At 40.9% G+C, this 101,105-nt stretch carries 96 protein-coding genes and 1 tRNA gene (1 of these 97 only partly in view); 30 read left to right on the forward strand and 67 right to left on the reverse strand.

Translation table 11 applies throughout. The features are described 5' to 3' along the window. A protein-coding gene (locus BUA53_RS13965) for an ester cyclase (RefSeq protein ID WP_072836007.1) crosses the window boundary here: on the forward strand, positions 1-5 show its 3' portion. It extends 727 nt beyond the left edge of the window; only the last 5 of its 732 coding nucleotides appear in the window; its start codon lies off the left edge, out of view; its stop codon occupies positions 3-5. Positions 6-218: 213 nt separating this feature from the next. Here the strand turns inward: BUA53_RS13965 and BUA53_RS13970 are convergent, their stop codons facing one another. The 4 genes from BUA53_RS13970 to BUA53_RS13985 form a co-directional block, all read right to left on the reverse strand. After that, complete coding sequence (locus BUA53_RS13970; protein ID WP_072836008.1) at positions 219-602, reverse strand: type II toxin-antitoxin system death-on-curing family toxin; 384 nt, start codon at positions 600-602, stop codon at positions 219-221. Next, entirely contained in the window at positions 599-787 is a 189-nt protein-coding gene (locus BUA53_RS13975; protein ID WP_072836009.1) for a hypothetical protein, read from the reverse strand. Before BUA53_RS13975 ends, BUA53_RS13970 begins: the two co-directional genes overlap by 4 nt. A 143-nt stretch (positions 788-930) precedes the next feature. Beyond that, positions 931-1,335 (reverse strand): ribosomal maturation YjgA family protein, encoded by a 405-nt coding sequence (locus tag BUA53_RS13980; RefSeq protein WP_072836010.1) that lies wholly within the window; start codon positions 1,333-1,335, stop codon positions 931-933. Between the two features lie 505 nt (positions 1,336-1,840). Continuing rightward, complete coding sequence (locus BUA53_RS13985; RefSeq protein WP_072836011.1) at positions 1,841-3,439, reverse strand: N-acyl-D-amino-acid deacylase family protein; 1,599 nt, start codon at positions 3,437-3,439, stop codon at positions 1,841-1,843. A 99-nt stretch (positions 3,440-3,538) separates the two neighbouring features. Between BUA53_RS13985 and BUA53_RS13990 the strand changes: the two genes are divergently transcribed. Next, the gene (locus tag BUA53_RS13990; protein WP_072836012.1) at positions 3,539-5,068 is read left to right on the forward strand and encodes a serine hydrolase domain-containing protein; all 1,530 of its coding nucleotides are present in this window, start codon (positions 3,539-3,541) and stop codon (positions 5,066-5,068) included. 25 nt (positions 5,069-5,093) lie between these two features. On the opposite strand, the gene BUA53_RS13995 is transcribed toward BUA53_RS13990, so the two are convergent. Next, positions 5,094-6,317, reverse strand: a complete 1,224-nt coding sequence (locus tag BUA53_RS13995) for an acetyltransferase domain-containing protein (protein ID WP_072836013.1) — start codon at positions 6,315-6,317, stop codon at positions 5,094-5,096. Positions 6,318-6,539: 222 nt separating this feature from the next. On the opposite strand from BUA53_RS13995, the gene BUA53_RS14000 reads away from it, so the two are divergent. Beyond that, a complete protein-coding gene (locus tag BUA53_RS14000) occupies positions 6,540-6,776 on the forward strand; it encodes a YgaP family membrane protein (RefSeq protein ID WP_072836014.1) in 237 nt (78 codons plus the stop codon). Between the two features lie 3 nt (positions 6,777-6,779). Here BUA53_RS14000 and BUA53_RS14005 read toward each other — a convergent pair whose 3' ends face one another. From BUA53_RS14005 to BUA53_RS14015, 4 genes are read right to left on the reverse strand one after another with little or no spacing between them, the layout of a single operon-like run. Then, positions 6,780-7,316 carry a hypothetical protein gene (locus tag BUA53_RS14005; RefSeq protein ID WP_072836015.1) on the reverse strand — a complete coding sequence of 179 codons (537 nt, stop codon included), beginning with the start codon at positions 7,314-7,316 and terminating at the stop codon, positions 6,780-6,782. 56 nt (positions 7,317-7,372) lie between these two features. Then, positions 7,373-7,789 carry a membrane dipeptidase gene (locus BUA53_RS21680; RefSeq protein WP_217652998.1) on the reverse strand — a complete coding sequence of 139 codons (417 nt, stop codon included), beginning with the start codon at positions 7,787-7,789 and terminating at the stop codon, positions 7,373-7,375. Continuing rightward, positions 7,729-8,577, reverse strand: coding sequence for a dipeptidase (locus tag BUA53_RS21685; RefSeq protein WP_217652999.1), 849 nt, complete (start codon positions 8,575-8,577; stop codon positions 7,729-7,731). The genes BUA53_RS21680 and BUA53_RS21685 overlap by 61 nt, the downstream gene beginning before the upstream one ends. A gap of 42 nt (positions 8,578-8,619) precedes the next feature. Beyond that, positions 8,620-9,378: a hypothetical protein gene (locus tag BUA53_RS14015; RefSeq protein WP_139256447.1), complete on the reverse strand. Its 759-nt coding sequence runs from the start codon at positions 9,376-9,378 to the stop codon at positions 8,620-8,622. Between the two features lie 70 nt (positions 9,379-9,448). Between BUA53_RS14015 and BUA53_RS14020 the strand changes: the two genes are divergently transcribed. Both BUA53_RS14020 and BUA53_RS21245 read left to right on the forward strand, forming a co-directional pair. Continuing rightward, positions 9,449-9,976 carry a class IV adenylate cyclase gene (locus BUA53_RS14020; RefSeq protein WP_072836017.1) on the forward strand — a complete coding sequence of 176 codons (528 nt, stop codon included), beginning with the start codon at positions 9,449-9,451 and terminating at the stop codon, positions 9,974-9,976. Between the two features lie 100 nt (positions 9,977-10,076). Next, complete coding sequence (locus BUA53_RS21245) at positions 10,077-10,397, forward strand: hypothetical protein (RefSeq protein WP_175546081.1); 321 nt, start codon at positions 10,077-10,079, stop codon at positions 10,395-10,397. Between the two features lie 48 nt (positions 10,398-10,445). On the opposite strand, the gene BUA53_RS14030 is transcribed toward BUA53_RS21245, so the two are convergent. Further along, the gene (locus BUA53_RS14030) at positions 10,446-11,186 is read right to left on the reverse strand and encodes a DUF72 domain-containing protein (protein ID WP_072836018.1); all 741 of its coding nucleotides are present in this window, start codon (positions 11,184-11,186) and stop codon (positions 10,446-10,448) included. A gap of 137 nt (positions 11,187-11,323) precedes the next feature. Here BUA53_RS14030 and BUA53_RS14035 point away from each other — a divergent pair, with 137 nt between their 5' ends. Then, positions 11,324-11,650: a hypothetical protein gene (locus tag BUA53_RS14035; protein ID WP_175546082.1), complete on the forward strand. Its 327-nt coding sequence runs from the start codon at positions 11,324-11,326 to the stop codon at positions 11,648-11,650. Here BUA53_RS14035 and nagA read toward each other — a convergent pair. The 4 genes from nagA to BUA53_RS14055 form a co-directional block, all read right to left on the reverse strand. Further along, positions 11,643-12,743 carry an N-acetylglucosamine-6-phosphate deacetylase gene (nagA, locus tag BUA53_RS14040; RefSeq protein ID WP_245793123.1) on the reverse strand — a complete coding sequence of 367 codons (1,101 nt, stop codon included), beginning with the start codon at positions 12,741-12,743 and terminating at the stop codon, positions 11,643-11,645. The genes BUA53_RS14035 and nagA overlap by 8 nt on opposite strands. Before the next feature lie 11 nt (positions 12,744-12,754). Continuing rightward, positions 12,755-14,428, reverse strand: coding sequence for an AsmA family protein (locus tag BUA53_RS14045; protein ID WP_072836019.1), 1,674 nt, complete (start codon positions 14,426-14,428; stop codon positions 12,755-12,757). 87 nt (positions 14,429-14,515) lie between these two features. After that, positions 14,516-15,199, reverse strand: a complete 684-nt coding sequence (locus BUA53_RS14050; RefSeq protein WP_072836020.1) for a response regulator transcription factor — start codon at positions 15,197-15,199, stop codon at positions 14,516-14,518. 27 nt (positions 15,200-15,226) lie between these two features. Next, a complete protein-coding gene (locus tag BUA53_RS14055; RefSeq protein WP_072836021.1) occupies positions 15,227-16,657 on the reverse strand; it encodes a sensor histidine kinase in 1,431 nt (476 codons plus the stop codon). Between the two features lie 123 nt (positions 16,658-16,780). Here BUA53_RS14055 and BUA53_RS14060 point away from each other — a divergent pair, with 123 nt between their 5' ends. Further along, positions 16,781-17,581: a GLPGLI family protein gene (locus BUA53_RS14060; protein WP_072836022.1), complete on the forward strand. Its 801-nt coding sequence runs from the start codon at positions 16,781-16,783 to the stop codon at positions 17,579-17,581. A gap of 93 nt (positions 17,582-17,674) precedes the next feature. On the opposite strand, the gene BUA53_RS14065 is transcribed toward BUA53_RS14060, so the two are convergent. After that, entirely contained in the window at positions 17,675-18,262 is a 588-nt protein-coding gene (locus BUA53_RS14065) for a hypothetical protein (protein ID WP_072836023.1), read from the reverse strand. 113 nt (positions 18,263-18,375) lie between these two features. Here BUA53_RS14065 and BUA53_RS21250 point away from each other — a divergent pair, with 113 nt between their 5' ends. Next, positions 18,376-18,549 (forward strand): hypothetical protein, encoded by a 174-nt coding sequence (locus BUA53_RS21250; RefSeq protein WP_175546083.1) that lies wholly within the window; start codon positions 18,376-18,378, stop codon positions 18,547-18,549. A 32-nt stretch (positions 18,550-18,581) separates the two neighbouring features. On the opposite strand, the gene BUA53_RS14070 is transcribed toward BUA53_RS21250, so the two are convergent. After that, positions 18,582-21,437, reverse strand: coding sequence for a TonB-dependent receptor (locus tag BUA53_RS14070; RefSeq protein ID WP_072836024.1), 2,856 nt, complete (start codon positions 21,435-21,437; stop codon positions 18,582-18,584). Between the two features lie 212 nt (positions 21,438-21,649). Here BUA53_RS14070 and BUA53_RS14075 point away from each other — a divergent pair, with 212 nt between their 5' ends. Next, complete coding sequence (locus tag BUA53_RS14075; RefSeq protein WP_072836025.1) at positions 21,650-22,054, forward strand: hypothetical protein; 405 nt, start codon at positions 21,650-21,652, stop codon at positions 22,052-22,054. Positions 22,055-22,063: 9 nt separating this feature from the next. Here the strand turns inward: BUA53_RS14075 and BUA53_RS14080 are convergent, their stop codons facing one another. The 8 genes from BUA53_RS14080 to BUA53_RS14115 form a co-directional block, all read right to left on the reverse strand. Next, positions 22,064-25,816 carry a DEAD/DEAH box helicase gene (locus BUA53_RS14080; RefSeq protein WP_072836026.1) on the reverse strand — a complete coding sequence of 1,251 codons (3,753 nt, stop codon included), beginning with the start codon at positions 25,814-25,816 and terminating at the stop codon, positions 22,064-22,066. Between the two features lie 284 nt (positions 25,817-26,100). Further along, complete coding sequence (locus BUA53_RS14085; RefSeq protein WP_072836027.1) at positions 26,101-26,829, reverse strand: 2-phosphosulfolactate phosphatase; 729 nt, start codon at positions 26,827-26,829, stop codon at positions 26,101-26,103. Next, positions 26,826-27,302: an SRPBCC family protein gene (locus BUA53_RS14090; protein ID WP_072836028.1), complete on the reverse strand. Its 477-nt coding sequence runs from the start codon at positions 27,300-27,302 to the stop codon at positions 26,826-26,828. Before BUA53_RS14090 ends, BUA53_RS14085 begins: the two co-directional genes overlap by 4 nt. Positions 27,303-27,358: 56 nt before the next feature. Beyond that, positions 27,359-28,444 carry a glycine cleavage system aminomethyltransferase GcvT gene (gene gcvT, locus BUA53_RS14095; RefSeq protein WP_072836029.1) on the reverse strand — a complete coding sequence of 362 codons (1,086 nt, stop codon included), beginning with the start codon at positions 28,442-28,444 and terminating at the stop codon, positions 27,359-27,361. Positions 28,445-28,659: 215 nt separating this feature from the next. Further along, positions 28,660-30,840 (reverse strand): PspC domain-containing protein, encoded by a 2,181-nt coding sequence (locus BUA53_RS14100; protein ID WP_072836030.1) that lies wholly within the window; start codon positions 30,838-30,840, stop codon positions 28,660-28,662. Then, on the reverse strand, positions 30,840-31,211 hold the full coding sequence (locus BUA53_RS14105; protein ID WP_072836100.1) for a PadR family transcriptional regulator: 372 nt from the start codon (positions 31,209-31,211) through the stop codon (positions 30,840-30,842). The genes BUA53_RS14100 and BUA53_RS14105 overlap by 1 nt, the downstream gene beginning before the upstream one ends. 548 nt (positions 31,212-31,759) lie before the next feature. Beyond that, positions 31,760-32,704: an isopenicillin N synthase family dioxygenase gene (locus BUA53_RS14110; protein WP_072836031.1), complete on the reverse strand. Its 945-nt coding sequence runs from the start codon at positions 32,702-32,704 to the stop codon at positions 31,760-31,762. A gap of 84 nt (positions 32,705-32,788) precedes the next feature. Beyond that, positions 32,789-33,307: an ExbD/TolR family protein gene (locus BUA53_RS14115; RefSeq protein ID WP_072836032.1), complete on the reverse strand. Its 519-nt coding sequence runs from the start codon at positions 33,305-33,307 to the stop codon at positions 32,789-32,791. A 148-nt stretch (positions 33,308-33,455) separates the two neighbouring features. Here BUA53_RS14115 and BUA53_RS14120 point away from each other — a divergent pair, with 148 nt between their 5' ends. Continuing rightward, entirely contained in the window at positions 33,456-34,250 is a 795-nt protein-coding gene (locus BUA53_RS14120) for a universal stress protein (protein ID WP_072836033.1), read from the forward strand. Positions 34,251-34,274: 24 nt separating this feature from the next. Here the strand turns inward: BUA53_RS14120 and asnS are convergent, their stop codons facing one another. Next, positions 34,275-35,711 (reverse strand): asparagine--tRNA ligase, encoded by a 1,437-nt coding sequence (gene asnS, locus BUA53_RS14125; RefSeq protein ID WP_072836034.1) that lies wholly within the window; start codon positions 35,709-35,711, stop codon positions 34,275-34,277. Positions 35,712-36,130: 419 nt separating this feature from the next. On the opposite strand from asnS, the gene rho reads away from it, so the two are divergent. The 5 genes from rho (at position 36,131) to selD (ending at position 41,737) form a co-directional block, all read left to right on the forward strand. Continuing rightward, positions 36,131-37,774 (forward strand): transcription termination factor Rho, encoded by a 1,644-nt coding sequence (gene rho, locus BUA53_RS14130; protein WP_072836035.1) that lies wholly within the window; start codon positions 36,131-36,133, stop codon positions 37,772-37,774. A gap of 64 nt (positions 37,775-37,838) precedes the next feature. Next, positions 37,839-38,405 (forward strand): hypothetical protein, encoded by a 567-nt coding sequence (locus BUA53_RS14135; protein WP_072836036.1) that lies wholly within the window; start codon positions 37,839-37,841, stop codon positions 38,403-38,405. A 75-nt stretch (positions 38,406-38,480) separates the two neighbouring features. Next, complete coding sequence (mnmH, locus tag BUA53_RS14140; RefSeq protein ID WP_072836037.1) at positions 38,481-39,575, forward strand: tRNA 2-selenouridine(34) synthase MnmH; 1,095 nt, start codon at positions 38,481-38,483, stop codon at positions 39,573-39,575. Further along, positions 39,572-40,684 (forward strand): hypothetical protein, encoded by a 1,113-nt coding sequence (locus tag BUA53_RS14145; protein WP_072836038.1) that lies wholly within the window; start codon positions 39,572-39,574, stop codon positions 40,682-40,684. The genes mnmH and BUA53_RS14145 overlap by 4 nt, the downstream gene beginning before the upstream one ends. Positions 40,685-40,687: 3 nt before the next feature. Beyond that, positions 40,688-41,737 (forward strand): selenide, water dikinase SelD, encoded by a 1,050-nt coding sequence (gene selD, locus BUA53_RS14150; protein WP_072836039.1) that lies wholly within the window; start codon positions 40,688-40,690, stop codon positions 41,735-41,737. 83 nt (positions 41,738-41,820) lie between these two features. Here the strand turns inward: selD and BUA53_RS14155 are convergent, their stop codons facing one another. Next, positions 41,821-42,405: a hypothetical protein gene (locus BUA53_RS14155; protein WP_072836040.1), complete on the reverse strand. Its 585-nt coding sequence runs from the start codon at positions 42,403-42,405 to the stop codon at positions 41,821-41,823. A 235-nt stretch (positions 42,406-42,640) separates the two neighbouring features. Here BUA53_RS14155 and BUA53_RS14160 point away from each other — a divergent pair, with 235 nt between their 5' ends. From BUA53_RS14160 to BUA53_RS14180, 5 genes are all read left to right on the forward strand, one after another. Beyond that, positions 42,641-43,051: a nuclear transport factor 2 family protein gene (locus BUA53_RS14160; RefSeq protein ID WP_175546084.1), complete on the forward strand. Its 411-nt coding sequence runs from the start codon at positions 42,641-42,643 to the stop codon at positions 43,049-43,051. A 57-nt stretch (positions 43,052-43,108) separates the two neighbouring features. Continuing rightward, complete coding sequence (locus BUA53_RS14165) at positions 43,109-43,402, forward strand: antibiotic biosynthesis monooxygenase family protein (RefSeq protein ID WP_072836042.1); 294 nt, start codon at positions 43,109-43,111, stop codon at positions 43,400-43,402. Positions 43,403-43,506: 104 nt separating this feature from the next. After that, positions 43,507-44,079, forward strand: a complete 573-nt coding sequence (locus BUA53_RS14170; protein ID WP_072836043.1) for a pentapeptide repeat-containing protein — start codon at positions 43,507-43,509, stop codon at positions 44,077-44,079. 120 nt (positions 44,080-44,199) lie between these two features. Continuing rightward, entirely contained in the window at positions 44,200-45,099 is a 900-nt protein-coding gene (locus tag BUA53_RS14175) for a helix-turn-helix domain-containing protein (RefSeq protein WP_072836044.1), read from the forward strand. Between the two features lie 107 nt (positions 45,100-45,206). Beyond that, positions 45,207-45,866 (forward strand): NADPH-dependent F420 reductase, encoded by a 660-nt coding sequence (locus BUA53_RS14180; protein WP_072836045.1) that lies wholly within the window; start codon positions 45,207-45,209, stop codon positions 45,864-45,866. A gap of 125 nt (positions 45,867-45,991) precedes the next feature. On the opposite strand, the gene BUA53_RS14185 is transcribed toward BUA53_RS14180, so the two are convergent. The 7 genes from BUA53_RS14185 to BUA53_RS14215 all read right to left on the reverse strand — a co-directional run bounded on the left by BUA53_RS14185 (position 45,992) and on the right by BUA53_RS14215 (position 51,394). Continuing rightward, positions 45,992-46,531, reverse strand: coding sequence for an NADPH-dependent FMN reductase (locus tag BUA53_RS14185; RefSeq protein WP_072836046.1), 540 nt, complete (start codon positions 46,529-46,531; stop codon positions 45,992-45,994). Between the two features lie 79 nt (positions 46,532-46,610). Then, the gene (locus BUA53_RS14190; RefSeq protein WP_072836047.1) at positions 46,611-47,396 is read right to left on the reverse strand and encodes a cupin domain-containing protein; all 786 of its coding nucleotides are present in this window, start codon (positions 47,394-47,396) and stop codon (positions 46,611-46,613) included. 232 nt (positions 47,397-47,628) lie between these two features. Further along, entirely contained in the window at positions 47,629-48,234 is a 606-nt protein-coding gene (locus BUA53_RS14195; protein ID WP_072836048.1) for a hypothetical protein, read from the reverse strand. A 102-nt stretch (positions 48,235-48,336) separates the two neighbouring features. Continuing rightward, positions 48,337-48,888 (reverse strand): hypothetical protein, encoded by a 552-nt coding sequence (locus BUA53_RS14200; protein ID WP_072836049.1) that lies wholly within the window; start codon positions 48,886-48,888, stop codon positions 48,337-48,339. Positions 48,889-48,923: 35 nt separating this feature from the next. Next, complete coding sequence (locus BUA53_RS14205) at positions 48,924-49,160, reverse strand: 4a-hydroxytetrahydrobiopterin dehydratase (RefSeq protein ID WP_072836050.1); 237 nt, start codon at positions 49,158-49,160, stop codon at positions 48,924-48,926. A gap of 110 nt (positions 49,161-49,270) precedes the next feature. After that, on the reverse strand, positions 49,271-49,705 hold the full coding sequence (locus BUA53_RS14210) for an IPExxxVDY family protein (protein ID WP_072836051.1): 435 nt from the start codon (positions 49,703-49,705) through the stop codon (positions 49,271-49,273). 27 nt (positions 49,706-49,732) lie between these two features. Beyond that, complete coding sequence (locus BUA53_RS14215; RefSeq protein WP_139256448.1) at positions 49,733-51,394, reverse strand: M28 family peptidase; 1,662 nt, start codon at positions 51,392-51,394, stop codon at positions 49,733-49,735. A gap of 167 nt (positions 51,395-51,561) precedes the next feature. On the opposite strand from BUA53_RS14215, the gene feoB reads away from it, so the two are divergent. Next, positions 51,562-53,676, forward strand: a complete 2,115-nt coding sequence (feoB, locus tag BUA53_RS14220) for a ferrous iron transport protein B (RefSeq protein WP_072836053.1) — start codon at positions 51,562-51,564, stop codon at positions 53,674-53,676. Here the strand turns inward: feoB and BUA53_RS14225 are convergent. Beyond that, positions 53,661-54,530, reverse strand: coding sequence for a serine hydrolase (locus BUA53_RS14225; RefSeq protein WP_072836054.1), 870 nt, complete (start codon positions 54,528-54,530; stop codon positions 53,661-53,663). The genes feoB and BUA53_RS14225 overlap by 16 nt on opposite strands. A gap of 726 nt (positions 54,531-55,256) precedes the next feature. On the opposite strand from BUA53_RS14225, the gene BUA53_RS14230 reads away from it, so the two are divergent. Continuing rightward, on the forward strand, positions 55,257-56,801 hold the full coding sequence (locus tag BUA53_RS14230) for a hypothetical protein (protein WP_072836055.1): 1,545 nt from the start codon (positions 55,257-55,259) through the stop codon (positions 56,799-56,801). A 78-nt stretch (positions 56,802-56,879) separates the two neighbouring features. Here BUA53_RS14230 and BUA53_RS14235 read toward each other — a convergent pair whose 3' ends face one another. From BUA53_RS14235 to BUA53_RS14265, 7 genes are all read right to left on the reverse strand, one after another. Beyond that, the gene (locus BUA53_RS14235) at positions 56,880-57,719 is read right to left on the reverse strand and encodes an arsenite methyltransferase (RefSeq protein WP_072836056.1); all 840 of its coding nucleotides are present in this window, start codon (positions 57,717-57,719) and stop codon (positions 56,880-56,882) included. Between the two features lie 20 nt (positions 57,720-57,739). Then, the gene (locus BUA53_RS14240) at positions 57,740-58,075 is read right to left on the reverse strand and encodes an ArsR/SmtB family transcription factor (protein WP_072836057.1); all 336 of its coding nucleotides are present in this window, start codon (positions 58,073-58,075) and stop codon (positions 57,740-57,742) included. Between the two features lie 138 nt (positions 58,076-58,213). Then, positions 58,214-59,365 carry a methionine aminotransferase gene (locus tag BUA53_RS14245; protein WP_072836058.1) on the reverse strand — a complete coding sequence of 384 codons (1,152 nt, stop codon included), beginning with the start codon at positions 59,363-59,365 and terminating at the stop codon, positions 58,214-58,216. A 135-nt stretch (positions 59,366-59,500) separates the two neighbouring features. Next, positions 59,501-59,893, reverse strand: coding sequence for a RidA family protein (locus tag BUA53_RS14250; protein ID WP_072836059.1), 393 nt, complete (start codon positions 59,891-59,893; stop codon positions 59,501-59,503). Continuing rightward, positions 59,874-60,602 (reverse strand): 3'-5' exonuclease, encoded by a 729-nt coding sequence (locus BUA53_RS14255; RefSeq protein WP_072836060.1) that lies wholly within the window; start codon positions 60,600-60,602, stop codon positions 59,874-59,876. Before BUA53_RS14255 ends, BUA53_RS14250 begins: the two co-directional genes overlap by 20 nt. Before the next feature lie 56 nt (positions 60,603-60,658). Continuing rightward, entirely contained in the window at positions 60,659-61,762 is a 1,104-nt protein-coding gene (locus tag BUA53_RS14260) for a mannose-1-phosphate guanylyltransferase (RefSeq protein ID WP_245793124.1), read from the reverse strand. Positions 61,763-61,858: 96 nt separating this feature from the next. Next, complete coding sequence (locus BUA53_RS14265; protein WP_245793125.1) at positions 61,859-62,827, reverse strand: KpsF/GutQ family sugar-phosphate isomerase; 969 nt, start codon at positions 62,825-62,827, stop codon at positions 61,859-61,861. 259 nt (positions 62,828-63,086) lie between these two features. Here BUA53_RS14265 and recQ point away from each other — a divergent pair, with 259 nt between their 5' ends. Both recQ and BUA53_RS14275 read left to right on the forward strand, forming a co-directional pair. Further along, positions 63,087-65,330: a DNA helicase RecQ gene (gene recQ, locus BUA53_RS14270; RefSeq protein ID WP_072836062.1), complete on the forward strand. Its 2,244-nt coding sequence runs from the start codon at positions 63,087-63,089 to the stop codon at positions 65,328-65,330. 121 nt (positions 65,331-65,451) lie between these two features. Beyond that, positions 65,452-65,524, forward strand: a tRNA-Phe gene (locus BUA53_RS14275). Positions 65,525-65,745: 221 nt separating this feature from the next. Here the strand turns inward: BUA53_RS14275 and BUA53_RS21745 are convergent. After that, entirely contained in the window at positions 65,746-66,099 is a 354-nt protein-coding gene (locus BUA53_RS21745) for a DUF6876 family protein (protein ID WP_072836063.1), read from the reverse strand. A 205-nt stretch (positions 66,100-66,304) separates the two neighbouring features. Here BUA53_RS21745 and BUA53_RS14285 point away from each other — a divergent pair, with 205 nt between their 5' ends. Further along, complete coding sequence (locus BUA53_RS14285; protein ID WP_072836064.1) at positions 66,305-67,105, forward strand: hypothetical protein; 801 nt, start codon at positions 66,305-66,307, stop codon at positions 67,103-67,105. 14 nt (positions 67,106-67,119) lie between these two features. Here the strand turns inward: BUA53_RS14285 and BUA53_RS14290 are convergent, their stop codons facing one another. The 18 genes from BUA53_RS14290 to BUA53_RS14380 all read right to left on the reverse strand — a co-directional run bounded on the left by BUA53_RS14290 (position 67,120) and on the right by BUA53_RS14380 (position 87,750). Next, complete coding sequence (locus tag BUA53_RS14290; RefSeq protein WP_072836065.1) at positions 67,120-68,208, reverse strand: DNA cytosine methyltransferase; 1,089 nt, start codon at positions 68,206-68,208, stop codon at positions 67,120-67,122. A gap of 173 nt (positions 68,209-68,381) precedes the next feature. After that, positions 68,382-68,819: a very short patch repair endonuclease gene (locus tag BUA53_RS14295; RefSeq protein WP_072836066.1), complete on the reverse strand. Its 438-nt coding sequence runs from the start codon at positions 68,817-68,819 to the stop codon at positions 68,382-68,384. Between the two features lie 358 nt (positions 68,820-69,177). Then, a complete protein-coding gene (locus BUA53_RS14300) occupies positions 69,178-69,402 on the reverse strand; it encodes a hypothetical protein (protein ID WP_072836067.1) in 225 nt (74 codons plus the stop codon). A 13-nt stretch (positions 69,403-69,415) separates the two neighbouring features. Next, entirely contained in the window at positions 69,416-69,784 is a 369-nt protein-coding gene (locus BUA53_RS14305; protein ID WP_072836068.1) for a DUF6876 family protein, read from the reverse strand. A 422-nt stretch (positions 69,785-70,206) separates the two neighbouring features. Then, complete coding sequence (locus BUA53_RS14310) at positions 70,207-74,199, reverse strand: ATP-dependent DNA helicase (protein ID WP_072836069.1); 3,993 nt, start codon at positions 74,197-74,199, stop codon at positions 70,207-70,209. Between the two features lie 618 nt (positions 74,200-74,817). Then, positions 74,818-75,102, reverse strand: a complete 285-nt coding sequence (locus BUA53_RS14320; RefSeq protein WP_072836071.1) for a hypothetical protein — start codon at positions 75,100-75,102, stop codon at positions 74,818-74,820. Between the two features lie 2 nt (positions 75,103-75,104). Then, positions 75,105-75,401, reverse strand: coding sequence for a hypothetical protein (locus tag BUA53_RS14325; RefSeq protein WP_072836072.1), 297 nt, complete (start codon positions 75,399-75,401; stop codon positions 75,105-75,107). Between the two features lie 122 nt (positions 75,402-75,523). Then, on the reverse strand, positions 75,524-75,940 hold the full coding sequence (locus BUA53_RS14330) for a hypothetical protein (protein WP_072836073.1): 417 nt from the start codon (positions 75,938-75,940) through the stop codon (positions 75,524-75,526). 107 nt (positions 75,941-76,047) lie between these two features. After that, positions 76,048-77,286, reverse strand: a complete 1,239-nt coding sequence (locus tag BUA53_RS14335; RefSeq protein WP_072836074.1) for a BT4734/BF3469 family protein — start codon at positions 77,284-77,286, stop codon at positions 76,048-76,050. Between the two features lie 259 nt (positions 77,287-77,545). Beyond that, complete coding sequence (locus BUA53_RS14340) at positions 77,546-78,520, reverse strand: DNA cytosine methyltransferase (protein ID WP_072836075.1); 975 nt, start codon at positions 78,518-78,520, stop codon at positions 77,546-77,548. 3 nt (positions 78,521-78,523) lie between these two features. Next, positions 78,524-79,372, reverse strand: a complete 849-nt coding sequence (locus tag BUA53_RS14345) for a hypothetical protein (RefSeq protein WP_072836076.1) — start codon at positions 79,370-79,372, stop codon at positions 78,524-78,526. A 1-nt stretch (position 79,373) separates the two neighbouring features. Continuing rightward, positions 79,374-79,679: a helix-turn-helix domain-containing protein gene (locus BUA53_RS21750; protein ID WP_072836077.1), complete on the reverse strand. Its 306-nt coding sequence runs from the start codon at positions 79,677-79,679 to the stop codon at positions 79,374-79,376. Positions 79,680-79,758: 79 nt separating this feature from the next. Beyond that, positions 79,759-80,634 carry a hypothetical protein gene (locus BUA53_RS14355; protein WP_072836078.1) on the reverse strand — a complete coding sequence of 292 codons (876 nt, stop codon included), beginning with the start codon at positions 80,632-80,634 and terminating at the stop codon, positions 79,759-79,761. A gap of 21 nt (positions 80,635-80,655) precedes the next feature. Beyond that, the gene (locus tag BUA53_RS14360) at positions 80,656-82,032 is read right to left on the reverse strand and encodes a site-specific integrase (RefSeq protein ID WP_139256450.1); all 1,377 of its coding nucleotides are present in this window, start codon (positions 82,030-82,032) and stop codon (positions 80,656-80,658) included. 275 nt (positions 82,033-82,307) lie between these two features. Further along, the gene (locus BUA53_RS14365) at positions 82,308-84,770 is read right to left on the reverse strand and encodes a hypothetical protein (protein WP_072836080.1); all 2,463 of its coding nucleotides are present in this window, start codon (positions 84,768-84,770) and stop codon (positions 82,308-82,310) included. 115 nt (positions 84,771-84,885) lie between these two features. Next, positions 84,886-85,941 carry a hypothetical protein gene (locus BUA53_RS14370; RefSeq protein WP_072836081.1) on the reverse strand — a complete coding sequence of 352 codons (1,056 nt, stop codon included), beginning with the start codon at positions 85,939-85,941 and terminating at the stop codon, positions 84,886-84,888. Positions 85,942-86,065: 124 nt separating this feature from the next. Continuing rightward, entirely contained in the window at positions 86,066-86,440 is a 375-nt protein-coding gene (locus tag BUA53_RS14375) for a hypothetical protein (RefSeq protein ID WP_072836082.1), read from the reverse strand. 185 nt (positions 86,441-86,625) lie between these two features. Continuing rightward, a complete protein-coding gene (locus BUA53_RS14380; RefSeq protein ID WP_175546085.1) occupies positions 86,626-87,750 on the reverse strand; it encodes a right-handed parallel beta-helix repeat-containing protein in 1,125 nt (374 codons plus the stop codon). Between the two features lie 810 nt (positions 87,751-88,560). Between BUA53_RS14380 and BUA53_RS14385 the strand changes: the two genes are divergently transcribed. Then, positions 88,561-88,905: a single-stranded DNA-binding protein gene (locus BUA53_RS14385; RefSeq protein ID WP_072836084.1), complete on the forward strand. Its 345-nt coding sequence runs from the start codon at positions 88,561-88,563 to the stop codon at positions 88,903-88,905. Between the two features lie 143 nt (positions 88,906-89,048). Beyond that, a complete protein-coding gene (locus tag BUA53_RS14390; RefSeq protein ID WP_072836102.1) occupies positions 89,049-91,250 on the forward strand; it encodes a helix-turn-helix domain-containing protein in 2,202 nt (733 codons plus the stop codon). A 15-nt stretch (positions 91,251-91,265) separates the two neighbouring features. On the opposite strand, the gene BUA53_RS14395 is transcribed toward BUA53_RS14390, so the two are convergent. The 4 genes from BUA53_RS14395 to ybeY all read right to left on the reverse strand — a co-directional run bounded on the left by BUA53_RS14395 (position 91,266) and on the right by ybeY (position 94,658). Then, positions 91,266-91,490, reverse strand: a complete 225-nt coding sequence (locus BUA53_RS14395) for a helix-turn-helix domain-containing protein (protein WP_072836085.1) — start codon at positions 91,488-91,490, stop codon at positions 91,266-91,268. Between the two features lie 2 nt (positions 91,491-91,492). After that, entirely contained in the window at positions 91,493-92,122 is a 630-nt protein-coding gene (locus BUA53_RS14400; RefSeq protein WP_084080091.1) for a DUF2975 domain-containing protein, read from the reverse strand. A gap of 157 nt (positions 92,123-92,279) precedes the next feature. After that, positions 92,280-94,142 (reverse strand): tRNA uridine-5-carboxymethylaminomethyl(34) synthesis enzyme MnmG, encoded by a 1,863-nt coding sequence (mnmG, locus tag BUA53_RS14405; protein WP_072836087.1) that lies wholly within the window; start codon positions 94,140-94,142, stop codon positions 92,280-92,282. A gap of 60 nt (positions 94,143-94,202) precedes the next feature. Continuing rightward, positions 94,203-94,658 carry an rRNA maturation RNase YbeY gene (ybeY, locus tag BUA53_RS14410; protein ID WP_072836088.1) on the reverse strand — a complete coding sequence of 152 codons (456 nt, stop codon included), beginning with the start codon at positions 94,656-94,658 and terminating at the stop codon, positions 94,203-94,205. A 54-nt stretch (positions 94,659-94,712) separates the two neighbouring features. Here ybeY and BUA53_RS14415 point away from each other — a divergent pair, with 54 nt between their 5' ends. Together BUA53_RS14415 and nadD are read left to right on the forward strand one after the other, a co-directional pair. Beyond that, complete coding sequence (locus tag BUA53_RS14415) at positions 94,713-94,934, forward strand: FeoA family protein (protein ID WP_072836103.1); 222 nt, start codon at positions 94,713-94,715, stop codon at positions 94,932-94,934. A 21-nt stretch (positions 94,935-94,955) separates the two neighbouring features. Further along, positions 94,956-95,540 (forward strand): nicotinate (nicotinamide) nucleotide adenylyltransferase, encoded by a 585-nt coding sequence (nadD, locus tag BUA53_RS14420; protein ID WP_072836089.1) that lies wholly within the window; start codon positions 94,956-94,958, stop codon positions 95,538-95,540. On the opposite strand, the gene BUA53_RS14425 is transcribed toward nadD, so the two are convergent. From BUA53_RS14425 to nadA, 3 genes are all read right to left on the reverse strand, one after another. Then, a complete protein-coding gene (locus BUA53_RS14425) occupies positions 95,528-96,778 on the reverse strand; it encodes a chromate transporter (protein WP_072836090.1) in 1,251 nt (416 codons plus the stop codon). The genes nadD and BUA53_RS14425 overlap by 13 nt on opposite strands. Positions 96,779-97,242: 464 nt before the next feature. Continuing rightward, the gene (locus BUA53_RS14430; RefSeq protein ID WP_072836091.1) at positions 97,243-97,581 is read right to left on the reverse strand and encodes a hypothetical protein; all 339 of its coding nucleotides are present in this window, start codon (positions 97,579-97,581) and stop codon (positions 97,243-97,245) included. 56 nt (positions 97,582-97,637) lie between these two features. Next, positions 97,638-98,633 (reverse strand): quinolinate synthase NadA, encoded by a 996-nt coding sequence (gene nadA, locus BUA53_RS14435; protein WP_245793127.1) that lies wholly within the window; start codon positions 98,631-98,633, stop codon positions 97,638-97,640. Positions 98,634-99,726: 1,093 nt separating this feature from the next. Here nadA and BUA53_RS14440 point away from each other — a divergent pair. Next, positions 99,727-101,105 (forward strand): peptidylprolyl isomerase (locus BUA53_RS14440; protein WP_175546086.1); only part of this gene is annotated, 1,379 nt, incomplete at its 3' end.

A 101,105-nucleotide genomic window follows, 5' to 3' on the forward strand; every position in this document is an offset into this window, starting at 1 on the left:
GTTAGCAATTAAGGTGCATTATTATTTCATCTAATAGAGATAACCAGCAGCTCCATTAACCCTGGGGCTGTTTTTTTTAAACACTGGCAAGGAATGACAGTGGCTTAATTAATGAACTGCATCAACATATAAACTATGCGAAGGCATCTATTCTTAATTAATGATTTGCATAAACAATATTGTTGTTGAAAGAGTAAGTGTCCTTTAAAAAGTTTTTCTTAGCTGTTATTCTTCCTGGTATTGTGTTCCAACCAATAAATGATGTCATTGAAGTTGTATTTGCCTGAGGCTATACGTATTATAAACTGATATTTCTCTTCTTGAGTAGCAGTAATATCAAGGCCAGATTCCATTAATAATATTCGCATGAGTACATATCCAGTTCTTTTGTTTCCATCAACGAAAGGATGATTTATAAGAATACTTTCAATAAGTGCAGAGGCCTTTTGTATTGCAGTCGTATATAGCTCTTTGCCATCAAATGTTGAGTAAGGCCTTGAAAGAGCAGATGACAATGTGCCATTATCCCTAATTCCATAGCTACCTCCAAATTGATCTATTAGAATTTTATGAATTTGCTCTACCTGACTAAGACTTATCATTGAGCAAGTTTCTCAAGGAGTTCCTTATCCTCTGAAAGAATTCTTTGCAACACATCAGAATTAAGAGTGGCTGAATTTTTCCTTTCCTCCAGCTGTTTTAAAAAAGAGAGTAATTCTTCCAGTGCATTACTGGAGAACTTGTCCAGAACCCGGTTAATTTCATATTTGATCTCGTCTTTGGACATACATTGATTTGTAAACTTAAAATTAATGACTTTATGTGAGGTTTTGAATAACTACAAACAATAAAGCTATGCGTTTGAAGGCATTTCATCCTCCGGCCTATTACCCTGACCTAACCTCTACTTTTCATTTACAGGTTGCAGTATCAGCTTTGAATTATGCATAGCCTTTCCTTTATACGTTGGTTTAGTTTCTTACTTTCAAAGGCAAGCACGGTAAGAATTCCCAGTGTATAAGCCACAAAATCCATCCATTCGAAACCAATTCCTATAACGGACCTGGCAACGACGTTGTTTTCGAGTCCGAGCCTGTTTACAATATGAAAATATTGAAGTGTTTCTATGAGGAAGGAGAACAACAGTACACCAACAGCAACTTTCCACACTGAAGCTTTTAAGACTGTTCTAACTGCGCAATAGATCAAAATAACCACAAGGTAATCGCCTACATAAGGCCTGACAAAAGCATCCCTTACAAAAACTGCAATCAAAACCTCAATTAAAAAAAGGATGATGGTGAGGATTAAATATTTCTTATTAAATGTGAACATATTGAGGTCGGATATCAATTCCCGTCAAGTAGCCATCTCCTACCATATTGCAATGATGTTGTAAAAGCGCACATCAATTGTTTTTATGCTATACCAGACAGCTATTTGAACTGTGACAATAAGGGTTATCATTTGTAAATAAAAGAAATAAAAACATAAACAAAAGGACCCTGAAAACGCAAATTCAATTTATTTACCCTGCAGTCTCCTGGTGATTATAACATTAACTTTTTAACTACCAGCATAAGGCTTGCCCGGTAGCATGACAATTTTACTGGAATTTATTATTGCTGTCAACCTTTTTAAGTATTGTACAGCTTAATCTAAGCCATTTATGCAACGCCTATGTGCCGCCTATGTAACGCCTTTGTGCCGCCTATGTAACGGCTCTTTAAGAAGGCGGCACAAAGGTGTTGCATACCCTTTACATAGGGGCTATAAGGCCAGGACAAATGGCAATTTGTCAGAATTTTATACTGGCAATTACTCCTATCCCTGGTAACTCTCAAAAGCTTTTTACAGTTGCAGGCATAGTCATTTCATTCTTAAGGGTCATGCCGTTGCGGGTACCCAGGTGCTGCCCATTCTCCACCACCAGTTGCCCGTTTACTATCACATATTGGAAGCCCACCGAGTAGGCATGTGGCTGATCGTACGTGGAAAGATCCCTGACCTGTTTTTCATCAAAAACAAGGATGTCGGCGGCCATACCTTCTTTAAGTATTCCCCTGTCCTTTAACCCAAATTTCTGTGCGGGTAGGGAGGTCATGCGGCGGACCGCTTCTTCAAGCGAGAGAACCTTTTCATCCCGAACATATTTGCTTAATACCCGGGCATTGGTGCCATAACCCCTAGGGTGTGGTGCTCCCTGGTTGAAGATGCGTATGGATGCATCGCAGGCAAACATGTTGAAGGGATATTGCATGATCCTTTTCACGTCTTCATCAGACATGCCATGGAATACCATGCCGGCACCACCGGCCTCCATCATATCCATTACTGTTTCTGCTTCCTGTTTGATCTTGTGTTTCCTGCCCTTCAGCCGGTTGATCTCTTCGATGTTTTTGCCGTTGTAAGTAGTATCTGCTTTGAAGTAGGCTACATAGGCATAACTCAGGTGTTTGAGTTTGCGCTTTTTCAGCTTTCCTTTTATGTATTGATATACATATTCCCTCACTTCGGGTCGTTGAAGTCTGGCCTTTATAGAGTCAGCTCCATCAGCTAATATTTCATCAGGCAGCAGGGTGCTTAAAGAAGTACTGCTGGCCGTGTAGGGATACTGGTCAATGGTGACATCAATACCTTCTTCCCTTGCTTTAACGATCATGGCCACCGTTTCTTTACTCCTGCCCCAGTTTTGCTGGCCACTGAGTTTGAAATGAGAGATCTCTACCGGCAAGTGCGCTTCCCTTCCAATAAGCAATGCTTCGTCAATGGCCTGTGTTACACTGTCGCCCTCATCACGCATATGAGAAGCATAGACACCTTTGTAACGGGCAGCTACTTTAGCCAGCCTTACTATTTCATCCGTTCCGGCATAAGTGCCCGGAATATAAATAAGACCTGTACTTAAACCAACAGCTCCATCCTTCATGGCCTGGTCAACAATACCTTCCATGCGCTGCATTTCTTCTTCAGTGGGTTTCCGGTTGGCCGTTCCCATTACCGACTTCCGCACATCATTATGACCGATAAGTGTGGCTACATTGATGGAAAGCCTGGTTGAATCCAGTTGCTCAAAATATCTTTTAATATCCAGCCGGGAAGCGCCGCAATTGCCAGTAACTACGGTGGTGACACCGTCCATGATAAAATTGTTGGCTGTAGGGTTTTTCTGTTCATCACCTTCTATATGTGTATGCACATCTATGAAGCCGGGGCTAATGATCATATTGGCCGCATCAATGGTTTTTGAAGCAGTGATGCCTGCACAATTTCCAAGCTTTATGATCTTTCCATTTTTTATGGCAACATCACCATACCTCCACGAGTTACCCGTACCGTCAAGTATCCGACCATTCTTTATTAGAATATCAGCCGTTTCCTGTGCCCTTGCACCTGCAGAAAAGAGGACCAGGAAAAGAAAGGAGCAAAAAGTTTTCATGTTCTAAAGTTATTGTAAGCCAGTGATGATGGATGGAATTGATGTATCCTGCCTTAGCTTAAGTAAATAGATTAAATTGGAATCACAAAGACCTAAGATATGAAGCCTGTTGTATTAGTTGTTATCGCTTCGCTGCTTTTAACCATTTCATTTGCCCAGACCACATATAATCCTCCTTTTTTTGTAGACAGCAACCGGTTAGAAAAAGTAAAGAGCACAAAGGCAGTAATAGAAGCGCTTTACCGGCAGCAGGCTGAAAAAAATCATTTTCCGGGCATTGTATACGGTGTAATGGTAGATGGGAAGCTGGCGTATACAGGCAGCTATGGCTACACAAACATTGAAAAGAAGATCCCTGCATCCAATACATCCTGCTTCAGGATCGCTTCTATGAGCAAGAGCTTTACTGCCATGGCCATCCTTCAGTTGAGGGACGCAGGCAAACTAAGTCTTGACGATGTGGCCTGGAAGTATATACCGGAAATGAAAAATATTAATTATCTCACTACAGATGCGCCGGTTATAACTATCCGTCACCTGCTAACGCACGCTGCAGGTTTCCCGGAAGACAATCCATGGGGCGACAGGCAACTGGAGGATACAGATAAGGACTTGCTGCAAACCATAGCAAAAGTCTCTTTCTCCAATGTGCCGGGTATTGCCTACGAATACAGCAACCTTGGTTTTGCATTGCTGGGCAAGATCATTACCAATGTAACCAGGATGCCTTACCAGCAATACATCACCGAACATATATTCAGGCCATTGGGCATGACTCATACTTACTACGAATATGCTAAAGTGCCGGATTCATTATTAGCGCATGGATACAGGTGGGAGAACAATCAATGGAAAGAAGAGGCATTGCTGCATGATGGCTCTTATGGGGCTATGGGTGGCATTATTACTACTATGGAAGATTTTGCCAGGTATATGCAACTGCAGCTTTCGGCATGGCCCGCAAGGAACGGAGCTGAAAATAAGGTCTTAAAAAGAAGCTCATTACGTGAAATGCAAAAGGCTGCCAACTTCAGCAGCCTGAATGCACAATTTAAATATGCCAGTGGGCGCAGTTGTCCCACAGCCGCCGCCTATGCCTACGGACTCCGCTGGCTTACAGATTGTGACAACAGGATATTTGTTGGTCATACAGGTGGCTTACCGGGTTTTGGCAGCAACTGGACCATCATGCCCGATTATGGGATTGGAGTGGTTTGTTTTGGAAATGTTACCTATGCCCCAACTGCGGTTTTTAATTTATCAGTGTTGGATACACTGGTAAGCCTGGCAGGTTTGAAAAAAAGAGCCATACCTTCCTCAGCTATATTAGAACAGAGGAAACAAGAGCTGGTGAAATTGTTACCAGGTTGGAACAACGCCAAACAACCGGGCATTTTTGCAGAAAACTTTTTTGCCGATTATTCACTGGATGCACTTAAAAAAGAATCAGCACGCTTATATGAAAAAGCAGGAAGAATAACAGCCGTAGAAGAACTGGTACCTGAAAATAATTTAAGAGGCAGCTTTATTTTAAAAGGTGAAAAAGCAAACATCAAGATAAGCTTTACCCTGACTCCTGAGCATCCTGCATTGATACAGGAGTATCACATCACTGAAATAGCAAAATAACCAGCATTCACGGCATTCTGCTTTATTACAAATAGCTTAACCACCACTGCCTGTGTGTTTGCTTATAGTTGCTGAACCATTTGCACACCGGGTATAATGAAAGCACTACAAACATCCATACAGCATATACCACCCAAAGAGAGTAACCCTCACCCGGAATGATGAAGTTGGCAAAGCCTTGCGATGCGCCTTTCATTCCTTCAGAAAAACTGTGGCCTCTTGATAAAAAAAGCAAAGCACTCAGGATATGTATCAGGAAGAAATGAAGCACATAATAAAAGAATGGAACACGACCATACACTGTTATGAACCGGGTAAGCGTATTCTTTGCAGTTCCAGCCCAGGCAATAAATAAAAGTGCTGGGCCAATTGTCATGCACATATACAACAGGGAAGGTGGATATTTATGGGTATTAATAAATGAAAAGAAGGTAAATAACTGGTTCTTTTGCACCGTCCAGGGCCCCGGATCCCCATAAATATTAATGGTTCTTAAGGCAATGAATAAAAGTATGATACCAACCCCCAGGAAAGTCAACAGCTTTTTGCGTTGGTAGCCATCATAGCTGGTAAACAATTTTCCAAAGCAATAACCCAGCATCATCAATCCTGTCCAGGGAAGAAATGGATACATAATAAGCAAGCTATGGTCGCCCCAAAGAGGAAAGAAGCCCTGGTGATGTAAAAAGGCATAACCCATGCTATAGTTGGGAGCATGCCTTGCCTCATAAAAATCAAGAAGGTTATGACCCAATACAATCATTAAACCTAGCGCAAGGATCAATGGGAATGGAAGCCATATAACAAGACCAAGTATGATCATGCTAATACCTATTGACCAGATGGTTTGCAGGCCTATGATACTATAATGAAGATCGAAGGAAAAAGAAAAATTAATGATAATGATCTCCACCAAGACCAGCCAAAAGCCCCTTGTGATCAAAAACCTGCTGAGCTCTTTATTGCTTTTACGCATATGCTGGAACCAACCGGAAGTTCCGGCCAGGAAAACAAATACAGGCGCACAATAATGGGTGATCCAGCGGGTGAGGAACAGTGCAGGTGCAGTAGTAGCCATATTCAATGGATCATCGCTAAAGCCGGTGACATGAAAAAAATCTCTGACATGGTCTAGTGCCATAATGATCATTACAAAACCACGCAGCAAATCAATAGATTCTACCCTGTAGGATAATCTCTTAAGAGGAATAGAGGTTTGCGAAATAGGTGCAGCCAGTACCTGTTCCATACAATAAGTTTAAATAAAAATTAATTTGATGGCTTTATAAAGGGGATAGATCTTATAGCAGTAGTTATAAAGGGAGGCGGAAGTCCTAAATAAATCTACAACTATTTCATTAGAAGCAATTATTGATATGCATATTTTATCAAATGCCAGCTGAGATCTACCTGATGGTAATCATAATTATATTCCGATGCCTGATATAGCTTGAATACAAAATACTATATTATGAAAAAGAATATGGCTGTTTTAGACAGGTTGATCCGACTGGCAATAGCTATTGTGCTAATAATCTTGCTGTTCACACAAGGATTCACTACACCCTGGAATTATGTGGTGATGGCTATATCCATTTTGTTTATCATCACATCCATTGCCGGCAGTTGTCCTGCTTATACTTTGCTACATCTGGATACAAGGCAGTTTAAAGAAAGTCCTGCTGCTTATAAAAACAAGAGCGCATAAACGCTATTTACTGCTTTCTCCTATAAACCACTGTTCTTTGTTCCTGAATAATACGTTGAACGTGGTAAGGGAACCGTAAATGCGGGTAATGTATTGCTGAAGGTTTACCTTGTCTTCATCTGTCAATACCTTATGGGCGTTGATATGTTGTTCCATGACCCTTACCCTGTCGCGCAGCATGACTATTTTATGAAAAAAGTCTTCAATAGGCACTTCTTTAGGCTTTAATGATTTATCAGCAGGCTGAAGGATCATGGTGCCTTTCTGCCACCTGTCTCCCAGGGGCACTACTTCCGTAATGCCGCCCCAGAGCCTTAATATTTTCAATAAGGACCTTTCCACTTCGGAATGTGTTTCTATTTCTTCAGTTACATTTTCAGGAATGATCTCTTCCAGGTGGATGTCGTCTTTATCAATCTCTTTAATGCCATGGTAAATAAATGAAATGAGGTAAGTGGCATAACGAATACCTACAATTACCCCGGGCCCGTGCTGCGTATGTTGCAGTCGGGTGCCTATGCCTAATGTTAGCTGGTCCATATAATATGCTTTACAGTTTTGGTATGGTTAAATGCTTTCTGTCCCGAAATTAGTAATCAATTATTGTTTTGATGTAAGGGCAGGAATCTTTCATTGTTGGCAGGCTTTGAATACCCTGATAAAATTGCCACCAGTATCTTTTCAATTGCGTCTTTTTTATAGCCTCTTTTTAGCAGTTCTTTTGTTATGATGGGAAATGAGGTTACATCATCCAGCTGTTGAGGGGAAGAGGAGATGCCATCAAAATCAGATCCAATACCCACATGGTCTACCCCTGCTAGCTTTACTATATAGTCAAGGTGGTCCAGCAACATTGATAATGGCGGCCGCAACTGATTGGCTTCTGCAGGATATTCTTTCGCCATCCATTCTTCTATACTGTAGGAGGCCCATTTCAGGTTTTTGAGTGAGTCTATTTCATGCTGGTGCCTGGTATTGAACTGCTTTTGACGTGTTGTATAATTACTATCCAAAATCCGGAATAAAAATTCAGGTCAATTACGCCGTCTTTCTTTGCAATGGCAAGGATCTGTTCGTCATTCAGATTCCGCGGCACAGGGCAAAGCGCATACACACTGCTGTGAGAAGCAATCACGGGTTTGGTGGAAGTGTTGATGGCATCCCAGAAGGTCTGAACCCCCACATGGGAAAGGTCTACCATCATGCCCAACTCATTCATTCGGCGCACCACTTGCCTGCCGAAGGGTGTTAATCCTCTTTGAGTGCCAGGAGGCATAGTACTTTCATCAGCAGCCGAAGTGGCCCATGAAGTGGAGTTGTTCCAGGTAAGCGTCATATACCTGGCACCGCGTTTATACAAACTGTCCAGGTTGTTAATATTATCCTCAATCATGTGCCCACCTTCTACGCCGATCATGCATCCCAACTTTTTCTTTTGTACCGCTTCCTGTAATTGGTTTGGATTGATAACCATCATCATTTTTGCCGGGTTGCGGTGAACAATAGCATAAAGGGAATCTATTTCAATATTGGCAAATTTGAAAGCTGTGTCCTTCCCAAATTGTTCGTCGCAAAAAATGGAAAAAACCTGTATGTCAACACCACCTTTTTTAAACCTGGCAATGTCTGATTGTGCTTTTCCAGTCAGGTCCTGCTCTATGCTCATGCCTTTCATAGTAACTGAAGACAAAACATCGTTGTGTGTATCTACCAGTATGGCATCCTTATGTATCTTTTTATAAGATTGACAAGAAGTAAAAAAGAATAAAAACGAAAGGGTGAAATAAAAAATGCGCAGCATATCTACAATTATTCCATCAATTTAAGGAATTCCGGGTATGCCTTAAAAGGTTTTGGTCCTGTTGTATTGTTCACCCGATTTTTTAATATAGTACTGGAAGTCGTATTCCGAGCTATATAATGCAAATTCATAGGTTGGCCTGTATTGCAACATGAATTTGTCAAGGTCAGCTTCTGCCAGGTGAGTAAGCCTGCGCACCAGCGGCTTGTTGAATTTATGGTCTACGAATTTTTGTCGCTCCTGTTCCAGTAATCTTTCCCTGAATTTTTCCATAGACCTGTTTTTGCGGAACTGGAATACCCGGATCACTTCATCCAGGTCAATACCCACCCCGGAACCGCTGATAGATGTCATGTCGGAAATATTGGGTCTTTTGAAATCGAAAGCCTTTGCATAGTCCCTGCGGTTTTGCAATGAATCTTCCTTATAAACATGAGTGCGCACCCTTACCTCCTGCATCACATTCATTTTTATGCGAAGCGCAATATCAAAACGGGTGAGGTCGGCTATTTTTAGTATTGGGTATTTAGGTGTGGGCTTTCCAAGGAAAGAGAACCATATGGAATCCCGGTCGCTGACATCCAGTTGATACCGGCCCATGGAGTCAGTAACTGTTCCCTTACCATTACTGCTTAATACGGTTACTGATTCTATGGGGTAGATCCTGGAGCTGTCATAAACAGTTCCTTTCACTTTATATTGGGCCTGTACGGAAGAAAAAAACAAAATGAAAAAGGCAGCCAGTAAAAATCGTATGTACAGGTTTTTGTTTTCCAATAAAAGCTTTGGAGCAAGTAACAAAACAAAATGTAAATGCTATGGTAAAAGAGTAAACTGAATTGTTTTATTTTAGGCGGTTTAAGCCAATCTTATGCATATAAATTATGAATTCAAGGCCAGGGTGGATAATTCTGCGCAACTGGAAGCAGTCCTATCCAGCCTTTCGCCGGTCTTTGCCGGTGAGGACCGCCAGGTAGACACCTACTTTAATGTGCCGAATGGAAGATTAAAACTCAGAGAGGGAAATATTGAAAATGCTTTGATTCATTATGAAAGGATCAATACAGCAGGTGCAAAGCAATCCAATGTGCTATTATATCAACACCAACCTGGTTCCACCTTAAAAAAACTTTTGGCAGCTTCACTTGGCGTGAAGACTATAGTGGACAAAAAAAGAAAGATCTACTTTATCGAAAATGTGAAGTTTCACTTTGATACAGTGGAAAGCCTTGGAACATTTGTAGAAGTGGAAGCTATTGATAATGACGGGACTATTGGGCTTGAAAAACTTAAACTACAATGTGATCAATACATAGCATTGTTCGGCCTGCAGGCTTCCCAGTTTATGGCAGAGTCCTATAGTGACCTGTTATTGGCAAAAAAATCCTCAACTACATGAGATATAATAAATCCTGCCCTTATAAGGCACTGAATGTCTATGAATTACCGGAGAAGAAATTTCTGGCACACCTTTTTGAGTAATGGTATAAACGCCGGATATGGAAAAGAACGTATTAAATGTAAATGAACCGGAAATTAAAAGGAATAGGGTAGAAGGAATTCAGATAGATAGGACATTAACTGAAGAAACAAAACATGTCAACGGCAATTATGCTGACCCTGATGAAGATGATGACGATGACGAGGAAGGTGAGGATGATTTGGTACTCGGAGATGAAGATGCACTGGAAGGTGATGAGGTAGAGTATGAAGTAGAATTAGATGATGCTGATCCTGATGAAGACGACATTAACGAGGATGATTTGATCATTGATACAGATGATGATATCGATGAAGATGAGGAAGAGGATGACCTGTGAAAACGCAGTCTCGTGTTTAAAGAGCAATGAATTGAGCTTCATTGCTCTTTATTTTTTTAGCATGTCCATCAGCCTTTTGGCGTCCGCCGGAGCATAGCCGAAAATATCATTATTGAAATAAGCCCACACATTGAGGCCTTCTGCCTGCCAGCCTTGAAACTTTTCAGCAAAGAACATAAGTGTTTCAGAAGAATAGGAAGAAGCATATAATGCTGCAGGTCCATGAAACCGGACATATACATTTTGAGCTGTCACCATTTCGGAGTATGGAAATTTGTCGCCCGATTGGGAGATAACAAACCCGATATTATATTTTGTCATTAAGGTAAGGCTCACCTCCTCCAGCCATGTCATATGCCTTACCTCCATTACAAAACGATAATCCCTGTAAACAGTAGCCAATATCTTATAGAAATGTTCTGCCACATCGTAATGAAAAGCGAGGAAAGGCGGCAACTGGATCAATACCGGCCCCATCATTTTCTTCATTGGCTCAAAAACGCTAAAGAATCTTTCAAGCGGCTCTTCAGGATCCCGCAGCTTTTTCATATGTGAAAGGAAACGGCTCATTTTTGGACAGAATACAAAACCTTTTGGGACCTGGGCCATCCAGTTTTCAACTGTTTCTATAGTAGGAATCCGGTAAAAGCTGCCGTTTATTTCTGTTGTGTTAAACTCCTTTGCATAATAGGAAAGCCATAGCCGGGCAGGGAGTTTCGGAGGATAATATAAGCCCCTCCAATGTTTATAACTCCATCCTGATGTGCCTATATGAATACTTCCTGCCATAATGATTGTTTTTGGCAACCTTATTGTCCATTCCAGGGCATACCCAAAATTTTCTTAAAGAAATATGCCACACAACTTTATGGCAGGCTATTTCGTCATTAATACTGTTGTGTAAAAAAGCACAGCGGTTTTGAAGAATGAAGAAATTATTTTTCAAAAATGAAGTGAAGTATTTACCTCTTGAGGAAAAGCCTTTACCTTCTTTAGTTCAATGCCTTGTGCTTGATGCCATTGGCAGTGCCGTAATACTGATTCCTGTACTGGGAGAACTGATCTGGGCACCTATTTCCGCTTTCCTTTTCTGGCGCATGTTTGGATTCAGGAAAGGGTTTTTTGGAGGCGTGTTTAGCTTTATAGAGGAGTTGATTCCCGGGCTTGATTTCATTCCCACCTTTACAATCATGTGGGTGATTCAATATGCCAGGAGAAAAAAATCAATTCTTTCTATTAGCCCTGTCAGGTAAGTACCTGCACCTGGTTTAAATTGTTGTCAACCACTATGAATTGCGCTGTGTAACCCGGCGCAATTTTACCATATTTTCCTTCAAGGTGCAGTGCCTGTGCCGGGTAAAGGCTGCACATCCGAATGGCTTCTCCCTCTTCTATTCCTACTTTTCTGACCAGGTTTTGAAAAGCTTTGAACATGCTGATGGCAGAGCCACTAAGGGTTCCCGCACATTCATATTTCTCTCCAGCCTTAATATGCTGGTAAGGCCCTGCGTTGGTTTCGGTAACGGCATCTGTAATAGCAAAGAGCCGGTGCTGCATGAATTTTTTAGCTATAGCAATGGCGGCAAAATCCACATGGTAGCCATCCGGGATAATACTTGACATTACAGTTCCATGTTGCATGGCTGCGCCTACCAACCCCGGTTCTCTATGATGAAGAGGGCTCATGGCATTAAACAAATGAGTGACAGTAGTTATGCCCTTATCAAAACTTTCCAATGCTTCATCATACCCGGCATTGCTATGACCCGCAGAAAGAATGATATTGTAGCTTAGGATCAGGTCCACTATTTCCTTACTAATTACCTCGGGAGCCACGGTGATCATAGAGATTACATCTTTGCCATAGTCCAGCAGATCTTTTACTTCTTCATAGAAAGGAGCATGTATCAGTTCTTTTATATGAGCACCGCGCTTTTCTGCATTCAACCAGGGACCTTCCAGGTGCAACCCTATCACACCCTCCCCGCCCATATTCCAATAATCTCTCACTGCATCTATGCATTGTTTGAATACTTCAATGGTATTAGTAGCAATGGTTGGTTGAAAAGCGCAGGTACCCTCCTTGATGAATTGGCTGTGCATGGTTTGCAGGGTTTTTGGATCAGGGTACAATGAAAAAAGTTTACCTGCTGCGCCATATACCTGCGCGTCTATAAATGCAGGTATGATACTATGATCTTTATAATCAGTGAAAGGAATGGAATCAGCAAGTTGCGTCAAAGGAATGACTGCTTCAATAATACCACTTTTTACAATAATAGCCTGCCCTGTGATCCACTTATTGCCGTCAAATATTCTACCTGCACTATATGCCTTTTGCATCATTAAAATTAACGCTATCCTGATTTGAGCATAATATTTTCCATACCTGCAAACAAGGATTTCCAGATGACCCCAAAAAATGACTGGGTTGTAAGCCTGTAGAATTGTACATGCGTTGCCACTCTTTCTGACTGGCCAGGGATAGGGTTATCATGCCATAGCACGTATTTATTCAAAAGATTATTAATAAATTTCCTGGATACGGTAGCTCCTGTCTTTTCATCAGTTTTGCTTAATTCTACTGCCAGGTCTGAATACCGCATCTTCACATCTGACCAGGCATTAAAGTTGTCTGCCGTTAGTTTAAAATCTATATGGTGCACCTTTAAGGAAGTGAGGTTTGTATTGGCCATTGGGATGGAGATTTTGTTGATCTGAGCCGCGCTCACATTATCAACAGCGCCCTGCACGTCAAACCTTCCATTGGTAGAATCCAGGTAAAATTTAAAACCAACAGATATAGGACTTCCCTGTAAAATAGTGCCCTTTGCCTGCGCAGTACAAATTGGATCTTTGCCTATGTTCTCAGGCATATTGGTAGCATTTTTAACCAATAAGTCAACATGGTCAAGGTTGAGTGTTCCTTCTTCGCCTGTGGTTCCGTTTTTTTCAGTGTAAGCTACACTAGCTCCTGTAGCACTTATGGTTTTGATGTCAATGGGGCTTGAAGCGTTCATTAATTTCTGATGTGGATAAGAGCCAATTTTGCTTTTGAATTTTTGTTCCTGCCCTTTATCCAGGTATACTGATAGTTCAGGTTGTAACAGCACTACGCTGTCGGCAATGATAAAATTGTCATGGATAAATTTATTAAAGTTCAACCCTGTAAACCTGGCCTTGTCAACTGTCATGTAATACAAACTTGCCTGTACACCATACATCTCATAAAAGTCCTTTTTCTTCAACGTAGGTTGTATCTTAAAACTATCAATCTCAATTGTTTTATTTTTAGAGGAGAAGGTCAGCCATTCAGCTTTCATTTTGTAAGAGGAGTCAGGTGTCCTGTATTTCAAATCATGTACTTTCAAATAGATCTCTTGCGCAAATGCGATCCTATCAGTATCTATTGATGCCATGCTGTCGACCCTTAACTGGTCGGCATGTGCATCGATCCTGTCAAACTGGAGCTTCACGGATTCAGAGGTATCAGCATTCTTATACAACATCTTTAGTCCGTCCAACCTGATGCGGTCAATGGTAATCTGTGCTATGGTTGGTTGAATGGCTTTCCACAATGGAGGCTTGGTTGTATTGACGCTATGCTGGTGCAAATGCCTGGAAAGTTTGATATCGGCATCCTTTGAGCCTATTTCCTGGATTGAAATCTTCTTACCTATCAATAAGGAAAACACACTAACACCCCGTATATATCCTTTGCCAAGCCTTAATTCTATGGTAAGCGAGGGTAGGTCCTGTTTTTCCTCCAATCTCTTATAATGATTGCTATCTACTTGTATCTGTAGATTATTAACCTCAATGTTTCCACCAAAGAAATTGGCGTCCAGGTTGCCGAGGCTATAGGTATATAAACTATCTGATCCCTGGATGATAAGTGTATGCAGCTTTTTACGCAGGGAAGGCTCAACAAAAACATTGACAGCCACCAAAGACAATATAAATAACCCTAATAAGATGGCAGCGGCAATACCAATGAACTTTTTAGCAGTGCGCTTATCTATTACCTGCATAACAGGAGTGGTAAAAATTACATGCCAGTGAAATAACGTAATTATGCTACCCTGAAATGCTAATGCTGAAAAGAAGTGCAATAGTACTTACCCGGTAACAAAACGGTAGCCAATACCTTTTATGGTAATGATCTCTATTGAGGGATCGTTTTTAAGATAGTTCCTGATCTTGGTAACATAGACATCCAGGTTGCGGCTATTAAAAAAAGAATCGCTTCCCCATAACAAGGTTAGTATTTCACTGCGCTCAACTATTTTGTCCCTGTTTTCATACAACAGCCTTAATAATTCGCTTTCACGGTAGGAAAGCTTGCGCTGTTCATATTGGCTATTTAAAGTTTGTCTTTTTATATTGAAGGTATACTGGCCAATATTCACCTCTTCCTGGTCGGGGATTGGTTCTTCTTTTGTTTTAAGTACATTCTCAATACGCACTATCAGTTCTTCGATACTAAAAGGTTTCCTGATATAATCATTACCTCCCAGCTTAAATCCATTAACAACATCTGAAGGCTGAGATTTGGCACTTAAAAAGATAATGGGTACCTGTGTATCCTTCTCACGTATTTCATCTGCTATGGTAAAGCCATCCTTGTTCGGCAGCATAATGTCCAGTACACAAACATCTGGTTTTTCATTACTAAACTTTTGAAGGGCTTTTCCTCCATCGCTTTCATGTATAACCTCGTACCCCCTGTCACGAAGGGTATCCATAACAATCTTTGCCAGGAATATTTCGTCTTCTACATAAAAAACTTTTGCTTTTTTCATACCCCTATTTTAGCGCTTGTAAGTGCATTATGCCTGGTGCTTTGGAAGAGTAATATAAAATTTACTACCATCACCTTCTTCCGATTCTACCCTGATGGTACCATGGTGTTTTGTAATAACATGTGAGACATAGCTTAACCCAAGGCCATAACCTTTTGCATTGTGCAGGTTGCCGGTGGGCACCCTAAAGAACTTTTCGAATATCCGGCCCTGGTATTCTGCAGGAATGCCAATACCTGAATCTGCAATGATCAATTGTACCTTATTTGACAATCCTTTGATGGTAAGGCTGATCTCAGCATGATCAGTACTATACTTCAGTGCATTATCCAGCAGGTTAAAGATTACACTGACAAGGTGCAGCCTGTCGCCATCAAGGTGTGTATCTCCTTCTGCATGTGTAGTAACCTGTGCTCCCTTCTTTTCAAACTGGAGCCGCATGGAGGAAGTGACTTCATCCACCAGTTCCTTCATGTCCAGTAGTTCATACCTAAGCTCGATCTCTTTTTTCTCAAACATGGAAAGCTTGAGCACCTTATCAACCAGGAGGGACAATCGCTGCAACTCATTTGCAGAAATATCCAGGTATTCTTTACTGCGTTGTGGATCCATGGAGGCATTGAAGCTGCGCATGGCCTCAATGGCTACGCTAACTGTAGCAATGGGTGTCTTTAATTCATGTGTGATGTTACTGATAAATTCATTCTTGATATCAGCCAGCCTGCGCTGCCGCAAAAGGTTGCCATACAATAAGGAAAAGGATAAAAAAGTGAAGGCCACAAGAAATACGGAAAAAAGTATGGGTATGCTGATGCGCTTTAAAAGAAAGGAGGTAGTGCTTCCTAAATTCAACTCATAGGTGATAGGATTTTGAAAGCCAAGGGTTACCTGGTTAAAAACAGGCTTTTCTGTTTCTTCTGTTTTTACACGCCTGATGATAAAAGGAACGGAAACATTTTGTTCTTCAAGTTTGCGGGCATAGGCCATTTGCAGCTCTTTTACCCTAAGTGAATCCTGCACTGAATCTACATCAAAAAGGAATTGCACAAGGCGGTTACGTCTCCCTGATAAGTTTTTATTTGACAGGCGTACTGTATCTGATCCACGTATCAGTATTGTTTTGGAAGTGGAGTCCCTGACCTTCCTCGTTAATATGTCAACCATATTAATAACCTTTTGGTCAGCCCCGTGATTGCCATGTCTACGCTTTCCCTGCAATTCCTTTTGAATAAAAACTTTAGTGACAGGAGAAGAATCAGTTACCAATTTGTCCAGCTTTAACTTAGAACCCTGCAAATCAAAAACTGTTTCCCTGAACATGAAGTTGGTGCGCATTTCAAGGTTTCGCCTCTCGCGGTCATATGCTTTGCTTAACCAGTATACCTGGAAAGCAGCAATGGCCATAATGGTTAGCACCATTAAAACCGGTAAACCTTTGCTATAGCTGAACTTACGCATCTGGACAAAATTACCCTTTTCATTTGCCGTTCATACCGGATTTAACCATTATTAACGTAGTAGAAACGACTATTAACAGACTGTGAAAAGCTAAGGATTTACTTTTGGTAAAATGCTTATGGAATGAAACAATTTTTAGTGATCGCTGCTGTTTGCTCATCATTCTTTGTACACGCCCAGGTAAAGCAAGGTAGAATTGTTTATGAACGCACCATCCAACTTCCCACAAGGATGTTCAATGCAGATCCTGCTATTGCCTCACAGATACCCAAATCAAGAACAGACCAATTTGAATTACTGTTTGGCAACAACCAATCGTTATGGCAGTTTCTTCCTAACGCTACCAATGAAGATCCGGGTACTTTTTCGGGTAATGGTGTAGTGCTGCGCTTTGGGGGCACCAATGACATCTCCTATTATAATTTTGATAAGAGCACCCGCACAAATCAAAGAGAAATCATGGACCGCAGTTTTGTAGTGTCAGACACCATATCCAAGGGACAATGGAAATTGACCAATGAGACGAAAAGCATTTTAAATTATACCACACATAAAGCCATAGGCCAGCGGATATCCAACCGCACACAAATGACCATGGAGAATGGAGAAATGAAAAGGCAGGTCATTCCTGACACTTCAGAGATGATAGCCTGGTTTACCACAGATATACCCATTGCTATAGGACCTGAAATTCAAGGGCAGTTACCGGGTGCTATACTGGAACTTGAAGTAAACAAAGGACAAACTGTATATAAAGCCATTGAAATATCGCCTAAAGTAAACCTGGCTAAAATAAAAGAACCTAATGACGGTAAAAAGGTAACGGCTGCAGAATTCACTAAAGAGAGGGAAAAGCTCATGGAAGAAATGCGGCGTAATATGCCTAATGGCGGCAATGGAAACAGGATCAGGATTCAACAATAAGATTTAAAAGCAACGAAATATAAATGGAAAAGCGCTTACACCTTACCCGGGTTGAGCGCTTTTCCAGTTAATACATATGCTCTCTGACAACGGTTAATCCTCGTTTATATCTCCTCTTTCATTGTCCTCCCTTTCTTTCTGGTAGACTCTTAAAACTACCTTCCATTCAGGAAAGTAAAATTGCATGCCTACTTCTATTTTTAATTTGGGCATGTAAGTAGCCGCAGGGGTAAGATGGAACGTGCTGACTGTAAATTTTTTACTGTCATCCGGCGCCTCGTAATCACCATTCAATGAAAAAGTGTAACCATTACCCATATTAATGGTCATCACTTTCAGCTGGTTGCAAAGCCATTTATATTTTTTGCTGGCCTCATCAAAATCTTCAGAAGTTAGAACCGTTGCCTGCCAGCTATAAACAGGTTTGCTGGAAATATACTGGGTAACGGTATTTTCCTCGGCACCATCAAATTTCAGAAGGGTGGCATATTCCACTGTCTGTGGATTCCGTTCTATCATGGTTCCCTTTATGGAACTAAGTTCCTGTGGGAAATCTGCAATAACCTTCTCCAGGTTATGCCTCAGGTCATTATTAGTGACCGGGATACGGATCTGCCCTATGGCAGGTGATACACACAAAACAATAACAGAAGCAATTAAGCTGGTCTTAAGGATTTTCATTGGGGGATTTTTTTAACAATAATTCGGTACCAAAATAGATAAAAGCTTCGTTTTGTCAATAGAAATAACTAACTTTCTTCACAGTTTTTCCACATTTTTAAAAACCATCCATTATGAAAAACAAGAACATTGTTCACGCCCACCAGGAGGTAGAGATCTATAAGGCCTATTACCGGCCTTCCTTCAATGTGTGGCGATTTACCAAATCTATCCTGGGTGTGCTGCTTTTTGGGAGATCCACGGTAGCCAGAAGCTATGTACCGTCAAACAAACGGATACTTAAATAACTAAAATCCCCGGCACAACCGGGGATCTTTATTTATTGTGTAATCCTTAATCCTTTTGTTGCTCTCTCCATCATTGCAGGCATGGTCCTGCCCCCCATCCGGTTTAACTTATATGAAAATGTTAGCATAAAGAAACGGTTCAATACACTGCTTTGCACATCTTCAATATAATTGGCCCCGGTATTCCTGGAAATACTCACGTTCTGGTTAAGTATGTCATACACAGATAGCTTTATTTCTCCCCTTTTACTTTTCAGCACTTCCTGTGCAATGCTACCATTCCACATAGCATAATTGCGGTTGTAACCATTGGTTCTGCCCGTATTAAAAGTATAATCAAAATCAGAAGACACTATAAAGCCAAAGGGGAAGTTGTAAGTGGCATCAAGAGAATAGGTATGGGTGAAATAGGAAGTGTTATTACGGGATTGTACACTGTAATTCACGGAATTATAAGTTATGCCGGCATTCACACCCAGGTCAAGCTTTTCTTTCCAGAAATAGCTCAGGCGCAGATCCTCCCCGGCGGTTACGGTTTTTGTAAAATTCTTGACCCTGTCAATGAAATTAGCGTCCCTGTTGAATCCTATCCTTGTATTTGTATTGAAATTGCCACCCTTTAATTGCTTCATAGGAAAGCCAAGGTTAAAGTTGCCGTTAATACTGTATATGCCACCACTGATGTTCACTGGCATGGATCGCTGAGCCAAACCACCCTGTAACTGTTCAATGTAATTGGCGATCTTATTTTCAGTGCTGGTAAAGGTGACAAAGGCAAACAGGTTCCTGAATTTGATAATATCAAAGAAATTATAGCTCAAAGAGATATTATGATTGAACTCCTGCTTTAATGAAGGATTACCCCTTGTGATGTAAGGATAATTGGTAACATCTTCCACATCCTGCAACTGGGTGACATTTGGCATACGTGTGGTTCCCCTGTAACTGAAACGGAAACTCCTGCTTCGGGCAAACTGGTAATTGAAAGATGCAGTAGGCAGGTAGTTAATGAAGGTGTGTTTAATGTTAGTGCTCTTTGAAAGGTTATTGTTTTCAAGGGTTGCCTGTTGCACTGCAAAACCTAACTGGTAATTATATTTCTTTTTTACAACCCTGAAATTACTCCCCAGTTTATCATATATATTCTGAGACTCAAAATTGTTGCTTAATCTTTCATTAGGCAGGTCAAAGCGATCATTTGAAGCATTGTAATCAAATAATTCCCTGTCAGAACTGTTGGTACTATTGTTATGATTATAGTTGAACTCCAATATCTTATCTCTTGACAATGGTTCTGTATAGGAAAAGTTTACTGCGTAGTTATTGGAACCACTTTCTGTCTTATTGAGATTATTAGCGGTACTATCTTTCCATTTAGCACCTGCAACCGTATAATATTTAGCACTTAATAGTGAATAGGCGTCACGTTGTGAGTCAGATAAGGTATTGGTCAGGTTTATAGAAAGAGTTCGACCGGGGCGTCTGAATTTACGTCTATAAATCAGGTTGTTGGTCCAGTTGTAACCATCGCCATCGCTCATCTTTGCAGACCTGCTTTCATTAGTACGGTATAGATTGCCATCTTTTAAGGCATCGGTATAAAAACTATCTATACTATAGGTATTATAGGATTTCTGGTAGCTGAGGCTGGGGTTATATATAATGGAATTGAAAGAATCCAATGTATATATCATGTTGAAGTTTACCCGGTGATTGTCGTTTTCGGCTTTTGAAATTGCCTTGTCATTCGTAAACAGGGTTGAATCAGCAGTTAGGGTGGTGCGGTAGCTGCTTCGGTCATTATCGGTATTTACGTGGTTGAAAAAGTAGCTGCCATTGACGTCAAAATATTTACTCCATGTGTCTCTATAATTCATCCCAATCTGCGAAGATTTCGTGACCCCACTGCCTGTAGTGCCAAGGTTCAGACCTCCAAAACTTCCACCGCCACCACCACCGGCCTTGACGATATTCATTCCACCTCCACCAAATCCTCCCATTCCTCCACCTGTACCAAAAGCCCCAATCATATCAGAAAAAGTAAATCCAATATTATTGGTATTGTTTGCCTTTGCTATAACGGATGTTTGCGTGGCACCTTTGAACATATTGGCATTTAAACCAAGGTCCCACCTTTCATGCGTACCGTAACCTGCATACGCTTTGCCAAACACGCCTTTCTTTTTGTCCTTCTTTAACTTCAGGTTCAGGGCTTTAGACCGGCTGCCATCATCTATTTTATTAAATTTGGACTGCTCACTCATATCATCAAACACTTCCACCTGGTCCACCATGTCTGCCGTGATGTTCTTAGTGGCGAGCTTGGGATCATTATTAAAGAACTCTTTACCATCCACATACACTTTCTGCACCTGTTCACCCTGGGCCTTGACAGTGCCATCGCGTTCCACCTGCACACCAGGTAATTTTTTCAGCAGGTCTTCAACTGTTGCATTTGGCTTAGTTTTAAAAGCATCGGCCCTGAAAGCGATGGTATCACCATTCACCTTCACAGGCGCTTCATTGATGACAACTTCCTGCATGGATTTATAAAAACGATCCAGCTTCACAGTGCCCAGATCAATAAATAGCTTTGAAGCAGAAATTGAAAACTTCCTTTTAGCTGTTTGTAATCCTGTAAAGGAGGCCATGAGATCATAATCACCTGCATCTAAGTTCTTTATCTCGAATTGGCCTGATGGACCTGTAAGTGTAAAAGATATAAGCGTTGAATCGGGCAGTCGAACGACGGATACCGTAGCGTCGGCTAAAGGAGATGTTGATACAGAGTCTTGTAATACACCCTTAATGGTACCGCTTACCTTTTGAGCATAGGCTGATATTCCAATTAAAAAGAGAATCAAACTAAATAGGAAGATCTTCTTCATAAGCCAGGTTAAGTGTGTACGAAGATATTCGCAAACCGGGTGAAGAGGTGTTAAATAACGTTAAGGGCTGGATGAACGGTTGTAATAAAACTATGGCCTGTTTATGCTCCGGTCTAAGCTCGTATTTCTCTTTCATAGGATTGGAATACAACCCCAAGATAATAGAATAAGTTCATGTTTAATAATGGCAATAAAATTGCAACTGTACACTTATGAATAGGCTATTTTCCTGGTGCAGCTTTGTAATTATCATGCTTTTATCTCTTTCGTGCTCTACACCGGAAAGGTCCAGTAGCAGAGAAGTAAAAAGAGAAACGAGAGATAAAAGAAAATCTCCAATTGTACTAACCGCAAAGGAAGGCGATTACTACCTCAACCTAAGGCAAAACAACTTCTTTGATTATTTTGGAAAAGATCCATCCAGCAATAGGGCCGATCTATATGCAGGCACGTATAAAATTGAAGGTGACAGCCTCTTACTGGGCTTTTATAATAACTACCAGCCGGCTGACCTTACAAGCATGGGTTATATTGACAGAACAAATAACCTGTTAACCCTTTTTTCCAAAGACCCTTCTAAAAACCGTAAGATGCACATACTCTTTGGCGCCAAATAAAAAATTGGTTTAACTAAACAAGTATTCGACGTCTTCACGACTTAATGCTTTCACAAAAGTGGCATCATCAGATATAAGCTCTTTGGCGAGTAATCTTTTCTTTTCCTGTAGCTGCATGATCTTGTCTTCAATAGTATCCTTACAGATCATTCGATAAGCAAAGATATTTTTCGTTTGCCCGATCCGGTGCGTACGGTCAATGGCCTGTTGCTCAACGGCAGGGTTCCACCAGGGATCAACGATATACACGTAATCGGCAGCAGTCAGGTTCAGACCAACACCCCCGGCTTTTAACGAGATCAGAAATACCCTTGTTTCCTCGTCATTCTGGAAAGCCTGTATGGCTTTTTCACGGTCAGGTGCCGATGTGCTGCCATCAAAATATTCGTATTTCACTCCCTGCTGCTCCAGTTTTTGACGAATAAGTGCCAGCATACCAAGGAATTGGGAAAATATCAATGCCTTGTGGTTGCCTATATTCTCCGTGATCTCTCTTGCCAGTTCATCCAGCTTTATGGAGTGGTTCTCAAATTTCTCCTGCTCATTCAGAATAGCAGGTGAGTCGCATATCTGGCGCAACTTCATCAATCCTTGTAAAATGGTCAGCTGTGATCTTTGTATACCCTGTTCTTCTATTGTGCCCATGATCCTTGCCCTGAACTCATTGCGGTAAGCATCATAGATCTTGCGCTGTTCATGCTCCATCTCGCAGAACAATACCGTTTCAGTTTTATCAGGCAGATCCTTAGCTACCTGCTCCTTGGTACGGCGCAGAATAAATGGATACAGGATCTTTTTCAAATGCTCCTTCTGTTCTGTTTCCCCAAATTTATCAATGGGAATAGCAAATTCCTGTCGGAAGAATTCCATAGAACCCAACATGCCGGGGTTCAGGAAATTCATTTGGGCATATATGTCAAACGTATTATTCTGCAAAGGAGTACCACTCATGCACAAACGATTTTTGGCATGAAGGAGGGAAGCAGCCTTGGTCACCTTACTGGCAGGGTTCTTTATGGCCTGCGATTCATCAAGGATGACATAGTCCAAAGGAATCTGTGTAAATATTTTGATATCACTACGCAATGTGCCATAGGTAGTGATGATGACGTGGTGCTTCTTTAGTTCTTCAATGTTCCTGTTACGTATGGAACCATGGTGAATATAATATTCCAGCGAAGGAGTAAACTTCTTGATCTCATTTTCCCAGTTGTAGATCAACGTTGTAGGGCAAACAACCAAAGCTCTCAAGTCGCCATCATGCTCTTCATAATAATGCTGCAGAAAAGAAAGGGCCTGGACAGTTTTACCCAATCCCATGTCATCAGCCAGTATACCTCCCCAGCTTACTTCGTTCAGGTAGTTCAACCATTGGTACCCAGCCACCTGGTAAGGACGCAGAATAGGTTGCAGGTTTTGCGGGGCTTCTATTTCTTTTATTTTGTCAAATTCACGGATGCGGCTGTATTTCTCTTCCAGCTCTATGGTCAGCTCTTCCTCGTTCCTGTTTTCGTACAATTCATCAATAACACTCAGGTGATAGCGGCTAAGCTTCAACTTGTCTGCACGACCTTCGCCCACCCTGAAAAGTAAGGAGTATTTCTTTAGCCATTCTTCAGGCAATATGCCCAGTGTACCATCATTCAGTTGCACAAATTGCTGCTTATTGGCCAAGGCTTTCTTTACTTCTGCGACGCTCACCTTCTGATCACCAAAGATGATGTCCACCTTTGCATCAAACCAATCGGTATGGGAGCTGATGTATATATGTGTTTGGGGCTTGGCAGTATTGAAGCGGAAGTTCTTCAGGCTTTCAAAACCATAAACAGGTGTTTTGGCCTCATTCATGGCATCAACAAAAAGAAAGAACCAGTTATTCTTCAATACATCTGACCCTTTCAATGCCAGTGCAGCGCCGTCATCATAAGAAATAAAGTTGGAGTGAAGTGTTTGAAGTTTCTCGAGGAAACGTAATTCAGCTTCACGGTTACGATATACTACGATCACCTTATCCTGGTAAGGAATGATCATTTCATACTTGTCCTTTGCTTTTGTATCAAATCCCTTGTAGCTGAATATGGGTTGAAACACCAGGTATTCACCTTTCTCGTGCAGGAATAATTTTACTTCAGGTTCCCCATCTTTTATCTCTGATACCAAAGATTTCTCAAAGTCTACTTTATACTCCTTGGTCAAAGACATAACAAGTTTACTTAGCGTGGAGGGCCATTCCTCTGCCTTTATCTTCATTACTCCATTTGGTAAAAACTTTTCCGCTGTTTCCACAGCTTCAGCATTGTCCCATATATAGAGCAGGTGATTATACATGAACAGAAGCGCAGACTGCACCTCATTATCCTGCAATCCAAATGGTACGGCATCCGGCTTTACATAACACTCTATCTCGAAATTCTTACCATTGGTCGTTACATTGAATTGGGGTAGTATATGCCTGGAACTTAGTTCCACCCTTTCCAGGTTCGCTGTTTTAAACGTTTTTCCTTTGGCTAAAACATAGGCTGGAACATTACCATTTTCAGAGACCACTTTCTTTAACCTTGGCAACAAATATTCTGCTATCAGCCCTCTTGTTTCGCCAGGCAATTCATCATCTTCATGGTGAATGATATTTTCCCAAATACCGCTAAAAGGAGAGTTGCGGTTCACATATTTATTGATCTCCTGGTCCTGCAGTTTGCGCACCAGTAATAACAGCCCCTTGTCTTCATCGTTGTAGGCATCAATATTCACATACTTGCCCAACTCCAGCTTTTGAACATTCCCGGTGAAGTTGTTCTCTTCATCCATTTCACCTTCCACAAGGTCTGTGGTGAAAAATGGATAACTATTCTTATTGAAATTAAAAACAACTCCCAACCTTTTAGTAATCACCTGTTCCCGCACTTCAGGTTCTTTTTCTATTACGGCAGTTATTGTTTCAAACTGAGGTCTTGATGTTGGTAATGGTGCAGCAATCCTTTTTATAGAAGGATCCAAAACACGCAGGTAAGGCTTCCCATCTTTATAGTTGAATTCAAACTTTCCTTTCAGATCATCCTTTAATGTATAGCCATAAGCCTCCAGTAACTTATTCTTTTCTTTGTCCCAGTTACGAATGGTTTCAAAATATTGCTGACCCTTGGTATAGAGCAGGTGCAGAAAAACAATCACTTTTGGAAGACCCAGCAAATGTTCCGTGTCCTGGTAATCACTGCTGGTGTCAAAATTGCGTTCTTCATTCTTACGGATAATAACCGAGAAATCCTGACCATCCAAATTCACTGTGGCCTTAACTGTTTCTTCTTTAGCGCTATCAATAACAGGTTTGTTGTTTTTCAGGTACTCTTCTGCTTCTGAAAGAATTTCCGGTGATGATAACAATTGTACCGTTTTCAGATCGATTGTTTTCATTTTCGCAACTGTATGGCGCTGGTCATACATTACATTGTCAGACTCCAGCATTCCTTTATCTATCATTTCCTGCAACCTGATCAAAACCGCAGCTTCATGCCTGCATATATCTCCTAAATTATAAGGACATGCACACCGAAGTGATAAAGACCTCGGGTCTTTGTAATTCGATACATTTACTTTATAAAAGGTCGAGTAATTATCATCTTTCACACGGAAAACCGCAGACCCAAAGAGGGGATCATTTTCCACCAGTTCCACATATCCTACAGCATGGATTTTCTTTCCGCGACGAATCACTTCATCACTTCCATGTGTGTATACATATTTTAATAAGTATGGTAAAGCCAAAGTAATTTCTGATTTAGGATTTCAAATCAAAACACTGAGTAAAGATGGGGGTAGAAACAACAATAAAGGATGCCTCCATCACACTCAATAAAGCATTTTCGTTCAGAAAAGGCCAATTGGCAAAAGTAACGGAATCCTTAGCAGAATACCATAAAGATTTGAATATTTCTCCGTTAAAATTTATACTATAAAAATGCTGTATTAAGTGCGGATAATACCGTTGGGTCTATGTTAAAACCATAAAAATGGAATGTTTTCCACTGTAATCAACAATATGATTATCCTTATTGCTGAATTATCAATTTGCCATTACTGTATTCAGGCAGAATATTGGCCAGGTCGGGGGTGAGGCAATGGCGGATATCTCTTTCCAACCCAAAATTGGTGAGCCTGTGGTAATGAGAAGCATCGTTGCTTTTCATAAATTCATACAAGTCATTTTTAGCCATATGGTATAGGTTTTCAGCCATATGCGAAGCATCACAGTTAACATCAAAATGATGTTTTACACGAGAAACTACAGCTCCTGCCAGTAAACTGTCTTCCATATTCACCCTGTCCTTCCAGGCAGCGCATCCCAGTATTACATTTTTATTCAGTTGCAACAGGTGGTCACAAACCGCGGAGAGGTTAAGAAAGGACCCTGTAATGATCTCTGTGGCTCCTTTAGCCAGGGCCATATGCAACAACTTGGTACCATTGGTGGTAGTAAGCACCAATGTTTTACCAGCAATAAATTCCTTAGGATATTCAAAAGAAGAATTACCATATTGAAGGCCTGGCGCTATCTGTCCATCTCTTTCACCAGCTGTGATACATGCCAGTTCTTTCCCCAGTTGTATGCAACGTTCAACACTGTCAACAGGAATGATCTCTTTGGCACCGTTGTATAATGCAGTGGCAATGGTGGATGTGGCCCTTAATACATCAATAACCACAACTACGGTATTACTTACATCATATAGGTGCAATAAAGCAGGGGAGAGGACAGTATATAAAGATGGTTTTTTCATTTTTCCAAGAATTGTTTCCACTGGTTGCTTTCAGCTATTTTTTTGATCATATTATTCCTTTCTGTCAGCAACCTTGTCATGTATTTTTCTAAATAGAGCTGGCTGAACAATTTACCGATCCAACCCTTTTTTGTTTCAAAACGAAACTGATCTATCATGATCGTTCCATTCTTTGCCGGCTTAAAGTAATGTTCGTGCTTCATCAGTTTGAAATCGCCTTCTACTTGTTCATCAGCAAAATAATCCGGACGTTTTAATTCAGAGATTTTTACTCTCAATACACGTTCACGAAATAAATGTTTTGCTTTCCAGGTTACTTCATCATTGAGGCCCATCAAACCTGTCATGGTTCCTTTGACGATCTGTTCCCCGTAGCTTGTCATGGAGTATTTATGAACATCCACACTCCTTGCAAGGTCGAACACACGTTCAGGCGGTGCTTCAATAAATATTGTTAAGTGGATAAAGGACATTTCGGTTTTGTTCAGTATGAGGTGATAGCAGGCTAATGATCATTAGTAGTTACATGTTAGCTAAATGGAACTTTTACCACTTTAGCCAGCAACAGCTTATCCCTCACTTTAATGAATATAGTAGTGTCGATAATGGCAAACATATTACGCACATAACCCATTCCAATAGCCTTGCCAAGGCTGGGAGATTGTGTGCCTGAAGTAACATATCCTATCAGCATACCACTATGGTCTTTTATTTCATAACCGTGGCGCGGAATGCCTTTATCGATCATTTCAAAGCCAATGAGTTTCCTTTCTATTCCTTCCTGCTTCTGCTGTTCCAAAAATTCCTTGCCAGTGAAATCTTTTGAAAACTTAGTGATCCATCCCAGGCCAGCTTCCAGCGGAGATGTAGTGTCATCAATATCATTTCCATACAGGCAATAACCCATTTCCAATCGTAAAGTATCTCTTGCTGCCAGGCCTATTGGTTTCAATCCCTGTGGACCGCCCGCTTCAAAAATGGCATTCCAGATCTTGTCTGCATTATCACCTTTGTTCTCAAAATAAATTTCCACTCCTCCTGCTCCGGTATATCCTGTAGCACTCACTAACACATTATCCACTCCCGCAAATCGACCTTTTACAAACGTGTAGTACTTGAGGTTCATGATATCCATATCTGTCAATGGCTGTAAGATTTTGGTGGCATTAGGACCCTGCACGGCCAGCAGGCAAGTATCATCAGAGATATTGTGCATCTCGACCTTGTTCTTGTTTTGCTTTTGTATCCAGTTCCAGTCCTTCTCGATATTACTGGCATTGACTACGATCATATAGACCTTATTCTCTTCTATACAATAGATCAACAGGTCATCTACAATGCCGCCTTCTTCGTTGGGAAGACAGCTATACTGTGCCTTGCCAGCAGTTAGCTTTGAAGCATCATTGCTGGTAACACGTTGAATCAGGTCCAAAGCATTTTCTCCCTTCAACATAAATTCACCCATATGGCTTACGTCAAACACACCTGCATTCTTACGAACCGTTTGATGTTCTTCGTTAATGCTGGTATAACTGATTGGCATATTATAACCTGCAAAAGGAGCCATTTTAGCACCCAGCGCAATGTGTTTGTCTGTAAAGGGCGTATTCTTCATGCTTTAAATTTAGGATTGCAAAAATAAGTCTGAAGCTTCATTTACCTGTATTTAATAAACAGGTTCATGGGGGCTATAAGGTTAAATCTTTTTTATTTCTATTTCCAACTACGGGCAATAATCACCCAACGACGGATTGTATAAATAAAAAGGCTCCCAAAGAATTGGGAGCCGTAAGGTATCCGCTAGCTGCGGATAACTTCAACCGAATTGACTCAGATCACCAGGGGCACAAAAGGCATAGTAATAAGAGTAAAGGTTTCTTTATCGTCCTTTGCTTTTACTTTTGTAGTGTTTTGTTCTGTACCGCTGTCCTGTATTTGCTCCAGGCGCTGCCTGTCCTTTTCATTCTGCCTTTCTCTTTCATCTATTTTCATTTTCAGGCTGTCTGCACTTGTTTTTATATCTCTTACACCTTTTTGATCAAGAATGACTTCCTCTGGTTTTCTTAATTTACCATCGCTGGTCATTATGTAATCCTGGTTCACATTCCAGTCAAAATAGTCATCATTATCCCAGTCAACACGGTAGCGTGGTCCTCCCCAGTTACGATACTGTACCGATCTTCTAACCACCCAGGGACTGTAAGCATTCTCAAGCGTTTCATCGAAACGTATCTTTTTACCTACGGGTATCTGAACCTCTACGATCACTCCCTGTCCTCGAAACTTGCTGCTGCTGTTTATGGTTAATCCACTTCCGAGGTTAAGGGTGCTGTCTTGTGCGGCAATATTGAATATAGTCTGTGAAGCCCTGTTTTGAACATCTGCCAGGTTTCTGCCAGCACTGTATTTATAATATTTAACGTGGTAAGCAGAATCATCACTTTTTTCCAGGCGTATTTTAATGTTGTTATACTTCATGGTATTATCTGAAATATCCCATCCTGCATTGTCATCATGTATCCACCATACATTGCCACTGTAGCGAATCTCAGGTTCGTTCACCTTCACCGTGAGCTTGTTCATGGTTGAAGTCACCGGAACTTCAATAGCGTTTGTTCTGTCGTAAACCCTCAGGTCCTTGGCAATACTGGCTGCAAAACATACAGCACAAACCCAGCCTATTGTCCATAATCCACCGAAGGTCCATCCCAGGTACCTGTTACGTGAACGCACTCTTACAACCCTGCGTACCAGCCAGGTCATAAAACCTACAATGGGCACACCAATGAAGAATAAGAGCGTTCCCCAGGCAAGGGCTTTTTGAATTCCGGATGTCCACAGGAAGTTATTAATTGGCCAGAAAGCCACACCTCCAAATATGATCACCATCAAGCCCACAAATAATCCAAGGGTGATGCAACCGGCTATGAATATGAAGAAAGCTTTAAAAAGTACGCCAATGATATGTCCCGCTCCGCGGGCTACAGGCCTTGCTGTCTCAGCTACTTCACCGGCAAATGTGCGTCCTCTTGTGTTGGCAAAATCAGTTGCTCTTGCGCTAAGTTGTTGCGCTGAAGTTTTTACTTCCTCACCCCAGCTTTCCATGCGGGTCTTGAAATCGCTCATGCCTTCCTTTACATTCTGACGAATCCTGTTCACGTCCACTTTCTCACCCCTCATCTCCATCTTTTCAAATGGGCTGTTGGCTTCGGGCAAAACGATCCAGAGGATGATATAGGCCAGGCAGAAAGTGCCTGTGAAAGAACCAATGAACAGGTTAGGAAAGATATCCCTGTGAGATATAAAGAATATGGAATTGATCACACCGAATACGATGTTCAATAACAGTGGCGCTGCAAAGATCATACGTATGGCCCAGGCTGGCTTATCAAAATAAGCAGCCAGTCCACCGGCAACACCAGAGATCACCTTATCATCCGGGTTACGAAATAAGCGTTTGCCTTCATAGGCGTCAAGGTCACGGACCGGTAAAATGATCCACAATAAAATGTATATCAGAAACCCAAATCCAAAGCCACCAAATGTGATTACAGCAAACAATAACCTAACAACTGCAGGATCAACATTCATGTAGTTGGCAATACCTGAACAAACACCACCTAATAATTTATCGCTGGCATCGCGGTACAACCTGCTTTTAGGCTTTTTAACCTGGGCTTGTGCATAGCTGGCTGAAGATGAGGTTTGTGCAGAACCTGTAGTACCGGTGCCACCGGTTGCTGCATCTACCTCTTCAAAGTCCTCAATACGTCCCATGGAAGTAATGATCTCCTGTATGTCACCATCAGTGATGGCGGTTGCGCCCTTCCGGATCTTATCATTCATTAACTCCGCTATACGGCTTTCAATATCATTTATAATTTCATCGCGGCCTTCTTCATTAACGAAATAGCGGCGCAAACTTTCTATATATCGTTGCAAACTTTCATACGCAGAATCCTCAATAGGAATCACCCTGCCAGATAAGTTTATGTTGATGATCTTTTTCATTATATAAAGCTTTGGTTGAAGTTTTCTGAATTGCTGCTGTCTTCTTTTTTGTTGGCGAGTGCATTTACTCCGTTCGATAATTCCTGCCAGGTCTGCTCCAGTTCTTTGTAAAAGGCCTCACCTTTTTCTGTCAGCAGGAAGTATTTGCGCGGAGGGCCCGAATTGCTTTCTACCCATCGGTAGGTGAGCATCTCGGCATTCTTTAAGCGGGTTAATAAGGGATACAAGGTTCCTTCCAGTATATGAAGGTTGGCAGCCTTCATTTCCTCCACTATATCACTGGGGTAGGCTTCTCCCCGGCGAATAATGGAGAGAATACAGAACTCCAGTATTCCTTTCCGCATCTGGCTTTGTGTATTTTCAATATTCATGTTTCCTCTCTTTTTGCCTTGCCTCCGTCCCTGGTCATCCAGGGACGGTAGGTTCAGCGGATATATGTTGAATTTGATTGACAATACAAATCTATGATGTTATTTGGTACTATGCAAACTATAGTACCATATTTTTTATGGTAATTGCTTAAGACATAGAACTATATGGAACTCTTTTAGTTGATTATCAATTAGTTGATGCAAATAGAATTAATTAAAAAAGTTAAGACTGGCGCTTAACCGGGATAAGTGGTACTGGTAATTTATTTAATGTATTATTTAATCCGCTCCGTCCATTCTTTCTATTAATATCTAATCGCCAATGAAGCTATAGTTACCCGTTCACATCGCGGTTAAGACGTAGAACCAATGGGGAATGAATGAGAATATATATTATAGCTATGCCTCAGACAGGAGGTAGCTATTATTGTGATCACCAGTACTTAACTTGAATTTATCAACCTGTGACTTTGGGTGGAATAAACGCAAAAAAAGAGGCTTGCCCTTTAACCTGGCTAAACCTCTTGTTAGAATATTTATGCAGTTGATTATTTCTTTAAGCCGATTTCTCTTAATCTTTCATCTAAATACTCACCGGCTGTAATGTCTTCATAGGCTTTCGGATGTGATGCATCTATGCAGCTATCAAGTCCTGCGAGACTCATTTCACTTTTAGGGTGCAGGAAGAAAGGTATAGAGAATCTGGATGTACCCCAAAGCTCCCTTGGAGGATTTACTACGCGATGCGTGGTTGAACGCAGCTTGTTATTGGTAAGTCGCTGTAGCATATCTCCTACATTAACCACTATTTGTTCCGGTAAGGATGTTACTCCCACCCATTCGTTTTGCCTTGTAAGTATTTGCAGACCGTCAGCGGATGCACCTACCAACAGGGTGATCAGGTTAATATCCTCATGTTGCTCTGCCCTGATGGCAGATTTAGGCTCACTATTGATTGGAGGATAATGAATGGCTCTAAGGATAGAATTCCCGTTATGAACATATTCATCAAAATAATGTTCATCAAGGCCAAGGTATATAGCAATGGCCTGCAATAAAGCCTTACCTGATTTTTCAAAATTGCGGTATGCCTTGTATAATGTAGGAGTAAACGCTGGCACTTCTTCAACGGTAACATTTTCCGGATAATCATCTTTAACAGCTTCTCCATCTTCTACTGTTTGTCCATATTGAAAGAATTCCTTCAGGTCCGGTGCATCAAAGCCCTTGGCATGTTCTCTTCCAAATGAAGTATAGCCACGCTGGCCAGCCAGGTCCTTTCGTTCATATTTTTCCTTTTTCTCGGTAGGCAACTTAAAAAACTGTTGCACATTTTTATACAGGTCTGCTATAAGGTCGTCGGGAATGCCATGGTTTTTCACGGCTACAAAGCCTACCTCTTCATAAGCCTTGCCTAATTCCTTTACAAACTTTTCCTTACGGTCCTTATCATCACTTAAAAAATCAGAAAGATCTACTACCGGTATATTCATATAGAATGATTTATGGGGCATCAAATGTAGTAACAGAGCGGCATACATCAAATTAATTGCTCAAGGTCACCCATTACAGCCACCTTATTTATGTATCCTACTTTCAATATACTGTTTTTCTGCTGGATTGGCTTCCACTATAGCATACCGTTGCACATTATTGATCATCGCTTCATCCAGTGCATCAACTATATTTTGATAGGAGGCTCCGGACAAGGGTTTGATAAGCAACATTAGATCTTCCTTTTTAGTACCAGGCCTTCTCTGGCATTTTTGAATTTCCTGCCTTATGCTGTTAACCGAACCGTAGCCCGTTCTGCCTAAATTCCCTGCCTTCAAGGCATCTTCCCACCTTCCCTGGTAATAATAAATCTCGTTGTTACCGGAAAGAATGATGGTGAAAGCTTTTGATGCAGGAAAGGGCGTAGGTTTTCCTTCGGCGGGCATAAAGAGTGAAGTAGCCTTACTCTCTGCTATGCTGGTAGTAAAAATAAAAAAAGTAATAAGCAGAAAGCCCAAGTCCACCATCGGTGTCATGTCAATATGCGGAGCGCATAGACGTTGGTGTTTTTTACCAGTATTACTGGTTTCTATTCTGTTCATGTTGGTAGGTTTTTAATAATCCTATGATGAAAATCAGGGGGCGATTCCATATTGATACCGCTTAATGCCATCAAATCTTTGTAATTTTTCAGTAATGAAGATTTAGAGAATCGATACGTGCCTGGCTTTTACAATAAACTTATTTGAGATGAAAACGATACTGGTCCCAACTGATTTTTCTCCTGCTGCCGACAATGCCATGCTTTACGCCGCCCGCCTTGCCACAACTATAAAAGCAAGCTTACACCTGGTGCATATTTACCAGATCCCTGTTAGCATGAGTGATGTACCCGTGTTGCTTGTATCGGTGGAAGAAATGAAGAATGCTGCGGAGAAAGGACTGGAAAAGTCAAAAGAGTTATTGCTAAAAAATTTCCCAGGGACTGAGGTAGACTATGAAGGAAGACTGGGCAATATATCTGAGGAGATCAACAGCCTTTGCAGTGACATCCGACCAATGTGCATAGTGGTAGGTAAGCATGGGGCTTCCGGCATGGAAAGGATTTTATTTGGCAGCACAACCCTATCGCTGATTAAACATGCCCATTGCCCATTGATTGCTGTACCTGACAAGGAAAACCTGGCACCCATTTCAAATATTGCCCTCGCCTATGATGGCTCCGGGCTTAATGGTACTGAACAAAAGATCCGTGAATTTGTACAAGCACTCCATGCACGTTTACACGTGATACATGTGCAGGTGTCCGGGAAAGAATCTCCCGGGATAAAAGACCTTTTACCTGAGTTAACCCCCCAGCATCAAACCATTCGCAATGAGGACTTCGTTAGTGGAATTGAAAAATATATACATAGCCATCATATAGACCTGCTCATTGTATTACCCCATAAGCATAATATAATAGAGCGGTTATTTTACCGTACACATACTTCTGAAGTTCTACAAAAAGTAACAATCCCAATAATGGCGTTCCCTGAACATTAACCCGGTTAACAGTTAGCCTGTTTTTTAAAACTCTGCATTTTTAGGTGTTCTTGGGAAGGCTATCACATCGCGGATATTACCCATACCGGTAACAAATTGTACCATGCGTTCAAAGCCAAGACCAAAGCCAGCATGTGGCACAGTACCATACCTGCGTGTATCAAGGTACCACCACAATTCTTCAGCCGGCACATGCATTTCTTCCATGCGTTTTGTTAGCTTATCCATGCGTTCTTCTCTTTGCGATCCACCCACTATCTCGCCAATGCCAGGTGCCAGTATATCCATTGCTGCAACTGTTTTTCCATCATCATTCTGGCGCATGTAAAATGCTTTGATCTCCTTTGGATAATTGGTCACTATCACTGGCTTTTTAAAATGCTTTTCAACCAGGTATCGCTCATGCTCGCTTTGCATATCTATGCCCCACTTCACATCATATTGGAACTTTTTCTTTTTGTAGGCAGGGGATTGTAAGAGAATGTCAATTGCCTCAGTATAAGTGATGCGCTCAAATTTATTCTCGGTAACAAACTTCAGCTTTTGTATCAGGTCAAGCTCACTGCGCTCATTTTGTGGTTTTTGTTTTTCTTCTTCCAGCAATCGCTGACGCAAAAACTCCAGGTCATCTGCGTGCTTATCCATTATATATCTAATGATGTATTGAATAAACTCCTCTGCCAGGTTTGCATTATCCTCCAGGTCATAAAAAGCCATTTCTGGTTCTATCATCCAGAATTCAGCCAGGTGCCTGGCCGTATTGGAGTTTTCGGCCCGGAAGGTGGGTCCGAATGTATATATATCTCCAAAGGCTGTTGCTCCCAGTTCCCCCTCAAGCTGACCACTCACAGTGAGGTTGGTGGCCCTGCCGAAAAAATCTTCCGAAAAGTCTATGCTGCCATCCTCTTTTCTGGGTGGATTGTCAAACGGCAAGGTAGAGACGCGGAACATTTCACCGGCACCTTCAGCGTCACTGGCAGTGATTATTGGCGTATGCAGGTAAACAAATCCTTTATCATTAAAGAACTGGTGCACGGCAAAAGCCAGCGAATGACGAATGCGAAACACAGAACCAAATGTATTCGTGCGGAACCTAAGGTGTGCGATCTCCCTTAAAAATTCCAGGCTGTGTTTTTTAGGTTGCAGGGGGTATTTCTCTGAATCACTATCTCCCAATATCTCCACTTCATCTGCCTTCACCTCCAGCTTCTGCCCTTTGCCCATGGATTCAATCACCTTACCTGTTACTTTAAGAGAAGCGCTGGTGGTGATCCTTTTTAACAGTTCTTCATCAAACCTGCCCAACTCCAATACTACCTGTAGATTGGCATTGGTAGATCCATCATTAAGCGCCACGAACTGGTTATTCCTGAAAGTACGCACCCATCCCATTACTGTAACAGTTTGCCCCTGGGGTTCCGACGTAAGTAACTCCTTTATCCTGGTTCTCTTATTAAACATAGTTTCTGTTTTGACCGCTGCAACAGGCTTGCACCGAAGGCCGCAAAGATAATTGTTGAATCATTGGTTGTACTCATTTCCTGTGAATCCGCAGGAGGATTTTCATTGAAAAACCTTTTATTGCTGGTAAAGGATAACATGGTCCAATTGATACAAACACACTGGTATTTGCAGTTGTATGTGAAATAATTTAACAATGTGGCCGAGTGTATTAATTGTTAAAAGGAACTGATTTTGTCTATATTGCAGGGTAATAAAAATTTTTGATTTTTCCTTTTTCGCCGTATACTTGCAGCGGAAACAGTTGAGAGCTCATTCCTATATTACTCACAACACCACTTTCAAACTTCATTCTTAATCAAATCATTTTAGAAAACAGACTGGTTTTATTCTGATTAGTATCAAAAACTACAGTTTCTATGTACGATATTTTGCAGTTGAACGATATGCTTGTACCAGAACTGCTGGACATTGCAGAAGATTTAAAAATTGATAATCCTAAGAAGCTCGATAAGCAAGGGCTCATTTATAAAATCCTAGATAAACAGGCAGTTATGAGCAGTCAAAAAAAGACGGGCGCTGAATCAACAGAAAAACCCAAGCGTAAGAGAATAGTAAAGGCATCTACAGCTAATTCTACAGAAGAAGCTATTGTTGAAGATACACAGGAAGCTGAGCCCGAAGCAGCTAAAAAGCATGCAAAGAAAGCTCCGGCACCAGCTAAAAAGGAAGTGGCAAAAAAACCTATCCGTAAAAGAAGCGAAGAACAGCCACAGCTTGAGATGCCAATAGAAGCTGCACCTGTGGTACAGCAAAATGAAGAGGAAGAAGAGCAGGAAGATAATACCCCGGAAGAAAGCCAGGTAGATAATACACCTGAGAGAACTATTACTCCCCTGATCAATAAGTTCTTCCCTCCACGCCGGGAGCAAACCTTCAATATTGAGTTTGATGGTATCATCATGGCTGAAGGTGTATTGGAAATGATGCCTGACGGTTATGGATTTTTAAGGTCTTCTGATTACAATTACCTTTCTTCTCCCGATGATATTTATGTATCTCCTTCACAAATAAAATTATTTGGTCTTAAAACAGGTGATACTGTTTATGGATCTGTACGTCCTCCAAAGGAAGGGGAAAAATATTTTGCTTTATTAAAGGTTGAAACCATTAATGGCAAAAGCCCGGAAGAAGTTCGTGACAGGGTTCCTTTTGATTACCTGACACCGCTCTTCCCTCATGAAAAGCTAAACCTCTTCACCAACCCCAATGATTATTCAACAAGGATCATGGACCTGTTCACACCGATAGGTAAAGGTCAACGTGGATTGATAGTGGCCCAGCCAAAGACGGGTAAAACCATGTTGTTGAAAGCAGTGGCCAATGCCATAGCAGCTAATCACCCTGAATGCTACCTTATGGTTGTTCTGGTTGATGAAAGGCCTGAAGAGGTGACAGACATGGAACGTAGTGTAAAAGCAGAAGTTATTGCATCTACTTTTGATGAGCCTGCTGAAAAACATGTAAAGGTTTCTACAGTTGCGCTTCAAAAAGCCAAACGTCTGGTAGAGTGCGGTCATGATGTGGTGATCCTGTTGGATTCCATTACCCGCCTTGCACGTGCACACAATACTGTAGCGCCCGCATCAGGTAAAGTATTATCTGGTGGCGTAGAAGCTAATGCCATGCAAAAGCCTAAACAATTTTTTGGTGCTGCCCGTAAGATCGAGAACGGCGGCTCACTCACCATTCTAGCTACCGCCCTTATAGACACCGGTTCAAAGATGGACGAGGTGATCTTTGAAGAATTTAAAGGTACAGGTAACATGGAATTGCAACTGGATCGCCGTTTGGCCAACAGGCGCATTTTCCCCGCCATTGACCTTGTTTCTTCATCTACACGTCGTGATGACCTGTTACTGGAAAGAGATGTATTACAGAGGATGAACCTTTTAAGGGTTTACCTGAATGATATGAACACAGAAGAGGCAATGAATGAGTTGCTAAAGCGCATGCGGGGAACTAAGAGCAATGAGGAATTTCTTGCCTCAATGAACAGATAAGCCCGCTTCCCCACTCATGAGGTCCTATTTTTGTAAATAGTAAGGCTGAATTAAAACTTTAATTATGAAGAAACTAATTTTCAGCCTTATTACTTTTCTTTCTTTGGGATTTATGGCTTGTAATAACGACAGCACTACAAGCGAAACAACAGATTCCACAACTACCACGACGAGTACAACAGATGCAACAACCACTACTTCCAGTAGTGATTATACAGCTATGGCAGATACCTTTCAACGCAACAGCGATGCAGGGAAATACATGGATGTAAAAACCGGTAAGCCCATTAAGATCTCTGTTGACAAGACTACTGGTAAAAAAACAAATGCAGAAACCAACGAACCAGTTACCCGGTACATTTTTGTTGATAATAGTGATTGGTGGGTATATGATGGAGAAGGTAGCCGCTTAGGTCGCGCCAAACTGCAGAATAATAAAGTAATGTTTGAAGATAGTGCCAATAAGAACTGGGTAGATTATGATGTGAAGTGGAAAAATGACAGTGATGAAACCAAGATGAAGACTGATGATATAAAAGTGAAAACTGAAAAAGACGGCGACATCAAGATCAAAACAAAAGATAAAGTGATCAAGAAAGACGAAGACGGAACCAAAGTAAAAGATAATTAATCTCTTTTTGTTAATAGTAATGCCTCCCCGCCGGGAGGCATTTTATTTTAAACCAATACAGAATACATTTGCCCGGTGCAGACAAACCGCGTACATATCAATCAGTTTTTAAATGCCATAAAAGGACAGCTGATACTTGATGTTCGTTCTCCTGCTGAATTTGAACATGCCCATATTCCGGGAGCCGTTAGCTTTCCCTTGTTCAACAATGAAGAAAGGGCGGTTGTGGGCACGGCTTATAAACAGGAAAGCAGGGAAAAAGCCATTAAAATAGGCCTTGATTACTTTGGCCCTAAGATGAGGCCCATGGTAGAAAGGGTAGAATCTTTACTTGCCGACATGCACGGGAAACCTCCTTCGGGTTCATTTACAGGCCAGCAAATATTTGTTTACTGCTGGCGTGGTGGTATGAGAAGCGGGGCTGTTTCCTGGTTACTGAATCTATATGGTTTCAAGGTCACTACCCTGGCGGGAGGCTATAAAGCATTCCGCAATTATGTGTTGAAAACATTTACGCGGCCGTACAGGTTTAGCATCCTGGGGGGCTTCACAGGGTCTGGAAAAACACTGCTTTTACAGGAATTAAAAAGCCAGGGTCAATTGGTAATAGATCTTGAAGGACTTGCCTGCCATAAGGGTTCTGCATTTGGCAGCATTCATATGCCACCTCAGCCTACACAGGAAATGTTTGAGAATAAGCTGGCAATGGAATTACTGGAAATGGTGGGAGAAACAGGGCAGGACGAGCATTTCCTCTATCCAACTATATGGCTGGAAGATGAAAGCCAGCGAATAGGCAATTTAAATATTCCCATGCACCTATGGGAAAACATGAGGACAGCGCCGGTTTATTTCCTTGATATTCCCTTTGAACAAAGACTGGAGTATTTGATTGAAGACTATGGGCGGGGAGATATTCAAAAATTGATGGATGCTACCTTGCGTATAACTAAGCGATTGGGCGGGCTTGAAACAAAAAATACAATTGCTTATCTTGAAGAAGGAAATATACGGGAGGCTTTTAGAATATTGCTTCAGTATTATGATAAGCTATACTTTAAAAGCCTGCACAATCGGCAAGACGTAAAAGCGTTATTAAATAAGATTCCCTGTGAAAAAGTAACCAATACCAACACACAGGCTTTGCTCAACCAATATCAAACCCTATGAGATTCACTTTAGTTATTCTCCTTGCACTTTCAACATTCTTTTCTTCAGCCCAGGTAGTTAGTGGATTATACACCGGAACACTGGTAAATGACAGCACTAAAAAAGAACAACGTTATGAATTAGCACTCAGTGAATACCGGGGAAAGATCACAGGATATTCCTATACCACCTTTGTTGTGAATGATACTTTTTACTATGGGGTCAAAAGGGTCAAAGCCACACGGAAGGGAGATGTTCTTGTTATTGAAGATGATAAGATGCTGGTGAATAACTTTCCGGAGTCACCTGCAAAAGGCGTAAAACAGATCAATACGATCCGTCTTAACAATGAAGATACTCTTAGGGCTGCTAACGGCACATGGTCAACTACCAGAACCAAGATCTATTATGCATTGCATGGGGGCGTGCAAATGCGACTGGATAACGACAGCACTCATTCTGCACTTATAGGACAATTGAAGGAGCTGAATATCATCTCTCAACCACATTACCAGGAAACTGTAGCAAAAGTCCAGGGTAAGGAAGAAAAAATTAAAACCCAACCGGAAAATAAAACAGCAACATCTCCTGCCAGCATAGAAATAAGATCAACGGCAAGAGCTGAGGTAAAAAAGACTTCAAAACCTGGTGTTGTTGCTGAACCAAAAAACAATGAACCTGCGCCATCAAAGCCTTTGATAAAAGAAGCTTCTGTGGCCGGCAATAAAAAAGCACCTGCTGCACCCGTTTTCACCCCTCAATTACCAACAACCATCCCATATACACAAAGAAATAACAGGCAGCAGGAAGCAATAGAAATAACTTCAGACAGCGTAGTACTGGCTTTTTATGATAATGGAGTAGTTGATGGTGACTCTATCTCTGTGTATGTTAATGGAGAGAACATTATTTCCAATAACAAGCTTACAGCCGTAGCTACCAAAAAGACAATTCACCTTCCCAATGTAGAAAACATTGAGATCATCCTGGTGGCAGAAAACCTTGGAACTTTACCTCCCAATACAGGGTTGCTGGTAGTAACTGATGGAGACAAGAAGTACCATGTAAATTTCAGTGCAGACCTGCAGACCAATGCCGCCATTCTTTTTAAAAGAAAGTTGAATAAATAAATTATGATCCAGGAATATAAACTTACAGAATACTCAAAAGGTGGAGGGTGCGGTTGCAAAATCGCTCCTTCTGTTTTACAACAGATCGTTCATACTCCTAATACAACCAATTTCCCACAGTTGCTGGTAGGTAATGACAGCAATGATGATGCGGCCGTGTATCAGGTGAATAATGAAATGGCTGTTATTTCGACAACGGATTTCTTTCTACCTATTGTCAATGATCCATATGATTTCGGACGCATCGCTGCTGCCAATGCCATAAGCGATGTATATGCTATGGGTGGCACCCCACTGATGGCTATTGCCGTATTAGGCTGGCCTCTTGAAAAGCTTCCTGCAGAAGTTGCACAAAGAGTATTGGAAGGAGGCAGATCTATCTGCGCCGAAGCAGGTATTCCTTTGGCGGGTGGTCATACCATTGATTCCAGCGATCCTATATTCGGGCTGGCCGTAACAGGGACAGTTTCTTTGCCACAACTGAAGCAAAATAACAAGGCGCAGGATGGAGACATTCTATTCCTTACCAAACCAATCGGTGTTGGCATTATGGCTACTGCTGTGAAAAGAAAATTATTGAAGGATGAACACTACCCCGCACTGGTGAAGCAATTGAGTACACTAAATAAAACTGGTGCTGACCTGGGCAAACTGGAAAGTGTTCATGCCATGACTGATGTGACAGGCTTTGGCCTGCTAGGTCACTTGGTGGAAATGACAGAAGGCAGCGGTCTGAGTGTGGAACTTGAGTATAATTCATTGCGAAAGATTGAAGGAGTTGATGAATACATCAAATTGAAAAGCATTCCGGATGCCACTTCCCGAAACTGGAACAGCTACAGCACCAAGGTGCAGTTTGAGAAAGGTGTTGATGTTATGGAAGCGTTCAACCTGCTACCTGACCCACAGACTAATGGTGGCCTGTTGATAGCCGTAAAGGAAGATGCAGCAGACCAGGTAAGGTCACTGTTGGTATCAGCTGGGCTTTCAGACTTTACACAATCTATAGGTAGGTTTACTACTAAAAAGGAAAAGGTTGTTTACGTAAAATAACCAGCTCTATTATTCCTCAGACAAATATTCAGCAATAACCAGATATAAATAGAGGCCTGCACTTTTTGCAGGCCTATAGTAAATTAATAACCAGCTTTTACTTCCTTATTGGCCTCTGTGCTGATACCTGACCTGTGCAGTATAAGTTTACCTGTAACAGTATTCAGGGAAAGTTCTATCCAGCCATGAAATAAATTATTATCCTTTACAATTTGAAAAGGCAGGTATTTGTGGTCGGCATTCTTCCATAATCCTAACCATGTGTTGCCCCCATCGCTTATAATCTTTTGTGTTAATAAAATAAAAGAAAGTTCGTACCAGGTATACCCGGGGTGCTCATTTTTGATCAAATCATATTTGTTCAGCATGGGAGACTCGTCATTCTGATCATTCAACAGGTTGCGTTTGATCCTTGAAAAAACATAATACTGCAATTTATCAACCTTCATGATCGGGTCTCCGACCAGCTGAACAGAAAACGAACAATCAGAAATACCATCATTGTCAATATCAAGGGTTAGGGAATGGCCTTTACTCACTTCAAAGTTTCCCAGGTCCTTATAGAACATTAACGGGTGTACCGGCACTGGTATTGGCTGAACTACAGAGTCTTTTTTACACCCTGCAATCACCATGAGAAGTACCGCGGAAAAAAAGTATTTATTCATATTATTATTCTTAAAATCAAAAACCTCATCAAATTATTTCTATCCGCTAAATAATAAAAACGATATGCGGATGACCTGTTATTATATGTGTATGATTTGAGAAATAAGAATGTTAATCGACGGCACGGCAGTAAAAAACCATACGATGGTTTATCATTATTACTACCTTTATTCTACCCTCAGGAAATCCTCCCGCACCCCTGGTTTTGCATTCTTTAACCTAAACATACATCACATGGAAACCTCTATTGCAACCCGCAGTAACCTCCAAATCATTCAACAGGCTTTTAATGATTTTGCAAAGGGTAATATCCCAGCCATTATTGACACTCTTGCCGAAGATGTGCGCTGGGGCAGTTTCAAGATTCCCGGTGCAGCCATGTCAGGAAATTTCTTTGGAAAAGAAGGCGTACAGGAATTTTTTAAACACCTTGACGAACAGATCAGGTTTTCCGTTTTCGAACCACGAGAGTTCATTGTGCAGGGAGACAGCATCATAGTTTTAGGACACCAGGCAGGCATAGTGAAAAGCACAGGTAAATCTTTCGACCATGACTGGTGTTTGAGTTTTAAAATGAAGGATAGTAAGGTACAAAGCTATTTTGCTTTTACAGATTCTTATGAACAGGCAAAAGCATTTAGCTGATTGGTGAGAAGACATCCACGGTTTTTATTTTATCCTTTTATTTTTAAATCATAGTTTATGAAAAAAGTAATCGTCCGTTTTGATTTCCCAAATGTCAGCCAGCAACAATATGATAACGTTTGGAAAGAATTGCGCGCCTCAGGCAACGATCATCCAAAAGGATTGATCTTTCATGTTGGTGGCCCCACTACAGGTGGCTGGATGGTAGTGGATGTTTGGGAGTCCGAAGAGGCATTTAAAAACTTCAGCTCCACCCTTATGCCGATTATCGCAAGGCAGGACATCCCAAAGGTTCAGCCCTCCATCTCACCTGCCTATAATGTGTATGAAGGCAGTTTGCACACAGCCTGATCAAATTTTAAGGCGGGATCATCCCGCCTTTTTTAATTACTTAGCGATACATAATATATTTAAGACCAAAACCTTAATTTCAAAACAGGACCCAAAACAACTGAATGGAAAGAAATTATATTGAAGATCAAAGTTTTGAAAAGGAGGATTATTCAACCAGAGCATTACAATGCGCTGTATACGAAAATTGCGAGTTCAACCATTGTAATTTTGCAGGCTCAAATTTATCAGGCATTCATTTCATTGAATGTACATTCAGCAATTGCAACCTTTCTACGGCAAAGCTGAACCAGGCAGTGTTCAGGGAGGTGGCATTTAAAGATTGCAAACTGGTAGGTCTGCATTTTGAGAACTGTGACAGCTTCCTGATTGCCATATCATTTAGCAACTGCAACCTTCAATTATCATCATTTTATGGAATGAAGATCCGGAAGACGCATTTTAAAAACTGCATACTTCACGAAGTGGACTTTACAGATGCAGATCTGAAAGGGTCAGTATTTGAAAACACAGATCTTTTTAAGGCAGTTTTTTACAACACCAACCTTGAAGGAGCTGACATGCATACTGCATCTAATTATGCTATTGATCCGGAGAATAACCGCATACAAAAAGCAAAGTTTGCCATGACTGGTCTCCCCGGCTTATTGCTCAAATACAAAATCAAGATTGACTAATGTGCTGATCAAATACTTCTCGATCTTAATTGAATTGAACCAGCTGCATTCATTAACCCAAAATATTCTGGAATAAAAACAACATGCTTATTTAGCATTTATAGCTAATACCTTTAACAGGTGAATAACCACAAATCTCTTATTCCTTATTATCAGCAAATCAATGATTTCCTTCAATCATTTTCTTCTGGTTATCAAACAAATAATCCCAATCTCTATTGTCTTCGCCTGGCAGAAAACCAGCCAAACATGCTCCAGTATAAACCACCCTTTAAAAAGGACTTTTATTTCATAGGCCTTGTTAACAATGCAGGCAGAACAAAGATCACATATGACAATACCAGCGTAACAGATTTAAACAGCTTCCTCGTTTTTCAATCTCCTGGTTTGCTCTATAGCTTTTTTCGTGATGAAACAGCCAAAGGTTATTTGATCTATTTTAAAAAGGAATGCTTTTCGTTTTTCAAACCTGAGTTCGGGAAGGAGTTTCCATTTTTTGATTTGTTACATACCAATTTCTTTAAACTTAACCAGGCTCGTTTTAAAGAGTTTGCTCCTCTGTTTGAAGAAGTATTTACAGCTTACGAACAAAATGATAAAGCACACACCATAGCAGCATTAAAACTTCTCGCATTGCTTTACCAGCTTAAAGATTTTTCTATAGCCTTCAATCAATGGGAACAAGGTTTTACTACACCACAGCAGTCACTATTAAAGAAGTTTATTCAGCTTATCAATAATTATTACCTTGAAAAGCGCTCCATTGAAGAATATGCAGAACTTCTGTTCATTACGCCCAATCATTTGTCGCAGGCCATCAAGCAGGCTTCGGGAAAAAACGCCCTTAGTTTTATCAATGACAGGATCATGATGGAGGCAAAATCACTTATTCAATTCACAGATTATGATATAGCACAGGTTGCCTGGCAGCTTAACTTTTCTGATCCTGCGCATTTTGGAAAGTTTTTCAAACGCTATGCCGGACAAACGCCGCTTGAATACAGGAAAGCACATAAGTAAGGCTGGAAAGCTTATAAATACACCATGGCAACCAAGTTATAGACCATAGTTCCGACAGCAATATTTATCAACTTTGCATAAATATTTATAACAATAAAACTTAACAAATGAAAATAGCTGTATTAGGAACCGGAATGGTTGGCGATACTATTGGTTCAAAATTGATTGAACTGGGACATGAAGTAAGAATGGGCTCCCGAACTGCAAACAATGAAAAAGCCCAGGCTTTTGTTTCTAAAAATGGTGATAAGGCAAGTGCAGGAACTTTTGCAGATGCTGCCGCATTTGGCGAAATCATTTTCAATTGCACAGCTGGCGGCGGATCTATAGAAGCATTAAATATGGCCGGCATTGAGCATTTAAATGGAAAGATTCTTATTGATATTGCCAATCCACTGGATTTCAGCAAGGGTGCACCCCCAAGCCTTATTCCTTCATTAAGTAATACCAATTCATTGGGTGAAGAAATTCAAAAAACTTTCCCTTCTCTGAAAGTGGTAAAAACATTGAATACTATGTGGTGTGGGCTTATGGTAAACCCAGGTATGCTTAACAATGGAGACCATACCAATTTCATCTCTGGAAATGATGCAGAAGCCAAACAAAAGGTTAAGTCAATCCTGAACACATTCGGTTGGAAAAATGAGAACTTTCTTGACCTTGGAGATATATCAGCAGCCAGGGGAACGGAATCTGTTTTACCTGTATGGTTACGAATCTGGAGTGCTACCCAAAATGGCGCGTTCAACTTTAAGGTAGTAAGTTAATTTACTTTACAGGATTCATAATTGATTGCATGGCAGTGATTCTTTTACAGGTAATTACAGCCATGCATTCTTGCTTTGAGTACTTAAATAAAAAAACTATCCAGCTATTTGTAGACAGACCTGTATTATGGCTTATCTAAAACTTCTTTAAAAGCTGCTATAAACCTTGTTATAGCAGCTTGGGTTTCTTTATCCGTTATTTCTCCATTCTCATTGATCTTACCCTTTACACCCTGGATCAACAAAGTGGTTTCTTTAGTACATAATGCCATTATCGTCTTCATGATCAATTGTATTTCTTCATGCCCTTTTACTCCGCTTGCTGAAGCAGTGATCAGCCCTACAGGCTTATCTGAAAATACAGTGGTGGATACGCACCACTCAATAGCGTTTTTAAGCCCGCTGGGAATACTGAAAACGTATTCAGGCGTACAGATTATGACACCATCAGCAGATTCAATGTACTGCCTGAACTCTTTTACTGAAGCAGGTGTATTATCAATTGAAAGCTCCGGGTCAAAATGAGGGAGCGTTTTTAAATCTGTATAAATAGTCAAAGTCCAATCATCAGAAGTCAGACTATTAATGTAATCAATAAGTTTTTGGTTGGCAGAATGCCGGCTGGCGCTTCCAATTACTACAAATACATTCTTCTTCTGTGACATTCAAGCTATTAAAACTCCATATTATTGATCGTGACCTGGCTGAACAATTTAGTATAAATTAAGAAACAAAAATATTATGCTACTTCCTTCCCCTCCTCACTTCGAATAATATAGATTTTGTTGTTGTTTTTCCCACGTTTTTCACACTGTGTGTTCCAGCAGCCATCACCATGGCACTGCCAGCTTTCATTGTATACGTTTGCTTGTGGCCATCTTTATCTGTAAACTCCGTTGTCCCGCCCTGGATCACGTACAATGCAGCATCGGGATGTGAGTGCATGGCAGACGACTGGCCGGGTTTATAAGATACTTGTAACACCCGGATACCCATGGAATCTTTCAATACTTTATATAAGTTGGGGGCTATCCTGGTGGCATCCATTGATGAATCCAGAGCTTCACTTCCATCCTGGCGATTGATCTCTACCAATATTACTTTGGTAGTATTTTTCCCAATGTTTTTTACACTATGAGTTTCTGCTGGTGAAATGGCTGACATTCCTGTTTTCAAATCCGCTCTTGTTTCCTTCCCATTATTATCTGTGAATATAGAAGAGCCACCTTCTAAAACATACATAGCATTCTCAGGATGAGAATGCATAGCAGAGGAATCCCCGGGTTTATAGGTTGCATCCAACATCCTGATACCCAGAGAATCTGCCAATACTTTGTATAGTCCAGGTGCTACTTTTACAGCGTCCATTGCACTGGGTTTTTCAGATGCAGGCACCGTATCAGATTTGGTTTCCGTAACCCCGGTTGAATCCGTTGTTGAAGATACTTTACTATCATTTCCATTACAGGCGCTAATAAAGAGAGTCATCCCAATGGCCAATACAAACTGGCAATAGATTTTGAACTTCATAAATTTTGTTTAATGCGTTGAGGAAATAGAGCAGGAAGAAAGGATGTTAACCTGGGGTAGATCTAAATTAAATTTAAGTATAACTAACGGCATTTATCATTCTTTTTTGACGAAAACGAACGAAGCATGTCATATTTCCATCCGGGGATTTATTCATATACGGCATGACGTTATATACAACTGAATAAAGCTTTTAATCAAAACTTAATAGTCTGAGAAGTAGAACAATAGATTAATTATCAAACTCTTTTTCAATTGTGCCGAACCGTATGCCAGAATCTTTAAAGAAGTTTTCCAATAATTCGTATTTCTGCTCGCAGAAATCTCCCGTGTTTACCCTGGTTGAACTAACTCGGTGTCCCATGCATTCAAAACACAACTCAATATAGGCGAATGTTTTTCCGGACACATCCACAAACAATTTGGCGTTTCGAGGATTGTAACATTTAATGTCAATTTCAGTAAAGAAGGGTCCACGGTAACCAATATTATATAAGATCTGTGTTAAGGAGTCTATTTGTATGTTATTAAGTGTTTTTATTTCATAAAGCTTTGCATAATCAACTTTTCCGTTCTTTAATGGCACCTGTCCACCCATAACAATAGATGTTGGTTTTTTAAAAGAAACCAGCAGGACCTTACTTGCTTTTGAGAAAGGATAGATTGTTAGTCTTTTAGCAGCAGAATATTTATGCCTGATCGAACAATTTCTATTTCTTAGACTTTCTTCTCTTTCTCGTTTAGTTGTAAGCCTGGGCGGACCCGGCAAAGGGGTCAATTGGGCATTAGATGTTTTAGATAAATTCAATAGTAAGGCTAAAAATATAAATCTAATCATCAGTTATAAAGCAAGAGTTAACTATAGCAATTGGGCAAGAATATTGACAATTACAAAATATGAAAACAATTTACCTGTTTTCGGTGGGGACTTGGGAACTAATTAATTCTCCAATTCCTCCATGCTCATCGAGAAATCCGTTATGTAAAATTTGATGTTTTCATAGGCAAGTATTTTGTTCATAATTTCCTCGGATTGACCATAGTCAATGAGTAACATACTAGTCACTTTTTGGCTTTTATCTTTAAAATCTATAGTTAGTTCCCCTTTTGGAAATCCATCGCTGTCCATGGCATCATTGCATGCGATATGGGTGATTTCATTGATTGAATAGGAGGTAACAATTTTATAATTGTCAACTTCAATCTTGTCGGGTAATAACGTTAATAGACCTTGCCGCTTAATCCTGCAGAACCTGTATAGAATAAAAAAAATAGGCGTTCCTAAAAACGCAAAAACCACCACCTTCTTTACAAACTCTGATGTTGTTAAGATGAAATAGGCCGTTTTCATCTCATCTGAAGCGTGCCTGGAAGGAACCATATGCAATGCAAACAATACAAGCACAACCAGGCAGGCCATTAACAAATAATAAAATGTTTTGGACAGCCACGGAATTTTTAAATTAAGGATGACAGGGTAACTTGTATCCATGTATGATGTGCCTGTAATATAGCTTGCTTAACCCATTATTTACCACCCAAAGCATCAATCCGTTCCGCCAGCTTCCTGTCCTTATCCGTTACAACATCTCCCGCATCATGGGTTGACAACCACAGTTCCACCGTGTTCCAGACATTCGTCCATTTAGGATGATGGTTCATCTTTTCAGCGATCAGTGCCACCCTGGTCATAAAGGCAAATGCTTCACTGAAATCTTTGAACTCGTATTTCCTGTATAGCGTGTTTTCTTTTTCCTGCCACATAACTTATGATTTAAGGTGAATCTTAAAATTAAGAAACTATCCAGCCATTCAGAAGTATAATCATGCAGCATCGAAGCAAGACCTGAGAAGTATCATTAACCAACAAATTCTTAAAACACCAGGTGTTCCTTATTTTTGATCTTCTCATTGGTCAGCTCAAGCACCAGCTGCACCCCATTAATAGATTTGATGGATTGCACCAGGTGTTGCAATGCTTCGTCAGAAACATAATCATCCTTTAGCAACCAAAGGAAATCAAGGTGCTTGAACTCAGGCAACAGGTACTCGCCATCATTCTGGTTTTTATACAGGTAATGCTTTAGACAGGTGGATGGCTCGGGGTATTCATAGATGGAAAAGAAATAGCTCCTGTTCTTTTTCTTTAGCTGTATCTCCAGCTCATTATTGATACGGAAATCAATGCCCAGTAATTTATTCAGTTGCCAGCAAAACTGGTAGTCCTTTAAGGGCGCCATGATCCCCAGCAGCTTGGTCTCTTCGAAAAAGCCATCTGTCAGATCTTTTGTATCCAGCATTAATTTCATAACGATAGCTCAATAATTGGTAAAATACTAAAACTCTACAGTAGTTGAAAGTGGCTGGGCGCCACGGATATACTCCACTTTGGCAGTATCGCCTTTCTTAAATTTTGATAAGGCCTGCATATAGCTTTCCAGGGAAGTGATCTTTATATCACCCAACCCTGTAATGACATCCCCGGTTTGCAGTCCAGCCTTTTTAGCCGGCCTGTTATCACTTACACCATCAACCCTTACGCCAACGCCATTAAATGTATAATCCGGCATTATGCCCATGGTTACCGAGAACCTGGCCGATGTAGTTGTTTGTGCTTCCCTGGTTTTAGTGAAGGCCAGTCGCTGGTTTAGTTTATCACTCATTTGCAACAGGCTATAAATATGCTTAACCACGCTCAGTTCACCAACAAAGTTAATCTTGTTGTAATCGTCCGTAGGTTTATGATAATCGCTGTGTAGTCCTGTGAAATAAAACAGTACGGGAATATTCTTCAGGTAAAAGGAAGTGTGGTCGCTTGGCCCGGTACCACTGGAGTCAAAATGAAATTGAATGCCGTCATTGTACAAGCCATGCTTTCCCTTCATACTGTAAAAGCTGCCCCATGAGGGAGAGGTTCCATAACCACCTATTGTCATGGTGTGTGTGCTGTCACTCAACCTGCCTACCATATCCATATTGATCATGTAGTTCACAGTGCCCAGGTCAATGGTAGGATGCTGGGTAAAATATTTAGAACCAAACAGTCCGAGTTCTTCACCCGAAAAAGCAATGAACAGGTAATTATTGTTTTTCAGTTTTGAGTTTTTCAATAACCTTCCCAACTCAATCAAAGCCGCTGTTCCGCTGGCATTGTCATCTGCCCCATTATGCACCTGGTGTTTCTTTTCCACTTCTCTCGAGTTACCATCCTCGCCGTAACCCAAATGGTCAAAATGTGCGCCTAATACAATAGTGCTGGCTGCTCCATTGTCTATATAACCAATCACATTGGTGCCCGTGCGCTTCTTTTCAGTAATTGAAGTTTTAAACCGCAAGTCAAGTGCTGCGGAAGGATCAGCCAGGAATTTGTTAGCCACATCCTTATTTAAATAGATCACCGGGATAGAAACCGGGGGCGTATGATCTTTACCATCAAATTGCAACCCATCTTCTTTAGAAGAGGTATTGTAAATAATAAAGGCAGAGGCTCCCTTTGCTGCAACTTCCTTTGTCCTGTTCAATACGGCGCTTGCCAGGTCAAAATGTGGATTGCCTGCATTGGAGTCTATAAGGTCTTTCAGGTTCAGGAACCAGGGCATATGAGGCTCTTCCAAAGCCAGGGATGGCATGGCTTCAATGGATCCATCTGCACTATAACTAAGCGGGAAATAATCTTTGCCCAGCACAAGCGTGTTGTCATCGATCATGAAAAAAGTAGAAGGGTCCACCTGTTTTCCTTCCGCCACTTCAAATGGCTGGTAATATTCATTCACGCCCCTGGGTAGCAATCCTTCTTTTTTGAAAGCTTCACTGATATAAGCAGCAGCCAGCTTTTCACCTTCTGTTCCAGTACGTCTGCCTTCAAGTTTATCATCTGACAGGTAATGGACATGTTGTTCCAGGTTGGCTAGTAACAGCTTATCTTCTTTTTTTAGTTTTTGCGCCTGCACCAGGGTAGCAGCAAATAGGAAGAGGACAAAAAAGCGGATCTTGATCACGTTAAAATATTTTACGGAATGAACGGAAGACAAAATTATCATTGCCTGCACTCAGATAGACGATAAAACCTCTTTTTTAATAAATTTATTTTCCTTAAGCTTTATTTAAAACTTCCAATATCGTAAGCCCTTGCGAGCGGGGCTGTCTAACTTTGCGCGGCGATAGAGTGGGTAAAAAAACAATTCATATAGCTTTAGTAGGTAATCCTAACAGCGGAAAGACCTCCCTGTTCAATACATTGACCGGATTAAACCAGCGTGTGGGCAACTTCCCGGGCGTTACGGTAGATAAGAAAACAGGGCATACACCCATTTCAAATAGCCTGTCCGGTAATATCATTGACCTGCCAGGTACTTACAGCCTTTACCCTAAAAGACTTGATGAATGGGTTAGCTATCGAGTATTGCTCAACCAGGATAAGGATATCCACGCGGATATTTTTGTGGTGGTGGTGGATGCCAGCAACCTTAAACGCAACCTCTTATTCTGCTCCCAGATACTGGATCTGAAAAAACCGGTGGTGGTGGCGCTTACCATGCTGGACCTGGCTAATAAAAAAGGAATAGAGATAGATGTGCCGGAACTGGAAAGAGAGTTAGGTGTGCCTGTGGTCTCAGTCAATCCACGTAAGAATAAAGGTATTGTTCAATTAAAAAAGGCTTTAGAACTAACTGCATCACAGGCTTACAAGATCCCGGTTAGGGACTTTATTGATAATAAAGCAATGGCCACTGCGCCTATTGACGATCTTAAAAAGTTGGTACCCTCGGCAAGTGATTATTCAGCTATACATTATTTGATCAACCACGAAGAATTTCAATTAAGTCCTGCCATGCAGGAAGATATTGAGAACATAGAGCGCAAACATGCGTTTAACCCTACCCGCACGCAGGCCAATGAGATACTGCAACGATATGGCCGCATCAAGCATATTATGCAGGTAGCGGTTTCAGAGCCCGATCCAATGCAGCAGACCATTCTGACGGACAAGTTGGACAATGTGCTGCTCGACCGGAAATGGGGTTACCTGATTTTACTGGCTGTGTTATTCATTCTTTTCCAAAGTGTTTTTTACCTGGCCCAATATCCAATGACATGGATAGAGATGGCTTTCTCTTCTTTCAGCAGCTCTTTAGCACAGTCCCTGCCCGATACCTGGTGGACTGACCTGATCATAAATGGTATACTCGCCGGACTTAGCGGTATTCTTGTCTTTGTACCGCAGATCATGATCTTGTTTGCGCTTATCACGCTTTTAGAGGATTCAGGCTATATGGCCCGTATCAGTTTTCTCACCGATCGTTTGATGCGCAGCGTTGGGCTCAATGGTAAAAGTGTGATGCCCCTGATCAGCGGGTTTGCCTGCGCGGTACCTGCCATTATGAGTGCCCGCAATATCGAGAACAAGAAGGAGCGCCTGCTTACTATTTTGATCACTCCTTTAATGAGTTGCTCCGCCCGTCTTCCTGTTTATACCATATTGATTGGACTGGTGATACCCAACCACTACCTTTTAGGATTATTCAGCGTGCAGGCACTGGTCATGATGGGATTATACCTTTTGGGTCTGGCAATGGGCCTGTTGGTTTCTTTCATCGCCAAATGGTTTATTAAGAGCAAGGAACGTAGCTTTTTTATATTAGAACTGCCTACCTATAGGGCTCCCAGGGTAAAGAACATGGTTCAAACCATGGTGAACAAAGCCAGGATCTTTGTGACTGATGCCGGTAAGGTGATCATGGTGATTAGCCTGATACTATGGGCACTAAGCACTTTTGGACCTGGTAGAATGGGAGAGGTGCAGGACCATTATAAAACAGAGATCGCTAAAAATCCTGCAAAAGCCGATTCATTGCGTGTTGTCATGAACACTGCCAAACTGGAAAACTCCTATGCGGGTATTTTGGGAAAATCAATAGAGCCCGGTATCAAACCATTGGGTTATGATTGGAGAATTGGCATAGCATTGATCACTTCTTTTGCAGCCCGCGAGGTATTTGTAGGTACCATGGCCACTTTATATAGTGTAGGTGAAGATGAACAGGGAATGTTGTTAAGGGACAAACTGAGAGCCGCCAAAAAAGAAGATGGCACCCCCTTGTTTACGATGGCTACGGGTATTTCCCTGATGTTGTTTTATTTATTTGCCATGCAATGCATGAGCACCCTGGCCATTACCCGCCGTGAAACAAAGTCCTGGAAATGGCCCATCATCCAGTTCACCTACATGACCACTATAGCTTACGTCATGAGCTTTATAGCCTATCAGTTACTGAAATGATCCCATAATAATTTAGATAGTTTCCTTGTCAGCTCCCATGCTTCGTTAGATTTGGCATCCCAGCTTTGATCCTTTATATTTTTTGTGTTAATACAAAAAACATATCGGGCACCATGACCATTGACAAATAACACCTCGCTGCGCGATTCATCAACCGCACCACCCTTGCTCGCCACAAACACGTCGGAAGGAATTTGAGAGATGGCATATTCATCCCAGTAATTTCTACCCAGTAGCCGTAGCATTTGAGCGCTGCGTTCCTTGTTGATGATCTCCCCTTTTACGATCTTTTCCATCAGCGTAGCCATTTCTCGGGGAGTGGTTTGTCCCCATCCATACTGGGCGCGGTTGGCTTCTCTTCCGGGGGTTCTTGAGTTCACCCTGGTGGATTGGAATCCAAGGCTGTCCATGATGGCGTTGATCCTTTTCCCGGTGCCGGCCAGGCTTTGCAACCACAGGCTGGCCGTATTGTCGCTCATTACCAGCATCAGCATCACCACCTTCCCCAGTTCAATTTTTTCCGTGTCTTTAAAAGACCCGAGTATATCTACCCCGGCATATAAAAGCGAGTCGCGGTAAGTAAGATTTTGGTGCAGGTCAAGCTCTCCTTTGTTTACCTTGTCCATCACACCTGTTAATATGGGCACCTTCACCATGCTGGCAGTGGGGAATATTGAATCTTCATTGATGGCCACCACTTTCCCGTTCTTTAAATTCTTTACATATACACCTACCTGCCCATTGAAACCCTGTAATAGTTCATGCACCTGGCGTTGCAGTTTTTTATCTGTTTTCTGGGCAAATGTTCCAATAATAATTCCAAGGCAAACAATACTAAGAAGGAGCTTCTTCATCAATGCTAATTAAAAGGTTTATAGTTTTTTATGGCAGCTTTAAATGTAAACCCAAATTTTTATCCGCAGCACATAGAGTTAATACGGTAAGATTAATAGCATAATCCAGGCTCTGGGTATTTTAGAAAACAAACTATTCTGACTGGCCATGAAAATAGAGGCAACCTGGGAATAAAAAATGAGGATCCATAATGAAGGCTTGTTTATTCCGGTTATGAATAAAGATTATTACAAGTATGCAACGCCTTTGTACCGCCTCTTTAAAGAGCCGTTGCAGAGCCGTTACATAGGCGGCACATAGGCGGCACATAGCCGTTACATAACAGGAGGAGCCTGCTGCCTGTTACTTCCAAAATAGGTTGTCACTCTGTGATGTTATTACAGGAAATGTTGCCTGTTTAATAATTTATACAGGTAAAGCTTTTGCTCAATTTTACCATGTAACAGTGTAAAACTTTACGGAACTCTTTTGGCTTCCCTAATTATTATAAGCGCATAGGTAACCACTGAAAACTTTTCCGGAAGTATTTCTTCCCATGCATTTCAGGTTCACCCTGAATATACCCTGCTGGACATGAATGCAGTACAGGCTCACTCTTTTGTGACCCTGAATGGCAGTTACTGAATAGAGCCCGCTTCGCCATTTACAAAACATTTGTTAAAGCCATTTCCCTTACCCAACGTTCCCAGGATTGCCGGGGGTATTATCTCTAAACAAGAACAACAATGAAAAAGATAATGAAACCAATTACAGTGCTGGCAACAACGTTGGTGCTGATGTTGACTGCTTGCAGGAAGCCAAACGATATTATACAAAGTCCTGCCCCGCCCCCGGGAAAACTCACCAACCAGTTTCAGATTGTTATTGATTCTTTGCCAGGAGAATCCTTAACAGGTGTCGCCAATGTTTTTGCAATGGTCACCCTGGTGAATGACCAGGGAATAACTGTAATCAATGCTAAAAAGCTGTCGCTGAACTTTACGGGTAAATACTTTGCCGAAAAGTTGCAGTTACCCGGTGGCAACTACAAACTGACACAACTTCTTATTATAAATGGGAATAATGAAACACGCTTTGCTGCACCAATTGCCAACTCGATGAAAGCAGCCCTTGTTTCCAGGCCATTGAGCATTGACGTTAGTATCCCCAATTCCAACTTGCTTATAGTACCGGTCCAGGTATTAAGAATTGGAAGTGGGGATTTTGCAGAAACTTATGGCTACCCCCGTGGATCCTTTAATCTTCCCCCTGAAATCCCTAACAATCCTGTACCGGGCAAGCTTTTCTATACTGTGAAAGTAAAAGCGGCAGTAAAAATAGGGGCGATAGATTATGATAGTATTCCCGCCAGCCTTAGGCTGACCACATGGGATGCCAACAATGAAAGAAGTCTAAGTTTCATTTCACTACAACCCGGCACCAATGATGTCAAATTACCTCTAAATGTTGCTAAATACCAGCTAACGCTGGAAAAATGGGGTATAACAGATGAAGTAACACTGATGAAAGCGGATGTAAAAGAAGGTATGGCCATAATGCTGGGTGGAAGCAAAGCTGCCAAAAAGCTTACATCGGAAGTAACCCTTAACCTTGTGGAAGGTGTATACAAGGCTTATAGCAAAACAGCTTATGAATACCGGGGCGATGGCAATATCAATAAGATCATTTTTTTCCTGAAGAAAGCCGACAATACACCTTATGTTTCCATGACGGAAGAATTCATATACAGCAATGGAAGGTTAGATAAGGTCAATAAGTATAATGAAAACAAAAACCTTATGGGTTATATAAGTTTCAGTTACGATCAACAGGGAAGGGTATCTGCTATGGACCACAAGATGAATGGCGAGCAAACCATAGCTGCGGTAAGCTATAGCGATGTGTTATCCAGGAAAGAAATAAATATCAACTACCAATATCCGGGTAAGCTTATAGATATGAATTATAATATGGTATTGACTAATGGTAATATTCAGGAAGGCGCATCGGCTACTTCAAATCATTCGAGCGAATTGAGTAAGTATTACTATGACATGAACATCAATCCATATGTACACATGAACTGGCCTGACCTGTTCCTTTCGCACAATTCTAAAAATAATGTGGCCGCTTCCCAACAAAGTTTTTACGGAAGCTACCCTGTAGCAGTGCCCCGGTCTTATGTATACAGCTATGACAATGAAGGGTATCCAAAAGAATTGGTCAGGGAATATAAATCACCTGTTACAAACCAATATTTATACACAACAAAAACGGTTTACTATTATTAAATGAAGAATGGCTGGCGGTAATCACCAAAGAAAAGGGCTCAAACAAGCCCTTATTATTTGTATTTCTTTGACGATAGATCAGCAGCAGCCTGCGCCTGGTTCACAACATGGCTTTTCAGCAAAGACGGTAATGCTGTATATACCGGGGCCGGATTCCTTCAGGTCTTTTAATTCTTCTGCAATTATATACTGGAGTAATATTTCATCAGGTATAATGATCTGCTTTTCCTTTTGAAGGGTGATGTTGGTAAATCCTGTTCTTTTGATCAGGTCAAGGTAATCCTGCTTTTGAATTGCCCCGGAAACACAACCTGCATACATTTCAGCAGCCTTTTGCAGCTTTTCAGGCAGTTGCCCAACCAACACAATGTCTGAAATAGAAAAATGTCCATTTGGCTTTAACACACGGAATATTTCCTTAAATACATTTTCCTTATTGGGCACTAAATTCAATACACAGTTACTGATTACCACATCGGCCCTGTTGGCTGTTAAGGGCATCCTTTCAATGTCGCCCTGGCGAAACTCTATATTGTTATATCCCAACTTATCAACATTAGCCCGTGCTCTTTCCAACATTGCCTCACTAAAATCAATACCAATTACTTTTCCTTTTTCACCCACAATGCGGCGTGCTACGAAGGCATCATTGCCAGCTCCACTTCCCAGGTCCACCACGGTATCACCTTCCTTCATCTGCGCAAACTCTGTTGGAACACCACAACCCAGCCCCAGGTCAGCGTCGGGATTATATCCTTCCAGTTTTGTATAGTCTTCCGACATAATGGAATATACTTCATCGCCACAGCAGGAAGAGGTGGCTCCACAACAGGAGGTCTTATTTTGTTCCAGCCCCTGGCTGGCTATCTGGCTGTATTTTTCTTTTACCAGTTCTTTTAATTCTGTTTCATTATTCATATAGATCGATTTAAAGGTTTTTAACAACAAGCTTTTTCGTTCTTCGTTTTCAGGTTCAGGAACAGGGCGCCAATGTCATTACTGAATTTTTCGAAAGCCTTCCAGTTGATACAATAGCAAGATCTGGGTCCATCAACAGTACCATTTATCAGCCCTGCGTTCTTTAACTCCTTCAGGTGTTGCGATACTGTAGACTGGGCAAGTGGGAGGGTGTCCACAATATCTCCGCAAATACATTCATTTCTTTGTGCCAGTACTTTAAGTATGGCAATACGTGCGGGGTGACTGAGTGCTTTTGCAAACTCAGCCAGTTCCTGTTCTTTCTTTCCGAACTCTTCTTTTTTGTGGAATGCCATAGCAGTAATCTTATATCGCAAATATACGATTATAATGAATGGCACAAAATATTTTTCAGACCGGGCATCTGCCTATTCCTTCAGACAATAAATGTGAGACATGCGGGGTATAATATCCTGTGATATACAGGGACTACATTAAAGCCTGGTAAGTCTTTCTACTGCCGTGCTTAAAGTTTCTTCTTTTTTGGAGAAACAAAAGCGAAGCACCTGGTGATTTGTTTCCTGCTGGTAAAATGCTGAAACTGGAATGGTTGCCACTCCATATTCACTGGTCAGGCGGATAGCAAAGTCCTTTTCGTTTTCTTCCGAAATATCCTTGTAGGAGTAGACCTGGAAATAGCTGCCGTAACTGGGAATAGGTTTGAACTTTGTTGCCTTCATTAATGATTGCAGGTGATCACGTTTCTGTTGAAGGAAGGCACCCAATTGGAGATAATGTTCCCTCTGTTTTATAAAAGTTGCCAGCGCCACCTGCTTAGGCGTGTCACAAGTGAAGCAATTGAACTGGTGCACCTTGCGAAACTCGCTCATTAAATACGCTGAAGCGATGCAGTAACCAAGTTTCCAGCCTGTGCAATTATAGACCTTGCCAAAAGAAAAGCAGACAAAACTTCTCCCTGATAATTCAGGATGTTGTAATACACTTTGGTGTTTCAATCCATCAAAAATCAGGTGCTCATATACTTCATCGCTAATGATAATGATGCGTGTATCTTTTACAATTGCAGCCAGTTGATCAAGATCCTCCTTTGTCAAAACACTCCCGGTTGGATTGTGAGGTGAATTGATCATGATGGCTTTGGTCTTTTCAGTAATGCTGTTTTTGACCTTTGTCCAGTCAATGGCATACGTGGGAAACTCTAATTGGATAGTTATAGCTTTGGCACCATTTAATTCAATAGCCGGTATATAGGAATCATAAGCTGGTTCAAATACAATGACCTCATCCCCGGGTTGTAATATAGTTGTTAGTGCTGTGTACAATGCATAGGTGCCACCGGGAGTAATGGTGATCTGTGTATCAGGATTGATTTTGGCCTGGTATAAATATTCCACTTTTTCGGCCAGCGCCTCCCTTAATGGAATATACCCATTCATATGCACGTACTGGTTATATCCATTTTTCATGGCTTCATTTACCAATGCCACCAATTCTTCGCTCATGGGATAATCAGGAAATCCCTGTCCCAGGTTGATGGCATTGTGCTGAGCTGCCAGTGAGCTCATAACCGTAAAAATTGTAGTACCTACATTAGGCAGCTTGGATGGGAATTGTATACCGGGCATAAAATGGTGCTATTCTGTAAAGAGGGCAAAATTAGTTGAATAGCAGCTGGGAAAAAGATAACTAAGATATTCTCCTGTTTATTATAATATTCAACAGGCTGCTTTTGTCTTTGTGGGAGAGTAAACTGACTACAACTATATAATGATAGCGGTTGCTTCAATTTCTACCAGGTATTCGGGAGCTATCAAACCTTTCACTTCTATCATGCTGGTGCAGGGCCTGATATCTTTAAAGCACTCGCCATGCGCCCTTCCATATTCCTCCCATTGAGAAATATCCGTGACGAACATTCTTGTTCGAACCACATGCCGGAGTTCTGCGCCAGCTTGTTTTAATACTGCTTCTATTTTCTGTATGATGAACTTTGTCTGGAGGTAAGCACTTCCTTCACCAATGAGATTATTGTCTTCGTCAACCGCTACTGTGCCGGTAACTTCCACCAGGTTGCCAACTTTAACGGCACGGCTATAACCAACAATATCTTCCCATTTGGCGCCTGAGGAGAAATTAATTCTGGTGCTGGACATATTTGATAGATATGTTTTCTGGTTTAATGAGTGCTTCGCAATGGAATCGCAAAAGTACCTGGGCCAGGGTTATCACATCCTTCTGGCAATATTCCACAATGCGGTCAAGGTCTTTTTCAACCCAATATACTGAGTTGACCATGCTGCCATCTATATCATCCTTAGGGGAGGGAATGCCCAACACCTTTGCCAATAGCTTCAGCGAGGTGAAGCTTTTATAATCACCAAACTTCCACAACTCCATTGTATCAAGATGGCGGATCTCCCAGGGCTTCCTGCCTGATATTTTAAGTGCTTCGGGTATTTCAATGCCGTTTATCACCAGGCGCCTGCAGATGTAAGGGTAATCAAATTCTTTTCCATTATGAGCGCATAGGAATTTGTCTGCTTCGCCGCTCCATTTCTGCAGCATATCACAAAACTCCTGTAAGAGTTTTTTCTCATCATTCCCGCAGTAGGATTTCAATACCAGTTTTTTGTTTTCCCCGGTACCCTGCAGGCATCCACAGGATATACAGATGATCTTTCCAAACTCTGCGTATATGCTTGCCCGTGGATATGCTGTTTCACTGTTCTCATCTTCCCTGTTGCGGTTGATGATGCCGGCTTTCAGATCCCACAGCTCTTTCCAGTCATCAGGTAAATGATTGTAGGTTTCAAACTGTGAAACGGTTTCTATATCCAGGAAAAGTATATTGTTGAAATTCATACTGTCATATTTAATTTATTGCAGGGCGGTGCCGGTCCGTTATTTCAAAGTATAAATTACAAAAACTTATCGCCTTTGTTTCTTTTTACTTCAGCTACATAATGTTTGATCTCCTGTTCTTTATCCTTATGACAGATCAGCAATACATCTTTTGTATCTGCCACGATGAAATCTTCCAGGCCCTGTAATACTACCAGTTTTTTATCCGGAACGTGTACAACGCATTTGGTGGTGTCAAATACAATCACATTATCTCCGGCCACTGCATTTTCCAGGTAATCTTTTTCCATGTTCTCCCAGGCGCTGTTCCATGTTCCAAGGTCGCTCCATCCAAAGGAAGCAGGTATGACAAATACATTATCTGCTTTTTCCATTACACCAAAATCTATGGAGATATTGGAGCACTGGGGATAGATGTTTTCTATCATTTCCTTTTCCTCTTCGGTGTTCAGTTTTTCATCTTCAGATGCAAACAGCTCATACATTTCGGGCATATGCTTCTGGAAAGCATGTATCCCTCTTTTGATCTGCCAGACAAAGATGCCCGAGTTCCATAAAAAATCACCGCTGGCTATAAAGGTCTTTGCAAGTTCTTTATTAGGTTTTTCTGTGAAGGTCTTCACTTTAAAAACCTTTGGCACCGCTTCATCACCATCGTGCTGTATATAGCCATAGCCAGTGTTGGGGTAAGTTGGCGTTATGCCTATAGTGACCAGTGCATTGAAATGATTCACAAATTTCAGGGCATCTTCACAGGTTTCCAGGAATTTATCTTCCTGTAATATTAGATGGTCTGCCGGGGCTATTATCAAAGAAGCTTCAGGATTAAGTTGCTGCAACTTAAATGATATATAGGCAATACAGGGGGCTGTATTCTTCCTGTAAGGCTCACCGATAATATTTTCTTTAGGCAAGGCTGGCAATTGATGCCCGGTTATGCCAATATATTCATTTGCAGTAACCACATAAATATTTTCAATAGGCACCAGTTTCTCAAATCTTTCAAAGGTTTGCTGGATCAGGGTTTTGCCTGTACCTAAAATATCAAGGAATTGCTTGGGGTGGTTTACCCTGCTTAAGGGCCAGAATCGGCTTCCAATTCCACCGGCCATGATAGCTACATAGGTATTTGTGTGCTTATGGTGCATCTCTTGTTGCATTGGTTCTTGTTCTGTTGTATTGCTTTTCAATTGGTAAATGGCTTTATTACGCCGGAAGAAATAGTGGTAAAGATGACATTTTTTATATTCCGCAGATTAAATCAATCCTTCTTTTACAAGGTCATGCAAATGAATGATTCCAAGGTACCGTCCATTTTCTATAACTACCAGCTGCATAATCTCATTTTTTCTCATAATATCCAATGCGTTCACTGCCATTTCGGTAGGACCAATGGTTTTAGGGCTTGGCGTTAATATGTCACTGGCCTTGATATTTTCAATAGATGTGTTTTTCTCCAGCATTCTCCGGAGGTCTCCATCTGTAATGATGCCCGCCAGTAAGCCCTCGCTGTCCAGGACAGCTGTCACACCCAGCCGCTTCCTTGTCATTTCCATGATCACTTCTTTTACAGATTGATCATGACGCACTTCCGGCCTCTCATTTTCCACATACAGATCTGAAACCCGTAAGTATAATTTCTTTCCAAGTGTGCCCCCGGGGTGAAACCTGGCAAAATCCTCCATGTTAAATCCCCGTTTCTCCATCAGGCAAACCGCAATGGCATCACCCATCACCATTTGAGCCGTAGTGCTGGTGGTAGGCGCAAGGTTATTAGGACATGCCTCCTGGTCAACAGTAGTGTTTAGTACATAATCTGCTTTGCGGGCAAGGAACGATTTAATGTTTCCGGTTATAGCAATGAGGCAGTTGCCAAAATTCTTTACCAGCGGCACCAGTACTTTGATCTCTGCACTTTCGCCGCTTTTTGAAATGATAATGACAGCATCTTCCTGCTGCACTATACCCAGGTCGCCATGTATGGCATCCGCTGCATGCAAAAAAACAGAAGGAGACCCGGTAGAGTTGAGTGTAGCCACTATTTTCTGGGCAATAATGGCGCTTTTGCCAATGCCACTTATAACGATGCGGCCCTTGCAGGCAGCCAGCTTATCAATGGCATTATCAAAGTTGTCATCAAGCAGGTTGACAAGCTGGCTAATAGCTGAAGCCTCCATTTCAATGGTACGGGAGGCGGCTTTTCTTATTGACGCGTTTAGTTCCAAGGCCCCAAAATTAGAGGTTTTGCTTTCAAAAGAGGTTTTCCAAAATTGGTTGTCATTTTAACTATTTTAACTTTCAAATGCGCTTACTCCTCGCTAAATTCGCTTGCCTTTTTGACCAACGGCCTTTTGGCTGGGCCATTCCCCCTCTTTTGTTAAATTATTCTATTAGATGGGTCAAAAGCACTTCCGCAATAAAGAGCTGTTTCATTAAGGCAAACTATTATCCATAGGCTTTATTTAAAGCTAAAATTGTAAGAACATGCCTACCACAAAGAAGAACCCTGGCAAGAAAACTAAGGCCAGCACTATAAATGGAATTGATTTAAACGCTGCCCTGCAGGAATATTTTGGTTTCAAAGACTTTAAGGGACAACAAAAGCAAATTATAGAATCTGTACTGGCAGGTAGAGATACTTTTGTCATAATGCCTACGGGCGGCGGCAAAAGCCTCTGTTACCAGCTCCCGGCTATGGTTAGTCCGGGTGTTGCCATCATAGTGAGCCCCCTGATTGCCCTTATGAAAAACCAGGTGGACCTGGTAAGAGGCTATAGCAGCAGTGATGATGTAGCCCATTTTTTAAACTCGACTCTTTCTAAAAAAGAGATCAGGGAAGTGCATGATGACCTGAAATCGGGCCGCACAAAAATGCTCTACGTAGCACCTGAAACCCTTACCAAGCAAGATAATCTTGACTTTTTCAGCGACTTGCAGATCTCATTTTTTGCTGTAGATGAAGCGCATTGTATTTCGGAGTGGGGACATGATTTCCGTCCGGAATACCGCCGCCTTAGGGATATGATGGATATTATCAATCCTGACATTCCCGTAATTGCCTTAACAGCTACGGCCACACCCAAAGTGCAAAGCGATATTGTAAAGAACCTGGGGTTGCGCCAGCCAGAGATCTATATCTCCTCCTTTAACAGGGACAATCTTTATTATGAGATCTTACCTAAGATCAAGAAGGATGAAACATTAAAAAGCATTGCCCGATTTATTGTTCAAAGCAAGGGTAAAAGCGGTATCATTTATACCTTGAACCGCAAAACCACTGAAGAACTGGCAGATATGCTTATGGCGAATGGCATCAAAGCGGTGGCTTACCATGCAGGGCTGGATTCCAAGTTGCGTGCAGAAAGGCAGGACCAGTTCCTTAATGAAGATGTGCAGGTAATTGTGGCTACCATTGCTTTTGGAATGGGTATTGACAAACCGGATATCCGTTTTGTGATCCATTTTAATATTCCCAAGTCAATTGAAAACTATTACCAGGAAACCGGTCGTGCAGGCAGGGATGGCCTGGAAGGAAAATGTATTCTATATTATTCACATAAGGATGTATCCAAGCTGGAACACCTGATGCGTGACAAACCCTTGAGTGAAAGGGAAGTGGGCGCCCAGCTAATAAATGAGTCAGTAGCGTATGCAGAAAGTGGTGTATGCCGTAGAAAAGTGCTATTGAGCTATTTTGGTGAAGAGTATACTGTTGAGAATTGCGGTCAATGCGATAATTGCAAGCATCCTAAAGAAAAGATCGAAGCTAAACAGAATGTAGTCCAGGCTTTACAGGTTATTAAAGCACTTGATGAGCGATTTGCTACGGATTATGTGGTTAAGATCATCACCGGTCATCTTACTCCGCAGATCAAGATGTTCCGTCATGAAGGATTACCTGAATTTGGAATAGGCAAAGAGCAACAGGTTCATTTCTGGAACTCCCTGGTTCGCCAGATGTTGCTGGAAGATTTGTTGAAAAAGGATATTGAAGAGTACGGGGTGCTTAAGATCACCAAAAAAGGAAATGACTTCCTGAAAAAGCCCAAATCATTCATGGTTATACTAAACAACCTGTTTGAAGAAGCTAACGAGGATGATGAAGAAGGTGGTGATAGTGCAGTAGGAGCGGCCATAGATGAAAAGCTGTTCACTATGCTGAAAGAGCTGAGACAGAAAGAAGCCAAGAAGAAAAACCTTCCGCCATTTGTCATTTTCCTGGAGAACTCATTACAGGATATGGCAACTATGTATCCTACCACCACAGATGAGCTGGCGCGTTGCCAGGGTGTGAGTAAAGGGAAGGCATTAAAATATGGTAAACCCTTTATGGATGTGATCGCTCAGTATGTGGAAGAAAATAATATAGAGAAGCCGGATGATTTTGTGATGAAGAGCGTGGTGAATAAGAGTGGTAATAAGGTGCATATCATTCAGCAGGTTGACAAGAAGATTCCATTGGAAATGATCGCTAAGAACAAGGACCTGCGCCTTGATGCATTACTTGAAGAAATGGAAACCATTGCCGCTAGTGGAACCAAGCTGAACCTTGATTATGCCATTGACCAGATGCTGGACGAGTACGAACAGGAAGAGATTATAGATTATTTTAAAGGATGCGAAACATCTTCATTGGATATTGCACAACAGGAATTATCAGATAGTAATTATAACTGGGAGCAGTTGAAAATAATGCGCATCAAGTTTTTGAGTGTTTATGGCAATTAATCCGGGAGCAGGGGAGAAGATTTTTGGAAAACTATTCACATCTTTTCCTCTTTATATTGCTTAGTTCCTTATTTTTGCTGCCCCGAATAAATAAGGACGCAAGAAATTATTTGTTTAAGGAGGTGCGGTAGCTCAGTCGGTAGAGCAAAGGACTGAAAATCCTTGTGTCGGCGGTTCGATCCCGCCCCACACCACATTAAAATATAAAAGTGCCTTATAAATCAATTATTTATAAGGCACTTTTTATTTGGGGGTACAGTTTGGGGTACATTTAAGCTTATTATTAGTAACAGCACAGAATTTTAAAGAAATCATGTTCTTTGTCTATCCCAGGACAGGTAAATATTCAATACTTGTCCTAGTAATAACATTTCTCTTAAATTTCAACTAATGCTGTTTAAGATTAGATGTAGTATTAATGTTCGCTGGGTAGCAGAATTAAATTGAACTCAACCCATATTTTAGCTTCATTAGCTTCAATATCAGTATAGGGAATTTCTTGTAGCCTAAGAATATTGAAGTACCCGTCCTCACAAATTAATATTGCGGAACCATCATCGAGTTTATAAAAGGACCACAACTGGAACTCTTCCTTTTCTAATTCATTTTGGTAGTTAACTATCATGTTAAGTAGCCAATAGCACTGAAAGATCTCACACATACCTTTTATACCATCACTATAAAACATTCCCAAAATGTGACGATGCCAACTTTGACTGTTGGTATAGTTTTTAAGGGTATCATTTACATTTATATATCCATAATTCATAAGCAAGTATAGCTATTACCGGTCTCCCGATATATAGCAAAACATCTCGCAGTTTCCTGTTTTCAGAAGTAAAGACTCTTCTTTCCTGTAAATTCTCCCACTTTAATGGGAGCAACTTAACAGAAATTTTAGTTCGAAATTTAAAAGGTGTACTAACAATTTCCTAGCTTAGGAAAATTTCATTTAACCATTTATCTAACTAACAATGTCAGTACCTTATGTAACATGTGCTCCAACCGAGAAAGATGTAAAAAAATTGATTTTATTAATGAGTGTATTCGGGGATGGATCAGGGCAGGAAAGAGACAGTTCAGGAACAAGAGCCGGTTGGAAAGACCTGGAAAGGGTAATTTCTGAATTGTTAGGAGGTAGTACTTTAGAAAAGAAACAAGTATTTGATGTAATTGTTGATCAAACATTAACAGGAGGCAACAAATATGGTATTTCTTTAAAAACGAAGTGTTTGGGAACTGAAAGCAAAATTCAAAATCTGCAGACAAATGGCCGAGTGTATATGGAATTAACTAATTCACCAGCAAAATTGTGGGCCCCGTTAAAAGCCATGGGTATTCATGAAAGTGATTTTGGAATTAAAAATGATCAAGAGATAGGAAACTCTATTTTACATACAGTACACAACTGGTATTTAAGCTATTGTTTAACCTTCAACATAGAACTTAAAAATAGTGTACACATTACAATTTCTTATGGTGAAGGAAAAAAAGGATCTAGACTTTATCAGGCACATTCATTTCCTCTTGGCTTTCCTGATGGAATCATATGGAAATTTAAGTCAAATAAATGTTTAAGGGGTTACGACCCTGCTTTCCCAGATGAAGTATTATTTGATTGGTATGGGCTTTCCGGTGGACAATTAAAATATTATCCAAGAGCATCAACCGCATTATATTCTTCTAGTGTCTTCCGATTGCTTTCACCAGATATTCTAACAATTACTGAAAAGTCTAGAGTTTATTGGCCCCAGGAATGGCAAGACTTATTATAGCCTAAATGTTTGCCTTATTTTAGTTCAATTTGTAATTGCCGGATTTTTAAGTTAGTTACTTTCTCCTTGTATGCTACTAGTCCCTTACCTGATAACAAATGATCAAAAACTGCCTGCGCTAACAATGGTGGTACCGCATTTCCTATTTGTTGAAACTTTGATTCAACATTACCAACCGGCTCAAAATCATTTGGGAAAGTTTGAATTCTGGCACATTCCCGCCAAGATAAACGACGTGGAACTTTTAGAACTGGCCTAGTAGGATCGCTTTTAGTATGTTCAAAGTGATCTGTAAAATCCCAACGCTGCTTAAATCCATCTTTAAGGTTAGACCAGGAAAGTTTCATTGTTGGACTTGCTGGATGTAATGTAATATGACGCCAATTAGCAACAACAGTAAATGCCGGGTCATCCCAATTTTTTTTTCTGTTTCTTGACATATAGTACCAAGACATGTGTCCCTCGGGATCGTGCGGCCTTTCATAAAATTCTCCTTTAGGCCAAAGTGGTAAATCCTTAATTGCTTCACCGTGAGAAGCATATGGAATTAAATTAGGATGATTCTTTGTAATGATTCCATGGGTAGGTTCTGGAAATTGAAATTTTTGTTCCAAGTCTTTTCTAATTCCAACTATAATTAGCCGTTTCCTTATTTGAGGTACACCATAATCTTTAGCATCAACTAGTTTTTCAGAAACCCTATAGCCAAGTTTCTCAAATTCATCTAATTGCTCTTTAAAAAAGGCGCCATTTTTTAGACCTTTCAGACCAGAAACATTTTCTGCAACAAAATATTTAGGTTGTACTTGTCTGACACAACGAACGAAATGAAGATATAGTTTAGTTCTGGGATCTGCTTCTGGGTTTCTTTTACCCCCTAAAGAAAAAGATTGACAAGGATAACCTCCGATAACTAGATCTGCTGCTGGAAATGTTTCAAGCTTAGCGACATCACCTTCAAAAACTTCTTGCTCAGGGAAATATTTCCTAAGAGTTTCACATGAATCATGATCAATATCATTAGAGAATATAACTTTTGCACCAGCAGCTTCAGCTCCAAAATCCATTCCGCCACAACCAGAAAAAAGAGAAATAGTTTTCATTAAATATATGTTTGCCTTAATAAGACTTAAATGCTAAATTCTAAAAGTAATTATCCAATTTAGGTAAAAATAACTAAAAATATTAGTACAAAAGTGGCATGTTTAATTATAGGTAACTATATGTGCTAAAATTATTTACAAAGGCATATACTACGGGCAATTTTATTATTCTCTTATGATATAAAATTATCAACTTGGGCAGCTCCTTTTATTATTGATTCTACTTTACTAATACACATTGATAAACTATTCTTTATTTCAGATTCCCAGAAACGCAGGACCGTCCATCCATCTTGAATTAGAGTTTCATTTACTTTAATATCACGAGCTATATTTCGTTCAATTTTAGGAATCCAGTACTCTCTGTTAGACCTAAGTCGCTTTTGCAGCGTTTCCCAATTTTTTCCATGCCAAAATTCAGAATCACAAAATATTACCAACCTGTATTTCTTAAAAGTAAAATCTGGTTTGCCAAACACACTTTTATCGTTCTTTCTATATCGATAACCTTGAGCCCACAAAGCTTTCCCTAACATAATTTCAATTTTAGTGTTGGTGCTTTTAATAGCTTGCATTGTCTTTCTACGTTGTCCAGGAGAAAGCATATCCATAAAATTTCTTATTATATTTAATTGAACAGGAGGATAGCTATTTTTTACGATAATATTTTTATGTACGTTATAAATAAGGTGAGCCCATTTCTAATTCTTTCGTGGCCCAATTAGATTAATATTAATCTATAATCCCCAGCTTAGGGTAAATTTATAGCTCTTCTTAAGCTTAAAATGTATCTTATGTTATAAGACTAAAGACTTCCGAAAATAAGCAAGGTTATATAGAATAGAAAGAGCGACCAGCACAATCTTTTTTTATTTTTATCTAGGCTGTTATACCAACGCACAAGTGCGACCAAAAGATATACATATGTAATCAATATCCAAAAGCTCAAAATAGTGTTCAGAAGTTTTTTCATAATGGTACCCTCTTTAAGCCTTCCCACATTCCTTTATTGTCAAGCCCTCTGTTTCTAAGCTCTCTATTTGCTAGTTCTACAGGATCAATTTCACCAATTAAAATCTGAATCAGCAGTTTAGTGCAGGTAAGATTAAACAGGAGTATCGGGTTGAGTTCGTCAGGTAGCTCACCGGTTCTGGCCTTGGTTTCAAACTCGGAGTATTTGTCTTCTTTTTTCATTGTTCACTATATTTTAGTAAGGGTTTTCGAGCATATTGGCTTTACTTTTAGTGCTCGCTTGGTAGCAGGGCCACGCGCATTCAAGCCAGGTTGTTGCTTCGGTGGCCTCAAAGTCAGTAAAGGAAATCTCCTGATGCCTTAGGATGTTGCCATTCCCGTCCTCGCAGGTCACGATCGCGGAACAATCATCATACTTCTTCAGGAGCCATACTTGGAATTCTTCCCCTTTTAGTTGCTGTTGGTAGACCATAACTAAGTCACGCAGCCAATAGCATTCGAGGTTTTCGCACAACGATTCTATGTCGTCTATGTATAACATCCCGAATGGGTGCTTGTGCCAGTTCTTTGCTGTTGTAATTTCTAGTGTTTCGCTTGCGTTCATTTGCTTGTTATTTGTACAGCGAGTATAGCAGTAACCGGGTTGCCGGGAACCAGCGAAAACACTCTATTTTACCGGGAAACAATTATTTATTTCACACCAAGGCTACTAGATACGGTCCGCAATGGATGGCTGAAACCGCGCCCTGTCAGCCATAATAGAATCGCCCTCAGAAATGAACGGCGGAAGCTGGCATGGAGTCTATTGCGACCACGGAAATATCCTGAACCTTACCAGCCATAACCTTCATAAAGTTTATGGGCTCGGTTGACATATATTACTTGCCGCTGGGCGACGGAAAGTCTAGGAAGGCGACTTCTTACGCAGCATAGTGGAAAAGCTCCTACAAGTGCACCAGTGGTCCAAGAATTAAAATCGGTCAAAATCTAAGTCCACTTTAAAATTAATGCCAGGAACAAAATAGGTTAACGAAGGGAATAATGATGATCTGAGTACCTATTTGTGCTATCCTCAGTTCCTAGTTCCCCTGAAGCTACCTGCTCAATGATCCACCGGATCTTATCTGGGTTAATCCCGTTCTTCTGGTCAGTAGTAATTAGCCGACCATAAACACCTGCCTCGGAGTAGGACTTCTTTTTCACGTTTTGCCATGTCCAGTCGTACCGCTTGGTCCCAAGCCGGCCCAGGTGCTCCCAGTACCAGAGACCATCCTTCGTATTGATTGTGAAATCCGTCCTCATTGGCAACTCGACACCATTCACAACCGGGGGTAGCTCGTATTCGAACGAGAAATTCTCTTTTCCTAGTTTTAGTTTCATGTCTTTTAAAGATTGGTAAATCATAAGCTCGATCATGGACTCGATAAACTTCCCGTCTACTTCCAAGGTGTAATACCGGAAAGGCTTATCCAAAAGCAAGCTGGTCCTCCTTGACTCGGTATAGGACCGGGCTTTTGCTTTTTCAAAAACGGATTTGCTGAATGGTTGACCTGCCTCGCCCTGCACAAACAGGGTTACTGATTCCCGGCTGCGGGTAAGGGCCGTATATACCAGCTCCCTGGAAAGAAGCCCGAGTTTTTGGGGAAGCACGAAAAAGACGTGGTCGAAACCGCTACCCTGGCCTTTGTGTACGGTAATGGCATAAGCCAATTCAAAGAATTCCCGTTCGCTGCTCCTTATACCATCCTCGCCATGCAATAGTAGAGGTGCGTCGAGCTCTGGGCAATAGACAATCTCTTCACCATCGTGTCTGATAATCCCGATTGAACCATTGGAAAGTATCAGTTTGCCCTCAGAGTAGTAATTCCTTGTGCGGATAATCTTGTCGGATTGCTTAAACATATCTCCCAAAAGGCTAAGCTCAAGGTCACTTTTGTAAACACTCTGGATGTAATCGTTGATCTTACCAGTACCTGAGAAGTCAGCCTTATAAGGCGTTATGACCTGGAATGATTCTAAGCTGAGCTTGCTGTCATAGTCAATAGCGCCGTCCTTTTTTAACCCTAGTACCGCATTCAGCTTTTCTGCCTTGATACCAACCAACTGCAGTTGTTTGCACAGGAAGTCGAATTCCTCGTCCAGCACCTTATAAAGCTCCTCTTCTGTCTTCCAGTACCTTAGGCGTAGCCCCTTTGAAATTTCTTCTTTTCCTGAGACTAGCTTGCTTATCAGGTCACCGCTTATTTCACCATCCATTACAAATCCTTCGCTTAGTTCAAGGATCCGGCTCTCAGCTAACTTTAACCTGCAGTTGGTCTGCAATTCGATATAGTTGCCCCCGTTCTCTGGATGCGTACCAAGAAAATATTGGATGTCCTTAAGGACCTTTCCGTAGCCAATTGCCGGCAACTGGTAAGGATCTCCAACGAGAACTAAGCGCCTGAAAGAAGGCACACTAAAATTGAACTGCCGGAGGAGGTCCCTCAACTTCAGCAGGTCCACCATAGACATTTCATCAATAATAATGTTATTGTAACGCTGTAAAGCCTGTCTGGAAATCTTGTTATAATTTATATCTGCTAGGATCTTATCAATAGTAAAGGCCTCTATGCCGGGGAATTTGCTGTCCGTTCTCAGGCGTAAGGCGGCTTTACCCGTAGGAGCCAGGACAAGGCAGCTTTGGCCTTTTGCCTGCCAATCGGTTATTATATTAAGCAACTCGTGAGACTTCCCGCTTCCAGGGTTTCCCGTCAGGACGTAAAGCCGGCTTTTGTAAATGTCCTGGTACAACTGCGTCCTTTCCAAGCGAAACTGTTCTTCGTCAAATAGGCTTTCCAGCTCTTTTTTCAGCTCATTGCAGCTTTGGTCAATATAATTTGCAAGATCTTCGTATTGGTCAGCCAATGAATTCTCCTGCAGCAATTGGTGTACAGCCTTTGATACTTCACCCTCGGCATTGTAAACCTCGTAGAGATAAAAGTACTTCGTGCTATTCGCTGAGATTACCTTGACCTTTTCTTCGGTTTCCTCAAAGTGGATGATATAGTCGTTTCTGATCCGCTCAAAGAAGTTGGATGGCAACTGGTAATCTGTCCCCATGTGGTAGAACAAGGGATATTGCCTTATGGCATCGTCCAGCTCCTCAGCAAAGGCAAAGCAATGGCCGGTGTTTTCCAAGGTCCTTAGGTAGCGGATCACCAACCCCCTCAGCCGCCGCTTGTCGTTGTTAGGCATCTGCCGCTGCATGTCCAAACGGTGAATCCCAAAGCGGGTATCCGGGAAATAGGCTATGTCGATCTTAAAAAGATCGATCGGTCCGTCCTTTTCTTCCCCATAAACTGGGTCCAGCAATGTCTCGTATGCCTGATACTCCTCAAATAGCAAATAGGGGTTGTTGCATATATCCGTCAACTCATGAGAAGCCTTTTCATCTTCTATTGTTTTTTTCCAATCACCGGACAGCCTGAGCTTGCCTGCCAATATGCGCTTGAACTGGAAGGGCTTTAAATTTAGCATGCACAGGTACAGGAACTGCTCCGTTTTTAGCCCATAATTGTCTTCCAATCTTTCTTTTACGCTGTAAAGTATTGAGGCATACCTTTTATACTTCTTATCAGCTGAGGGGTTTTCAATTAGCTCGATTAGCTTTTCAGCGTATTCCTGTTCAATTTGCTGCAGCTCTTCTATCAACTCGTCGAGGATAAACTCTTGGCGGTCCCAGTTTAACAGCTCACGGCTTATGGCTGTGAAGCCTGGGAAGTAAGTCCTTTTCTTCCAGCAGAACTGCAATAGGTCGTCAATGGCATCTATCCTTTGCTGCATCTCTGCGGGGGCAACGATTCCTTCATCCTTGCAGTTAACCAACTGCTTTCTCATCTTGCTCAGGATGAAAATAGCCTCATCATCATCAATGTCCATGGCAACGTACTTAAAGCAGTGCTCCAGCTCAGGCTCGGTGATGGCTACTTTTATCTTGTCCAGGAAGCCCTGCTTTGCATCAGGGTCTAGGTTATTCTGTTCCATGTACTGCAGGTATTCATGGTACGGCATACGCACCAGAAGGTCCTCGAAGGAATAGCGCAGGGCCCAGTTCATTGAAGGAAAGTTGCGATTCCTAGGCTTGCTACGTTTCTTCCCTTCTATGATCTCACTAGGGCCGAATTCAGTTGGTTTACCCTTGTCAGTAACCAGGCCGCAACCAACAACCAAGTATTGCTGCTCTTCTTCTGTAAGCGGATTGCTAAACTTGGCGTACATGAAGGCGACCGACTTACCTTCATGTATTTTGGCATTAAACCTTGGGATTCTTACTGACTCTAAGTTTTTTGGGTAAGCACCTTCATTTCTGTATTGCTCTGTCGTACGTGTGAATGAAACAGCAAAAGGCCAGCTGAACATTGATTTAGGAGGCAGAGGTTCCTCTATCAAATCCAATCTCTTTTCCGCTGGGTTATCGTGTTTTACGTTGATGTTCTCATTTCCGAAAAGGTTAATGCTCCAATAGCAGGGAGGTATGTAATCCATAGTTACAGGAAGTCCACTAAAGGCCAGCTCTTCATCCATGTGCTCGGCCTTTCTCCTTCTTATGCGCTCTGAAAGCATGGAGTGAAACCCATCGCAATAACGGTTCTTTTTGGGATCACGGCAGATAGTCCCGTTCCATTTGTTGTCGTGCCATGCTACTCGGAAGGTAACATGCCTGGCAGCTACTCTAAGCTGCCCTTTTGCAGCAGCACACTCCATTTCATTGTTTTGTATTGCCTGCTGCTGCAACTGTTCAATTTTCTCAGCCAACCCCAATCCCCAGCGTATGTCTTTATCTGCCGGCTTGCGATACTGGCCTGCCTGCCGCTTCATACGCATCAGGCATCCTCTTTCCTCATAGGAAAACGATCTCTTGTTTTCAGGTTGGTTAGTAAAATCGATGTAAGCCTGCCATTGGTCTTCGCTAAGGTTTTCGTATTCTGAGCGCATCAGATCAATATCGTAAGGGTCTGTAAGGTCGTATTTTGTAGACATAAAAGCAGCTGTTTATTAAGTTAAGTATAGTTTTATAGTTGGCAAGGATTATTGCCGAAAGAACCTAATGTGATTTCGATTCTCCAAGGAAAACATTGGACTCATTCCTAGAACCAGGAAGAAACACCAATATCTAAGGCTAAATGGGCTGTAGGATTTCGCATCTACCTGGTGCCGTTGTACTTTAGCGGCTTTATTACTCTGGGTCGCTACCTGATTAAGAAAAGGTGTAAGGCCGCCAATGACTTTTATCCTGCCTGATGCGACAAGCGAATCCAAATCTGAAGGCTTCATATCGGTTATGCCCCAATCGTCTTTACCATAGAAACCGATCTTCCGCATTTTGTCCCGTATTGCTTTCTGAGCAGAAGGCTCGCTTTTAGTCCGAAGATGTATAAGCTGCTTTAGCTCTGTGATCTCGGAGGATGTAAAAACATTTTTACCCTTCATGGTTCTTTGTATTTAGTTACGCTCGCCAAGCCTTTTCCTGAGTATGGTTTCTACAGAATCAGGTTGGCTGTTCTATAACTGTGAAGCTTGCTGAAATGTTTCCAGACATTTGGCCTACGGAATTGTCCGGGTTCAATATCGGAGGCGTAATGAGTCCACGGGCCTGTTTCAGATTGGATTACTGTTCCAACCCTCTACCCAGGTCTTCAAATCTTCTCCCACAACATGCAGGTCGCTGATTTGAACACTTGTTCCCAGAGGCAGGGTGCCGCTCGCATTTGATCTAAGTATTTGGGTAACTGAATAAAGAAGGATTTGCCTTTCTGGTGGATAAGGCGAAGGGTCTTCAGCGATCATGTATTGTTCATTCGGATCCTCGTCCTGCAAGGGGTTGCAAATCACTACGATCTGGCCCTGTTTGGTCGGTATTACCTGCTCTGTTATATTTTCCATACTTATCCATTATTAGCTCCGAAATCCTCAGGAAATATCCCACGTTTCTTATACTCGGCAACCTGCACCTCTGATGCGACCTCGTAAATGTCGGCATCGTTACGATCAGCCACATCAAAGCATCTGGTCATGACATCGTTCAGGTAATCAGCTTCTTCTTTGTTGAAGGTTGGCTGATTATCACCGGTGGTATAATCAGTGAAGTCGTCGTCCGGCATAAACGCCAGATCGTAGTCATCGTACAAGCTTTGGAAAAAAGCCTTTATGTCCTTAACCGTATTAATTTGATATTCCTTCATTTCGTCGTCTTGATGAGACAAGTTTAGCCATTTTTTGCCGCATTAAAATCCTTTTAGAAAACAAAAAAGGTGGGCCCACCTTAAGGGAAAGAACAGGACAGGACAAAAAAACAAGGCGGAGGCTATGCCGCTACGAATGAACAGTTGTCCAACAACAATTGTTTATCGAAGATTGAATATATGCCATAGCCGTCCTCGCTTGTTATCTGTGGAATGTTATTGTCCAACAATAACTCTTGAAGCTTTTCTTCTTCAAGAGAATAGACACCCTCTACACCTATGAATTTGACTATATGGTAATCAGTAATTACTGGAACTTTCCTTCCATTAATCATTCTGGCGATCAGGATGCCAACGGTTGGCGATGCGTTGTTTTCAACATCAACTTTAATCAAATTCCTTTTATAACCCTTCGGGCTCCACACTTCCATTGAAGAGCCATCCTGCTCAACCCGGCATCCGTATTTTACTTCAAGTAACAACTTAACATAGTCAAGGCATATCTGCCTTAGGTCTTTATCGAATATTTTCTTCTTCATTATGTTCGTTATTTTTAAATAGTTGTAAAGTCCATAAGGACTTTTTTGTGTATCGTTCAGTAGAATTCCATAACTACTTTAATTATATCTACTGAATGATACAATGTTTATATCTCATTTCTTAATTCTTTCAGGATTGAATCGAAAACAATATCAGGTACGTCAATCCCCGGTTCTTTATTTATGTTCCTGTAAATGGTTGACCTGCTTAATCCTGTGTACTTACCGATAGAGGTGGGGTTAATATTCTCGCCAGCTTGCTCAAGCAGTTCCATTATCGCTCTGATCCGCCGCCGGCTTCTGCTTTCCTTGACTAAACCGTTGACTTGATTGGCCAACGCTTTCTTATTGCCCAGGAAAGCTTTACTGATGTGAACAAACTTCTTTCTTGTCGGCACTTGCAGTTTACCGGACCTGAATCCGGCAACCACGGACCTGACCAGCCTGACCATTTCTAAAAAGACCATTCTCTCTTCTGTCCTGTCGTTGTTTACCAGGTTAATAAAGGAGAGAACGTGATCGAAGTCCAGTTGCGGGTTGCAATAACAAAACGTTATTACCAACCTGGTAAACGTTGTTCTTTTCTTGCCATTCGGAATTCTTTTCTCAGGATATAATAGCTTGCAGTAATCGATTTCCTTGATCTCGAAGTCATCAGGGCCGTGGTAACAATAGCTTTCCCATTTTACCTTGGGCATCAACTCATCAAGGGGCACAAGTGTGAACCTTTGATCATTTTTCCCTTCAGTATTAGGTTGTGAACATTCATAGGTGGTAAGCCTATAAGATAACTTGTTTTTGCCAGATGTCAAGGATGAAAGTTCTATAGACGCATCCGGGTTAAAATATGCGTTTGGATCATAAGGTAGAATATGTACTCTGTTAGGGTTTGAGCATTTACTATCAAGGTTGAAGCCGTCAAACTCAGATGTTAAAGCAGTGAACACAAGCGGATAATTCTCTTTCGTCAGTCCGTTGCATTTTACATAGAATGAAATTCCTTTTCCCCCGACCGACATGCAGGCCAAAGTGATTTTATCCCCGTGCAACGTGACCAGGTTTCCAATTGTATCTGACAGGTCGTAAACATCGTCTAAGTCATAATACAAATAGCCGGACATCATGATGATGTCATTGTAGTCCTTGGTTTGATTACAAATTGACGGAGCTGTTATACAGGGCAGTTGCAACTTTAATGAATTGTATTCAGGCGTGCCTTTGTTTAACCTGTGAAGCTTAAGAATTTTTTCCTTGCTTGGATGATCTTTAATAATTCCGTAAAGTGAGGTGATGTCAATGACCTTCGATTTCCGTTGTTGTTTTAAATTGTCATAATAACCAAACATTAAAAATAAAAATGCCCGAAAGAGTGCGGTGTTTCTCTGACGGGCAAGGGTTGATCCCTAAATTGTTTCCGCATCATTCACCACCGCTAATGGATGACGCGCTACATCTTTTAAATACTGTAGCGAGGCGAAACTTGCTAGGAAACGTTAGAATTATCTGCGCAATGGGACAACAATTATATCGCTCCACAAGGCGATCGGTTGACATTATTTACACAATCGGAAACTGTTATAAACGCATTTGGGATTATTAATAATCTCACATAAGCCCTAAGATTTTCTCTCTCACATATTGCAGTAGCTTATGAGCAAATGGAATTTGAACCATGTTGCCAAGCATCCTTATACATTGTTGAACGGAAACAGGAGTTCCATCGGAAAGTTTGGCATCAAGGTCATAACCCTCCAGATGGCTTAGTACGAGACGCTCGTTCAAAGTAATAGGTCTTTTAATACCACTTTCAAAGAAGTGTACTGAACCAGAGGCGGTCATTGTTCTGAAATGCTTTCTGTAAGTTGTGATCATTCCACCTCCTTTACTGAAATAATGGCTTACTGACGGGAAAAGGTTGTGCATGTAGTTTGCTGAATCAAACGGTTCGGGTTCAGGAAAACTCGGTTGAACTCCCAAGTCCTTTCTAACAATCATTGTAATAAACCTATCTCTATCTTGTCTTGAAGAATAGTCTTTTGCGTTAAGAATGGCAGATTTAATATAATATTCTTTCATGATCCGGCTCAAGGAAGTAGCCAGCTCTGCGCGGAAGTGACCCATGTCTTTGTTCAGAAAACCGAGCACATTCTCAAAAACTCCAACCTTTATTTCACCTTCGTAAGCAAGCCTGTACTGGTCCAACATTAGCCTGTTGCGATAAGTGAAGTTTTTATGATTCGGATTGGCAGCTGAACCATCTGGACAGGGGCTGCCAGAGATGTATAGATCAACATCACCCTTTGACAGACCAGCACCTGTTGCGATGTTTACACTATTGCTGATTGAACTAAAACTCAGGTCCTCAATGGCTGCAACCTCAAACAAACCGGTGGTGGTTCTATGGTCGGAAAAGCCATACTTTGACCGGCTTTCATAATTCTGGTTAAAGACTGCTTCAACAGCTCTGTCTATGTCTGACTGATATATGCACCTAAATCCTGCAAGTTTCGCTCCTTTGTCAAATCCACCGATTCCGCTGCAAGTTGAAATAAAGACTGGTTTTGGAGATTGTATAGTCATAGTTTATTTGAAAAGATTTTTAGGATTGTTAACAATTAGGTGGATACTGCTCTTCTGGTCCGCAGATTGGAAAACGTAACGCGTTGCACCTATCTCATTGCTGAAACTGTCAATCTCATCAAAATCATAGTAATAGAAGCCAGAAATATTTTGCGAGTTGAATGTTGCAATGGAGGATCCATTGCTATATGTCATTAAGAAATCGCCAATCCGAGGAACTGATATACTTATAGAGCCAACAGGGAACTCAGATCTTTCGGTCTGGGTCACTTTCGGGTTTCTTCCACCTCTGGGCTTGATACCTTTTTCCTCGTTGCCATCCCGTATAATCTGCAACGCTTCAGAATACAACACTTCGCCTTTGGCAATTTTTTCAAAAACATCCGGGTCATGTGTTCCCATAAACTTTATGTTTTGAACGGAAGATGATGAACAGTCTAAAAGCGTGGCAATAGTTTCATCAATGTCTCCGGGAATGGAATCAAAAAGAACTTTACCCTCTGGGCCGGAGAAAAAGTGCTCAAGAAAAGAAATGACTAAATATTTGGTCCCATAATCTTTTCTCGCAGTTTTTTGATTCAGATTAATGAAACGCACAAGGTCTTCCTCACTCATATCGACCTGAATGGCATCTATCTGAGAAAGACTATTTTTCTGTGCTGCTATCACATCTTCAATACCTGCAATCAGTCTGCCTGTGGTATCAATGATCACCGTTCTAAGTGACATGAACCTTACCCAGGTAGATACAAAATATTCTGTAGGAATGTCGTTGAAGAGCGCTAGGAATGGGTGTGGCTTTACGGTGAGCGGATCAATGGAAACTGTCCTTTTATTAAAGTTGTTTTGCATGCTATCTTTTATTTAATTGTGTAACAATGGGTTTAAGAGCACTATCTATTTCTGATCTGCGATAGCGGACTCTTCGGTCAATCCTATATCCCTTAAGCTGACCAGACTTCGTCCATTTCAGTATTGTTGGAAGTGAAACCCCCAAGAGTTTAGCCACTTGAGGTTTAGTAAGCCAATCATCGGGAGGGGGTGCGTTTGAACAATTTGTTATTGAGCTTTCTACGAAAGCGCGGAATTCTTTAAGCTCGGCAAACAGTTGATATAAACCCTGAACGCCTTCTGGCAGGTTGTTGTGATTAACGATCATTGATATTCTTTTCACAAAGGGACAGAAAGTCTTTGGGCGAACTTCCTCAAAACTTCCTCAATGCTTCGTTAAGCGAATACTACTTTTTTTTGTGTATATCCTTGCCTTTGTTATCAGATTCTCTAAGGCGATAGTCCATTGGCGAAAATGTGTAATGATCATTGCCAAAATAGTCTCTAAGTACTCCTGCGGATGCAGGTCCTCGTTGGCTCCTTAAATTGAAGTGGTTTAGAAGGGTTCTGATTAAACTTTCTTTAGTTTTAAACTCATTTAAATATCCTTTATCGATCAGCAGCTTAATGACATTGACAAACTCCGGAACTGTCCCATTCCAATTTATTTTATCTGAGAAGCTTTCGTGCAGCTCAATTATCGAGAAAGGTACGTAATGATGTTTCTCTCCGGTTAGCTCCTCTTTTTTTTTAAGGAGTGAATTATGGAATTTAGCATTGGCGTAGCCAAGGGAAATTAAATTGAGAGCCGCTTCGATTTTTGCTACAATGTAACGTTCAGCGAATCCCAGCATTGAAACAAGTGGAAGTGATAAGTCCTTAAGTTGTGCGTTATATCCTTCCATTTTGCAATGGTAGGAAACATAGCCGGCTGGCCAATGCCATTTCCCGCCTGGCACATCAGCATTTAAAAGAACTGAGATATAGTCATTCCCTGGCAGAACAGTTTCGTATTTCTTTCTAATCTTAGCTATGTGGAGATCAATGCACCCAATCTTATCTCCCGCGAAGTCAAATCTTTTAATAAATTCAGTCCATATACCAGAGTACTGGTCATACTTCTTACCGACCTCTTCAAGTGTGATTTCAGGTGTTATCCCCAACTGTGTGAACTTTTCTTTCACGATGACATGTGATGTCATTTCATCGAATAGCTTGTATCCAATTTTTTCGGTCTGAAATCGCAGCAGCGTTTCCATTGTCTCAGTAGTTCCAGGTATCATGACAGTTCAGAAAAGTACAATTTAGGCCATATTTCTTTTTTCCCACGTTTGCTTAAGGAGTTTTGCGTGTTCACTTGGAGTTACACGGATATACCTAAGGAATGCCTTTTCGGTCCTGTGGCCTGTGATCGCCATAATGGTCAATGTTGGTGTGCCAGCAAGAAATTCATTGGTGGCAAATGACCTTCTTGCTGTGTGAGTGCTGATAAGATCACATTTCTCTGGTGAGAGCACCTGCTTTTCACCAGCTTTAGTGAATTTTATTTCCACCTGTTTTCTCAACATAGGAATGAGCCTCGTGATCTCCTTGAGATATTTGTTCATTTTCTGATTACTTATTGGATTAGGAAGCTTACCGCAATACTTTTTAACAATAGTATCAACTGTCGTATGTATGGGAATTACCACCGGATCTCCAGTTTTTGTTTGAGTGAGCTCAATAAATCCTCCGTTAATCTTTTCGGCATTGAAGTTGGAGAAATCAGAAAATCTCAATCCCGTGTAACAGCCGATAATGAAGGAATCACGAACTCGGTCAAGTTTAGGCCTATCAGAAAGATTTAGAGCTATCATGGCTTCCAGTTCCTCTTTGGTGAGATATACAGTATCTGCTTTCTCACGAACTGTTATAAATCTTTTTCCCTTAAAGGCAAAATTGCTGTGTAGTTCATGTTCCGCAGCTTCGTTCATCAAAAGTTTAATGATTTGGATGTCCTTCCCGATGGAATTAGTGGAGAGTTTATATTTCTTAATTAGAAATGCTGTATAACGGGAGTAAAAATGAAGATCAATATTAGAAAAGCTAATTACTTCTTTATCACTAGTTTGGAAGGATCGTAGATGCTCTAGGGCTGTGGAATACGTCTTTATTGTATTGACTGAAATAGGTTTTCCGGTCTTATGATTAAGTCGGATTCCTGCCTTTGATTGATCGATCACATCGGTGAAGAAATCCAGAAATGTCACCGTTTTGCGCTTTGCGATTTTACCTTTTAAAATTCGATCAAGGGCTTCTTTGAGCTCGACAGGTGTTGGATGTTCAAAATCCCCATCATTGATCATTTTTCTTATTGTTGTCTTGATCCTGGCTGATATATTGTCCAGTCTTGCATTGAATTCTGGGTATTCAGGAAATTTAACTGTTTCCTTTGCCCTATGGGTGGTTTTGTTCCAATAGACAGGATGTATGCTCTCTGGAAGGTAATATTTAAGACCCATATCTGATCCGTAGCTGATTCTTGCGAAAATTGCGGTGGGATTCTTACTGGATGTTCTTTTAAGATAAAATGAGACGTACATAGACAAATAACTTATTGCTAAAATATAAGATACTTGTCTGGGGTGCGCCACGGGGTACGCTAAAGTTTTACTACCATTTTTAACTGTATTTTCTCCCAAGCCGTTTATGTTGTCAGAATCGAGATTAATAATAAGCTCAATGTAAAACGAGGAAAAAGAAAGAAAAGGTAAAGAAAGAAGGTTACGCCTCGCCCCACACCACAGAGAAAGAGATCACAGAGATGTGGTCTCTTTTTGTTTGTATAGCTCTTCAAGACTGCGCTTCACTGGATTTATGCATCATAATACTCTTACGAATTATGAAGCAGTCAAATCTATCGATCTTGGTAGGCTTACAAAGATTTGACAGGTTATTAACCTATCGAACAGCATCATTAGTAACCCTGTTCCAATCCAGGCTTTCTTAATCCCGCCACTTCATTGGCCATTAATATAAATACGTTCCAGCTTAGGCCTTTTGTACTAGGCCACCAGGAATCTGTTGTAGTCCATTTTGTTGGAATGAACTCTTTACTAAACGGCCATGCAGGATTCAGATTCATTTCTGCCCAGACCCTGTTTTCCATCATGCTTAAGGCATTTTTCCACCCATGTTTCAGTCCGGTAACATATGCACAATATTCGGGGCGAAACCAACTTCCGCCATTATAATAATAGCCATCATTTTTCCCATCAGTATAATTCTCATCTCCGAATTTCTCAAATGGTTGATAGTCTTTGGTGAAATAGGAAAATTGATTCCTGCCAGTAACCCTGATCAAAATAGCGGCGGTGGTACCTAATTCGGGATGTGGTGCTTTTGAATTTTTATTGAGTAGTGGCATCCTGTTCAATTGGTTTATGACCATCTCGTCAGTCAGCATTTTTTCATTGAATAACCAGATAGATAAAAATTCAGGTTCAAGGTCTGTAAGAGAAATTAGATCTGGATACCTGGTATCAAATAGTAAATGTTTACGGGTGGGGTCATAAAAATTCTTGTAGGCTGCAACAGCTTTGTTGATATAACCTTCTCTAACCTCATCGTAACCCAGAGCCTTGATTGTTTTTAATGCTACAGCAAACATTCCCTGGTTTGCTGCAAGACGATGGGTTTTTGGTTCGTAGGTTATTACATCTACCTGGTTTAAAGGGAAATGCGCTTCACAAACGCCATCCCTGTCAGGATCAAATTCGTTCAATACATATGCAACAGCCCTGTCTATTTTTTCCTTTGGCAATTCTGCTTTAAATCTTCTCCTATTAAGTAACGCCCATTGCAACCATAAGATGGTTGCTTCATTATCTTTTACTTCAACCGATCCCATAGAAGAAGTGATGATGGTGCCGATAGCACCATTTGCAATTTGCGTCTTGCCCCATTCCTCCCAAAGATTCAGGTTGAGATATTTATTATACGTTGCCACAACGGAGAAATAGGTATCCCTGTTATACATATCGGGTGCATAATTCATATTGGGAACAAGGAAAGGAGAGAAATCGTTGATGTCTGAGATCCAGGTGAGCATATTCACATTCGCGTACATCATTTTTTCAATTGCTGAACCTTGAAAGCCCATGCCTTCTGCCAACCTGGTTTGGCACGAGACCATGAATTGATGTTGAGACTGCCAGGGCTCAATGAAAATGTAACTTGTTTTTTCAACGGTATCTCCCTGTGGAAGTATGTTATAAGGCTTTGGGGCAACCTGGTTTTGTACAATCCTGAAATCTTTTATGTCAAGATGTACATCATTCTTTCCCGATGGACCAATGAATACAGATATGTCATCGTTGCCTATGTATGGTATTAATATACTTCCTTTAAAAACCTTCCAATTTGCAGTATCCGTTGGAAAATTGTCAATGTATTTTACACCATCTTCCAGTTCTATCGTTTTTTTGCCATTCTTCACCCTGAATAGTTTCATCATAACAGGTTTATTCCCTTTGGCCTGGAATGAAATAGTATACACATTTTGACCAGGAAGATGAACTACAGCTTCTGCTCCGGATGATATATGTGTGTTGCCTTTAAAAGAAACATAATTATCCTTTATTAGCACATTTAAATCCCCCCTCATTTTGAATTGGTCCTTAAGATTTATGGTCGAATCTTTTGCATAGTCCAGGTCGTAGTACTCTCCATAAGATTGTTTAAGGAAGTATTCACCTTTCCTGTTTTTAAAAGAATCAGATATTGAAAACAGGTTTGCATCAGCCAGTTTTCTCATACCCACGAATCCGCCACCATTTTCGGTAAACCTGCGCCTGGTATTCCTGGTATATTGATTTTTGTAACCTGCATCTGTAAGTACAGCAACTACATAGTTGCCGGGAGTAATGAATCCAATTGCAGGAAATATTTCATGCACTAATCCGCCAGGAAAATCATTCTCCTCAAATGTTACAAACTGTTTCGGAGCAGTAAAAGGTGATGTCTTCTCTTCTAAAATGAATTTCAAACCAGGCATAGAAGGTTGAAAAAGCCGCACTGATTTTCTCACAACATTTTCGTTCACCAGTTTATAAACAACTTCTGCAAAAAGATCTACAGTGAGTGCAGGAATAAAGACTTTATAATTAAGATGAATTTCATCTCTTGTTGATCGGGTGAGCGTAGCAGTTGGTGCTGGCAATTTAGATGTAGCACTTCCATCAATATTTGAAAGCTGTAATGAAAAAGGAATTTCGTCAATGGCCAGAACAATTCCGTTTTGTAAAATCTTAACCGAATAATATGAATCCTTTTGGACTGGTTCTATAGCTATGCCCTGACCTATTGCCTGGTTTATAAACAGGCACATAATGGATAGCATGAAAAAATGAACTATGTTCCGGCTTTCAGGTATAAGCATCAATCACCTTTCAATATTATTTTTAGGGAGAATCTATCAAATAGCCTATAGTTTCAACATACTTTAGTTGCTATTTATTAAAACATACAGGGTTAAAGCACGAGTGTTCTCTGTATTATTTCATACTTGTCTGCCAGGTCTTTTCAACTTCTTCCTTTTCCGGTAGTACAACATAGCTGGCCACGTACACTTTCTGATTTTCATCCAGTGCATAGTCAGACCCAATAATATCCCTTGACTGGTCAACATACAAAAAACTGCAGTTCATACAATTGAAAACAGGCATGATCCTGCTGAAATTGATCTCGCCTTTATTTCTTGGAGCAAGCAACCCGGCAGATTCTGTACGCCAATTATAAAAACTAATGGGCTGCTTATTCAGGTTTTGCACTTCCTTAAGGCTCATGCCACAATACACTCCCTGGCTGGAGCGCCAACGTGACAACATAACTGTATTGATATTATTATTGCTTTCGTTGTGCAATTGTTCCCCAATAATGATAAAGGAAATATCTCTTAAATTTTCCTGGTCCTTCCAAATGAAAATAGCCTGGTGACTGGTATTAGGAAATATGACGCTACACTTACTGCCCAAACTCTGGGAAAACATAAAAGAATCCGTCTTTACATTGGACTTGCCAAAGGCTGCTACAAGATATTCATGTGCATCCAGGGTAAGGAGGTCTTCGGCATAACCAATGTTCCGGGCATCAGGAATCAGTTTTTTGTTAGCCTGAATTATATACATCCAGGATGTATCTACCATTTTCCTTGAGCAACTCATTAACCATTCTTCTTTTTGATACAACATCGTTTTGCAGGTATCCTTTGACTCTATAAAATGGAAACCCGCCATTTTCATATCATTCATAAATGATAACCACTCCTCTTTACAGGATGTACTGTATAATAATCCCGGGTTGTCAACATGATTCAGGATCTCGAAATTGCGGTATATATCTATGGAGTCTTTTTTATCAAACTTTGACTGTGAGTAGCCAATTGCATTGTTATCTGGAAGGAATGATCTTTTAAAGCCTTTTTTCTGAAGATGAGTTTCCAGCTTATTGCGGTTAAGTTCTAGTAAGCCTGTGATATCTTTTAAAGATACCTGTGCAAACACACCATACCCAATAAGGGTAGAGATCAAAACCAGGCTTAACCTTTTCATGAGTCTTTTGATTTAGCGAACAATGCGCTTTTTTCAAGGTTGGATCACGAAAGGTTTTTCAAAGAAGTGTTTTGTGGATTACTAAATTACACTAATTATTTAATTATCAAATGATGGGCCACGCCTATTTTTCATCCTTCCTGCGCACCACTAGGTACCATTCATGCTCAAGTGGGAGGTATCCATATTCATAGCAAAAGTGGTAAATATTACCCTTTTTATTGGTATAGGTATGTGTAAGGTAATTGAAGCGAAAACCCTGTTGTAGCAATTTTTCCTTATTGATCTTTCCCATTTCTTCATCCCCAACCACATGCTCAAGGATACGCCGGTTTTTGAGTAAAATATTATTGATATTTCTTACCGTGTTGCTCGTAGTAGCCTTCAATTGGTTGTTATAGGCGTTGCGGCAATAGTCATTACAAAATTTTTTATCAGTCCTTCCCTGCAGGCTTTTATCACAGGCAAGGCATTTCCGTGAAGAAATTGTAGGAAGCATTGTTAGTCTTTGCCTCAAGATAATCAATTATATATCCGTGTACAAACGTTTAAACGGATAAAGAAAGCAAAAGGACAACCCACCCGATTTGCTTATTTATTGACCCCATGTTATTGAAGAGACTACATAAAATGAAACAAAGCTGTTGGGCTTTGTTTCAATAAAAGAAGGAATGGCGCGGCTATTTAGTTGCAATCAGGTAGTGGCGATGGGAAAGATGTGTTATACTCATTTTTGCTCCAGCAGTTTCCACTTCCAGTTGCACCAATAGCAGGCCCCAGCCAAAGCAGGTCAGAAGCAAAAGAAGCCGGGAAAGTCGATGATTGCGGATTCAAACCGTTGCTTGTTACCTGGTTGCTAACAACTTTCACATTGTCCGGAACCGGATCAATCCCTGGTGTTGGACCAAGGATAGCTGTACTTACAACTGCAATCCCTGTGTATTGATTGCCTGTTACATGGTTATCTTCTACCATTACATTGTCAGGTCCTAAAATCAATATGCCAATACCACTTGGTAAAATGGCTTCCAGTTCCGTAGGATCGTTTTGCAGATTAGTATGATTGTTATCACGAACCTGGTTCTTTGTGATTTTGATGTTGGATGATAGCGATACTGATTTCCCTGGAACAAGTAAACTTAAAATGCCTGCGGAGTTGTCGTACAGGTGATTTTTGTCAATGGTTACATCAGATACATTTTCTGTTTCAATACCGATTGTGTTTGCATAAGATTTGTTTTGTGAAATGGAAATGTTGGTTGATTCGCCGACAAAGATTCCTGTATCGGTATGACCAGTCGATTCGCAATGTTCAATAGTACCATTGGTGCAATCTTGCACAAACAGGCCAAATTCTTCAGTGTTATTACCAATTGCAGTCACATGTGATAAAGAAAGTCCGTTTATTTCTTTTATTTCTACAGCTCTGTCTGTAAAACCCTGAACCGTAACGTTACTTAACATAAACCCATCGGCCCCTTTTACTACTTTAATGCCGATGTCTATACCCCCCGGATTTTCGATAACAACATTTCCATCACCGGATAATGTAATGCCAGGTTTGTCAACAACAACTTTTTCTTTGTATGTGCCAGGTTTGATCCTGATTTCAGTCCCTGCAACAGCGGCAGTAATTGCAGCCTGTATTGAACTTCCGGGCTGCACAACAATTGTCGCCTTCATGTCGGTTTTGGATACCTTTAAACTTAGCACATCATTATTTTCATTTGATGTTACGGGTGTAATTTCTTTACGACAACCGGTTGTAACGTATAACAACGATACAAAAAGACAAACATAAAATTTCATTCCGGCGGTTAAGCAGTTGCATTGGCTTGTGTAAGCTTTTTCTTTTTTCATGATTTTCCGATTTTTAAATGATTTGAAATAGTTGCATTCCCTCGCATATGTATTTTCATAAAGCCAGGTTTGTTTGCATAGCATATCTATCAATTGATATCGGAATCTTTCAAAGCAGTAATTAAGCAATCACCTGAAAGGCTATCTACTTACATTCTTCATGCAGTTTACCGGCAAAAGCAGTATTATACTATTTTCAATTCGACTTATTCCAAATGGTAAAGGCATGTCGAACTATTGTAACTTTCCAGGTCATTGCCTTTCTCATTTTTCATGGTCATTTAGCAGAAGTTGGGCACAGTTAGTAATCTTTCACAAAAGTAATTTTTCCATAAAGTGTTTTCTAATTGAATTTTGCCAATAGTTAGAAGGCTTTGCATTTTTCGCAAATAGGACAATGAAAGTTCATCAGTTATTTTGGAGCAAATGCAATGCTCTTTGTTATTTGAAGTTCCCGCATATTGCCAGGTGCCGACTAGCTTGTACATTTTCTTTGAGTCCAACAATTTGTAGCGGGTAATCCATAATTGTAATAAAAATTTGAGGACACTAGCATTAATGTTTCTCAACAGATAATCAATAATATATCCGTGTACAAACGCTTATAAACGGGTATAGACGAAAGCAAACGGTTAAAAACCGGGTATGGCTTTTCGATGACCCCATCTTTGTTCTGTCAGCCGAACGGCGCCTGGCTGACTGAAATAAATAAATTTTAAAATCGCTCCGTAATTAACCAAGGGGCACAAATTAAATGTTATGTACGCACTTAAAAACAAAGTTCAACTGATTGGAAACCTGGGCAATAATCCCGAGATTAAAACACTCGATGGCGGTAAAAAACTTGCACGCTTCAGCGTAGCTACCAATGAAGTATATCGTAATACTAAAGGAGAAAAAGTTACAGAAACCCAATGGCACAACCTGGTGGCCTGGGGTAAGGTTGCAGAAATAGCAGAGAAGTTCCTGACCAAAGGATCGGAAATTGCTATTGAAGGGAAACTGATGAACAGGACATACAATGACAAAGATGGGGTTAAAAAATACTTTACAGAAGTGCAGGTAAATGAATTACTGCTGCTTGGAGACAAATCTTCAAAATGAACTGTTGGTGGCTTTTTATATGCTGGTGGTGAAGGTTTCATCACCAGCTTTTTATTGCTTAATTATCAATTAAAATCATCTTAATTAAGCGTTTATAAACAGGTTTCAAGCCTTATTTGAACTATTTTTATAAGCAGAAGATCATGCAGAAAACAGACGCCTCCAACACTTTATTTAATCTTGCCGCCGACCTTGTTAATCACACTTCACGCCATGTATTTATTACTGGAAAGGCAGGCACGGGTAAGACAACCTTCCTGAAATATATTAAGGAGTCCACTCAAAAGAATGCCGTTGTAGTGGCGCCAACCGGAGTAGCATCCATCAATGCGGGTGGGGTAACCATGCATTCATTTTTCCAGCTTCCCTTTGGGCCTTTTGTGCCCGGAACAGTTAGTGGTTTTAATAACGACAATATAGCTACTGATAAACACAGTCTTTTCCGGAATATTCATTTTACCACAGCTAAAAGAGAATTATTGCAGGAACTGGAACTACTGATTATTGATGAAGTGAGCATGGTTCGTTGTGATATGCTTGATGCCATGGATACGATCCTGCGTCATTTCCGCAGGCAACCTCACATTCCATTTGGCGGTGTCCAGGTAATATATATAGGTGACCTATTCCAGTTGCCCCCGGTAATTCCGCAGCAGGAATGGAATATTTTACAGAACTATTATGAAAGCCCTTTCTTTTTTGCTTCCAAAGCTATTAAGGAAGCCCAACCACTTTATATTGAATTAAAAAAGATCTACCGCCAGAATGAACAGCATTTTATTGATATCCTGAACCGGGTACGCAATAATGTGCCTGTGCCAGCAGATCTTAATGAATTAAATAAAAAGTTTGACCCGGACTTTAATGCCCCAACAGGTCAGAAATATATTACACTGTCTACACACAACCGCAAGGCTGATGTGATCAATGACGGAGAGCTGAAAAAGCTCCCGGGAAAATTGCATTCTTTTAAAGCAGAATTATCCGGCGACTTCTCAGAAAAAGCATTGCCTACTGAAATTGATCTTCAACTCAAAGAGGGCGCCCAGGTGATGTTCATAAAGAATGATTCAGGGACTGAGCGGCGATACTATAATGGTAAACTTGCTATCGTGAAAAAGATTGCGAATAATGAAATATTCGTGTCCTTTAATAATGGAGAGCCTGAGTTGAAACTGGAAAAGGAAACATGGAAGAATGTTCGTTACAATTATAACAAGGAGAAGGATAACATTGAAGAAGAAGAATTGGGAAGTTTTATCCAATACCCTATCCGGTTAGCCTGGGCCATTACCATACATAAAAGCCAGGGCCTGACCTTTGAGAAAGCAGTGATTGATGCAGGTTCTTCTTTTGCAGCGGGCCAGGTATATGTTGCCCTGAGCCGGTGTACCTCACTTGATGGTTTGGTTTTGCACTCACGCATTTTCCCTCATTCTATTGCCACAGACCCAAGGGTATTGGAATTTGCACAAAAGGAAGCCAACGACGCGTACCTGGAAAACTTACTGAAGGAAGAGAAATTAAAATTCCAGGGCGATGCACTCATCAAGGCATTCAATTGGCAAAAACCGGTGAAGGCTATACTCGAATGGAAAGAGCTTATTCCTGGGAAAAAGTTACCTAACACAGAAGAAGCATTAACCTTCAACAGGGAAATACTGGATAAAGTAAAACAACAGGCTGGCATAGCCGAAAAGTTTGTGGTGCAACTGCAGCAGGTATTAACCAGTGGGAATACAGACCTTTTATTACAGCGGGTCAACAAGGCTATTCCCTACCTGGCCAAAGCAATGGTAGATGAAGTGCTACATCCTATGCAGCAACATCTCTCTTCCCTGCAATATGCCAGCAAGGTGAAAAAATACTATAAGGAAGTGCAGATGATAGAAGGTTCTATCCTTTCGCATTTGCAAAAACTGAACAACCTGCAGTATGGCAACATGCATTTCGTTACCTATGCTTTTGACTCGGTTGAACACAGAACGGTGGTAAAAGATTCAAAGAAGGTCAAAGCAGAAAAAGGTGCCTCACACAGGGACAGTCTAACCTTATTCAGGGAAGGCAAATCCATGACAGAAATTGCAGCACTGCGAAACCTGGCACTGGGAACTATCGAAAGCCATTTGGCCAGTTTTGTTTATAGTGGTGAGATAGATGTAAGTGAATTGGTTTCTGAATCTAAAACAAAGGCCATTCTTGGTGTGATAGAAGATATGGGAATGACAGCAACATCTATCAGGCAAAGATTGGGAGATGATTACAGCTTTGGGGATATCAGGGCTGTTATGAATTATTATCGTCGGTTAGAAGAACAAAAGAAAGAATCTGTCACAGCTTCATAATATCAACACCTGGGATCATTCAGAACTGCTCTTATTTTCTTTTACAAATTCCAGGATATCAGCTGGCTGACAATCCAATACTTCACAGATCTTTTCCAATGTAGAAAACCTGATGGCCTTTGCCTTACCGGTTTTTAGTATGGACAGGTTGGAAAGTGTTATATCCACTTTTTCTGCAAGTTCAGAGAGTGATATTTTTCTCCTTGCCATTATAACATCAAGGTTCACAATTATTGGCATGCTTAAACAGTTAATGCGTTTTCTTCTTCCAGTTCTTTTCCCCTTTCATAAATAACAGCAATGACCAGTATCACCAATCCCGTAATAACCCCATTGCCTACATCTGTCAGTAATTGGAATTTTGTGGAAGCTATTGAATGGTGTAAATAACTATTGAAAAGAAAATAATCCAATAGCTTAATAACATCAGAAAGTATAAATAGTGCTGCCAGTGTTCTCAATCTTTTGATAATGGTGTTTTTAAATGGTTGCCTAAAACTGGTTTCCTTAAATATCTTTTTAAAATTCCATAGTATAACCAGCCCCAGTGCCATATAAACCAGTTTCATGATCAAAGCATAGTAACCTATTGTTGAACTGGGTTCTAACACCACAGAATATTCATCCGCTACTTTCTGGTACTTAACCATACTGTCCTGCGAATAAGTAAATGGTTCATTGGTATTTTGTAATCCAAAAGCCTTTACTCTATAGCTGTATGATTTCTTTGTAAGATCTCCTGCCTTATCATTACCAGCTATTGAAGCTATTGAGGCTACTAAGAATAATACGGAGAAGACAAGGAGTATATAAAATAATACAGATACTGAAATTCTAAGGAAGGAAAGAATATATGTAGATCTCATCATCATTGCTTTAATAGTATAAAGCTATTAACTAATTATCAATATTCAAATAAAATTTATTGATAAACAATAAATATTAACTGCTTTTCAGCAATATCTATACTGCCTATCACATAAAAAAACCCTCCACCTGGAGGGTTTTTCATTCAGTAATTTATACTCGTTATCTGCCCATAAATACCATTAGTATCTGCACATCACTTGGATTGATGCCTGATATACGGCTTGCCTGGCCAAGGGTTCTTGGACGCACCCTTAATAATTTTTCCCTGGCTTCTGCTCCCAGGGCTACAATCCTTTTATAGTCAAACTGCTCAGGGATCTCCAGGTCTTCCAGTTGTTTCATCCGGTCAACAAGATCTTTTTCCTTATCTATATATACCTGGTATTTCACCTGGATCTCTGCTTGTTCAATGGATTCAGCTGAATATCCATTTAGTAATTGGTCAATTGTATTCACCTTAGAACGCATTTGATCCAGGCTCACGTTTGGTCTCAGGATAATTTTCTCAACCTTTTGCTTCTCCATAATGGCAGCGCTGTTGATGCTTTCAAAGAAAGGATTGACTTCTGTGGGTTCCAGGCTTGTAGTTCCCATCTTTTCCTTGATGGCTTCTACATCCTGTTTCTTTTGAATCACCTTATCCATCCTTTCCTGGCTGGCCAAACCCATTCTATAACTCATCTCTGTTAGCCTCAGGTCAGCATTATCCTGTCTTAACAGGGTTCTGAACTCCGCCCTGGATGTAAACATCCGGTAAGGCTCCTGTGTTCCTTTACTGATCAGGTCATCTATCAAAACGCCTATATAAGCCTCGCTCCTTTTCAGGATAAAAGGTTTTTCATTTCTTGTCTTGAGGTGCGCATTAATACCAGCCATTATTCCCTGGCAGGCAGCTTCCTCATATCCTGTTGTTCCATTGATCTGGCCCGCAAAGAACAGGTTCTCCACTTCCTTTGTTTCAAGGCTATATTGTAATTGTGTAGGTGGAAAGAAATCATACTCTATGGCATAACCAGGACGGAAGAACCTGACCTTCTCAAATCCAGGTACCTTCTTTAATGCTTCGTATTGAACTTCTTCAGGAAGTGAAGTTGAAAAGCCATTTACATAGATCTCTACCGTATTCCAACCTTCTGGTTCAACAAATAGCTGGTGACGGTCGCGCTCAGCAAATCGATTCACCTTGTCTTCTATACTTGGACAATACCTTGGACCAGTTCCCTCTATTCTGCCTGTGTACATTGGGCTGCGGTCAAACCCTGTCTTTAATATATCATGTACTTCAGTGGAAGTATAAGTGATCCAGCAGCTTCTTTGAGTTTTTGGCTTTTCGACATCCAGGTAAGAAAATCCGCCAATGATCTCATCTCCTCGTTGCTCTTCCATCTTTGAGTAATCCAGCGAACGGCCATCTACCCTGGGAGGCGTACCCGTTTTCAACCTGTCGCTTTGAAACCCAAGGCTTACCAATTGTTCAGTAAGTCCTTCAGCTGCTCTTTCTGCAACTCTTCCACCACCAAACCTTTTTTCGCCAATATGAATAACGCCATTTAAAAAAGTTCCATTGGTCAGTACCACAGCCTTTGCCTTGATTTCATGGCCTAAACCTGTAATAACCCCCTTTACTTTTCCATTTTCCACGATCAATGCCTTCACCATATCCTGGTAGAAGTCTACTCTTTCTGTTTCTTCCAGCATTTCTCTCCATTTCTGGGAGAATAACATCCTGTCATTTTGTGATCTTGGACTCCACATTGCCGGGCCTTTTGAACGGTTCAGCATCCTAAATTGTATCATCGAAGCATCGGAGACTATTCCGGAATACCCACCTAAGGCGTCAATTTCTCTTACTATTTGCCCTTTAGCGATTCCTCCCATTGCAGGGTTACAACTCATCTGTGCAATGGTTTGCAGGTTCATGGTTACTAACAAGACATTTGAACCCATATTAGCCGCAGCGGCCGCGGCTTCACAACCCGCATGCCCTGCTCCTACTACTATAACATCATATTCTTGAAACATAAGCTTGCAAAGGTAGCCACGTGTTCCACGTGAAACCTAGTTAAAATTGTAATGTTAGAATCATGCTGTTCCACGTGGAACAAACCATTTCTGTAGATATTCCTCTTCTTTAAATCTCATCAATTTGGACTCTTCAGGCTTCTTGTCCTTGTATCCGCAGAGATGAAGAACACCATGGAATATCACCCTATGCAGCTCGTGAGAGAAGCTGGTCTTAAATACCACGGCATTATCCCTTACCCTTTCTATGCTGATGTATATATCTGATAGTAAAGCTTGCCCAGGAGGATTGTACTCAAATGTGATGATATCGGTTAAAGTATCATGGTTGAGGTGTTTCTTGTTGAGTCCTAACAGGTATTGATCAGTACAGAAAATGAAATTGATCGTATCAACCTGCTTACCCTCCTTCATACACAGTCTTTTAAGGAACATCTTTAGATCATTCCTCTTTGAAAAGCTAAAAGGCCTGACTGAGTAGTGGAAATAGATTTGCCCTGTAATAACTTTAGACATAACCCAAAAATCGTAAACCTGTAGCTATTGATACTTTAGCTTTGAATGATAAATATGAAGTTGTCACAACTAAAACCCGGAGAACGGGCATGGATCAAGGAGTTTGAAAGCCCTGATCTTGAATTGAAACTGATGGAAATGGGATGCATTCCAGGCGAAGAGATCGTTGTAGAACAAAAAGCCCCACTCGGAGATCCCATATCTGTGAGAGTGGCAGGTTATTCTCTCAGTTTACGCATCAATGAAGCCAACCAGATCATTATTGAAAAGCAATAGATTGAATTTCAATTCATTAAAATGAAGATTGGATTATACTTCGGCTCCTTCAACCCTATTCATATCGGTCACCTTATCATTGCCAACCACATTCTTAATGAAACAGATCTTCAAAAGGTTTGGTTTATAGTATCCCCTCAAAATCCATTTAAGCATTCAGACAGCCTGTTAAATGAATACGACAGGCTTCACCTGGTACAAAAAGCTATTGAGGGTGATGACAGGCTAAAGGCATCTGAAATAGAATTCAGCCTTCCCAAACCATCCTATACCGTACATACGCTAACCTATTTATCAGAAAAGTACCCCACTTATCAATTCTCAATTATCATGGGAAGTGATGGATTCCAAAACCTGGGTAAATGGAAAAATCCTGAGGTTATAATCAGGGACTACCCCATTATTATCTATGAACGTCCAGGTTTTAAAGTGGATAATACACATGGAGCCAGGGTTCAGATCATGAATGCTCCCCTGTTGGAAATTTCGGCCACTCATATACGTGAACTTATAAAAGCTGGTAAATCCATAAAGTACCTGGTACCTCCAGGTGTTGAAGAAGAAATACTATCCTTTAATTTCTTCAAGAAGCCTCAGAAGAAATAGCCCAATATCACACATGCCACTACTATCAATGGGGCAGCTATCCTGGTATATTGTAATAAGCAGAAGGTGGTAATGATCACACCAATATTGATCAAGCTATTAGAATTGGTGCCAACCAGGGAAATATCTTTCATTATATACAGCGTGGAAGCAATCATGATCCCCACTACAGCAGCATTTATCCCTTCCAATGAACGGTAAACTACAGCATACTTTTTAAGATTGTTCCAGATAGGAAAAAAGAAAAGAACCAGCAATGCTGATGGAAGAAATATGGCAATGGTACCAATAAGGCACCCCAGTACCTGCATATGTTTGCCTTCATCTTTCAAGGCCATGCCCCCGGTAAAAGAAGCAATAGAGAACACAGGACCCGGAATAGCACGTACGATTCCCATACCTGTGGTCATATCATCCTTGTCAATATCAATGATATTTCCTTTGGCGTTTGGCCTGGTTTCATAAATGATTTTAGGCCTAACCGAGTACTGTTCGTACATCATCGGCATCAATACATGCCCTCCCCCAAATACCAGGCTTCCCATACGATAGGTATTTTCAAACAGGTTAATGGGTTTCCTGTGAGGCCATTCATTCTTACGGGCCAGCTCACTCGTAGTACCAGCTATTAGAAAAATGATAGCAAATAACCAGATGTTCCACCATTTGATCTTACTTGGTTTTCGCTCCACCTGCGGAATCCTCTTATGGCTAAGATTAGTAGCCACTCCACCCAATACAATCAGTAATGGAAATACCCACGGTGAATTAAAAAGGAAATAAGTGGCAGCGATACCCACAAGCATGATCACCCAGGTAATTGTATTCCTGATAGAAATTCCAAATGCCATCACAGAAGCATAAACCAGGAAACCAACAGCCAGTGAAGGAATGAACTTGAAAATATTGGTGTGCAGCGAACCCTGGTCAATGTAATGCAGCAGGAAAGAAAAAGCTCCCATTAAAATGCACGCGGGTGCAATCCATACCAATAAGGTTACAACGGCAAGAGGAACCCCGCCTCGCTTGTAACCAATCAGCGTAACAGTCTGTGTAGACGAAGCGCCCGGTAACAGGTTACAAAATGCATTGTACTCTAATAATTCTTCCTTCGTAACATAGGGCGTTTTTTGAACAAACATCTTCATCATCATGGCAATGTGTGCCTGCGGTCCTCCGTAAGCAGTGATGCTGTAAAAGAAAACGTTCTTTAAAAATGGCACATGACGATGCATCATAACGGGGCTAAATTTATTGAATTCATTTTAGCCTTAATAGAACCTATAAAAAGAAATATACTTCTTACAACAAGAAGTAACCATTTTGGTCTTTGTAATTTATAATACACTATCCTCTTCTTTTAAAAAACAAATAGCCCCGTGAGCGTTTGAGCAAACTTGTAACGTTCATATATAAACGAAGAATCTCTCCTATCATTATCCTTTGCTATACTTTAACCACTAAGTGTATTCACTTATTCAGAATAACCGGATAGTTTATTTTGATTGATAAAGAATTCAAGCTATTTGCCTTATAATAATTTTAGTGTGCACCATACTGTTAGGCAGGTAAGTATTTTCAATTACTGGGTAATGCTCCACTGGTATGGCAAATAGACTCATTAAACATGCCCTTCGTGAAAAAAATATTCACCATCAATGGAAAACCTGTTTTGATAAAAGTAAAAGCCTTTGGGAAGAATTCAGCTAAGCAAGCGGACTAAAAGGATGATAATAATAAGGACAACTATACTGGAATATATCTGTTTATTATAACGGGCTAACCATTCAGGTAAGTAAATATCAAAGTTATCCCTGTCCGAGGACGAATATTTGCGAGCAACTAAGGTTACAGGACAAATATTTTTAAAGATTAGCAGTATCACCCCTTCCAGGAATATGAGTGACAAACCAATCCATATCCATTTATCAATCCTGTTGATCAATACGGCATAGAGCAGGTAAAAAATAACCACGTTAAAAAACACCCATATGGCTGTATGAATAAGTTTGATGGTGACCAACTTCTGTTTATCATTCATACAACATGCATTTCAGTACTTTATACACATGTATGCCACAACAACCCATTTAAAGTTTATAATCCCAGTTGCGCACTGATCTCCAGCATCCTGTCAAGCGATTTTTTAGCCTGTATCCTTAAGCCTTCCTCCATAAGTATCTCCGGTTGCTCGTATTCCATGCACAGGTACACCTTCTCGAGGGTATTTCTCTTCATGTGAGGACAATCATTGCAAGCACAGTTATTATCAGGAGGAGCCGGAATAAACGTTTTACCAGGCGATTGCTTCGCCATCTGGTGCAAGATGCCGGCCTCAGTGGCCACAATGAACTCGGTATGAGGGGTATTCCTGGTATAGGCAAGAAGTTGAGTGGTGGATCCTATAAAATCAGACACTCTTAACACAGGTTCTTCACATTCAGGGTGTGCTATCACTTTCGCATTAGGATGACGAACCTTTAACCTGGTTATCTTTTCCAGGCTGAATATCTCGTGGACCATGCAGGCACCATTCCACAAAAGCATATCACGCCCCGTAACCTTGTTCACCCAGGCACCAAGGTTCTTATCAGGTGCAAATATTATTTTCTGATCAGCAGGCAGGCTATCAACAATAGCCTTGGCATTGGAAGAGGTACAAATGATATCACTCAATGCCTTGATACCCGCACTGCAGTTGATGTAGGAAATAACCAAATGATCCGGATGCTGTTCTTTGAACTTTTTAAATAATGGTGGCGGACAACTTTCACTTAAAGAGCAGCCAGCCTTCAGATCGGGAATAACCACCTTTTTAGACGGATTAAGGATCTTTGCCCCTTCAGCCATAAAGTGTACGCCTGCGAAGACGATCATGTCAGCATCGGTCTTTGCGGCCTGTTGAGCGAGACCCAGGGAGTCGCCAATGTAATCGGCAATGTCTTGAATGTCGGGTTCCTGGTACAGGTGCGCCAGTATGATCGCATTCTTTTCTTTCTTCAATCTTTCTATCTCTGCAAAAAGATCAAGTGTCGGATCAATGTCAACATCATAAAATCCTTTTTCGAGTATATCATTTTGAGTAATCAACATTTCCTTATCCATGTAATAATATATAGTATTCTATTTTATTTAATTAAACCTATTACTATTAGGGCTGTGAATTAGGGGATAACTAGCAAAATCAAAATTTGGTGAAATCAACAAACTTGCTTTATCCACAAAACCCAATTGGTAATCCACAACAAAGTTATCGAAGACAGTGTAAAAACGGCGTGTATTAACAGAATGTGAATTTCATACTGTTGTATAAGAAAGCACTGCTATGAGATTTTTTTGCTGTGGATTCTCTAAGGATAACCGGGGGTTAACTCACATAAATTTTGGAGCATTCGTAAAAAATTTAGTTGCCGTCCAAGAGTACACGTTTCATGTCACAGTTCCACGGAGTTTATCAACATTGAAACAAGGATATCAACATCAAAAAGGCAGCAGTTTTAAAAGCTTATTACAACAGAAACTATGATTAAGAAGTGATAGCAATTAGTTTAATCCAACTCTGGAAAACAAAGGACAGGCATCTAAATTTTATGAAAAGGATATATTCAGTTGATTTATTCCGCTAAAAATTTATTTGTGATACATATATATATGTATCACTTCACAAGGCACCTTCTTCACCCCTTCCGGGTATTTTCCAGATTCCAGGCAACCTTGGCTCAGGTTCCTTAATAGTTAAGGTATAGTAACAGCATAGCTACGGTATAGATACTCCGTACCGTCACGGAGTATATATACCGTAAATAGGGCGTAGGTATAGCGTAGATAGGGAGAAGGATGGGGTAATACCGGCAATAGGCCTGGTTAAGGCATGTTTGAAACAAAAATTCGTTAAGGCAATAAGTTCAGCATTTTCTTTATGTAAAGCATAAAAAGGTGATATTGGGTATGCTTTTAAGATCGATACCATGTCAACAGTGGACCCGGGGTGCCTGGCTAATCGTTTAAAATCCCTGCGGTGGCAGTACTTATATATTATTATATATAGAAAAGGAGCACTAAAATCTTGTTAAGTACCCATTAAAACCCTTTAAAATTGGGGATTCCAGGGGTTTTCCACAATTTGTGCATACCATTAAATTCCCTATTTTCGCCATCCGTTTTTTAAAATAAGAACACCACCACTATGTCAGTTATTCAAAACATCAGGGATAAGTATGCACGTTGGGCTGTGATAGCAATTGCGTTATCCCTACTGGGCTTCATTATGATGGATGCCTTTGCAGGCCGTACCGGTTTATTTTCAGGAGGAGGAAGCAATGCTGTGGGAAAGATCAATGGTAAATCAATAGATTACCAGGAATTTGCCAAGCGTGTAGATGCTACTGAAAAATTTCAGAAAGAGCAGGGTTATGACCAGGGTGAGGCTGGCCGCCAGCAGATAGTGCAAACAGTTTGGGACCAGGAGATAAATGATGTGGTATTGAACAAACAATACGATGAACTGGGACTGACAGTTAGTGAAAAAGAGTTAAGAGATATATTATATGGAGCGAACCCTCCGCAAGATCTGAAGCAACGTTTTGCAGATCCAAACACAGGTGTATATAATGGTGTGCAGGCGCAACAGTTTATCAGCCAGATCAAAAAGCAGGGAACACAACAGGATAAGGATCAATTGAACCAATACCTGGAGTCTTTGGAGAAAGACCGCCTGATGACAAAATATACTTCATTACTGGCCAACAGTATTTATTTTCCAAAGTGGTTCATCGAAAAGAAGAATATTGATAACAGCCTGATGGCAAAAGTTTCTTTCGTTGCTGTACCGTATGCCAGCATTTCTGACAGCACCGTAAAAGTTACTGACAAAGAGATACAGGACTATATTGATGAACATAAAAAAGATTTCGAACAAAAAGACGAAGCTCGTTCTATTAGCTATGTAACCTTTAGCGCAGCTCCTAACGCAAAGGATAGCGAAGCTACAAAAGCAGCTGTCATGCAACTGAAGCCGCAATTTGATACATTGACCAATTATGAGAATTTTATTGCCCGTAACAGCTCCATGCCTTTCTATGCTGGCTTTATAAGCAAATCAGCAATACAGCAACCTAATAAAGATTCCATATTAAGTGCACCCATTGGAAAGGTTTACGGACCTTACCTCGATGCAGGAACAAATGGAACCTACGTTCTTTCAAAGATCATCGATGAAAAGGTTTTACCTGATACAGTAAAAGTGCGCCACATATTGATAGCTACCCAACAGCAATCACAGTCTGGTGAAATGGTTCCGGTGCGGGAAGATGCAGTAGCAAAACATTTGATAGACAGCATTCAAACCCTATTTAAAAACGGTACTCCATTCGATAGCCTGGTTGCTAAATTTTCAGAAGACCCGGGAAGCAAAAGCACAGGTGGTGTGTATGATAATGTAACAACCGGTAAAATGGTTCCTCCGTTCAATGATTTTATATTCACTCATAAAACAGGGGAAACTGGTATCGTTAAAACTCCGTTTGGTTATCATTTTATAGAGATCCTCTCTCAAAAAGGTTCTTC

It is taken from the genome of Flavisolibacter ginsengisoli DSM 18119, assembly GCF_900129295.1.
In the GTDB taxonomy this organism is placed as follows: Bacteria; Bacteroidota; Bacteroidia; order Chitinophagales; family Chitinophagaceae; genus Flavisolibacter; species Flavisolibacter ginsengisoli.

Excerpts from the sequence above, each read along its gene's own strand:
- BUA53_RS14045 (WP_072836019.1), bottom strand. The coding sequence starts at position 14,428 with ATGCAGGTAATAGATAAGCGCACTGCTAAAAAGTTCATTGGTATTGCC.
- BUA53_RS14225 (WP_072836054.1), bottom strand. The coding sequence starts at position 54,530 with ATGAAGAAGCTCCTTCTTAGTATTGTTTGCCTTGGAATTATTATTGGA.
- BUA53_RS14235 (WP_072836056.1), bottom strand. The coding sequence starts at position 57,719 with ATGAATAATGAAACAGAATTAAAAGAACTGGTAAAAGAAAAATACAGC.
- BUA53_RS14090 (WP_072836028.1), bottom strand. The coding sequence starts at position 27,302 with ATGTCCTTTATCCACTTAACAATATTTATTGAAGCACCGCCTGAACGT.
- BUA53_RS14285 (WP_072836064.1), top strand. The coding sequence starts at position 66,305 with ATGTCAGTACCTTATGTAACATGTGCTCCAACCGAGAAAGATGTAAAA.
- BUA53_RS14380 (WP_175546085.1), bottom strand. The coding sequence starts at position 87,750 with ATGAAATTTTATGTTTGTCTTTTTGTATCGTTGTTATACGTTACAACC.
- BUA53_RS14005 (WP_072836015.1), bottom strand. The coding sequence starts at position 7,316 with ATGGACCAGCTAACATTAGGCATAGGCACCCGACTGCAACATACGCAG.
- BUA53_RS14145 (WP_072836038.1), top strand. The coding sequence starts at position 39,572 with ATGAGATTCACTTTAGTTATTCTCCTTGCACTTTCAACATTCTTTTCT.
- BUA53_RS21745 (WP_072836063.1), bottom strand. The coding sequence starts at position 66,099 with ATGAATTATGGATATATAAATGTAAATGATACCCTTAAAAACTATACC.
- BUA53_RS14415 (WP_072836103.1), top strand. The coding sequence starts at position 94,713 with ATGAAGTTGTCACAACTAAAACCCGGAGAACGGGCATGGATCAAGGAG.
- BUA53_RS14210 (WP_072836051.1), bottom strand. The coding sequence starts at position 49,705 with ATGAAATTAATGCTGGATACAAAAGATCTGACAGATGGCTTTTTCGAA.
- BUA53_RS14110 (WP_072836031.1), bottom strand. The coding sequence starts at position 32,704 with ATGAATATACCGGTAGTAGATCTTTCTGATTTTTTAAGTGATGATAAG.
- BUA53_RS14200 (WP_072836049.1), bottom strand. The coding sequence starts at position 48,888 with ATGGATACAAGTTACCCTGTCATCCTTAATTTAAAAATTCCGTGGCTG.
- BUA53_RS14255 (WP_072836060.1), bottom strand. The coding sequence starts at position 60,602 with ATGAATTTCAACAATATACTTTTCCTGGATATAGAAACCGTTTCACAG.
- nadD (WP_072836089.1), top strand. The coding sequence starts at position 94,956 with ATGAAGATTGGATTATACTTCGGCTCCTTCAACCCTATTCATATCGGT.
- BUA53_RS14260 (WP_245793124.1), bottom strand. The coding sequence starts at position 61,762 with ATGCAACAAGAGATGCACCATAAGCACACAAATACCTATGTAGCTATC.
- BUA53_RS14320 (WP_072836071.1), bottom strand. The coding sequence starts at position 75,102 with ATGGAAAATATAACAGAGCAGGTAATACCGACCAAACAGGGCCAGATC.
- BUA53_RS14115 (WP_072836032.1), bottom strand. The coding sequence starts at position 33,307 with ATGAACAGAATAGAAACCAGTAATACTGGTAAAAAACACCAACGTCTA.
- BUA53_RS13970 (WP_072836008.1), bottom strand. The coding sequence starts at position 602 with ATGATAAGTCTTAGTCAGGTAGAGCAAATTCATAAAATTCTAATAGAT.
- BUA53_RS14365 (WP_072836080.1), bottom strand. The coding sequence starts at position 84,770 with ATGCTTATACCTGAAAGCCGGAACATAGTTCATTTTTTCATGCTATCC.
- BUA53_RS14055 (WP_072836021.1), bottom strand. The coding sequence starts at position 16,657 with ATGCGTAAGTTCAGCTATAGCAAAGGTTTACCGGTTTTAATGGTGCTA.
- BUA53_RS13990 (WP_072836012.1), top strand. The coding sequence starts at position 3,539 with ATGAAGCCTGTTGTATTAGTTGTTATCGCTTCGCTGCTTTTAACCATT.
- nadA (WP_245793127.1), bottom strand. The coding sequence starts at position 98,633 with ATGTTGATTACTCAAAATGATATACTCGAAAAAGGATTTTATGATGTT.
- BUA53_RS14050 (WP_072836020.1), bottom strand. The coding sequence starts at position 15,199 with ATGAAAAAAGCAAAAGTTTTTTATGTAGAAGACGAAATATTCCTGGCA.
- BUA53_RS21750 (WP_072836077.1), bottom strand. The coding sequence starts at position 79,679 with ATGATCGTTAATCACAACAACCTGCCAGAAGGCGTTCAGGGTTTATAT.
- BUA53_RS14245 (WP_072836058.1), bottom strand. The coding sequence starts at position 59,365 with ATGCCCGGTATACAATTCCCATCCAAGCTGCCTAATGTAGGTACTACA.
- BUA53_RS14345 (WP_072836076.1), bottom strand. The coding sequence starts at position 79,372 with ATGCAAAACAACTTTAATAAAAGGACAGTTTCCATTGATCCGCTCACC.
- BUA53_RS14060 (WP_072836022.1), top strand. The coding sequence starts at position 16,781 with ATGAAACAATTTTTAGTGATCGCTGCTGTTTGCTCATCATTCTTTGTA.
- BUA53_RS14370 (WP_072836081.1), bottom strand. The coding sequence starts at position 85,941 with ATGAAAAGGTTAAGCCTGGTTTTGATCTCTACCCTTATTGGGTATGGT.
- BUA53_RS14100 (WP_072836030.1), bottom strand. The coding sequence starts at position 30,840 with ATGAAAAAGATCATCAACATAAACTTATCTGGCAGGGTGATTCCTATT.
- BUA53_RS14400 (WP_084080091.1), bottom strand. The coding sequence starts at position 92,122 with ATGATGATGAGATCTACATATATTCTTTCCTTCCTTAGAATTTCAGTA.
- BUA53_RS14185 (WP_072836046.1), bottom strand. The coding sequence starts at position 46,531 with ATGTCACAGAAGAAGAATGTATTTGTAGTAATTGGAAGCGCCAGCCGG.
- gcvT (WP_072836029.1), bottom strand. The coding sequence starts at position 28,444 with ATGAAGAATACGCCCTTTACAGACAAACACATTGCGCTGGGTGCTAAA.
- BUA53_RS21685 (WP_217652999.1), bottom strand. The coding sequence starts at position 8,577 with ATGCTGCGCATTTTTTATTTCACCCTTTCGTTTTTATTCTTTTTTACT.
- BUA53_RS13985 (WP_072836011.1), bottom strand. The coding sequence starts at position 3,439 with ATGAAAACTTTTTGCTCCTTTCTTTTCCTGGTCCTCTTTTCTGCAGGT.
- BUA53_RS14295 (WP_072836066.1), bottom strand. The coding sequence starts at position 68,819 with ATGGATATGCTTTCTCCTGGACAACGTAGAAAGACAATGCAAGCTATT.
- BUA53_RS14390 (WP_072836102.1), top strand. The coding sequence starts at position 89,049 with ATGCAGAAAACAGACGCCTCCAACACTTTATTTAATCTTGCCGCCGAC.
- BUA53_RS14395 (WP_072836085.1), bottom strand. The coding sequence starts at position 91,490 with ATGCCAATAATTGTGAACCTTGATGTTATAATGGCAAGGAGAAAAATA.
- BUA53_RS14205 (WP_072836050.1), bottom strand. The coding sequence starts at position 49,160 with ATGTGGCAGGAAAAAGAAAACACGCTATACAGGAAATACGAGTTCAAA.
- BUA53_RS14105 (WP_072836100.1), bottom strand. The coding sequence starts at position 31,211 with ATGAATATTGAAAATACACAAAGCCAGATGCGGAAAGGAATACTGGAG.
- BUA53_RS14120 (WP_072836033.1), top strand. The coding sequence starts at position 33,456 with ATGAAAACGATACTGGTCCCAACTGATTTTTCTCCTGCTGCCGACAAT.
- BUA53_RS14180 (WP_072836045.1), top strand. The coding sequence starts at position 45,207 with ATGAAAATAGCTGTATTAGGAACCGGAATGGTTGGCGATACTATTGGT.
- BUA53_RS14155 (WP_072836040.1), bottom strand. The coding sequence starts at position 42,405 with ATGAATAAATACTTTTTTTCCGCGGTACTTCTCATGGTGATTGCAGGG.
- BUA53_RS14335 (WP_072836074.1), bottom strand. The coding sequence starts at position 77,286 with ATGTTTGGTTATTATGACAATTTAAAACAACAACGGAAATCGAAGGTC.
- nagA (WP_245793123.1), bottom strand. The coding sequence starts at position 12,743 with ATGATGCAAAAGGCATATAGTGCAGGTAGAATATTTGACGGCAATAAG.
- BUA53_RS14035 (WP_175546082.1), top strand. The coding sequence starts at position 11,324 with ATGAAGAAATTATTTTTCAAAAATGAAGTGAAGTATTTACCTCTTGAG.
- mnmG (WP_072836087.1), bottom strand. The coding sequence starts at position 94,142 with ATGTTTCAAGAATATGATGTTATAGTAGTAGGAGCAGGGCATGCGGGT.
- BUA53_RS14190 (WP_072836047.1), bottom strand. The coding sequence starts at position 47,396 with ATGAAGTTCAAAATCTATTGCCAGTTTGTATTGGCCATTGGGATGACT.
- BUA53_RS14330 (WP_072836073.1), bottom strand. The coding sequence starts at position 75,940 with ATGAAGAAGAAAATATTCGATAAAGACCTAAGGCAGATATGCCTTGAC.
- BUA53_RS14065 (WP_072836023.1), bottom strand. The coding sequence starts at position 18,262 with ATGAAAATCCTTAAGACCAGCTTAATTGCTTCTGTTATTGTTTTGTGT.
- BUA53_RS14425 (WP_072836090.1), bottom strand. The coding sequence starts at position 96,778 with ATGATGCATCGTCATGTGCCATTTTTAAAGAACGTTTTCTTTTACAGC.
- BUA53_RS14305 (WP_072836068.1), bottom strand. The coding sequence starts at position 69,784 with ATGAACGCAAGCGAAACACTAGAAATTACAACAGCAAAGAACTGGCAC.
- BUA53_RS14310 (WP_072836069.1), bottom strand. The coding sequence starts at position 74,199 with ATGTCTACAAAATACGACCTTACAGACCCTTACGATATTGATCTGATG.
- BUA53_RS14340 (WP_072836075.1), bottom strand. The coding sequence starts at position 78,520 with ATGACTATACAATCTCCAAAACCAGTCTTTATTTCAACTTGCAGCGGA.
- BUA53_RS14250 (WP_072836059.1), bottom strand. The coding sequence starts at position 59,893 with ATGTCCAGCACCAGAATTAATTTCTCCTCAGGCGCCAAATGGGAAGAT.
- BUA53_RS14375 (WP_072836082.1), bottom strand. The coding sequence starts at position 86,440 with ATGCTTCCTACAATTTCTTCACGGAAATGCCTTGCCTGTGATAAAAGC.
- BUA53_RS14085 (WP_072836027.1), bottom strand. The coding sequence starts at position 26,829 with ATGAAAAAACCATCTTTATATACTGTCCTCTCCCCTGCTTTATTGCAC.
- BUA53_RS14020 (WP_072836017.1), top strand. The coding sequence starts at position 9,449 with ATGCATATAAATTATGAATTCAAGGCCAGGGTGGATAATTCTGCGCAA.
- ybeY (WP_072836088.1), bottom strand. The coding sequence starts at position 94,658 with ATGTCTAAAGTTATTACAGGGCAAATCTATTTCCACTACTCAGTCAGG.
- BUA53_RS14135 (WP_072836036.1), top strand. The coding sequence starts at position 37,839 with ATGAAGAAACTAATTTTCAGCCTTATTACTTTTCTTTCTTTGGGATTT.
- BUA53_RS21245 (WP_175546081.1), top strand. The coding sequence starts at position 10,077 with ATGGAAAAGAACGTATTAAATGTAAATGAACCGGAAATTAAAAGGAAT.
- BUA53_RS14290 (WP_072836065.1), bottom strand. The coding sequence starts at position 68,208 with ATGAAAACTATTTCTCTTTTTTCTGGTTGTGGCGGAATGGATTTTGGA.
- BUA53_RS14230 (WP_072836055.1), top strand. The coding sequence starts at position 55,257 with ATGAAAAAGATAATGAAACCAATTACAGTGCTGGCAACAACGTTGGTG.
- BUA53_RS13995 (WP_072836013.1), bottom strand. The coding sequence starts at position 6,317 with ATGGAACAGGTACTGGCTGCACCTATTTCGCAAACCTCTATTCCTCTT.
- BUA53_RS21250 (WP_175546083.1), top strand. The coding sequence starts at position 18,376 with ATGAAAAACAAGAACATTGTTCACGCCCACCAGGAGGTAGAGATCTAT.
- selD (WP_072836039.1), top strand. The coding sequence starts at position 40,688 with ATGATCCAGGAATATAAACTTACAGAATACTCAAAAGGTGGAGGGTGC.
- BUA53_RS14355 (WP_072836078.1), bottom strand. The coding sequence starts at position 80,634 with ATGATACCTGGAACTACTGAGACAATGGAAACGCTGCTGCGATTTCAG.
- BUA53_RS14070 (WP_072836024.1), bottom strand. The coding sequence starts at position 21,437 with ATGAAGAAGATCTTCCTATTTAGTTTGATTCTCTTTTTAATTGGAATA.
- rho (WP_072836035.1), top strand. The coding sequence starts at position 36,131 with ATGTACGATATTTTGCAGTTGAACGATATGCTTGTACCAGAACTGCTG.
- BUA53_RS14195 (WP_072836048.1), bottom strand. The coding sequence starts at position 48,234 with ATGATTAGATTTATATTTTTAGCCTTACTATTGAATTTATCTAAAACA.
- BUA53_RS13975 (WP_072836009.1), bottom strand. The coding sequence starts at position 787 with ATGTCCAAAGACGAGATCAAATATGAAATTAACCGGGTTCTGGACAAG.
- BUA53_RS14385 (WP_072836084.1), top strand. The coding sequence starts at position 88,561 with ATGTACGCACTTAAAAACAAAGTTCAACTGATTGGAAACCTGGGCAAT.
- asnS (WP_072836034.1), bottom strand. The coding sequence starts at position 35,711 with ATGTTTAATAAGAGAACCAGGATAAAGGAGTTACTTACGTCGGAACCC.
- BUA53_RS14325 (WP_072836072.1), bottom strand. The coding sequence starts at position 75,401 with ATGAAGGAATATCAAATTAATACGGTTAAGGACATAAAGGCTTTTTTC.
- BUA53_RS14160 (WP_175546084.1), top strand. The coding sequence starts at position 42,641 with ATGGAAACCTCTATTGCAACCCGCAGTAACCTCCAAATCATTCAACAG.
- BUA53_RS14170 (WP_072836043.1), top strand. The coding sequence starts at position 43,507 with ATGGAAAGAAATTATATTGAAGATCAAAGTTTTGAAAAGGAGGATTAT.
- BUA53_RS14240 (WP_072836057.1), bottom strand. The coding sequence starts at position 58,075 with ATGGCATTCCACAAAAAAGAAGAGTTCGGAAAGAAAGAACAGGAACTG.
- BUA53_RS14300 (WP_072836067.1), bottom strand. The coding sequence starts at position 69,402 with ATGAAAAAAGAAGACAAATACTCCGAGTTTGAAACCAAGGCCAGAACC.
- BUA53_RS14000 (WP_072836014.1), top strand. The coding sequence starts at position 6,540 with ATGAAAAAGAATATGGCTGTTTTAGACAGGTTGATCCGACTGGCAATA.
- BUA53_RS14430 (WP_072836091.1), bottom strand. The coding sequence starts at position 97,581 with ATGAATGATAAACAGAAGTTGGTCACCATCAAACTTATTCATACAGCC.
- BUA53_RS14075 (WP_072836025.1), top strand. The coding sequence starts at position 21,650 with ATGAATAGGCTATTTTCCTGGTGCAGCTTTGTAATTATCATGCTTTTA.
- BUA53_RS13980 (WP_072836010.1), bottom strand. The coding sequence starts at position 1,335 with ATGTTCACATTTAATAAGAAATATTTAATCCTCACCATCATCCTTTTT.
- BUA53_RS14030 (WP_072836018.1), bottom strand. The coding sequence starts at position 11,186 with ATGGCAGGAAGTATTCATATAGGCACATCAGGATGGAGTTATAAACAT.
- recQ (WP_072836062.1), top strand. The coding sequence starts at position 63,087 with ATGCCTACCACAAAGAAGAACCCTGGCAAGAAAACTAAGGCCAGCACT.
- BUA53_RS14165 (WP_072836042.1), top strand. The coding sequence starts at position 43,109 with ATGAAAAAAGTAATCGTCCGTTTTGATTTCCCAAATGTCAGCCAGCAA.